Source organism: Shewanella sp. SR1, assembly GCF_020447145.1.
GTDB classification, from domain to species: Bacteria; Pseudomonadota; Gammaproteobacteria; order Enterobacterales; family Shewanellaceae; genus Shewanella; species Shewanella baltica.
In genome coordinates this window covers 230,686-312,686 of the sequence record NZ_JAJAEF010000003.1, presented here as the reverse complement: position 1 = coordinate 312,686, position 82,001 = coordinate 230,686, and the positions used below count along the sequence as shown (strand labels likewise).

64 protein-coding genes and 1 pseudogene are annotated in these 82,001 nt (G+C 45.4%); 45 read left to right on the top strand and 20 right to left on the bottom strand.

Annotated elements, in window-relative coordinates; all coding sequences use genetic code 11:
* The first annotated feature begins 342 nt into the window (after positions 1-342).
* The 4 genes from KV201_RS04755 to KV201_RS04740 all read left to right on the top strand — a co-directional run bounded on the left by KV201_RS04755 (position 343) and on the right by KV201_RS04740 (position 2,983).
* Entirely contained in the window at positions 343-1,023 is a 681-nt protein-coding gene (locus KV201_RS04755; protein ID WP_226058669.1) for a response regulator transcription factor, read from the top strand.
* Between the two features lie 224 nt (positions 1,024-1,247).
* Entirely contained in the window at positions 1,248-2,375 is a 1,128-nt protein-coding gene (locus tag KV201_RS04750; RefSeq protein ID WP_226058668.1) for a M14-type cytosolic carboxypeptidase, read from the top strand.
* Positions 2,376-2,387: 12 nt separating this feature from the next.
* Complete coding sequence (locus KV201_RS04745) at positions 2,388-2,705, top strand: hypothetical protein (RefSeq protein ID WP_011846761.1); 318 nt, start codon at positions 2,388-2,390, stop codon at positions 2,703-2,705.
* Positions 2,702-2,983: a YeaC family protein gene (locus KV201_RS04740; RefSeq protein WP_006081736.1), complete on the top strand. Its 282-nt coding sequence runs from the start codon at positions 2,702-2,704 to the stop codon at positions 2,981-2,983. Before KV201_RS04745 ends, KV201_RS04740 begins: the two co-directional genes overlap by 4 nt.
* Before the next feature lie 263 nt (positions 2,984-3,246).
* Here KV201_RS04740 and ansA read toward each other — a convergent pair whose 3' ends face one another.
* Together ansA and sppA are read right to left on the bottom strand one after the other, a co-directional pair.
* Positions 3,247-4,260, bottom strand: coding sequence for an asparaginase (gene ansA, locus KV201_RS04735; protein ID WP_006086774.1), 1,014 nt, complete (start codon positions 4,258-4,260; stop codon positions 3,247-3,249).
* A 137-nt stretch (positions 4,261-4,397) separates the two neighbouring features.
* A complete protein-coding gene (sppA, locus tag KV201_RS04730) occupies positions 4,398-6,245 on the bottom strand; it encodes a signal peptide peptidase SppA (protein ID WP_226058667.1) in 1,848 nt (615 codons plus the stop codon).
* 165 nt (positions 6,246-6,410) lie between these two features.
* Between sppA and KV201_RS04725 the strand changes: the two genes are divergently transcribed.
* A complete protein-coding gene (locus KV201_RS04725; RefSeq protein WP_226058666.1) occupies positions 6,411-8,429 on the top strand; it encodes an NADPH-dependent 2,4-dienoyl-CoA reductase in 2,019 nt (672 codons plus the stop codon).
* Positions 8,430-8,728: 299 nt separating this feature from the next.
* Here the strand turns inward: KV201_RS04725 and yfaE are convergent, their stop codons facing one another.
* The 5 genes from yfaE to ubiG form a co-directional block, all read right to left on the bottom strand.
* Complete coding sequence (gene yfaE, locus KV201_RS04720; RefSeq protein ID WP_014358007.1) at positions 8,729-9,151, bottom strand: class I ribonucleotide reductase maintenance protein YfaE; 423 nt, start codon at positions 9,149-9,151, stop codon at positions 8,729-8,731.
* 37 nt (positions 9,152-9,188) lie between these two features.
* Positions 9,189-10,319: a class Ia ribonucleoside-diphosphate reductase subunit beta gene (gene nrdB, locus KV201_RS04715; RefSeq protein ID WP_226058665.1), complete on the bottom strand. Its 1,131-nt coding sequence runs from the start codon at positions 10,317-10,319 to the stop codon at positions 9,189-9,191.
* Between the two features lie 83 nt (positions 10,320-10,402).
* Positions 10,403-12,691: a class 1a ribonucleoside-diphosphate reductase subunit alpha gene (gene nrdA, locus KV201_RS04710; protein WP_006086770.1), complete on the bottom strand. Its 2,289-nt coding sequence runs from the start codon at positions 12,689-12,691 to the stop codon at positions 10,403-10,405.
* 526 nt (positions 12,692-13,217) lie between these two features.
* Entirely contained in the window at positions 13,218-13,889 is a 672-nt protein-coding gene (locus KV201_RS04705) for an HAD family hydrolase (RefSeq protein ID WP_226058664.1), read from the bottom strand.
* A 1-nt stretch (position 13,890) separates the two neighbouring features.
* On the bottom strand, positions 13,891-14,601 hold the full coding sequence (gene ubiG / locus KV201_RS04700; RefSeq protein WP_006086768.1) for a bifunctional 2-polyprenyl-6-hydroxyphenol methylase/3-demethylubiquinol 3-O-methyltransferase UbiG: 711 nt from the start codon (positions 14,599-14,601) through the stop codon (positions 13,891-13,893).
* Positions 14,602-14,986: 385 nt separating this feature from the next.
* Between ubiG and gyrA the strand changes: the two genes are divergently transcribed.
* The 3 genes from gyrA (at position 14,987) to KV201_RS04685 (ending at position 20,316) form a co-directional block, all read left to right on the top strand.
* On the top strand, positions 14,987-17,737 hold the full coding sequence (gene gyrA, locus KV201_RS04695) for a DNA gyrase subunit A (RefSeq protein WP_012197215.1): 2,751 nt from the start codon (positions 14,987-14,989) through the stop codon (positions 17,735-17,737).
* A 135-nt stretch (positions 17,738-17,872) separates the two neighbouring features.
* Positions 17,873-18,964: a 3-phosphoserine/phosphohydroxythreonine transaminase gene (gene serC / locus KV201_RS04690; protein WP_011846769.1), complete on the top strand. Its 1,092-nt coding sequence runs from the start codon at positions 17,873-17,875 to the stop codon at positions 18,962-18,964.
* Between the two features lie 431 nt (positions 18,965-19,395).
* Complete coding sequence (locus KV201_RS04685; RefSeq protein WP_226058663.1) at positions 19,396-20,316, top strand: LysR family transcriptional regulator; 921 nt, start codon at positions 19,396-19,398, stop codon at positions 20,314-20,316.
* Here KV201_RS04685 and KV201_RS04680 read toward each other — a convergent pair.
* The 3 genes from KV201_RS04680 to KV201_RS04670 form a co-directional block, all read right to left on the bottom strand.
* On the bottom strand, positions 20,313-21,209 hold the full coding sequence (locus tag KV201_RS04680; RefSeq protein ID WP_226058662.1) for a YjjW family glycine radical enzyme activase: 897 nt from the start codon (positions 21,207-21,209) through the stop codon (positions 20,313-20,315). The two genes, KV201_RS04685 and KV201_RS04680, sit on opposite strands and share 4 nt — an antisense overlap.
* Positions 21,181-22,731, bottom strand: coding sequence for a YjjI family glycine radical enzyme (locus tag KV201_RS04675; RefSeq protein WP_226058661.1), 1,551 nt, complete (start codon positions 22,729-22,731; stop codon positions 21,181-21,183). Before KV201_RS04675 ends, KV201_RS04680 begins: the two co-directional genes overlap by 29 nt.
* Before the next feature lie 379 nt (positions 22,732-23,110).
* Positions 23,111-24,301: an amino acid aminotransferase gene (locus KV201_RS04670; RefSeq protein ID WP_226058660.1), complete on the bottom strand. Its 1,191-nt coding sequence runs from the start codon at positions 24,299-24,301 to the stop codon at positions 23,111-23,113.
* Positions 24,302-24,736: 435 nt separating this feature from the next.
* Between KV201_RS04670 and aroA the strand changes: the two genes are divergently transcribed.
* The 10 genes and pseudogenes from aroA (at position 24,737) to KV201_RS04620 (ending at position 34,915) form a co-directional block, all read left to right on the top strand.
* Entirely contained in the window at positions 24,737-26,017 is a 1,281-nt protein-coding gene (gene aroA, locus KV201_RS04665; protein ID WP_226058659.1) for a 3-phosphoshikimate 1-carboxyvinyltransferase, read from the top strand.
* Positions 26,018-26,203: 186 nt separating this feature from the next.
* Entirely contained in the window at positions 26,204-26,896 is a 693-nt protein-coding gene (cmk, locus tag KV201_RS04660; RefSeq protein ID WP_006081720.1) for a (d)CMP kinase, read from the top strand.
* A gap of 99 nt (positions 26,897-26,995) precedes the next feature.
* Positions 26,996-28,666: pseudogene (gene rpsA, locus KV201_RS04655) on the top strand (30S ribosomal protein S1); the annotation flags it as partial.
* A gap of 73 nt (positions 28,667-28,739) precedes the next feature.
* On the top strand, positions 28,740-29,027 hold the full coding sequence (ihfB, locus tag KV201_RS04650; RefSeq protein ID WP_006081718.1) for an integration host factor subunit beta: 288 nt from the start codon (positions 28,740-28,742) through the stop codon (positions 29,025-29,027).
* Between the two features lie 122 nt (positions 29,028-29,149).
* Positions 29,150-29,425, top strand: coding sequence for a LapA family protein (locus KV201_RS04645; RefSeq protein ID WP_006081717.1), 276 nt, complete (start codon positions 29,150-29,152; stop codon positions 29,423-29,425).
* Position 29,426: 1 nt separating this feature from the next.
* Entirely contained in the window at positions 29,427-30,587 is a 1,161-nt protein-coding gene (lapB, locus tag KV201_RS04640; RefSeq protein ID WP_006081716.1) for a lipopolysaccharide assembly protein LapB, read from the top strand.
* Between the two features lie 43 nt (positions 30,588-30,630).
* Entirely contained in the window at positions 30,631-31,326 is a 696-nt protein-coding gene (gene pyrF / locus KV201_RS04635; RefSeq protein WP_011846776.1) for an orotidine-5'-phosphate decarboxylase, read from the top strand.
* 175 nt (positions 31,327-31,501) lie between these two features.
* Complete coding sequence (locus KV201_RS04630) at positions 31,502-32,323, top strand: SDR family oxidoreductase (RefSeq protein ID WP_226058658.1); 822 nt, start codon at positions 31,502-31,504, stop codon at positions 32,321-32,323.
* Positions 32,324-32,393: 70 nt separating this feature from the next.
* Positions 32,394-32,936, top strand: a complete 543-nt coding sequence (locus KV201_RS04625; RefSeq protein ID WP_011846778.1) for a DUF2058 domain-containing protein — start codon at positions 32,394-32,396, stop codon at positions 32,934-32,936.
* Between the two features lie 221 nt (positions 32,937-33,157).
* Positions 33,158-34,915 (top strand): acyl-CoA dehydrogenase family protein, encoded by a 1,758-nt coding sequence (locus KV201_RS04620; protein ID WP_226058657.1) that lies wholly within the window; start codon positions 33,158-33,160, stop codon positions 34,913-34,915.
* A 107-nt stretch (positions 34,916-35,022) separates the two neighbouring features.
* Here the strand turns inward: KV201_RS04620 and dacB are convergent, their stop codons facing one another.
* The gene (dacB, locus tag KV201_RS04615) at positions 35,023-36,531 is read right to left on the bottom strand and encodes a D-alanyl-D-alanine carboxypeptidase/D-alanyl-D-alanine-endopeptidase (RefSeq protein ID WP_226058656.1); all 1,509 of its coding nucleotides are present in this window, start codon (positions 36,529-36,531) and stop codon (positions 35,023-35,025) included.
* A 67-nt stretch (positions 36,532-36,598) separates the two neighbouring features.
* Positions 36,599-36,775, bottom strand: a complete 177-nt coding sequence (locus KV201_RS04610) for a hypothetical protein (protein WP_006086754.1) — start codon at positions 36,773-36,775, stop codon at positions 36,599-36,601.
* Between the two features lie 475 nt (positions 36,776-37,250).
* Between KV201_RS04610 and KV201_RS04605 the strand changes: the two genes are divergently transcribed.
* Positions 37,251-37,583, top strand: coding sequence for a DUF1904 domain-containing protein (locus KV201_RS04605; protein ID WP_226058655.1), 333 nt, complete (start codon positions 37,251-37,253; stop codon positions 37,581-37,583).
* 11 nt (positions 37,584-37,594) lie between these two features.
* Positions 37,595-38,908 carry a CDP-diacylglycerol--serine O-phosphatidyltransferase gene (pssA, locus tag KV201_RS04600; protein WP_226058654.1) on the top strand — a complete coding sequence of 438 codons (1,314 nt, stop codon included), beginning with the start codon at positions 37,595-37,597 and terminating at the stop codon, positions 38,906-38,908.
* 114 nt (positions 38,909-39,022) lie between these two features.
* Here pssA and emrD read toward each other — a convergent pair whose 3' ends face one another.
* Both emrD and ampC read right to left on the bottom strand, forming a co-directional pair.
* Positions 39,023-40,255: a multidrug efflux MFS transporter EmrD gene (gene emrD, locus KV201_RS04595; RefSeq protein WP_226058653.1), complete on the bottom strand. Its 1,233-nt coding sequence runs from the start codon at positions 40,253-40,255 to the stop codon at positions 39,023-39,025.
* A gap of 408 nt (positions 40,256-40,663) precedes the next feature.
* Entirely contained in the window at positions 40,664-41,848 is a 1,185-nt protein-coding gene (gene ampC / locus KV201_RS04590) for a class C beta-lactamase (RefSeq protein ID WP_226058652.1), read from the bottom strand.
* Positions 41,849-42,246: 398 nt separating this feature from the next.
* Here ampC and KV201_RS04585 point away from each other — a divergent pair, with 398 nt between their 5' ends.
* Positions 42,247-43,011 (top strand): tRNA-uridine aminocarboxypropyltransferase, encoded by a 765-nt coding sequence (locus tag KV201_RS04585; protein ID WP_226058651.1) that lies wholly within the window; start codon positions 42,247-42,249, stop codon positions 43,009-43,011.
* Positions 43,012-43,174: 163 nt separating this feature from the next.
* Here KV201_RS04585 and KV201_RS04580 read toward each other — a convergent pair whose 3' ends face one another.
* The gene (locus KV201_RS04580) at positions 43,175-45,232 is read right to left on the bottom strand and encodes a PhoX family phosphatase (protein WP_226058650.1); all 2,058 of its coding nucleotides are present in this window, start codon (positions 45,230-45,232) and stop codon (positions 43,175-43,177) included.
* A 405-nt stretch (positions 45,233-45,637) separates the two neighbouring features.
* Positions 45,638-46,753: a tyrosine-type recombinase/integrase gene (locus tag KV201_RS04575; protein WP_226058649.1), complete on the bottom strand. Its 1,116-nt coding sequence runs from the start codon at positions 46,751-46,753 to the stop codon at positions 45,638-45,640.
* A gap of 589 nt (positions 46,754-47,342) precedes the next feature.
* On the opposite strand from KV201_RS04575, the gene KV201_RS04570 reads away from it, so the two are divergent.
* The 4 genes from KV201_RS04570 (at position 47,343) to KV201_RS04555 (ending at position 51,014) form a co-directional block, all read left to right on the top strand.
* Entirely contained in the window at positions 47,343-47,873 is a 531-nt protein-coding gene (locus tag KV201_RS04570; RefSeq protein ID WP_226058648.1) for a hypothetical protein, read from the top strand.
* A 209-nt stretch (positions 47,874-48,082) separates the two neighbouring features.
* Positions 48,083-48,421, top strand: coding sequence for a hypothetical protein (locus KV201_RS04565; protein WP_006081701.1), 339 nt, complete (start codon positions 48,083-48,085; stop codon positions 48,419-48,421).
* Between the two features lie 336 nt (positions 48,422-48,757).
* Entirely contained in the window at positions 48,758-50,746 is a 1,989-nt protein-coding gene (locus tag KV201_RS04560; RefSeq protein ID WP_226058647.1) for an ATP-dependent DNA helicase RecQ, read from the top strand.
* The gene (locus KV201_RS04555) at positions 50,739-51,014 is read left to right on the top strand and encodes a hypothetical protein (protein ID WP_006081699.1); all 276 of its coding nucleotides are present in this window, start codon (positions 50,739-50,741) and stop codon (positions 51,012-51,014) included. Before KV201_RS04560 ends, KV201_RS04555 begins: the two co-directional genes overlap by 8 nt.
* Before the next feature lie 87 nt (positions 51,015-51,101).
* On the opposite strand, the gene eco is transcribed toward KV201_RS04555, so the two are convergent.
* Positions 51,102-51,653: a serine protease inhibitor ecotin gene (eco, locus tag KV201_RS04550; RefSeq protein WP_107404558.1), complete on the bottom strand. Its 552-nt coding sequence runs from the start codon at positions 51,651-51,653 to the stop codon at positions 51,102-51,104.
* Positions 51,654-52,292: 639 nt separating this feature from the next.
* Between eco and KV201_RS04545 the strand changes: the two genes are divergently transcribed.
* The 5 genes from KV201_RS04545 to KV201_RS04525 all read left to right on the top strand — a co-directional run bounded on the left by KV201_RS04545 (position 52,293) and on the right by KV201_RS04525 (position 59,586).
* On the top strand, positions 52,293-53,582 hold the full coding sequence (locus KV201_RS04545; protein ID WP_226058646.1) for a cation diffusion facilitator family transporter: 1,290 nt from the start codon (positions 52,293-52,295) through the stop codon (positions 53,580-53,582).
* On the top strand, positions 53,582-54,088 hold the full coding sequence (locus tag KV201_RS04540; RefSeq protein WP_226058645.1) for a MarR family winged helix-turn-helix transcriptional regulator: 507 nt from the start codon (positions 53,582-53,584) through the stop codon (positions 54,086-54,088). Before KV201_RS04545 ends, KV201_RS04540 begins: the two co-directional genes overlap by 1 nt.
* Positions 54,089-54,299: 211 nt before the next feature.
* The gene (locus KV201_RS04535; protein ID WP_226058644.1) at positions 54,300-56,393 is read left to right on the top strand and encodes a prolyl oligopeptidase family protein; all 2,094 of its coding nucleotides are present in this window, start codon (positions 54,300-54,302) and stop codon (positions 56,391-56,393) included.
* A 267-nt stretch (positions 56,394-56,660) separates the two neighbouring features.
* Complete coding sequence (locus tag KV201_RS04530; protein ID WP_226058643.1) at positions 56,661-58,286, top strand: phosphoethanolamine transferase; 1,626 nt, start codon at positions 56,661-56,663, stop codon at positions 58,284-58,286.
* A 271-nt stretch (positions 58,287-58,557) separates the two neighbouring features.
* Positions 58,558-59,586, top strand: a complete 1,029-nt coding sequence (locus KV201_RS04525; protein WP_226058642.1) for a GGDEF domain-containing protein — start codon at positions 58,558-58,560, stop codon at positions 59,584-59,586.
* Positions 59,587-59,844: 258 nt separating this feature from the next.
* On the opposite strand, the gene KV201_RS04520 is transcribed toward KV201_RS04525, so the two are convergent.
* Complete coding sequence (locus tag KV201_RS04520) at positions 59,845-62,550, bottom strand: acetate--CoA ligase family protein (RefSeq protein WP_087486481.1); 2,706 nt, start codon at positions 62,548-62,550, stop codon at positions 59,845-59,847.
* Positions 62,551-62,826: 276 nt separating this feature from the next.
* On the opposite strand from KV201_RS04520, the gene KV201_RS04515 reads away from it, so the two are divergent.
* Genes KV201_RS04515 through KV201_RS04470 form a run of 10 tightly spaced genes read left to right on the top strand, consistent with a single transcriptional unit; the run spans position 62,827 to position 73,537 of the window.
* A complete protein-coding gene (locus KV201_RS04515; protein ID WP_226058641.1) occupies positions 62,827-63,969 on the top strand; it encodes a methyl-accepting chemotaxis protein in 1,143 nt (380 codons plus the stop codon).
* Positions 63,970-63,983: 14 nt separating this feature from the next.
* Positions 63,984-64,274 carry an STAS domain-containing protein gene (locus KV201_RS04510; protein WP_011846801.1) on the top strand — a complete coding sequence of 97 codons (291 nt, stop codon included), beginning with the start codon at positions 63,984-63,986 and terminating at the stop codon, positions 64,272-64,274.
* A 2-nt stretch (positions 64,275-64,276) separates the two neighbouring features.
* A complete protein-coding gene (locus KV201_RS04505; protein ID WP_226058640.1) occupies positions 64,277-65,983 on the top strand; it encodes a fused response regulator/phosphatase in 1,707 nt (568 codons plus the stop codon).
* 3 nt (positions 65,984-65,986) lie between these two features.
* A complete protein-coding gene (locus tag KV201_RS04500) occupies positions 65,987-66,352 on the top strand; it encodes a response regulator (RefSeq protein WP_226058639.1) in 366 nt (121 codons plus the stop codon).
* Positions 66,353-66,369: 17 nt separating this feature from the next.
* Complete coding sequence (locus KV201_RS04495; RefSeq protein ID WP_226058638.1) at positions 66,370-68,529, top strand: chemotaxis protein CheA; 2,160 nt, start codon at positions 66,370-66,372, stop codon at positions 68,527-68,529.
* A 10-nt stretch (positions 68,530-68,539) separates the two neighbouring features.
* Positions 68,540-69,055: a chemotaxis protein CheW gene (locus tag KV201_RS04490; protein WP_226058637.1), complete on the top strand. Its 516-nt coding sequence runs from the start codon at positions 68,540-68,542 to the stop codon at positions 69,053-69,055.
* Positions 69,056-69,057: 2 nt separating this feature from the next.
* Positions 69,058-71,031, top strand: coding sequence for a methyl-accepting chemotaxis protein (locus KV201_RS04485; RefSeq protein ID WP_226058636.1), 1,974 nt, complete (start codon positions 69,058-69,060; stop codon positions 71,029-71,031).
* Positions 71,032-71,877, top strand: a complete 846-nt coding sequence (locus KV201_RS04480; protein ID WP_226058635.1) for a CheR family methyltransferase — start codon at positions 71,032-71,034, stop codon at positions 71,875-71,877. It abuts the gene before it with no gap.
* Complete coding sequence (cheD, locus tag KV201_RS04475; protein ID WP_011846809.1) at positions 71,864-72,484, top strand: chemoreceptor glutamine deamidase CheD; 621 nt, start codon at positions 71,864-71,866, stop codon at positions 72,482-72,484. The genes KV201_RS04480 and cheD overlap by 14 nt, the downstream gene beginning before the upstream one ends.
* 3 nt (positions 72,485-72,487) lie before the next feature.
* Positions 72,488-73,537, top strand: a complete 1,050-nt coding sequence (locus KV201_RS04470) for a chemotaxis response regulator protein-glutamate methylesterase (protein ID WP_226058634.1) — start codon at positions 72,488-72,490, stop codon at positions 73,535-73,537.
* Positions 73,538-73,637: 100 nt separating this feature from the next.
* Here the strand turns inward: KV201_RS04470 and KV201_RS04465 are convergent, their stop codons facing one another.
* Positions 73,638-75,278, bottom strand: a complete 1,641-nt coding sequence (locus KV201_RS04465; RefSeq protein ID WP_226058633.1) for a diguanylate cyclase — start codon at positions 75,276-75,278, stop codon at positions 73,638-73,640.
* 382 nt (positions 75,279-75,660) lie between these two features.
* Between KV201_RS04465 and KV201_RS04460 the strand changes: the two genes are divergently transcribed.
* The 4 genes from KV201_RS04460 to KV201_RS04445 all read left to right on the top strand — a co-directional run bounded on the left by KV201_RS04460 (position 75,661) and on the right by KV201_RS04445 (position 78,356).
* Positions 75,661-76,083, top strand: a complete 423-nt coding sequence (locus KV201_RS04460) for a class I SAM-dependent methyltransferase (RefSeq protein WP_226058632.1) — start codon at positions 75,661-75,663, stop codon at positions 76,081-76,083.
* A gap of 21 nt (positions 76,084-76,104) precedes the next feature.
* The gene (locus tag KV201_RS04455) at positions 76,105-76,341 is read left to right on the top strand and encodes a hypothetical protein (RefSeq protein WP_226058631.1); all 237 of its coding nucleotides are present in this window, start codon (positions 76,105-76,107) and stop codon (positions 76,339-76,341) included.
* Positions 76,331-77,392 (top strand): HNH endonuclease, encoded by a 1,062-nt coding sequence (locus KV201_RS04450; protein WP_226058630.1) that lies wholly within the window; start codon positions 76,331-76,333, stop codon positions 77,390-77,392. The genes KV201_RS04455 and KV201_RS04450 overlap by 11 nt, the downstream gene beginning before the upstream one ends.
* A gap of 67 nt (positions 77,393-77,459) precedes the next feature.
* Positions 77,460-78,356 (top strand): nuclease-related domain-containing protein, encoded by an 897-nt coding sequence (locus KV201_RS04445; protein WP_226058629.1) that lies wholly within the window; start codon positions 77,460-77,462, stop codon positions 78,354-78,356.
* Positions 78,357-78,474: 118 nt separating this feature from the next.
* Here the strand turns inward: KV201_RS04445 and KV201_RS04440 are convergent, their stop codons facing one another.
* Positions 78,475-80,085 carry an ABC-F family ATPase gene (locus KV201_RS04440; RefSeq protein WP_006086724.1) on the bottom strand — a complete coding sequence of 537 codons (1,611 nt, stop codon included), beginning with the start codon at positions 80,083-80,085 and terminating at the stop codon, positions 78,475-78,477.
* An 839-nt stretch (positions 80,086-80,924) separates the two neighbouring features.
* Between KV201_RS04440 and KV201_RS04435 the strand changes: the two genes are divergently transcribed.
* A complete protein-coding gene (locus KV201_RS04435) occupies positions 80,925-81,518 on the top strand; it encodes a VF530 family DNA-binding protein (RefSeq protein ID WP_226058628.1) in 594 nt (197 codons plus the stop codon).
* The last annotated feature ends 483 nt before the right edge of the window (positions 81,519-82,001 follow it).

Here is an 82,001-nt window from a genome sequence, read left to right as displayed (position 1 = left end):
GCGAGCGAGTGCTTCTGAGAGTTGCATAAAAAAATCCGATGACATGAGGTCATCGGATTTTGATCTTTTCAGCGAGATCGTCAAGCGATCTGTCTTAACTGATCGGCATTACGCCTTAGGGCGCTTTTTTATTGTGAAATGGAATCTGATACAGATTTTTGAGTAGTTAAACGTCATTTAACTCATCACTTTTAAATAGCCAATTTTTGTTTAATTTTCCCTTCATCTCGTATTTTGTTCACAGTTTTCAACATCACACTTCTTAACGAATGTAATAGGTCTAGAGTCATCTCGATTCGCATGGTAATATAAATGATATAGATTCTCGTTTGGGTTTTAAGGATGAGTAAAATACTCTTAGTCGATGATGATCCCTTGTTTAGTGTGTGGTTGGCCGATGCCTTGGGCACACAAGGGCATGAAGTTGCATGTGCAGTAAATGGTGTTGATGGTTTGGCATACATTGAAAGTTTTGCTCCCGACATCATAGTGCTTGATTTAGTCATGCCACAAATGAATGGTTTTGAGCTGTTAAAAGCGCGGGAATGCTTAACGCCGGTATTGATGATTTCAGCACGGGATAATGAAGACGATCGCATCACAGGTTATGAATTGGGGGCCGATGATTTTTTGAGTAAACCATTTAGCATCAAAGAGCTATTTGTTCGCTTACGCGCTTTAGAAAGGCGTCTTTGTGTCAGTCAATCTCACTTGCCGCAAATTGCAACTGTAGCAGCGAAAGTGATTAACTTTGATGATATGAGTTATAGGATCACCATTGGTACACGGTATGTCGATTTGACTCAAACCGAGTTTAAATTATTTAAATATCTGTTTGAAAGGAAAGGTCAAGTCATCACGAAACAAGAGTTGCAACGCTCAGTATTACAAAAAGATCTGGGCCGATTTGACCGCAATCTTGATATGCACATTAGTAACACTCGCCGTAAATTAGCCAACATCAGCTTGCCGCGTAACTTAATCAATACAGTGCGCGGTCAAGGTTATAGTTTTATGGCTTAACACCATCGTTTACTACCTCGTTAACGGCTAAGTTTGACGGATGTTTGGTGTGAAACTTGGTCAATAAAAGGTCGACTGCAACTGCCTTGACTGAATTTACTGGCTTTCGTTTTCCCCTTGGGATGTTTTGGTTTATCCTATCGGCCATATAATAAAATGTGCCGCGTGCTATCAGTCGCGTGCCATTAATAGCCCTTAGCTTTAACAACCTATTAGGAATCATTATGCGGATCAGTGCCAACTTTGATGGCGGAAATATCCAAGTCGTCAATCTTGATAATAAAGACGATATTCAACTTGCTATCCGTCCCGATGCGGGGGGCGAGTTTTATCAATGGTTCAATTTTCGATTCGAAGGTGAGGTGGGTAACCATTACACCTTAAATATCATCAACGCGGGGACGGCTTCCTATACCAAGGGATGGGAAGACTATCGGGCAGTAGCCAGTTACGACCGTCAGCATTGGTTCCGTATTCCTACACAGTATAAAGACGGCAAACTGAGCATTAGCTTAGAGCTGGATTGCGATGCGATTCAAATCGCTTACTTTGCGCCATACAGCTATGAGCGTCACTTAGATTTACTCAGCAGCGCCCAGTTACACCCAGATGTCAATTTAGAGCATTTGGGCCTGACCTTAGATGGCCGCGATATTACCCTGATGAAAGTAGGGAATGGCGATCCTTCTAAACGCAATATTTGGATCACCGCCAGACAACATCCGGGCGAAACCATGGCTGAATGGTTAGTCGAAGGTCTAGTGAATCGTTTACTCGATAATGATTGTCCAACAGCGAAAGCGCTGCTCGATAAAGCCAATTTCTATATAGTGCCGAACATGAATCCCGATGGCAGTGTCAGAGGCCATCTGCGCACCAATGCGATTGGTATTAACCTTAACCGCGAGTGGCAAACGCCGAGTTTAGAAAAGAGTCCAGAGGTGTACCACGTTGTCAACAAGATGCAGCAAACCGGTGTCGACTTGTTTTATGATGTCCACGGCGATGAAGGTTTACCTTATGTGTTTCTAGCAGGTTGTGAGGGCGTGCCTGCCTACAATGATAAGCTGGCGCAGCTGCAAGCGGACTTCAGTCAAGCATTAACCTTAGCCAGTGCCGATTTCCAAACTCAGTTTGGCTATGACAAAGACGAGCCTGGTCAAGCGAATCTGACCGTAGCGTCTAATTGGGTCGCTCAGACCTTCGAGTGTTTATCCAATACCCTCGAAATGCCTTTCAAAGACAATAACAATCTGGCCGATCCTTTTGTGGGTTGGTCGCCAGAGCGCAGTATTTATTTAGGTGAAGCATCGCTTATCGCCATGCTCGCCGTTGTTGATAAATTACGTTAGGGCGAGGCTGATATGGCATTAATTGAATGTCCAGTGTGTCGCAAGCGGATGTCGAGTAAGGCGCCTGTATGTCCCCATTGCCAAGCGAGCACCAATGGTGACAATGAGTCCTTATCGCGCATTAGTCATATTCAAAAGTCCAGCAGCTTAATGAATCAGAGTTTTGTTGCTATGACCTTGTTTATTGCTGGTGTGGTGATTTGGTTTTGGGGTGGTGAACCTGCCGAAGGTATGCGGGCGAATATCGCTGGAATATGCTTTGTGTTTGGTTTTGTGGGTTATCTCATCACACGAGTCAGAATCGTGTTACATAAGCGGAAAAGTGTATGACAGATATTAATCAAGTGATCGATCAAATGCCCATTGAAGTCTATGAAAGGCTTCGTAGTGCAGCAGAGCTGGGTAAGTGGGAAGATGGCACTGTGTTAAGTGAAGCGCAGCGTGAATCGACCCTGCAGGTCGTGATGTTGTATCAAGCTCGCAAGCTCGAGCAAACTGAGCATTTCACTATTGCGCCTGACGGTAAAATCAATGAATTGTCTAAAGCCGAGCTGAAAAAGCAATTCCGCGGTGAGCCGATTGCTGAGTTTAAAGTGCAGGATTTATAAATTACTCACTGACTTCAAGGTGGTTTGAGTTTGCTAAGATGTTAGCCGTGGATCTAGGGCTAGCTGTTTATGTGACGTTAATATTGATTTGGTATCAAATAACTTCAATGCAAATAGCCTCTATAAATAGCTCTCTGTAAAAGCACCGAGACAAGCACTCATTTGACGTCGTTTAATCTGAGTTAACATAAAAAGGCCCATTAAATATGGGCTTTTTTATTGCTAGTGATTGAGAACTACAAACAGATTAAAAGACACTATCTTTAATCTATGCTCAATTCACCGACCAAGTTTTGTAACATGGCTGCTTTTATCTCAGCTGGCTGCAAATTTTTCGATAGTAAATAATGTAGTTTTGCCAAGGCCGCTTCTATGGTCATATCGGCGCCACTGATCACGCCCGCTTTAGCGAGTGCATTGCCCGTGGCGTAGCCGCCCATATTCACCTTACCTTGGAAACACTGGGTAAGATTCACCAGCACTATGCCACGTTCATCCGCTTGCCTTAAGGTTTTGAGTAAAGCGGCATCCTGCGGCGCGTTACCCACACCAAATGTTAGCAGTATGAGGGCTTTAACCGGCTGTTGCAGAATGTTCTCAAAAATCTGTGTCGAGATCCCTGGATACAAGGTCACCACACCTACAGGCTGCGGACTGATATGCGCCACTTCCAATGGGGTATCGTTGGCGACGGTGATCTTGCCTGCGCGCAGATTGATTTTGATCCCAGCTTCAAGCAGAAGCGGGAAGTTAGGCGAAGCAAAAGCATCGAAGCCGTCGGCGTGGGCCTTCGTCGATCGATTGCCCCGAAAGAGCTTGTTATTGAAGAATAAACACACTTCAGCGACCGGATAATTCGCCGCAATATAGAGTGAGTTTAATAAATTGGTTTGACCGTCTGAGCGCAGCTGGGCAAGGGGAATTTGCGAACCCGTCACTATCACAGGTTTTGACAAGCCTTGCAGCATAAACGACAGCGCCGAAGCCGTGTACGCCATGGTGTCAGTGCCATGGAGGATCACAAAGCCATCGTATTTATCGTAATTAGCTTGTATATCGTCGGCGATCATCTGCCAATCGGTCGGCGCCATATTGGAAGAGTCGATAAGCGGGCAATATTCGTGGATCACGAATGTCGGCATTTCTTCATGGTAAAACTCAGGCATAGATTGCACGCACTGAGTCAGGAATCCCGCCACAGGGACGAAGCCGTTATCGGTCTTTTGCATACCGATGGTGCCGCCTGTATAGGCAACATAAATGGAGCGTTTAGTCATTCTTGTCGTTTTCTTAGCTTCAAGTGGCCGAATTATACGATTTAACTGACATAAACCCAATAAAAAAGCCCGGAGATCCGGGCTTTGTCTTTATCATCATCTTGAAGTTGCGAGCAGCAACCTAGACGCTGGCAGATTTAGTTCATCATGTTGCAAGTATCGCAGTAGATGTAGACGTTATTTGGATCATCAAAAGAAGTTAACATTTTCAAGCTGCTGGTCCATTGCTGCAGCATTTGCTCTAACATCGATGACTGGCTCAGTGAGGCGGGCAGGTAGCTCGATACTGAGGCAAACATCTGTTGCATAAAGCGTTGCTCGGGTGTCAGTTCTTGTTCGATAACGCGGGTATCAAATAGCGTCATATCCGCGAGTTTAGCGGCTTTAGCTATCGCCTCATCTAAATCACCTAGTTCATCGACTAAGCCAAGCTCAAGGGCTTTTTTACCGCTCCAAACACGGCCTTGGGCAATCTTATCGACTTGTTCTATGGTCATTTTGCGTTCTTTAGCGACCAGCGAGATAAAGTCTAAATAGCCACGTTCAATATGACGTTGGATAATCGCTTCAACTTGCGGTGACAGCGTGCGCGTCACAGACAATCCCGCCCATTCCGACGTCGATACGCCATCGGTATGCACGCCTATACTGGCCAGAGAATCTTCGAAGGTGGTGATCATGCCGAAGATCCCAATTGAGCCCGTGAGCGTGGTTGGCGTTGCGAAGATGTAGTCGGCACTGGCCGAAATCCAATAACCACCCGATGCGGCTAAACTGCCCATACTGACGACAACAGGTTTGCCCGCTGCTTTAAGTGCCAGTAATTCTTGACGAATTTGCTCCGAGGCAAAGGCGCTACCGCCAGGGCTATCGACGCGCAGCACTAAGGCTTTAACGTGTTTATCGAAACGGGCCTTACGTAACAGCTCGGCAGTGCTTTCGCCGCCAATTTGGCCCGCAGGTTGAGTGCCGTTCAGAATCGTACCGCTTGCGACAATAATGCCGACACTGTCTTGCTCAACAAAGCTTGGCAATGGCGTCACTAAGGTTAAATAATCATAAAAACTCACCTGCTTGAAACTGTCACCGCTGCTGGCTTTGCCCACGGTTTCTAGCATGGTTTGACGAAAATCTTCCGTGGTAGCTAAGCTATCAACCCATTTCATGTTGATGGCCATTGCCGCAGAGTCACCATTGGCTTTATCGAGCTCGGCCAAATAAGTGGTTGCATCGGGCACTAGCGAGTTAGGCTCAATATTGCGATTGCCTGCGACAGTCTGGGTGTAGCTTTGCCATACATCGGCTAAAAGCGCGCTGCTGGCTTCGCGAGCGGCATCGGACATATTGTCACGCATGTAGGGTTCAACCGCAGATTTAAAAGTCCCTACGCGGAAAATATGCGCTTTAACTTTGAGTTTATCTAAGGCTGATTTGAAGTACTGGTTGTACATACTCAGGCCATCAAGCGACACGCCGCCTTGGGGATTGAGGTAAATGGTGTCGGCAAAACTGGCGAGGAAATATTGATTTTGTTCGTAGTAATTGCCGATGGCGACCACTTTTTTACCGCTTTCTTTAAAGCGGTTAAGTGCATCACCAATAGATTGCAGCTTGCTGATCCCGGCACGTTTCAAATCGGCTAGATCAAGTACTAGGGTACTAATCCTTTGATCTTGCGCGGCATTGTCAATCACATACAGCACATCGGCGAGCAGGATTTCCCCATCTGCGTTGGCATTTTGGCCTTGCTTGAATGCGGCTTCTAAGGGATCGACCTGTTGTTTCTGATCGACAATCGAGCCGGCCAGATTAAGCACCAGCGCAGAGTTGTCTTCTACTTGGATATCTTCGCTGCTGCCAATAGAAATAATGATGGCGGCTAAGATGCCAAAAAAGATCAGATTGAGGATCAGTTTACGCGTCCCGTTGAGGGTGTGCCAAATAAACAAACATATTCTCTTGAAAAACGATGGGTTAGCGGACATCTGTCACTCCTTTATAAGTCCAATCTGCCAATGCTAACTGAAAATGGCGCTACAGGCTAAACACAATTGTAAAGGATTTTGACTGATGGCCTCGATCCAACGGTTGAGCTTAGATTTGACTCAAGGTATGCTGATTTAAATCACTTGTTTTAAAAGGATGTTTGAATGTCGTTTCCCCATTTATTAGAACCCTTAGATCTGGGATTTACCCAGCTCAAAAACCGCGTGCTTATGGGCTCAATGCACACAGGTTTGGAAGAAGAAAAGGGCGGATTTGAGAAACTGGCAGCGTTCTACAAAGAACGCGCTCTGGGCGGTGTGGGTTTGATTGTGACGGGCGGTATTTCCCCTAATCTTCGCGGCCGCCTTACGCCCCACGCCTGTCAGCTGAGTTTTCCTTGGCAAGTCGGTAAGCATCGCGTGGTCACGCAGGCTGTGCATGAGGCTGGCGGTAAGATCTGTATGCAAATTTTGCATGCGGGCCGCTATGGTTATCATCCTTTTTCCCAAGCACCGAGCAAGATTAAATCACCCATTACACCTTTTACGCCGTCAGCTATGTCTAGTCGCCAAGTGCGCTCGACCATTAAGGATTACGCCAGCTCAGCCGCCCTTGCCAAGAAAGCCGGTTACGATGGCGTTGAGGTCATGGGATCTGAAGGCTATTTGATCAATCAGTTTGTCAGTGCGCGTACCAACACCCGCACCGATGAATGGGGTGGTGCGTTTGAAAAGCGGGCGCAATTCCCAATTGAGATTGTTAACGCGATACGGGCAAAGGTCGGAAAAGACTTCATCATTATCTTCCGTTTATCTATGCTCGATCTAGTGGATAACGGCTCGACTTGGGATGAAGTGGTGCAGCTCGCCCAGTGGTTAGAGCAAGCTGGCGTGTCTATTTTGAATACCGGCATTGGTTGGCATGAAGCGCGCGTACCGACCATTGCGACAAGTGTGCCCCGCGGCGCCTTTGCGTGGGTGACTGAAAAGCTCAAACAATCAGTTTCTGTGCCCTTAATTGCGACTAACCGCATTAACACCCCTGAGATTGGCGAGCAGATCATTGCCTCAGGTCAAGCTGACATGGTGTCGATGGCGCGGCCTTTCCTTGCTGATCCTGAGTTTGTCAATAAAGCCGCAGCGAACACGCCAGAGCTGATCAACACCTGCATTGGCTGTAACCAAGCGTGTCTTGATCATACTTTCTCCCTTAAGCGCGCTACCTGCTTAGTGAATCCTCGTGCCTGTTATGAGACTGAAATCAACTTCTTACCCACAGCAAATAAAAAGCGTATTGCGGTGATGGGCGCAGGTCCTGCGGGCATGGCGTTCTCTGTCTATGCCGCCATGCGTGGCCATCACGTTGTCTTGTTTGAAGCGAAATCCGAGGTAGGTGGTCAGTTTAATCTCGCCCGTAAAATCCCTGGGAAAGAAGAGTTTAACGAGACTATCCGTTATTTCATCAATCAAATTAAGTTGCATAAGGTGGAGCTGAGATTAAACACTCGCCTCGATGCCAGCGTGTTGGCAACCGAAAAGTTTGATGAAGTGGTGATAGCGTCAGGCGTTGTGCCGCGTGATTTAGTCTTACCCGGCTTTGACGACCCACGCGTGGTCGATTATCAAAAAGTGCTCTCGGGTGAAGTGACTGTCGGTAATACAGTCGCCTTGATTGGTGCTGGCGGCATAGGGTTCGATATGGCGCACTTTTTGTGTGAGCGCCAATCTAGCACGCTGAACGCCGATAAATGGCTACAACAGTGGGGCATAGATAAAACTTACCAACATGCGGGCGGCCTGACAGAACCTCAATCCGACAATACCGATCATCGTAAGGTGTTTTTACTGCAACGTAAAACGTCGAAGATGGGCAAAGGCTTAGGTAAAACCACTGGCTGGATCCACCGTCTTGTGCTTAAGCAACATGATGTGAAGATGAAAACAGGCGTGAGTTACGATAAGTTTGATGATGCGGGACTGCATATTCGCGTGGGCGAAACCGCTGAAGTGCTGGCCGTTGATAATGTTGTGCTTTGCGCTGAACAAGAATCGAATCGCACTTTAGTGGATGAGATGAAAGCGACGGGCTTGACTGTGCATCTGATTGGCGGCGTGGATGTCGCAGCAGAGCTTGATGCTAAGCGTGCAATTCGCCAAGGCGCTGAGCTGGCAATGCGTTTATAGAAACTCGATAAGTCTTCTGCGATAAGCTTTAGGCGTTAAGTTTTAGAGCCTGAAAGCCTGAACCTGTGTTCAGGCTTTTTTGTTTTGGTTTTCCGCGGGAATGCATTGAAAATAGTGAGAAGTGTGGGGTTTAATGCGTTTGGTCGCTAATTGGCGCGGATTGATTAAGGCAGTATTGAAAGGGACTTTGTGTTTAACAGGTAATGCTTGTTTTAACGCCGCTTACTGAAAAAGTGAAAGTTGTTTATTCAGAGTGGATCATTTAAAGCAGCTTATAGAGAAGTCTAATCTTGGCGCTGTTAGTCTTCAAACACTTCTTGTTTTAACGTGTGCGTGGTGCTTGCTTCATGCTGTGTTTGCTTTGACTTAGCCAAACTGACTTTGCTCTGACGAGGTTGACACGCATAGGTGACTACGGCCGCACCTTCAGGTGACAAGTCCAGCTCTAAATCTTCGGTAGGCACACAGCAGCAGGGTAAACATTCATCATGTTTAAGTTCGGCTAAGGGCTCGTTTAAGTAGCTGACTTTTCCGCTGATGACACGTGTTTTGCAGGCACCGCAGAATCCGTTGCGACATTCTGAGAAGATTTTAACTTTTTTTGCTTCGAGCGCTTGCAACAAGGTGCCTTGTTGCTCTGTAAAGAGCAACACAGGTTGACCTTGAAGGCGCACGATTGGCGCCTTCGCAAACAGGTTTTGTGGCCGTTTTTTCGATGTCACTGTTGTAATGCCATTTTTAACGTCACTTTTGAGCGTCTTAGAGATCGAAGTCGAGGAATTCATCGCCATCAACCGCTGAGTCGATTTGCCCGACAAGGTATGAAGACACTTCCACTTCCTGAGGCGCGACTTGCACTGCATCGCTTTCTAACCAGTTTTTCATCCAAGGTAATGGATTGGTTATTTCAGGATAAGGTTGCGGCAGATTTACCGACTTCATTCGTTGGTTAGTAATGAACTCAACGTATTGGCAGAGGATCTGTTCATTCAAACCTATCATAGAGCCGTCTTTGAACAGGTATTTGGCCCATTCTTTTTCTTGCTCTGCGGCCTTGAAGAATAAATCAAAGGCTTCCTGTTGGCATTCTGCAGCAATTTCACCCATTTCTGGATCGTCTTTACCGCCTTGCATGATGCTTAAAATATGCTGAGTGCTGTTTAAGTGCAGTGCTTCATCACGGGCAATCAGGCGAATGATTTTCGCGTTACCTTCCATTAGCTTACGTTCAGCAAAGGCAAATGAGCAGGCAAAGCTTACATAGAAACGAATCGCTTCTAGGGCATTGACTGACATCATGCACAGGTACAAGGCTTTTTTCAGGGTGCGAGTGTTGACTATGACTTCTTTGTCATCGATAACATGGGTGCCCGCGCCGAGTAAATGGAACACTTGAGTCAATTGGATCAAGTGATCGTAGTAAGCGGCGATATCGGTCGCACGGCTTAAGATTTCTTTGTTCACGACGATATCGTCGAAGATCACTGAAGGATCGTTAACGATATTGCGAATGATATGGGTGTATGAGCGCGAGTGAATCGTCTCAGAGAAAGACCAAGTCTCAATCCAAGTCTCTAGTTCAGGCAGCGACACCAGTGGTAAAAAGGCCACATTGGGTGAGCGACCTTGAATCGAGTCGAGTAAGGTTTGGTATTTCAGATTAGAAATAAAGATGTGTTTTTCATGATCGGGCAATGCACCGTAGTCAATCTTATCGCGACTGACGTCTACTTCTTCCGGGCGCCAAAAGAAAGATAACTGCTTTTCTATCAGTTTTTCGAACACTTCATATTTTTGTTGATCGTAACGAGCTACGTTGACCGATTGACCTAAAAACATAGGTTCACGGGTGGCATCGTTGGGTGTTTGACAGAAGGTAGAGTAGGCCATGGTGCTATTTTCCAATGGATAGGGATCCACTCAATCGGGATCCCTATACTTTTTATTTGTAAGAGCCGCGTTAACGTTAAAGACTAGATTTTACACGCGCCGCCGGCGCAACCATCGTCTTCTTTCTCTAAATTGGTGATGTCATCGTGTGAATCCGACGCACCATCGCGAGTGTTATGGTAGTAAAGCGTTTTCACACCTAACTTGTAAGCATTGAGCAAATCTTTCAGCAGGGTTTGCATCGGTACTTTACGGCCTTCAAAACGTGAAGGATCGTAGTTAGTGTTGGCCGAAATCGCTTGGTCAACGAACTTCTGCATGATACCCACTAGCTGTAAGTAACCGTCATTGCTTGGCATTTTCCATAGCAATTCATAGCTATCTTTCAGCGTATCGAAATCTGGTACAACTTGTTTTAGCTGTCCGTCTTTGCTCGATTTCACGCTGATAAGACCACGTGGTGGCTCGATACCATTGGTCGCATTGGAGATTTGCGACGAGGTTTCTGAAGGCATTAATGCCGACAGCGTCGAGTTACGCAGGCCATATTGCTTAATATCGCTACGCAGTGATTCCCAGTCTAAGTGCAATGGTTCTGCACAAATTTTATCTAGGTCACGTTTGTAGGTATCGATTGGCAAAATACCTTGAGAGTAAGTGGTCTCGTGGAATAACGGACACGCACCTTGCTCTTTGGCCAAGTTCATTGAGGCTTTCAGTAAATAGAACTGAATCGCTTCGAAGGTTCTGTGGGTAAGCTCGTTCGCGCTGCCATCGGAATACTTCATGCCATTTTTTGCTAAGTAGTTAGCAAAGTTAATCACGCCTATGCCTAAAGTACGGCGATTCATCGAGGCAATTTGCGCGGCCTTGATGGGGTAATCTTGATAATCCAACAGGTTATCCAGTGCACGTACGGCGAGATCGGCTAATGGCTCAATATCAGATAATTCTTTGATAGAACCTAAGTTAAGTGCTGACAGCGTACAAAGCGCGATTTCACCTTCTGGATCATCGATGTTGTTCAATGGTTTAGTCGGCAGGGCGATTTCAAGACACAGGTTAGACTGTCTGATCGGTGCGACTTTTGAATCGAACGGGCTGTGAGTGTTGCAGTGATCCACGTTTTGAATGTAGATACGGCCAGTTGAGGCGCGCTCTTGCATCATCAGTGAAAACAGCTCAACAGCCTTTATGGTTTTCTTACGAATGCTGCTGTCTTGCTCATATTGCACATATAAACGTTCGAATTCATTTTGATCTTCAAAGAAAGCATCGTACAAGCCAGGTACGTCAGATGGGCTAAACAGGCTGATGTTTTCGCCTTTGATCAGACGTTGATACATGACTTTGTTCAACTGCACACCGTAGTCTAAATGACGGATACGGTTGTCTTCTACGCCGCGGTTATTTTTCAATACCAGCAGAGATTCGACTTCTAAGTGCCAAATAGGGTAGAACAGGGTCGCAGCACCGCCACGCACGCCGCCTTGAGAACAAGATTTCACTGCGGTTTGGAAATACTTATAGAAAGGTAAACAACCTGTGTGGAAGGCTTCACCACCACGGATTGGGCTACCTAAGGCGCGAATACGACCGGCGTTAATACCGATACCCGCACGTTGGCTAACGTATTTCACGATAGACGAAGCTGTCGCGTTGATGGAATCTAAGCTGTCACCACATTCGATCAGTACGCAAGAGCTGAACTGACGCGTTGGCGTGCGCACACCGGCCATGATTGGCGTTGGTAGCGAAATCTTAAAGGTCGATACCGCGTCATAGAAATCTTTAACGTACTTCAGGCGCGTCTCTTTTGGATAACGGGCAAACAAACAGGCCGCGACCAAAATGTAGAGGAACTGGGCGCTCTCGTAGATTTCATGCGTCACACGGTTTTGAACTAAATATTTGCCTTCAAGCTGTTTTACCGCAGCGTAAGAGAAGTCCATATCGCGCCAATGGTCGATATAGGTATCCATCACGTCAAGTTCTTCGCGGCTGTAATCCTGCAGAATGTGCATATCATACTTGCCAAGCTCAACTAACTTAGTCACGTGGGTATACAGTGCTGGCGGCTCGAACTGACCGAAGGCCTTCTTACGCAAATGAAACACCGCTAAACGGGCGGCGAGGAACTGATAGTCCGGTGATTCTGGAGAAATTAAATCCGCCGCCGCTTTGATAATGGTTTCATGGATAGCTTCGGTTGGGATGCCATCGAAAAACTGTAGGTGCGAGCGCAGTTCAACTTCAGAAACAGAAACGTTTTTTAATCCCTTGGCTGCCCAAGTAATTACGCGGTGTATTTTTTCGAGATCGATATTTTCACGATCGCCACAGCGTTTTGTGACTGTCATAGTGCTATTCATTTGGAGATAGGCCTTGGTTCTTATATCTATTTAGGTGAGCAAGTTCACCGTACGTATCCTTGTAAAACAATCAATAACCGTCCCTTAAATACTGCTGACTGGTTGAAAACGAGTCAATTAAGCGGCGAGCTTCTAGTGTGTCTGATTGCTACCTATACACAAGATATGGTGTTTTAAATTATCTGGGATACAAGATAGTGAGGTTTGACCCTATTTGCAAGTCTGAATTCAGGGGACATCTTGTGGATAAGTTGAGGATAAGCTTTCGCGTTAGTAACGACTAACCTTGAAGCTCAATTTCAGGTTAGTGTGTCGCACTCATGGGGGATTTTTAGGCGATCTTTTCTTTAGATCGCGATCGCGCACAAGTGCCGATCTTTTATCCGCCGACCTTTCGCTGCCTGATTTTATTCTCAGGTAAAAATCAGGCAAACACACTTATGTGTGTCTGCATATTGGCTTTAGCAAAAGGTTTATCTTTGAGTGTCATGGTGACGTCTGTTCGCCGTTTTATTAGCGAGTTTTTCTAGGCCAATGCTTCGATTAATGCCTGATGTAACTCAGTTGGGCTGGCAAAGTGCGCGTGAGCTGGCCACTGCGATGGCTTGTCGTTGACACCCAGATAACCCCATAGGGCAACGCCGCCTAACATGCCCGCCGCCCTAGCTGCTAACAAATCCCGCTCGGCATCCCCAAGATACAAAATGTGCTCTGGAGCGCAGTTCAGTTGCTGAGCCCCTAACAGCATAGGTGCAGTGTGGGGTTTTGGGTGTTTGGTCGAATCGCCACTAATGATAACGGGCATACGTAAGTGTAAATTCAGTTTTCGCAATAAGGGACGGGTAAACCGCGCTGGCTTGTTGGTGATCACCCCAAACGGCAGCTGCGTTAACTCAAGCCAGTCGAGTAATGCTGCTATGCCCGTGAATAGCGCACAATGATCGCCATTAATGCGCTGATAGTGGGCGAGCAGCCCTTGTTGAACTTGAGTACGAAGATCATCCGCCGCATTGGGTATCGCCGCATCGACTAAGGCAAAACTGCCGTGGGATGCGGCGTAGCGCATGGCCGCTAACGGCTGCGCGGCGATGCCGACGTCCTGAAGACTTAAATTGAGGGCTTGCACCAGATCCGGCGCGGTATCGGCTAAGGTGCCGTCGAGATCGAACAGTACGCCTTGGATCTGTGCCAGACTCATATTAATCAACCTTACGCGTTGCGATCATGTAATTCACATCAACTTTAGGCGTGTATTTAAAAATGCCCGTCAGCGGGTTGTAGCTGATGCCTAATGCATCGGTACAGATCAGATCGGTATTGTCCACAAGCTCAATCAATTCCGAAGGCTTAATGAATTTTTTATGCTCATGGGTGCCAACTGGCAGCATCTTCAGCAAATATTCTGCGCCGAGAATCGTGTGAACGTAGGATTTAATGTTGCGGTTGATGGTGGAGAAAAACACAAAGCCACCGGGTTTGACCATGTCACAGCAAGCCTTGATCACAGATTGTGGATCAGGCACATGCTCCAGCATTTCCATACACGTCACCACATCGTAATAGGCTTGATGATCTTGGCTGTGGGTCTCGGCAGTATTTTTTACATAATTAATGCTTACGCCCGTTTCGAGGGCATGCAGGCGCGCGACTTCTAAGGGCTCATCACCCATGTCGAGACCATCAACCTCGGCGCCGATGCGGGCCATGCTCTCAGATAAAATCCCGCCGCCGCAACCAACGTCGAGCACTTTCTTACCGAAAATGCCGCCAGCAGTTTGATCGATATAATTTAAGCGCAGCGGGTTTAATAGATGCAGCGGCTTAAATTCACCGTTGAGATCCCACCAAGTTTCGGCCATACGTTCAAACTTTGCGATTTCCTGTGGGTCCACATTGGTATTCTGATGCATGCTATTACCTGAAGTAGCTGTATTGTGCGGCTATTATAACGACTATGTTTGATAAACAAAGTGTTCGACTGAGCTAAGCCCTTGTGGTTGAGTGAATTTTCAGCAGTTTTCTGCTTTTATGTTAATTGTTGTGCTCCGTATCGACCTTTTACTTCATCCCTTTGACGATTTTTTCTCATCCTAAGCCACGAATTTCAACGCTGGTTTATCGCTTAAACGACCAAATTGACAGTGTTTTCATCTATTAAGCCACCAGACTCTCAATTCGATAATGATAGGTCTGGCGACATTAAATAACTGTGTTAGAATGCCAAATCACGTTTTTGGGCTAGGCAATGATACGGATTATACGTTGTCGGCTATTTTTCAGGGGAACGAGCAGTTTATGACTGATCTGGCATCATCTATTTCGCCAATTAATATCGAAGACGAACTAAAGAATTCGTACCTTGATTACGCCATGAGCGTTATCGTGGGACGTGCATTACCAGACGTGCGCGACGGCTTAAAGCCGGTTCATCGCCGCGTTCTGTTTGCCATGAGTGAATTGAAGAACGATTGGAACAAGCCTTACAAAAAATCTGCCCGTGTGGTCGGTGACGTCATCGGTAAATATCACCCTCATGGTGACTCTGCTGTTTATGACACTATCGTCCGTATGGCCCAGCCATTCTCACTGCGTTACACCTTAGTAGATGGCCAAGGTAACTTCGGTTCGGTCGACGGTGACTCAGCGGCGGCAATGCGTTATACCGAAATCCGTATGGATAAGTTAGCGCATCAATTACTGGCCGATCTTGAAAAAGAGACAGTAGATTTCGTCCCTAACTACGACGGCACAGAACTCATTCCAGCTGTATTACCTACACGCGTACCTAACCTGTTAATTAACGGCTCATCGGGTATTGCGGTAGGTATGGCGACCAACATCCCACCACACAACCTAACGGAAGTCGTGAAAGGCTGTTTGGCACTGATTGAAGAACCCTCACTGTCTATTGAACAGCTGATGGAATACATTCCAGGTCCGGATTTCCCAACTGCGGCAATTATCAATGGCCGTAAAGGCATTATTGATGCCTATAAAACCGGCCGTGGCCGCGCGATCATGCGTGCACTGGCGGATGTGGAAACCGAAGATAATGGCCGTGAACGCATTATCGTGACTGAAATCCCGTATCAAGTGAACAAAGCCCGTTTAATCGAGAAGATTGCCGAGCTGGTTAAAGATAAAAAGCTTGAAGGGATCAGCGGTTTACGCGACGAGTCTGATAAAGACGGTATGCGTATCGTTATCGAAATTAAGCGCGGTGAAGTGGGCGAGGTGGTATTAAACAACCTGTATGCTCAAACGCAAATGCAGTGTTCTTTCGGGATTAACATGGTGGCCTTGACCAATGGTCAGCCTAAACTGTTTAATCTTAAAGAAATGCTCGAATGCTTTATTCTGCATCGCCGTGAAGTCGTGACGCGCCGTACCGTATTTGAACTGCGTAAAGCCCGTGAGCGCGCCCATATTCTGGAAGCGCTGGCGGTTGCACTGGCTAACATCGACCCGATTATTGCATTGATCAAAGCCTCGCCAACGCCTGCGGATGCTAAAGTTAAATTGGTTGAGCAAGGTTGGGAATTAGGCCACGTTCAAGGCATGCTGGAAAAAGCGGGCGATGACGCCGCGCGTCCTGAGTGGTTAGAGCCACAATACGGTATCCGCGACGGTCAATATTTCCTGACTGAGCAACAAGCTCAGGCGATTCTAGAACTGCGTTTACACCGTTTGACAGGTCTTGAACACGATAAGATCATTGCCGAATACGAAGAGCTGCTCGAATTTATTGCGGGTCTGCTGTTTATTCTGCGCAGTCCTGAGCGTTTGATGGAAGTCATCAAGGAAGAGTTAGTTCAAATCCTTGAAGAATACGGTGATGCTCGCCGTACCGTGATCAATGCCAACGAAGTCGATATGAGTCTTGAAGACTTGATCAACGAAGAAGACGTTGTGGTGACACTGTCGCACTTAGGTTATGCCAAGTATCAACCATTGACCGATTACCAAGCCCAGCGCCGTGGTGGTAAGGGTAAAGCGGCAACTAAAGTAAAAGACGAAGATTTCGTTGAAAAACTGTTAGTTGCCAATACCCATGACACTATTTTGTGCTTCTCTGACTTTGGTAAGATGTACTGGCTCAAAGTGTATCAATTACCATTAGCGAGCCGTACGGCCCGTGGTCGTCCAATTGTTAACTTGCTGCCGTTATCCGATGGCGAGCGCATTACTGCGATTCTACCAGTACGTGAATACGCGGCTGACAAGTACATCATCATGGCGACCTCACACGGTACTGTGAAGAAAACCGCACTAACAGCTTATAGCAACCCACGTGCAAATGGCATTATCGCCGTTAACCTCAAAGACGGTGACCAACTGATCGGTGTCGATATCACTAACGGTGATGACGAAATCATGTTGTTCTCGAACGAAGGTAAAGTGGTTCGCTTTGGTGAGAAAGTCCGTGATTCTGAAACTGGCGAAGTGAAAACCGATCCTGAAACCGGCGAAGAAGTCTTGTCCTTACGTCCTATGGGCCGTACTGCAACAGGCGTTCGTGGTATCCGTTTAGAAGAAGGTCAAAAAGTCGTGTCGCTTATCGTACCCAAAGGCGATGGCGCGATTCTGACTGTGACTGAAAACGGTTACGGTAAACGGACTCAACTGTCTGAATATCCAGCGAAGAGCCGTGCGACTAAAGGTGTGGTTTCTATCAAGGTGAGCGAACGTAACGGCGCAGTTGTTGGCGCAGTGCAAGTGGGTCTTAACGACGAACTTATGCTCATCAGTGATAAAGGCACCTTAGTGCGTACACCAGCGGGCGGCGTGTCTATCATTGGCCGTAACACGCAAGGTGTGACGATTATCCGCACTGCGGGCGACGAGAAAGTGGTTGGCCTGCAACGTATCGACGAAATCCAAAGTGATGAGGATGAAGTCGAGCTGGATGAAAACGGTTTACCGATTGTTCCTGTCATTATCGAAGGCGAATTAGCCGACGAGGCTCTTGATGAAGAGCTGGATGACGAAGAAGAGTTGGACGAAGATGAAGACGAGCTTGCTGATGATGAGCAAGACGAAGAGTAATTAAGTGTCATATTAACGAGCGTCCAATTGGACGCTCGTTTTTTTAATGGCATTGATTGTTGGTAGCATTGTTCGTTTTAGAATGGTTTCGTTTTATCAATACATACATCATGGTTGGGATTAAGGAGAGTGTCAGTGAGCGCGATTTATAATTTCTGTGCTGGACCTGCAATGTTACCCGCAGCGGTAATGAAAAAAGCACAACAGGAATTACTTGATTGGAATGGCCAAGGCGTTTCCGTGATGGAAATCAGCCACCGAAGTAAAGAGTTCATCGCGCTGACCGAGCAAGCCGAGTCCGATTTACGTGAACTGATGCAGATCCCTGCAAATTACCATGTGCTATTTATGCACGGCGGTGGTCGCGGCCAGTTCTCTGCTGTTGTGAATAATTTTCTCGGCGAACAGGGTAAAGCCCTGTATTTAGTCAGTGGCCAATGGTCATCAGCCGCGTTAGCAGAAGCGCAGAAACTGGCGGGTGAAGCACAAATTGATAGTCTGAATATTGTTGAAAAACACAACGGACTCAATGCCGTTGTCTTACCTGACTTACATAAAATCGATGCCGATTATCGCTATGTTCACTACTGTCCCAATGAGACAGTAGATGGTATCGAAATTTTTGACGAATTAGACTCACCTTGGCCAATTGTTGCCGATTTATCATCAACAATCATGTCCCGTGAAATCGATGTCAGCCGCTACGGCTTGATTTACGCCGGTGCGCAAAAGAACATAGGTCCATCGGGTCTGTCGATAGTGATAGTACGCGATGACATGTTAAAACTGCCGAGTTTACCGCAGTCGTCCATCATGGACTATCGTCTAGCCGTCGAGCATGATTCTATGTTCAACACGCCACCAACCTTTGCTTGGTACCTTGCCGCTGAAGTCTTTGCTTGGCTGAAATCGACTGGCGGTATTTCGAGTATTGCGAAAATTAATCAACAAAAAGCGCAGATGTTGTATCAATGCATTGATGGTAATGCTTTCTACCGTAATGGTGTTGTTGCAGCGAATCGCTCACAAATGAACGTGACTTTCCAATTAGTCAACGAAGCGCTCGATAGTGAGTTCCTAAAGCAAGCACAAATTGCCGGACTCGTTGCCCTCAAGGGTCATCGTATCGTGGGCGGCATGCGTGCTAGCCTTTACAATGCGATGCCACTCGATGGCATAGTTGCCTTGGTCAAGTTTATGAACGAGTTTGCGGCTAAACATAGCTAGGCTTAGCTATATAGTCACTCACTAGCTTGCGGCGCTTAGCGCCTAGGCTTTGCTGCCTGCAGATAAACGCTATGTTTATTGAACGTTTATCATCAGTTAGCCATTCCAAGTTAGCTATCCAAAGTTAGACATCCCAAAAGCGAATGCTCAAATGCATTCGCTTTTTTGTTGGCTTTAATTTATCGATTATTGGCGTTTGGCGTTTGGCGTTTGGCGTTAAGCAAGATGAACTTCGGAAGAACCTTATATTAAAGATAACTTGGATTAGAGATGGCTGGGATTAGAGAGGGCAGTGAGCAAGCCTGTGAGCTGACACGCATTACTGGGGAATATTCTCAGCAATGTGTTGGGTTGGTTGCATGCTATTGTTTATCATGCTTAAAAGTACGCGTTTTGGTGTGCATAGAGGATAAATCAATAGGATGTCACAGATGGATTTGGCCAAGCTTTCGCGCATTAGTATGAAGCACTTGATCACTTTGCATGTGATGCTCGATACCCTGAGCGTGACCGCCAGCGCAGAACGTTTATGCCTTAGCCCCTCATCTGTTAGTAAAACCTTAAGCCAGCTCAGGGACAGTTTGAACGATGAACTGTTCTACCGTAACGGCAACTCACTGGTTGCCACACCTTTGGCAAGACGATTAGGCCCAAGCGTGCAGCAAATGATCAATGATATGAATCAGATCATGAGTCAAGATGCGTTTAATCCAGTACATTTTGAGGGGCGTTTTTCGCTTGCGATGCGCGAAAGCACCTTTGAACTGCTGGCCGCCAAATTAAGTGCCCATATTCTGAGCTTGGCTCCTAATATCCATCTCGATATTTATAGCAAAGACAATATCGGTTTCGATGGTCTTATTAAAGGCTCGTTAGATTTTGTGCTGTTACCCCATGATCTGAGTCAACCTAATCCTCTTCAAGACGATCTGGTGTGGGAAACCTTGTTCAGCGATGAAATGGTCTGCCTGATGAATTCATCCCATCCCTTGGCTAAACAGTCGCAGATCAGCTTCGATGACTACCTAAGTTACCGCCATATTGGCATTACCGATACGGATCTGAGTACGCCATTTTTTGATATTTTGCTCGCCCAGCAATCTAAAAAACGTGCTGTACCCATTTCAGTCCCTGATTTTGGCAGCGCAGCGTTAATGTGTCACCACAGTGAACTGCTTTTCACCTGCTCGCGCCGCTGGGCATCCATAGCCAGCCAGGCTAAAGGATTAACCGTTAAATCCTTACCCATAGAATATGGCAAAGTGGCTTACAGTCTCGTTTGGCATCGACAAAGTATGAAGGATCCCGCGCTGCGCTGGCTGTACGAGCAAATTTTGCTTTGCAGTCGTTAAATATAGCAAGAGGGCAAGATTAGATTCATGACGCCTCGCTTTGCAAGCTTTGCGGCTAAGCGTTCAATATCGGTTTGTGTGCAGCTTGGCCAGGTTAACGCGTCGTCGACAACGCCATGGTGGTGAAAGGCGTTTAATTTAACCCGTGTATCCGCACCTAGCTGAAGCAAATAGGTCGCCAGCGCTTCTATTTCCTGTTCATAATCCGTGATGCTCGGAATGTGCAGCAATCTCACTTCATACAGTTTTTGCTGTTGAGCCAATAGCTGAATGGATTTGAACACGGCATGGTTGTCGCGACCAGTAATGTACCTATGGGTATCTTGCTGCCACGCTTTGAGATCCACCATAGCGCCATCCAAAAAGGGCTGCAGTTTATGCCAACCAGTTAGACTCAAACTGCCATTGGTGTCGAGCATGCACGTTAAGTGTGATAACGACTCTGTCGCCTTAATCCCTTTAAACAACGCAAGAATAAATGGCAGTTGCAGACTCGCTTCGCCGCCGCTCACCGTAATGCCATTAATAAAGTGACGCTGACTGTGCAGAATCCCTAGTATTTCTTCAACTGTGTAATGCGTGACCTTAGGGCTCGCTTGTTTCGGGCATACGGCAAGACAGGTATCGCATTGGCTACAACGCTCACTATCCCAGCGAATGCGAGGCTTATTATTGAGGTTTATCAATGTCAGCGCATTGTCTGGGCAGGTAGCGATACAATCGCCACAGGCATCGCACACCCCTATGGTATGTGGGTTATGACAGTTTTTGCATTGATAGTTGCAGCCCTGCAGGAATAACACGAGCCTGCTGCCAGGCCCGTCAACGCAGGAAAAGGGCAATAGCTGACTGACCATTACTTGCCTATTCATAGACACAAGGGGAGTGTTCATGGGCTATGACTCTTGCTTGGCGTTGTAATATTCCCGTATTAACCGCCGCTTCTGCGGCTAAGCCTGTGGTATTGAGGCGTGAGCCGCACTGCTTAAACGCTTCAATATCCGAGCGTTTTACCATATAGCCGGTCACGCGCATTAAATCATTAGAGGTAACATTGGCGGTAAATTCCCTAAAACCTAACTCAAGCGCGGCTTTACACAGTTGGAACATGGCTTGAGGATTGGATTTTACGGTTTCATCGATAGTCAAAATATCGCTAATCCCCGCCGTATAATACTGATGATGTTGGGCTAAGGCTTGAATGTGAGCGATGGGATTGGGCTCAGTGCCATAGGGAATGCGAACGCCTGGGGTTACGTCTTTGTCGATACTAATGCCGCCCTGTGAATGCAGCAGTGCTCGCCCATGGTAACCATGCGCGACGGGTGTAGATTTCACTATGGCATCGAGCGCAGCAGAAATACGATAGCCCAGCTGATTTGCATCCATTTCATGGCCATATCTAGCGTGTTTAGCTGGTTTAACTTCTCCACTGGCTGTTAATGATTGCAGAATATTCACCGCTTCCGCCATGCCGTAAATGCCAAACATGGGCGCAAAACGCGACTCATCAATCAATTGTTCTTTAACTAAGAAGCTGTCAAAGAAGTGTGACTCTTGATGCAAAAATGCCGAGCGCGCCTCGATAAGTTCGAAGGTGAGCGAGCTGTAATAGGGCAAGACAGTATCAAAAAAATCGTTTATAGAATTTGCCTTTAACGCAACTTCTTTAAGATTGAGCCGCACTAAGGTATTGGCGCCGCCCGCTAACGGCAAGGCATTGTAGCAACTGACAATCCCAAAACCGCGCTCATCAAACGCACTGGCGTGCAGTGGGTAATTGGCGATATGCGGCTTACTGCAGTGACAAATATTGGTGGTGGCGAGCAGCAACAAATCATCTGGCGTGATGATTGGGTCGTACATAAAGGTCAAATTGGGGGCAACTTGTTTTAACTCGGCATCAATGCGCAGTAGGGTGCGGCAAACAATGTTGTCTGTCGGGCCAATATTGACGTGCATAAAGGCGTCGGGCAGGGTTCTGTCGAGCATTATCCAGAACAGTTTAAGTTTACGATAAAGTACCTCTGCATCCATTCCTTCGGTGAAAGGCATTAATATTTCATCCAGCTGACCTAGATACACCGGAATGTTAGTCACCGATGGCACGTGGTGATAAAGAATGGTTAAAGCATTGAGGGCTTCATCTAAATCCTGCGCCGGTGAAAGCTCTAAATATTCTGAACCTTGCTTTAGATAGCGGCCATAATCTGGCAACACATAGCGCGGTTTAAAAGGCGCATGGCCTTCAAACATATCGCAAATAATACCGTCATTCATCGCGGCTTTTACCTCAGTCGATATCGGCATATAGGGCAAGCTCGCCTCTGCCTCCAACGCTAAATAGTTGGATTTTTGCTTAGGTGAAAGCTGCGGGTTGGTGACGATTTGCACTAATTTATCTTGTAATAGCATGGCGGAATATCCACAAGTTCTATAATGACAACTAATCTACTGGGCGGCTCTGGCTTTAAAAAGTGAAAATAGCCGCAGCCCTGATTGATGAAATGGAAATCCGCCGACCGAGATCACAACTTGCGATTTATTGCATTAAATCCGCGATGTTGAAAACGTTACAAAGTGGTTTTTTACCATTGAAAATAAAAGCTTGAACAGTGAGATTTGGCGTTGCTTGATAAGGTTTTGGGAATTTAGAACCGAAGGGAAGGTTTGTTAGCTCTGATGCAGTGGGATAATTGCAAAGCTTTAAGCTTGTAAGGGGGAAATAAACTCTGCTGCATCCTGAATCGAAGCAATGCAGCAGAGTGAGCTGTGCAGATAAACTCAGCTGTGCTTAGAGCACTTTAGCAATCGATTGGGCTAAGTAATCGACGTTATCTTCACTGATCCCAGCAATACTGATGCGGCTTGAACCGACCATATAAATGCTGAATTCTTTTTGTAGGCGCGCCACTTGCTCTGGATCTACCCCGAGGAAGGAGAACATGCCTTTTTGGCGGGCGATAAAGCTAAAGTCACGGTCTACGCCATTGGCTTTAAGTTTATCCACTAAAATGGCGCGGTTGCCGTTAATGCGATCGCGCATTACTTTCAGCTCATCTAGCCATTCTTGGGTTAATTCTGCCGATCCTAAAATCGTTTCAACAATCGCAGCGCCGTGGGCAGGCGGCATTGAATAGAGGCAGCGAACCACATAAAGCAGCACAGATTGCGCGACATTGGCGGTATGGGCATCTCTGGCAATCACAGAGCATGAACCGATACGCTCACGGTACAAACCGAAGTTTTTCGAGCATGAGCTGCAAAGGATCATATTATCGACCGCTGCCGCCATTTGACGCACGCCGTAGGCATCAATATCAACGCCATCACCAAAGCCTTGGTAGGCCATGTCAATCAGTGGGGTAAAGCCTTGCTCTTTTGTCAGGGCAACCACTTTATCCCATTGTTCTGTGGTTAAATCCATTCCGCTCGGGTTATGGCAACAGGCGTGGAATAACACTACATCATCAGGACTCACTTGCGATAGGGCAGCAAGCATCTCATCAAATTTCAATGATTTGCTATCGTAGTCATAATACGGGTAGGTTTTAACGGTAATGCCAGCCGCTTCGAACAAACCTATGTGGTTTGCCCAAGTTGGGTCGCTTACCCATAACACCGCATTCGGGTTGCAGCGTTTGATAAAATCTCCTGCCACGCGCAGTGCGCCAGTACCACCGGGCGTAGAAACGGTACGGATACGATTAGCGAGAATAGCACTGTGATTTGCACCAAAGGCTAATTCTGTCATTAAAGTGTTGAATTGTGGCGAGCCCGTTGGACCTATATACACTTTGGTGGTTTCGGTATCGAGACGGAATTTCTCGGCTTTTTTCACGCAGTTAAGGATCGGGGTCACGCCTGTAGGGTCTTTATAAACGCCTACACCTAAATCAACTTTTTGTGGGTGGGTGTCTTCGCGGTACTGAGTCAACAAGCCAAGGATGGGATCTGCTGGCATTGCGATGAGTGAGTTAAACATAGCTCCATCTACCTTTCTGGTTATAGTGCAAACGTGATTGTTTGTATCAGATATGCGTTATTTATCGTTTGGGGCTTAGAATAGCGCGGAAAGGTAAAGTATTTAAAGTGAAAACTGTGATTACACGCCAGTTATCTTGGCAAAAAAGCCTGCCAAAAATACGATTAAATCCTAAATTAACCGCTTAAATTTTGCGTTTTTGTTATTTTTACACTGAACTCAGTAAATAATCTGACCAAAATGCCATTTTTCTCGAAAAAACGGTTGAATCCTTAGCGACAATCGGTAATTTTATAACGACGAAGCACCAACAAGGCCCCAATCTCCTTTTATTTGTAATCTTAACTTGACGCTGTGTAGCGTGAAGTTGCCATTTTGCGTATTCAGTCCGCGTGATCGTGATGATGACGCCCTATAGAGAAAGAAGATTTATTCATGAAGCAATTACGTCTTGAACCTGTTGTGCAAGTCCGCGGTGAGATCAATATTCCGGGCTCAAAAAGTATTTCAAATCGTGCCTTATTGTTGGCGACCTTAGCTCAAGGCACGACCACGCTCACCAATCTGCTCGACTCAGATGATATTCGCCACATGCTGGCATCCCTCAAGCAGTTAGGGGTGAACTACCGTTTATCGCAAAACAATACTGTGTGTGAACTTGATGGCTTAGGCGGCGTGATTTCCTCTGATTCTGCGCAGGAATTATTTTTAGGTAATGCGGGCACGGCAATGCGCCCCTTGTGCGCCGCCTTAACCTTAGGCCAAGGCGAATTTACCCTCACGGGCGAACCGCGTATGGAAGAGCGCCCGATTGGCGACTTAGTCGATGCCTTAAGGCAACTCGGTGCCAATGTCGTTTATCTTAAAAATGACGGTTTCCCTCCGCTGACGATTAATGCGACGGGTCTTAATGGCGGCGATGTTGAGATTGCGGGCGATTTATCAAGCCAATTTTTAACCGCCCTATTGATGGTGGCGCCGCTTGCAAAGGGCAGTGTGAATATCCATGTCAAAGGCGAGTTAGTTTCTAAGCCGTATATTGATATTACACTGGCCCTGATGGCGCAATTTGGCGTAACTGTCATCAACCATGACTATGCCCGTTTTGAGATTGTTGCAGGCCAGCGTTATGTATCACCGGGTAAAGTGCTGGTCGAAGGTGATGCGTCATCGGCATCGTATTTCCTCGCCGCAGGGGCGATTAAGGGCGGTGAAGTCAAAGTCACCGGTGTGGGCCGTTTAAGTATTCAAGGCGATGTGAAATTTGCCGATGTGCTTGAAAAAATGGGCGCAGATATCGAGTGGGGTGATGACTATATTATTGCCCGTGGCTCTCAGTTAACGGCCGTTGATTTAGACATGAACCACATTCCCGATGCGGCCATGACCATTGCAACCGCAGCCTTATTTGCTAAAGGCACGACGGTTATTCGCAATATCTATAACTGGCGTATTAAAGAGACCGACCGCTTAGCGGCCATGGCGACGGAATTACGTAAAGTCGGCGCCGAGGTTGAAGAGGGCAACGATTACATTAAAATCACCCCGCCTGTGGTAATTAATACCGCAGAAATCGATACCTACAATGATCACCGTATGGCCATGTGTTTTTCTATGCTGGCATTTGCCGATTGCGGTATTACCATCAATGATCCTGATTGCACTTCTAAAACATTCCCAGACTACTTTGAGCAGTTTGCGAGTCTGCAAGGCTAAGCCAATCTGCTTCGTCATTGTTACAACTATCGATGTCAAGAATAGTCAGCCGTATTTGCGCGGCTGCTAATCTTCATAAAAAATCCACGGATTTTGTTTGTCTTTTGTTGTACAATGCTGCGCGCTCATTTTCGGGGGCTCACTTGATGAACTCACGGATGATGGTTATTTTTTGCGGAGGAATGTATGTCTGAACGGGCTCCTGTAGTCACAATCGACGGCCCAAGTGGTGCTGGCAAAGGTACAATTAGTCAATTATTGGCTCAGCATCTAGGTTGGCAACTACTTGATAGTGGTGCTATTTACCGAGTTCTTGCGCTCGCAGCAATTCATCATAACGTTGAACTGGAAAATGAAGAATCGATCACGCTGTTAGCGGCACATCTCGATGTGAAGTTTTTAACAGGCAATGATACCGATCCGGTTCAAGTGATACTGGAAGGTGAAGACGTCACCACCGACATTCGCACTCAAGAGTGCTCGAATGCAGCTTCAAAAGTCGCCGCGTTTCCACGGGTGAGAGAAGCCTTATTACGTCGTCAACGGGCCTTTAAAACGGCGCCAGGATTAATTGCCGATGGTCGCGACATGGGAACTGTGGTTTTCCCAAGTGCGCCGGCAAAATTATATTTAACCGCCTCAGCTGAAGAGCGTGCCCAAAGACGCTATAATCAGTTGCAGGACAAGGGCTTCGATGTTAATATCGAGCGCCTTTTAAGTGAAATTATCGAACGTGATGACCGCGATATGAATCGTCCGGTGGCTCCTTTAGTCCCCGCCGAGGACGCGCTCATTATCGATACAAGCGGAAAGGGTATTGATGAAGTGTTAGCGCTTGCGCTTAACTTTATCAACCAAAAATTATCCGACACTAACTAAGTTAGCCCACCGGATAGGTATTCGTATTAAGGATGATACGGATAATTTGACTGACTCCACGTCTAGGACGGACAGTGGTTTAATAAAGAAAGTAACCTAAACATGACTGAATCTTTTGCTGATCTATTTGAACAATCCCTTCAAACTCTGGAATTCCGTCCAGGTTCTATCGTTCGTGGTACTGTTGTATCAATCAAAAACGGTATGGTACTGGTTGACGCGGGTCTGAAGTCTGAAAGCCCAATCCCAGCTGAACAATTCAAAAACGCTCAAGGTGTTTTAGAAATCGCTGTTGGTGATGAAGTTGACGTAGCTCTTGACTCTGTTGAAGACGGCTTCGGTGAGACTCAACTGTCTCGCGAAAAAGCGAAACGTCATGAAGCTTGGATCGTTCTGGAAAAAGCTTATGAAGATGCTGAAACTGTAATCGGTATCATCAATGGTAAAGTTAAAGGCGGTTTCACTGTTGAATTAAACGGTATCCGTGCCTTCTTACCAGGTTCTCTAGTTGACGTGCGCCCAGTTCGCGACACCGCTCACTTAGAGTACAAAGAATTAGAATTCAAAGTTATCAAGCTAGACCAGAAGCGTAACAACGTTGTTGTTTCTCGTCGTGCAGTTATCGAATCAGAAAGCAGCGCTGAGCGTGATGCACTGTTAGAAAACCTGCAAGAAGGTCAAGCAGTTAAGGGTATCGTTAAGAACCTGACTGACTACGGTGCATTCGTAGATTTAGGTGGTGTTGACGGTCTGCTACATATCACAGATATGGCGTGGAAACGTGTTAAACATCCATCAGAAATCGTCAATGTTGGCGATGAAATCAACGTTAAAGTACTGAAGTACGATCGTGAGCGCACTCGTGTGTCTCTAGGTCTGAAACAACTTGGCGAAGATCCATGGTTAGAAATCAGCAAACGCTACCCAGAAAACACACGTTTAACTGGTCGCGTTACTAACCTAACTGACTACGGTTGCTTCGTAGAAATCGAAGAAGGCGTTGAAGGTCTGGTTCACGTTTCTGAAATGGATTGGACTAACAAGAACATTCACCCATCTAAAGTTGTTAACTTAGGTGATGAAGTTGAAGTTCTGGTTCTGGACATCGATGAAGAGCGTCGTCGTATTTCTCTTGGTCTGAAACAATGTAAGACCAACCCATGGGATGACTTCGCAACTCGTTACAACAAAGGCGACAAGGTTTCTGGTAAGATCAAGTCAATCACTGACTTCGGTATCTTTATCGGTCTTGACGGCGGTATCGATGGTCTAGTTCACCTGTCTGACATTTCTTGGAACGGTACTGGCGAAGACGCAGTTTCTGAATACAAGAAAGGCGATGAAATCCATGCAGTGGTTCTGTCTGTAGATCCTGAGCGTGAGCGCATCAGCTTAGGTGTTAAGCAAACTGAAGATGATCCATTCAACGCATACTTGGCTGACAAGAAGAAAGGTACTATCGTAAACGGTACTGTTTCTGCTGTTGATGCTAAAGGTGTGACTGTTGAACTGGCTGACACTGTTGAAGGTTACATCCGTGTAGCTGACATTTCACGTGAGCGTATCGAAGATGCATCTACTGTCTATAATGTAGGTGATGCAATCGAAGCTAAGTTCATGGGTGTTGACCGTAAGAACCGCTCTATCAGCCTGTCAATCAAAGCGAAAGACGAAGCTGAAGAGAAAGAAGTAATGGCGACTCTGAACAAACAAGATGACGCTGTTATTAGCAATGCAATGGCTGAAGCGTTTAAAGCAGCTCGTAAATAATCGCCTGTTGTTTGGGGAGACTTCTCTCCCCATTAGGCGACTGTGTTTGGCTTGATAATAGGGGATAGCTAGGATGACGAAATCTGAACTTATCGAAAAACTCGCCACCAGGCAGTCGCAGCTGTCGGCGAAAGAGGTTGAAGGCGCAATCAAAGAAATGTTGGAGCAAATGGCAACAACATTAGAAAGCGGTGATCGTATTGAGATCCGTGGCTTTGGTAGTTTCTCGCTTCACTATCGTGCACCGCGGACTGGCCGTAATCCAAAGACTGGTTCATCAGTCGATTTGGAAGGTAAATACGTCCCGCACTTTAAGCCAGGCAAAGAACTGCGCGAGCGTGTTGACGCCGTTAATGTGTGATTGACCGCATAGTAAAAAGCCTCCGTTAGGAGGCTTTTTTGTATCTATTGCAAGGCAATGCTGGTCAGCTCAGTGAATTTCTTGGATAATCATTAAATTGAAACGCGTTTAGGGAGTGCAGCGTGAAATCATTTGTAGCAACTGTGCTAGTGGCACTGTTATTTATTCTGGCGTTGATTTTTGGCGCGCGTAACGAACAAGTGGTGACCATCAGCTATTTTGTCGCACAGGGTGAATATCGTTTACCTGTTGTGCTAGCGATCGTCTTTTTTGCTGGTTTCATCTTGAGCTGGTTAGTTGCAAGCTATTATATCGTGCGCTTGAAATTGAGCTTAGCGACAACGAGAAAGAAACTAAACCAAGTGATGGCTAAAGCCCCTCAGGATGTAGACGCCTAATATGCTTGAGATACTCTTTCTGTTGCTTCCCATTGCTGCCGCCTACGGTTGGTATATGGGGCGACGGAGCATAAGGCAGAATCAAAGCAATCAACGTAAACAATTGAGCCGGGACTACTTTACTGGCCTCAATTTCTTACTGTCGAACGAATCGGATAAAGCCGTTGATTTGTTTATCAGTATGCTAGATGTTGACGATGAAACCATAGATACCCATCTGTCACTCGGTTCGCTGTTTCGTAAGCGAGGCGAGGTCGACCGCTCCATCCGTATCCATCAGAATTTAATTGCCCGTCCAAACCTAGCCAATGAGCAGCGCGACATCGCTATGATGGAGCTGGGTAAAGATTATCTGGCCGCGGGTTTTTACGACAGGGCCGAAGAAATCTTTATCAACTTGGTTAGCCAAGATGATCACAGCGAAGAATCTGAAACTCAGCTGATTGCTATCTATCAAGTGATTAAAGAGTGGCAAAAAGCCATTGATATCACTAAGCGTCTAAGTCGTAAACGTCAGCAAGTCTTAAAGCCGTTAACGGCGCATTTCTATTGCCAGTTAGCCGATGAAGCCAGCGACGATGCACAGAAGATTAAACTGCTGCAACAGGCGCTGAAGCAAGATCCCCAATGCGGCCGAGCGTTATTGACCTTAGCGAAAAAATTCCTCGATATTCAAGATTATGCTCAGTGCAAGCAAATGCTGCTGCAACTGAAAAAAGCCGATATCGAGCTTTTTGCCGATGCAATCCCCACGGCCAAACAAGTTTATCGCGACACACAAGACAAAGAAGGCTTCCAAGAGTTACTGGCGGGCGCCATGGCCGATGGCGCGGGTGCTTCTGTGGTTGTCGCCTTAGCGCAGCACATGATAAGTCTGGATGAGATTAAAGCGGCAGAGACCATGGTGCTCGATGCCCTATATCGCCATCCGACTATGAAAGGTTTTCAGCACTTGATGCAAATGCATTTGCGTCAAGCAGAGGAAGGGCAAGCCAAGCAAAGTTTAACTATGCTAGAGCAGCTCGTTGAGCAACAAATTAAATTCCGTCCAAGCTACCGTTGTAAAGAGTGTGGTTTCCCTTCCCATGCACTTTACTGGCATTGTCCTTCCTGTAAAAACTGGGGCAGTATCAAGCGGATCAGAGGCTTAGACGGCGAGTAAATAAGATAATATCTATAGTTAGTGTAACTCTGTTGGAGAGATGATGACGACTAAACCTATCCTCGTAGCGCTTGATTACGATAACAAAAACCACGCTTTACAACTGATAGAAAAACTCGATCCCAACATGTGCCGCCTTAAAGTCGGCAAAGAAATGTTTACCTTGTTTGGCCCGCAACTGGTGAAAGATATCCATGATCGTGGCTTTGATTTATTCCTCGATTTGAAATTTCACGATATTCCAAATACTGTCGCCAAAGCCGTGGCCGCTGCCGCAGAGTTGGGTGTATGGATGACGAACGTGCATGCCAGCGGTGGTTTAGCCATGATGGAAGCGGCTAAAAAGGCCTTGCTGCCATACGGCGACAAAGCGCCTATGTTGATCGCTGTGACGGTATTAACCTCCATGAGTGATGATGATCTTAAATTACTCGGCATCAATGTGCCTGCATTTGAACATGTTCAGCGTTTAGCTAAGCTGACCCAGCAAGCAGGACTCGACGGCGTGGTATGTTCAGCTCAAGAGGCGACAGCCTTGAAATCACTGTTAGGTCAGGATTTTAAACTCGTGACGCCGGGGATCCGCCCAGTAGGTAGCGATGCTGGCGATCAACACCGGGTGATGACGCCGCCTCAAGCGATTGCAGCGGGTTCAGATTACCTAGTGATTGGCCGTCCAATCACCAAAGCCGCCGATCCATTAGCGGCATTGCAAGCGATTCACCAATCATTGGCATAGACGTTTCAATAGCCGTCTCAATCGCGGTTTGACCGTCGTTTGAATAAAAAAGGCTTGAAATCGCTCGTTAGTAACCTTGATATGATGGATAAAAATTGAAATAGTATCTTGAATGACAACATAAAATAATTAATCACACCCTGAGTGCATATCTCACAGTTCACGGAGAACGCCCATGTTTAATGCTACGATGTTTAACTATCAAGGTAAGAATGTTGTCGTTGTTGGTGGTACCAGTGGGATAAATCTAGCCATTGCAGTGGCGTTCGCACAGGCTGGCGCCAATGTCGCAGTCGCGAGTCGAAGCCAAGATAAAGTTGATGCCGCGGTATTGCAGCTGCAACAGGCCAATCCTGACGGTATTCATTTAGGTGTGAGTTTTGATGTGCGCGATCTTAGCGCCCTTGAAGTCGGTTTTGATAAAATTGCTTCTGAGTTTGGTTTTATCGATGTGCTAGTTAGCGGCGCGGCGGGTAATTTCCCTGCCAGCGCCGCGAAGCTTTCGGCTAATGGTTTTAAGTCGGTGATGGACATTGATTTGCTCGGCAGTTTTCAAGTGCTAAAGCAGGCTTATCCTTTGCTACGTCGCCCCAGTGGCAATATTATCCAGATTTCGGCGCCGCAGGCTTCGATTGCTATGCCCATGCAAGTACATGTGTGTGCCGCTAAAGCGGGCGTGGATATGCTGACGCGAACCTTAGCCTTAGAGTGGGGCTGTGAGGGGCTGAGAATTAATTCGATTATGCCAGGCCCCATAGCTAACACTGAAGGCTTTAATCGCCTAGCACCCAGCGCCGCATTACAGCAGAAGGTTGCCCAATCCGTTCCGCTAAAACGTAATGGCGCAGGTCAGGATATTGCTAATGCTGCGTTATTCTTAGGCTCCGATTTGGCGTCCTATATTACGGGAGTTGTGCTGCCGGTTGATGGCGGTTGGTCACTTGGCGGCGCCAGTATTGCGATGACAGAGCTTGGCGAACTGGCCGCAAAAATGTAGTTTGGTTTTAGATGTTTGATATTCAAAATCGAGAACTTTGATTTTATATAGATTAAGTAGGTAATGATCCATGGCTAATGCATTACAAGAGCAGCTACTCAAAGCAGGGCTTGCCAGTAAACAAAAGGTTCGCGACGTTAAGACCCAAAAACGCCGTGATAAAAAATCACGAATAGATGATGGTTCCAGTGCTTTTAAGCAAGAAGTGGCCGAGCAAAAACGTCTGCAGGCGCTAAAAGATAAAGCGCTGAACGAGCAACGTTTTGCAGAGGCATCAGAGCGTGGACAAGTGCGCGGTTTAATCACTGAGTTCACTAAGTCTGCGATTAAGATCCCAACTTATGCTGAAGTGAAATTTAACTATACCCTTGATAATAAAATCTATTCTTTATACATAGATGAAAAACTGCAGGCAGAATTGCTCAAAGGGCAGTTAGGCATAGTGCGCTATGAAGATAAGAGTTACTTAGTACCACATAAGTTAGCCGAGCGAGTGAAACTGCTGGTGCCGCAGTGGTGTGGTTATCTGTGGCAACAGGATGAATCTAAAGCTGTGGTGGTTGAAGATGATCCCTATGCGGATTATGCGATCCCAGATGATTTAATGTGGTAATAAGCACAAGCTTGTGAGCTAACGCTGCGACAATCCTGTGGTAAAGCTTATAAAATAGAGACCCTTAAGTTCAAGCTTAAGGGTTTTTTTATGGGTTGAATTTATACTTTGCTCACGTACCTCCATATTATTCGCGGCTGTATTTGTAATGAGATTGTTTTCTACAGTGAACTGGTATAAATTAAAACAACTGTTTTAATCCTACGTTTAAGAGTCTACCAATGAACCCTTATCAAGCCCCGTTAACGGATATGCGTTTCCTACTGGAACAGGTATTTGATGCCCCAAACACTTGGGCACAATTGCCTGAGATTGCTGAAATGGTCGATATCGACACGGCCAATGCCATTCTTGAAGAAGCAGCCAAGATCAGCAGTGAGTTGATCCATCCGCTGAACCGGACGGGCGATGAGCAGGGCGTGTTACATCAAGATAATCAAGTGATTACCCCTGATGGCTACAAAGCCGTTTATGAACAGTATTCGCTGGGCGGTTGGATTGGCTTGTGTGGCGATCCTGAATTTGGTGGCATGGGCATGCCAAAGATGCTGGGGATCTTAGTCGACGAAATGGCTTACAGTGCCTGTAATGCGTTTACGCTTTATGGCTCGTTAACTGCGGGGGCGGCTTTATGTATCAATGCCCACGGCAGCGAAGCATTAAAACAAGCTTATTTGCCTAAGTTATATTCCGGCGAATGGGCGGGTGCTATGGATATGACAGAGCCACAAGCGGGTTCTGATCTGCGTAATATTCGCACTCGAGCTTTACCGCAGGATGATGGTAGTTATGCCATCACGGGCAGCAAGATTTTTATCACGGGTGGCGATCACGATTTAACTGAAAACGTCATTCACTTAGTGCTTGCCAAGCTACCGGATAGCAAAGGGATTTCACTGTTCCTTGTGCCTAAAATATCGGTAAATACCGATGGCAGCTTAGCGAATGCGAATGGTGTATCTGTGGGTTCTATCGAGCACAAGATGGGCCTTAAAGGTTCTGCAACGTGTGTGATGAACTTTGATAATGCTCAAGGTTTCTTGATTGGTGAAGCCAATCGCGGTCTCGTGTGCATGTTTACTATGATGAACTACGAGCGTTTAGCGATTGGTATTCAAGGTCTGGGCAGTGCTCAGGCGGCGTATCAGATGGCAGCCGATTATGCTAAAGAGCGTAATCAAGGCGTAGCCGCTGGCGGCTCGCCGACGGGCAGTGAATCAGATCCTATTATCGTCCACGGCGATGTGCGCCGTATGTTGTTGACCATTCGAGCGATGACAGAAGCGGGCCGTGCTTTGTCTGTGTTTACTGGGCAACAGCTAGATTTGGCCAAATATGCTCAAGATGAAGATAAAGCCAAAGCAGCGCGTTATGTGGGGTTATTAACGCCAGTCGCTAAAGCCTTTTTAACCGATCGCGGTCTTGATGCGACGATCATGGCGCAGCAAGTTTTTGGTGGACATGGTTATATTCGTGAAACGGGTATTGAGCAATTAGTTCGTGATACTCGTATCGCACAGATTTATGAAGGCACTAATGGCATTCAAGCCATCGATTTCCTTGGCCGTAAAGTCACGGGCGATAATCTTGCCGCATTAAACGAATTTGTCGCTGACTTGAAAGCACAAATGCGCGCATTTACTCACGTTGATGCGGTGAAGGTGGCCGCAGTATGCGCACGTTTAGATGCATTAGTCATAGTCGCTGAGTCGATTAATGAGCACAAAGTCGCTCAACCTGCGCTTATCAATGCTTGCGCGGTCGACTTCTTAGATGCCTTTGGTTACACCCTGTATGGTTTCTACTGGTTGGCTATGGTCGATAAAGTCGCTGATCATGAAGATAAAGCGTTCGCCGAGCAGAAAGCCTATTTAGCTAAGTTCTATTTTGATAAGTTACTGCCTAAAGCGGATTACCATATCGCTCAAGTCAGAGCCGGTGATGCGACCACGATGGCGATGCCTGCAGAGTTGTTTTAACAAGGCTTTGATAGATTTGTTTCAATAAAAACGAAATAAAAACGAGAAAAGCACTGATGACTCAGTGCTTTTTTGTTTTATATCATGCTATTTCTACTTGGCAGTATTTAATCTTGGACCGAGTGAGCTGCGGTACTAAGCGCTGCTGTGGTGGGGGATGGCACTTGCAGCACTGAAACCAATTGCTTGAGAAACTCGGCATTAAACGATGGTTTATGCTGATGTTTAAGCTCGGGACTCATGCCATTCTCAAGCACCACAAACAGGGTGTCACTGTGCTCAGGCAAACGGATAAACCCCGCTAAGTTAGACACGCCTTGCATCGAGCCTGTTTTAGCAAAAATTTGCTGTTTCAGCGGCGGCTTGTTGTAACCCATGCGATACCTTAAGGTGCCGCTTATTCCTGCTTGCGGCAGACTGGTCATTAACGAGCTAAAGCGACTGTCCTTATGGATGAGTGCCAACACCGCCGCTAACTGCTGGGCATTGAGCAAGTTATAGCGTGACAGCCCTGAACCATCGACAATGTTAGCGTTACTCAGATCGACGCCTAACGCCGTTAAAATCCGCAGCATGGCTGCCGCACCATTGGTAAAGCTACCTTGGGTGTTGAAATAACTTTTGCCAAGTTGTTTAAACAGGCTATCAGCAATCAAATTATCCGACTTGAGCAGCATAGTATCGAGCAATTCAGGCAGAGGCGCCGAGCTATGGCTGGCAATCAGTTTTGCCTTTTTGGGCAAGCTAGTGCCGAGCTTAACTTTACCCGCCAGTGACATCTCACCTTTGAGCAGCGAGGTGAGGTTATCTTGGGCAAATTTGAACGGATCGCTGACCGCAATCGCCAGCCCAATCGCTTCACCGCCCGGATAACAACCACGCAGATGATAGTTGTTTTGGCCTAGTCGCACCAAATCGAGCTGGCAAAATTCACGACTCGCCTTGGGATCAAATACCGCATCGCTGCTGACTTTTACCCCATAACTCCCCGTGCGCAGGCTCACCTGTGAAGGTTTGTTGGCCGTGCTGGGGTTGAACTGACCATAGACGCAGTTCTGATTGATAATGTAACTCGACACAGGCGCGGCAAAACAAATGCCTAAGTCATCCCAAACCCAACCAGGGGCTTGCATTTGCTCTTGTTTATCGCCGAGCAAATACAGATGTCCATCAATGCGATTAATGCCTTGTTTCACGAGACTGGCAAAAATGGCCTTGAGATCGGCTTGAGTGAACGTCGGATCGCCACTAAAACGCAGATAAGCGCTGCCGGCGATATGGCCCTTGCGTATTGGTGCGTCCGTCCATAATTCAGTGACATAACGAAAATCAGGCCCAAGCTGAGTCATGGCACTCACAGCGGTGAGTAATTTTTGCGTGCTGGCGGGAATAAACAGCGTCTCGGCCTGTTGGCTAAAGATCACTTGATTGTTAGACATGTCCATTGCCAGCAGTGCAATTTGCGAATGACGAGGGCTGATTTTGCCGACCGCTTGGCTAAGCGAAGTGGTTCGGGTCTCTATCGCTCCTGCGTCGATTTGATCAGCGCGGGCGATAGTGTGGCTCGCCGCTAAGAGTAGGCTGGCATACAGAGTGGTTTTCAGTAACGTTTCCATGTTAGCTATTGACCATTTTTATTAAGAACATCATGGGCCTGCAGGTTAAGTTCGATGCAATGTGGGGCTAATCCTCACTGCTGCCGTCATCCTTTTCCATCAAGCGATATAAACGTAGGGTAACAAACAATACCAGTCCGATAAACAGTGGCAGGATCAGTAATCCCAACTGAGCTTTAAAATGGAAAATACCCCAAGCAAACAGCAGTGTCAGCGCTAACGTCAGCAAAATTTTTTTGTTCATGGTCTTCGTCTTTTATCGTGTTGGTTTAATCGCAAATAGGCGTTTTAGTTTACGCTAAATCACTGGGTTCGGGGTAAACGAAATAGGTTTGAAGATTATTTTGTGATTTGGCCGACATTTTAGCTGATCTTCAGTAAAACCTGCGATGGTTTGTATGGGCTTGTCACGTTAAACATCACTTAATCCAGGGACTGTCCGATTAATATCGAACCGTTAATATTCACACTTTTACATTGCCCTTAACATGATATGTGTGCCGAAAAAACAGCCCTTAAATGTGGTTGTAATCCTAGCCTAAAAGATGTGATTTTTAGCTAAATAGTGGCGCTACGGTAGGATTACATCGAGTGAGGTCAAATTACCAGCAAAACCGCGAGGTTTCAGGAGGCTTTTGGGAGAAAAGTCTTGCCGAGACGAGGTGAAGTCGGTAATTTCTACCCCTTACGATTTTAGGTTCTTAGGTAACAACTAAACCATGCCACATATTAGTATGCGCGGCTTACCACAAGCGGTCGTTGCAGCGTTCAGCCAAACATTACTGCAGTCATTGGCGGATATATGTAAAGGTAATGCAGAGAGTTTCACGTTAGATTGGATCCCAAGCATCAGTTTTCGAAATGGAAAAATTGATCAACGCTTCGTCCAAGTTGAGTTACTCTGGTTCCCTAAGGACCCTGATATCCATCTTAAAGTAGAACAAACGATCAGGCAGGCAGTGACAGAGGCCTATCCAGAGTTAACACATATTGCTGTGATGTTTTTATCATTGAACCCCAGTGCTACCTATCGGGGTGGTCAGCATGATTAAAGGAGGATGCCTTGCTAGATAAGCTTGGTGGAATAGCCGTTCAACCCGAGGCTTTAACGTGGTTGCTCACGCCATGCCGTTTCAAGGCAGAATTACTCGCTCGTATCGCGAGCGCCAAGCACAGTATTTATATTGCGGCGCTGTATTTAGAAGATGACGAAGCTGGCCGTGAAGTATTACAAGCGTTGATGAATGCCAAAGCGGCAAATCCAGCGCTTGATGTCAAAGTATTAGTGGACTTTCACCGCGCAAGACGCGGCTTGATTGGCCATAAAGGCGATAGCGGTAACTATTTGATGTACCGCAGAGTGATGGCTGAAGCCGAACATCCCATCGATATCTTAGGTGTCCCCGTTAAGTCCCGTGAATTTATGGGCGTACTGCATCTTAAGGGCTTTATTATCGATGATGCGGTGATCTATAGCGGTGCCAGTCTCAATAATATCTATTTACAACAAAATGATAAGTATCGTTTCGACCGTTATCACTTGATTGAGTCGGCCGAATTAGCCCGCAGTATGCGTGCAATGATCCAGAAAAATATCATTGCTGATCCTGCAGTGTGTTCGTTAACCCAAGACGCTGAACAAGAAGTACTGCCGCCTAAGACGGACATGCGCAGCTTTAAGCTGAGATTGTCTGACGCTGAGTACCAGTTTAAGGAAACCCGTGATGGCAACCGCATCACGCCGTTACTTGGGCTAGGGCGCAAGAAAAACTTACTCAATAAAGTGGTTGTCGCCTTGGTGGAAGAGTCAAAGGACTCGCTGTTTATCTGCACGCCCTATTTTAATCCGCCGTATATTTTGGTGCGTGCTTTAGCTAAGCATTTACGCAATGGCAAACGCATCGACATCGTGGTGGGCGATAAGACGGCTAACGATTTTTATATTCCGCCTGAGCAGGATTTCTCCACCATTGGTGCTTTGCCCTATATGTATGAGCAATCATTGCGTAAGTTTGCTAAACGCCAACAGTGGGCGATTGATAATGGTCAGCTGAATATCCATCTGTGGAAACACGGCATCAACAGTTATCACCTTAAGGGCATCAGTGCTGACGGCAATAAGCATTTGATTACAGGTTCGAATTTGAATCCAAGAGCTTGGGCGCTGGATCTTGAGAATGGTTTGTTGATCCAAGATGAAATTGGTTGCTGGAAAGCTCAGTTTGAAGCCGAGCAGGCGCATATTCTTGAGCACACACAGCGGTTATATCACTATAGTCAAGTGGATACCTTGCAGAGTTATCCTGCGCCAGTGAAGAAGATCATGACCCGAATTCGTCGCCTTAAAGCCGATTTCTTACTGCGCCGTATTCTGTAACGCTGGTTTGTAACGCAACGAACTTGCCATTATTTCGATTTAAGTGCAGTTTGTTAGCAATTACAAAGCCCACCTAGTCGTGGGCTTTTTTCTAATTACGACAATAGCATTCGATCAAAGCTGTGGCATCAAATTGTGGTGAGTGTCATTTTGATCTCTGGCGTAATACAAAGACAGAATCACTAACACCACCATGACAGCGCTTAATAAACCTATGCTCAACTGGCCGCCCATAGGCACTAAAGACATAGTCAATGCGGCAAGTCCGGCACCAAAATTTTGTAATCCTCCCAGTAATGCCCCCGCAATTCCTGCTTGACGTGGAAATGGCTCTAAAGCCGCCGAGGTCAGGGTTGGGAACAGCATACCGGCGCCACTGAAGAATAAAATCGATCCAACCAGTAAACTCCAACCGACGACTAAATTGAAAAGCCCCGGGATCAACATGAATAAGGCGCCAGCGCCGAGCAGTGCAACACCTTGATAGATAACTCTTTGCGGCTTGTTTTGTCGACCTGCAATCAGCGCGCCCAATAAATAGCCTGGAATCGGCGCCACAAAATAACAACTGACCATGAAAGGCGTCAGTCCAAGATATTGGCCATAGAGTACGCCAGCAATGGCTTCAAACGCCGCAATACCCGCAAAGGTTGCGATCAATGAAAACAAGTAAGCTCGAAATGCTCTATGGCGCAGGACATGACGATAGGATGCGATAACGGCTTGATGTTCCCGCTGCGCCTTAGGTAATGACTCTTTAAAGGCGAATATCAATAACAGCCAGACCACGGCACCGAATCCTGCTAACACCCAGTACACGGCTTGCCAGCCGAAGTAGGCCGCACTGGCGCTACCGATAAATGGTGCCAGTAAAGGTAAAAACACTACGGCCATAGAAACATAACTATTAAATTTAACCAGTCGGTCGCCAAAGTAATGATCGCGGGGAATGCTCCGGCATAAAGCGCCCGCGCTGGCTGTGCCTAATCCTTGGATAAGGCTCGCCATAATCAGTTGGTTAAAGCTTGTGGCCTGAGCCGCAAACACTGCACCTATAATAAAAATTGCGATACCCACGACGAGTGGCATTTTGCGGCCAATGCGATCTGACACTGGGCCATATACAAATTGAAACATCCCATAGGAGAGTAAGTAACAGGCCATCACTGCTTGTAGCTGACTGGCGTCCACATGGAGCCCGAGTGCAATTTGCGGAAGGGCAGGCACAAAAATCGTTTGCGCCATTTGGCCACAGGCGACCATAAAGACAATCATTAACAGTAAACTAGACTGACTCGCCGCTGGAGCGACATCGTGATGAATAGGAGAGTGTGGCGTGCCTGACATGATATTTCCGAAAAAGGTCACTTAAGGTATTTGCGCGCATCTTACTCCCTAAAAGCGTAACTTCAAGTGTCAATCATATTGATTTGATGAAATATTTTTTAATGCGACGCATAAGTTTTTCTCTTCATTTTTAGCTGTAAAGCTAAACTTACGTAGGGTTATTTGTCTGTTAACTAGGTCGAATAATTGCAAATGGATTAATACTCAGATTAACCCTGCACTGCCTATTTTCTTACATGGGAGTTTGCTTAAAAATAGTGGCTATTAAGAGATTGGAGGTAAGCAAGTGGATAAGGTGCCTAATACAAGCCACCCTAAAAAAATCACGCTAAAAATATGCATAGGAACAAATAAGAAAGGAGATAGCAAATCTGCCTATCTCCCTTAATAGTCGCGACTAGCAAGATGCTATTTTTGTAGTTTTTCTATGCCCGTTAAAATCTGATACCCCACAGTCACCCTTGGCGGAACGGGATAATTTTTATTGCTTAACAATACTATGCCAAGCTTTTGCGCAGGAATAAATGCTGCATAAGCGGCAAAACCGCCGGTTGAGCCGGTTTTATTAATCCACACATTTTGCTGCGGCGCGAGGGGCGGCACTATAGGTTTAACTGGCGTACTGCCAAACACCACTTCCTGAGTATGACCCATAAGTATTTTATCAAGATCAATAGGATAGGAGTAATGTTCCCAAATCATATCTTGGGTCATCATGCCCACATCAAAGTATCCCGTGTGGGTCTCATCGAGTGCCGTTTGCAGTGGCTTAGCTAGCGGGTGCATTTGCATATTGGCCTCCACAAAATGCAGCAGATCTGTGGCTGTGGTTTTAACGCCATAGGCTTCATCGGCTAATACACCGGGATTGACCCGCACTGGCATGTCTTGCTTATTGTAGCCTTGGGCATAATCAGCCATTTTGCTGCTCGGAACCTGGATATAGCTGCTAGTCATACCCAATTGTGGAAATAGTGTTTGCTCAAGTGCTTGTTGAAACGTTTTATTTAAACTCTGTGCGGCAATCATGCCGAGCAGCCCAATGCTTGGATTGGCGTAATTCCTGTGCGTCCCTGGGGCAAATGACGGTTGCCAATGCTTAAGATAGTCCATTAATTCTGCGTTATTAGTTACCTTGTCGGGCACTTGCATCGGCAGATCTCCCGCAGTGTGAGTCGCTAGATTGATGAGACTAATCTTGTCAAAATGGCTGCCTTTTAATGCAGGAACATAATCACTGGTCATATCCGTGAGTGATAATTTGCCTTCGATTTGTGCATAGTTCGCCAGTGTCGCGGTAAAGGTTTTACTGATAGAGCCAATCTCGAACAGGGTATGTTCTGTCACACTTTGCCCTGTGGTTTTAGAACTGACCCCATATTGGTAAAAATACTGTTTACCATCAATGGTGATGCCAATCACCGCACCGGGAATGCCATACTCGGCCATCAGTGGTTTGACTGCAGAATCTACAAGTGACTGGATGTCTTTGGTATTAAGCGTTTTGGCCGTCGTGACATTAGAAAAAAACGTTGCAGTGAGCAGCACACCGCTTAATAACGGCATGGTAGCGAGCAGGGGATGTCGTTGCATAATTGACCTTTTATCGAAATTGCATTTATAGAGTAGAGATTGCACACGATATTACGGTAATTTCCCATTAAGTTAAGTTCTTACTGATATTTAGCGTCAATACCCCCTCTGCAAGTAACTGAAAGGTTAACCTCGCTAATCGAGTGTTAAATACTGCGTGATGACATGGACTTCAGCATTACAGTTGTTGCGCTATTCTAAGAGATTTCCTTAATCATAATGCAAAGGTGAGTCAGCAGCTTATACAATCAAACACCGACACTTATGCCTTTTATCGCGATAATGCATTGCACAGATTGCGCCATTTACGGCCAAGGGATAAACTGCGCCACCGCGAGAGGAAAGTGCTGAATAACTTAGTTGCAATCCCTAATAAGTTTGAAAGAGAATTGGTTTTTATGGCTTTAGCCCCACATGCAGTGCACCATTTATATCAGTACCGTAAGTCTATTTCGACTAAGCCCTTTGGTGCCCGTGGTAAAAAACTGATCCGCTGTCCATTATGCCTATTAGGTGAGCAGTTCTGTACCTGTGCGCTGCGCCGTCAGTTACAAACTCAAGCCAGTTTCCTGCTGATCATGTACAATGATGAAGTGCTAAAACCAACTAACAGCGGGCGCTTGATTGCGGATCTTATCCCAGATACGCACGCCTATATTTGGTCGCGCACAGAACCCGAAGCAGCATTACTTGCCTTGCTTGATTCGCCGCAATATCAACCTTATTTAGTGTTTCCAGCCCAATATGCGGAGCAAGGACAAACAATACTGAACCAAGTGCCTATGTCGACATTAGTCGAAGGTAAACGGCCGCTACTGATCATGCTCGATGGCAGTTGGCGTGAAGCGATTAAAATGTTCCGTAAGAGTCCTTACTTGCATTCCTTGCCACTGCTTTCCTTCGATCCCGACACGCTGGCAACCTATGCATTACGTAAAGGCAGCCATGACTTTCAACTTGGCACCGCCGAGGTGGCATCCTTAGCATTAGGGGCGATAGGCGAAGCGGCTAATGGCAAAGTCTTAAGTACGTGGTTTGATTTGTTTGTCGAATCATCATTACTGGGTCGTAATCGTCGTTGCCGTGAAGATCTTCTGCCAATCACAGATTTTACCGATGCCTTTGAACTTGCCTTCGAACAAGCCTATAGCGGCAAGCGTTAATTAATCTTCGAAATGAATGTGTAATATAAAAATTTAAGTTAGTGACTATCTTAAATAAAAACTCCCCTCACTTGAGGGGAGTTTTATATAGGCTAAAGTTTGCTCTGGCAAGAAAGCTTTATTTGCGCTTTAACCAAAGCAAATATATTCCTTAAATAACGTCTTAAACTGCAATTTCTTTACCATCTGATTTTCGAATAACCACAGTGGCGGCGCGAGGCCGTAATGTGATTCCGGCTGGTGTTTGTTCAGCGGCATTAGACGAATAAGGCCAGTTACCTGGGTGCTGAATGTTAGCAAATACCGAAGTGTAATCTGGGCTAATGGCAAAACCTGTCACTTCACAGTCGTTGGGACCGACGAAGAAACGCTTTAACTCCATTTGATTATCGGCCGTTACGCCTACTTGTTTCTCTTGGCCATCCACCAGTGTTGAAGGCACGATCGCGAGCATTTGATCGTTGGTTTCTTCGGCAACTTCCTTTGCGCCATTGTCGGTTTGAACCCACAAGATACCGCGTTTATCAAAGGCTAACCCATCAGGGCTGGCGAATTGATTGAGATCGGTTAAGCCTGACAAGTTGGTCTCAGCATTGCCATCGCTGGGTGATCCAAAAACAAAAATATCCCATGTAAATTCAGTCGCTTTGTCGCCTTCATCCCAACGAATAATATGGCCGAAGTAGTTTTTCAATCTTGGGTTGGCAGGATTCGCTTCGGTACGTTTCGAGTTGTTGGTCAGGGTCAAATAAGCAGAACCTGTGAATGGATCGACCGCGCACCATTCAGGTCGGTCCATAGGTGTCGCGCCGACTAGGTCCGCTGCGCCCGCTGTGTTTAAAATAATGTCGGCCAAAGTTGCGAAGCTATCGCTTAAGGTTTTGCCGTCTGTGGTTTGGCTATCTAACGTTAAAGGCAACCAAATACCGCCACCATTTTCATTGAATCTAGCCGCATATAAAGTGCCTTCATTCATGTACTTATCGCCTGTTTGCAGGCGGTTGCTGCTGTCAGCATCCTTTGCATCCCAGGCCGCAGCTGAGACAAATTTATAGAGGTATTCGAATTGAGAATCGTGGCCAGAATAGAACACCACGGGCTTGCCTTCGGTCAATTTACCAAAGGTACAACCTTCATGGCGGAAACGACCAAGTGCTGTACGTTTTACCGCGCGAGAGGTGGCGTTGTACGGGTCGATTTCCACAATATAACCGTGGCCGTTTGCTTCGTTACGGTAGTCATCCTGAGCACTTGCGCCCGATGGCGTGACATCGAAACGGGCAAATTCATCGAGACGTTCTTCATCATGACCCGCAAGATTGTCCCAGCCATAACGTGTGCTGGTTTTACTGATCCCGATGCGACTCTGATCGGCGGTTAAGCTGCCACGATTGGCAAAATAGCCTGGCCAATTTTCTTCACATGTCAGGTAAGTGCCCCAAGGCGTGTAGCCATTACCACAGTTATTTAAGGTGCCGCGTGCTTGGCTGCCATCGGGAGAATAGCGTGTTTCGAGTAGCGAAGAGTAGGCCAGAGGACCGCTGATATCCATCACAGTCGCGCCAGTAAATCGACGGTTATGACCATCATTACTGACGACTTCCCATTGATTATTCATCAGTTTTATACGTACAACCGACACACCATGGGCGTTAATTTCTTTGCGCACTTCATCAATCACAGTGCGAAGACCAGAAGTGGGGTCAAATGTCTGGCCCGTAGGATGCAAAGCATCTTCGTCAATGTATTCGTGGTTAATGCAGAGTAGACCGTCATCACCCGCATCATTTAATGGGAAGAAATGCATACCATCGTGGTGCATGCCCACTGAGTTGGCTTGGTCATCGGCCGTGTTACTACCATCGTTTTTCCATGGCGCCGCTTTTGCGTTTAATGGCGTGCCCCAAGGTGCTAACACCTGCGCTGTGTAACCTTCTGGCACGACAACCGCATCTAAGCGAGAACCCGCAACCGATGTAAAGTTAAGCTTGGCACTACTTTTAGTCGGTGGCACTGGTGTGACTGGATCGACAGGTTTAGGAACAGCTTCATTGTCTGAACCACAAGCGGTTAAGCCAACACTGGCAAAAGCTGTCATAGCGCTGAGGCCTAAGCCACTTGTTACGAAATTACGGCGAGATAAATGCTTATCCAACACTTGATTAAAGGGTTCATTATTACTTTTATTATAAAGTGTAGGATCAAAGGTGGCCTTACTCATATTTTACTCCGGCTAGTACGATGAATTAAATTTCGTGCCTAAGGCTAAAGTACCAATATGACAATAAAGCTGATTTTATATTACAGGAATAATTTACATACTAACCAAGCTTATATGTTTTAAGAATGTTAAATTGGATCTGATAAGTATTTTAGGTTGGAAAGATATCAATCTTAAAATAACATTAATTAGATTTATTGCTCTAATTTGATGTTTTTAATATAACTTAAATTGTTAATTTATATAATTATCTAATGTGTTTCCATTAATACTTATTAGTTCTGTACATTAATGTCCTTTGAATGAAATCCTTTTCCTTCTTAGAAGAATCAAGTGAAGTCTATTTCTCAGTTTAAAATTCAGGCTAAAACGAGAAGTTAATGCTTGACCTGTGATCGTTAAGTTTCAGTCTTTTGGTTTTAAATAGTGACGAAGTGAGCGCGGATCGGTATGTCCGGTTCTGGCCATGATGTACAAGTGATCTTTATTATTTTCATGCAGTTGTGTTACGCAGCCACTGCGCAAACTGTGGGCACCATAAAATTTGGCGGGCAGTCCTGCTTTAGTACAATATTTTTTAATGATGCGATAAATATCATCGCCGGTAAGGAAACCACTATTTTTATTCAGTAATGAACTAGATCCGCAATGTCGGTCTTTCATTTGATACGGACGTAAATTTTTTCCATCACGGGAAAGCGATCTAAATAAATGTCCGTCTTCAATATTGGCTAACGATAACCAATTTTTCACGGCGTCGAGTGCTGCAAAGGGTTCATGGTCTGGCAGGTCTTTCCATTCCCGTTGGCCTTGCTGATTACTCTTCGAATAGGGCAGGCGCACTTTTAATTTGTTACGCAGAAAACTGACATACTGAACTTTTATATCTGCCAGTTCAGAACGACGAAACCCACCTTGTAATCCTAATTGAATAATCGCTTTGTCCCGCGCTCGGGTTAATGGCTGCACTTGTTCATCGATAGCTTGGATCAACATTTCCACTTCATCATACATAATGGGTTGTTGATCATAGTCACTCACATGGCGAGATTGATTTCTGCTCAAACCGCGCATTACTCTGATCACCAGTGGATGTTCGGTGGGCGAATGAAATCCCGCTTGAATATGATGGTAGCGAATTGCTGCCAACCTTGTGGTTAATGTTTGCTTTGAAAGTTGAACGCCAGTGCTTTCTTGGATCAATTCTTTTTGATGACCAATAAATGAAATGACGCTTCGTGGATCTGCGGGCAGGGCCTGAAGTTGGTGCTCGGCACAATAACGGCTAAATACACTAAAGCTCGTATTATAAACACGGCGAGTGTTCACTGAAATTTCGTATTCAGTTTCTTCGGCGGCGCTTAAATAATCACTTCGAACAGATTGTGGTAGGAAAGACTCTTCAAAAAAACGTGGCTGTTCAGCACGGTTATTATGGTGATGATCTGAGCCAGTCGCTCTTTCATTCGATATATTGGCGTTATTTTGAGCATTACTATTTGTCCGGATCATTTTAGACATGCCGTTGAAGTCACCTGATATCGAATTAAGAAGGCGTAATTATACGCAAATCATAGCTATATCTACCAGTGATAATCGTCATTATCACTGGTAGAGTGCTTATTTTTTTAAATAATCCTCTTTTATTAGAGGAGGGTGCATGAAATAACATTTAGTTGGATTGTTTAGTTTAAAAAACAGACAAGATAAACCTATTCTGACAATGGTGATTAATCAAGCGGATGTAAAAATAAAGGCAATAATAGTATGAAATTCGTACTTTCTATATGCGATGGTTTCTAGCTTGGTTAGCCACAGATGCACAATTTTAAAGAATGGTTTAACCATTTTATTGGTTTACATGAATGGTATGCCCTAAACTAGAGTTGTGTGTTGGACGAAATTTAAGCTAATAACGACAACCGCTTATCAGGTTCTTAGCCTGTTATGAGTTGAGCTATTTCTGCCTAAGGCAAAATGAAGCATAAGGAATCGATTCACAACCAATAAAATGGTTGAACCATATATTAATACTTATCGATTTGTACTAGCATGAGGTCCCATTTATTTCATCCGCATTAAACGCGTGCTTAACTAAAGAAACGTATTTATGGAACCGCAAGCTTGGATATATCAACAAGACAAACCGACAGCAGGGAGAAAATTATTATTGCTTGAGGAAGCAGAATTAATTTTTGCCTTACCCTTAATTTATCGCCTTATCAATCCTGAAGCTGTGGCATCTAAGCCAGATTGGTTTTGTGACGCTGAGTCACAAACGGTTTCCTATACTGAGTTGGTGACACAATTAAATGAATTGGTCCGATTACGTAAAAAGACACAGCGACTCGACAACGAGCTTAAGAATGTAAACAAAATGCTCAATCAGTATTTTACTGATTTGGGTTGGCGCATGGTTCGTAAAGAGCTATCTCAAATAAAAAAGCGTCAGAAAAAATCTCATATAGAGGTAAGTAGGGATATTATTCAGAGATTAAAGCGTTATATGGAGACACAAAAGTTAGACAGTTTTGATCAGGCGATTGATAACTTATTGTCAGAGCATGATGCCGATAACTTACAAAACCATTTGCTGCATCCAGATGACAATATGAGTGTCGACGATATGCTTGATGAATGATCTCGAGCTTATCTAGTCCTGAAATAAAATGGGCAGAGTTAAGTTTTGTAGACCTTTATTTTGACGTCGCAATATCGCCTAAAATGGATTTGTTAATAATCGCTTAAATGAGCAAGTAAGCCGTGACTTATCTGTGCAGACACGTAAAATTGCTGTTAAGTTTAAAGGGATTTTTTAAGTTTAAGACTTGGTAACATGGGGCATCAGAAATGAGTGTAAGCATTGAAAATGATAGGAAAATTGCTGTCCTGTGCCGAATTGAGCCTGGCTGTCTCGGACCAGATGGTGTGGATCATATTGAGGCTTTTTGTGCTTTGGCCCAGAAAGCGATGCAACATTTCGACGTCGATGTTGGCACTTGGTTGCTGATCCCAAGATACGATAAAACCTTGGAAGAGATGCAATACAGTGTTGCCAATAAATTACTTTCCCGCGAACAAGCGACTAAATATCTTGTCTCTATCGGACGTGATATTGATAGTTTTGAAGAAAGATTTCAGGATAAACTCACCTCGCTAATTAATTTATACCTTGCGAGAAAACCTTAAACGGAATACTGCATGTTGCCGAGATTAACCTAAGCTCTAGCCTCGGCGCTTAAATTATCCATCGCTCATTTTTTAAAGCCGTTTTTATTTTCGCATTCAAGTTTTTATAAGAATAGCCAATTACTTCTTATAAAATCAATAGATTAACTGTCACACTTTATCTGCGGCATCATGGTTTTCAACCGATAAATTCAGCTCCGAAACTCAGTTGTCGGTAATTAACTCCGTAAAGTACCTCAAAATTTGCTAGACTAGTCGACTCACTTAATGCTGAATCTTTTTCTTGCGGTATACCCGAATTTTTTGGGTGGTAAGGATGAGTGTAAAGGACGGTTGATGTTCAATCCCATTCCAGAAACCAATCCATACATTAGTTTGTTGCAGCAGGATTTCGGGTTTTCTGAATTTCGGCCTGGCCAAGCGCAAACGATAACACAACTGTTGGCGGGGAAGTCGAGTTTAGCGATTTTTCCGACGGGTTCTGGTAAATCCCTTTGTTATCAATTTACAGCATTGCAGTTACCCCATTTGAGTTTAGTGATTTCGCCTTTACTCGCCTTGATGAAAGATCAGCTGGAATTTTTACAATCTAAGGGAATTCATGCGGCCAGCATAGATTCAACCTTAAGCGCCGAGCAGAGTCAGCAAGTGATGGCAGATGCGCGCTCTGGCAAGCTGAAAATCTTGATGGTGTCGGTGGAGCGTTTCAAAAATGAACGTTTTCGGCAATTTATTCAATCGGTTCCGCTGTCCATGCTGGTCGTCGATGAGGCGCATTGTATTTCAGAGTGGGGCCATAATTTTCGGCCCGATTATCTTAAATTGCCCGACTATCGGCGTGAGCTTGAGATTCCATTGGTACTGTTATTGACGGCCACAGCGACACGTAAAGTGAAACTGGATATGGCCAAGCGCTTTGATATTGCGCCTGAACACATAGTGCAAACGGGATTTTATCGACCCAATTTAGATTTGACTGTTCTGCCTGTATCAACGCAAGAGAAGAATGCCTTACTGGTACAGCAGATTGCATCTTTCTCAGGTGCCGGCATTGTGTATGTAACTTTGCAGCAAACCGCCGAAACGGTCGCACGACTCTTGATCCAACAAGGTATCGTCGCCAGTGCCTATCATGCTGGGTTTGAAGATGAAAAACGTCAACAAATTCAAAATGATTTTATGCAGGATAAGCTGCAAGTGGTGGTAGCAACCATCGCTTTTGGCATGGGAATCGATAAGAGCAATATTCGTTTTGTGATCCACTACGATTTGCCTAAATCTATTGAAAACTACAGCCAAGAAATCGGCAGAGCTGGACGTGATGGTGCGTTATCCCATTGTGTCACCTTGGCCAATCTTGACGGGCTCAATACCGTTGAGAATTTTGTGTATGGCGATACGCCAGAGCGAGAAGGTATAGCACAAGTCATTGAGGCTATTCGACTTGAACAAGATTCCGGTCAGTGGGAATGTCAGCTCAATGGCGTGTCGACGGCGAGTAATATTCGCCAGTTACCGTTAAAAACGTTACTTGTGCAGCTAGAAATTTTAGGTGTGGTTAAGCCGTTATTCGCTTACTACGCTGACGTTAATTACAAGTTTTTGGTCGACAAACACGCTATTCTGAGCCGATTTAATCCCGAGCGGCAGGCGTTTTTGACACAGATTTTTAATCATACGCAGATGAAGAAAATATGGGGCGCGTTAGATTTTGATGCCTTGTACAGTGCGACGGGTCATGAGCGCAGCCGCGTGTTAGCCGCGCTGGAATATTTAGCTGAACATCAGTTGATTGAATTAGAAACTAAACGAATTACTGATGTGTATCGGGTGGATGTTGCCGCATTAGCGCGTCCCGAACTCATCGATGAGCTATACCATTATTTTATCGATAAAGAGCAGAAAGAAATTGCGCGAATCGCGCAGTTAGTCCGCTTTTTTGAACTTGAGACGTGCTTAAGCCACAATTTATCCCGTTATTTTGATGATAATGAGACGCCAGCGGTCTGCGGTCATTGCAGTGTTTGCCGCGGCAATATTGCTAAGTTGCGCTATTCGACGGAACCAACTTGGCCGACAGATCAGCAGATATTGGCTGATTTGCGTGAGTTGAAACATCATTTAACGGCTAAAGGCATTGATGCTTTGTCACTCGATACCTATTGTCGTTGCCTTGCAGGCATGTCGGTGCCTTTGGTGAGTCGTTTTCAAGTGCGTAAGTTAAGTGGCTTCGGCCGCTGTGAAAAATTGAGATATGCTGAAATTAAACAGAAAGTTGAGTCACTGTTGTCGCAACTAGATGATAAAAGAGTTGAACATGAATAAGGCCGTAAAAAAGATGTTAGCCACCCATGAACATTTAGTTCACTCTGAAGGTGTGACTGTGGTTTCCCATATGCAAAGGGAAAAGGCAGAGTGGGTACAACATACTGTTATGATTGAAGATTGTGATGTACCGTTTAAATTTAGACGGGTGAAAAAATATCGTAATCTGCAAGGGCAAAAGATCAATGTCATCTATTACCCAGAGACAGAAACTGTGGCGGGTTTTGAGATAGAAATCATGCAGGTCGTTAGAATTAAACGATTCTAGTTAATGTTCTTCGAGTCTTTGCTTTTATCAATCAGCAAAGACTCGAAGCGCATTCGATTGATGACTCGAGCGTTAAAATCGTGCTACTTACTTGGAATATTGATAGGTTGAATCCACTTTCCACGTTCTGAAACGCAGTTCAGCGCCTTCTGGTAGATAAAAAACCTTAGGTAAGCGACTGTCGTAGCGCATTTTTAGTTCCCCCGGAATACGTACAAAAGCCTCTTTCTTCGCCAGTTCGAAACAGGCCATCATAGTGCTCGGCCCTTCAGCGATTTCATCCACTTGATAGTAGTTATAACCCCAACCTTGTACTGTCAGTTCCTTTAATTCCCCGTTTAATCCATGCTTATTGCAATCGACCATTTGAGTCTGGCCAATTTGGATTTCGATCATGTAATCATCTTCGTTTTCTAACTTAGGCAAACTCAAAATGTGCTGCACCATACCGGCCGCCGGAGCAGGGAACATCTTAGTCGCTTCCTGTGCGCTGTAATCTTTTGGGTCAAAACGTTGAATGCTGATCATAGGCGCATCTAATCCTGTTGGGTGTGGCGGGCTGACTGCCGCAGCATTGAATGACAATAATGCAAATGCAAGGGGAACAGCGCTAACGCTAAATAAGGTCTTCAATTTCATCTTGTTTCTCCTAATCGAACTGAATGGATGTCGACAAGTTTGTCGTTGTTCTGTCCCTATAAACGCGGCAGAGATAAAAAAGGGTTAAGTTATTCAATAAAAAATCGATGTTTACTCAAATAATTTTTATCCACCTGAATAATAAGGGTTAATTTTGCTTTTAAATGACTTATTTCGTTAAGTTCGCTACTATTTCAATTCTTTGCTGTGGCGATTTAATGACTCATAGCATGCGAAAAATATACGAAACAGCCTAGATAAAAACCTTAAAACTTGGATTTCAACTCGTTCTGAAAAACCGATTCTGAGTCTTTCTACAACTGCGTAAGGCTGCAATAAAGCCAATCTTACTCTGCTGAATCAGCTGTTTTCACACATAAATCAAACGCTAATCCATTAAACTTTGCCTGATATCCTTTGCCTAGTCTAGCTGCCTATCTTAATTCACATATCTGCGTCTCGACTGATGACAGTAATACATGTGAATTATGGGGATCCACATGCATGTTTAAAAGTTTGAAAACGGTATATCTTGATAAATAGTTAATTTGATCTTCATATATTTTGATTTTCAAACTATAATTCTGGCAACACGTTTTTTATCATTGATAGCGATGGACATGGAGTAGGAATTACACAATGAAATCAACAGCAGTCGAGCAAGCGACAGGGCATCAAGCTTCAGCCCACCGCCAAGGGCACTCACTCGCCCAATGGCAACACTCACATGAGTTTTCGAGTCAGAACCGCGATGGCGAAAAAAACACACGCTATGTACTGTATTTAACTGTGATCACTATGGTGGCAGAAATTGCTGCCGGAACCATTTACGGTTCTATGGCATTGCTCGCCGACGGTTGGCACATGGGCACCCATGCCGCGGCCTTTATGATCACACTGTTTGCCTATTCCTATGCCCGTAAACACGCTAACGATCCCGCCTTTGCCTTTGGCACAGGTAAGGTCAGTGTGCTTGGCGGTTACACCAGTGCAATAGCCTTAGGTTTAGTGGCATTGGTGATGTTGATTGAATCGGGAATGCGGCTGATTAGTCCTGAGCAAATTCATTTCAACGAAGCTATTTTTGTGGCCGTTATTGGTTTAAGCGTCAATATACTGAGTGTGTTTTTACTTAAAGATCATCATACCCACGACCATGGGCACGCTCATGGTCATAGTCACGGTCATGGACATGATCATAGTCACGACCATGAACATGATCATGAAGACGAACATGCTCACGCGCATGATAACAGCCAAGCACACACCCATGACGATCATGCCCATACAGCGCATTCACATGATGCGGATCCGTACCATGACTCACATGCACACGATGAAAGTCATCATGATCAAAGCCATTGCCAACATGAACAGGATCACCAACATGCTGCAGAGCATGAGCATGAGCATGAGCATGAGCATGAGCATGAGCATGAGCATGAGCATGAGCACAAGAGCCAGAAGGCCCACGGTAGCCATGATCACAACCTACGCGCGGCCTATTTTCACGTACTAGCCGATGCGTTAACGTCAGTGCTTGCCATCGCTGCCTTGTTGTTTGGTAAATACATGGGACTAACTTGGCTCGACCCGATTATGGGGATTGTCGGCGCTGTGATTATCAGCCGTTGGTCTTGGGGACTCATTCAGCAAACCAGTCCTATTTTGCTGGACGGCGGCGTTAAAGCATCATTACAACGTAAAGTCACACAAACCATTGAAGCTGTAACGGATCATCAAGTGGCCGATTTACATCTTTGGCGAGTGAGCGCCGATCACCATGCTATTATGGTGTCCATCGTGTCCCATTCACCAAAAGATGTCAGTTATTTTAATCAGTTACTGTCACAATTTCCTGAGTTGGCCCATATCACCATCGAACTCCATACTTGCCGTCAGCGCGAGTGTATGGCTAAGGAAGCCTAATGACTGTTGAACATCATCATTCATCAAACCTACATTCAAGTGAGCCACATTCGACTGCTCACTCAACAGCTGGATATTCAACGGCCGCACATTCAACAGATCATGCATTAAATCATGTGATTATTGAATTTTACGAAAAGCTGTCGTCTTGGGAGCACGCCATTGTACGTGACAAAGGTTTTAGTCTGTCGCAGGTGCACACGATTGAGTTACTTGGCGTGCACGGCGCTATGCGGATGAAGGAACTGGCGGACAAGATTGGTGTCACGACCGGCACATTAACGGTTCAAATCGATAAAATGGTAGAGGCACAGTGGGTCGTGCGACGCCCCCATGAAACCGATCGCCGTTCGATTCTGGTGGAGTTAACTGAGAAGGGCCAAGCCTTGTTCCTTGAACATGATGCTTTGCATCTACAACTCACCACAGATCTCACCGCAAAAATGAGCAGTGAGGAACGAATCGTGCTGCTTCATTTGCTGTCACGCATGAATAACGAGTTTTAATTTACCTTACGTCATCGACTAAAAAGCGTCCCTCGTGGACGCTTTTTTATAGCACGATATCTTTAAAAACGCGATTCATTCTAGATTAATCATCTGCTATTACAGTACCTTACCTTTTGTTACATTCTTGTTGGATTAATAGTTGAACTGGATATTAATTAAGGTAATGTAAGGGCAGAACTCAAGATGGACTTTGTATAAAAGGAATAGAATGAATAATAAATTACTGCCTTGGTGCATTGCAGGAGTGCTCGGAATGAGCGGTCAACTTCACGCAGAAGAAGATAAATATATTTGGTTGGAAGATGTTGAAGGCGCTAAGCCTATGGAATGGGTGAAAACCCAAAATGCCGCATCGGCCGCCGAAATTAAAGCCTTCAAAGGTTTTGATACCTTAGTGGCGAATAGCCTCGCCATCCTGAACGATAAAGAACGCATTCCCTACGCCACCCATATTGGCGACAAGTTATATAACTTTTGGAAGGATGACACCCATGTGCGCGGCATTTACCGTCGCACCACAATGGAAGAATATGCCAAGGCCGATCCTAAATGGGAAACCGTGCTCGATATCGATGCCTTAGGTAAAGCCGAAGCCGTTAATTGGGTATTTAAGGATATTAGCTGTCAATATCCCGAAAATGAGCGCTGTTTTGTCTCATTGTCTCGCGGCGGTGCCGATGCGGTGGAAGTGCGTGAATTTAATCTCAACACAAAATCCTTTGTTGCTGCCAAAGATAAGCCATTCTTTTTAAAAGAAGCCAAATCGAGCCTGAGCTGGATAGATAAAGATCACGCCTTTGTCGGTACTGATTTTGGTGATGGTCAAAGCATGACGGATTCGGGATATCCCCGGGGCGTTAAACTGTGGCAACGCGGCACGCCACTTGACCAAGCTAAGCCAGTTTTCACCGGCGACAAGGCTTCAGTTGCAGTCTCTGGCTGGGTGTTATTCGATGATAAAACTCCGCTGAGTTTAGTGACCGAGGCGCATACCTTCTATACCGCCAGCCAATATGTGTACCAAGACGGTAAACTCATTGGATTGCCTTTACCGCAAGATGCAGAGATTAAAGGTTATTTCAAAGGTAAGTTATTCATTGAGTTAAAGAGTGATTTAACCAATCAAGACGGTAACTTTAAGCAAGGCGCGGTCGTGTATGCCGATGTGGCGGATCTCATCGCCCAAAAAGCCAAGTTCAGTTTATTTGTGAGCCCGACTCAAACCGCATCGATTGCGCAGCTCAGTTTTAGCAAGAGTGCAATTTTCGTTAATTGGCTCGATAACGTGAAAAGCAAATTAGTGCGTTATGAGCAAGACGAAAAAGGCGCTTGGCAGAGCACTCACGTACCGTTTGAAGCGAATGGCGCCTTGACTGTAATGGACGTTGAGCAAGACAGTGATGATTTCTTCGTGAATTACACTAGTTTTCTTGAGCCTTCAAGTCTCTACACTGTGAATGCCAAAACCTTAAATCCAAAGAAAATTAAAGGTATGCCGCAACAGTTTGCTGCGGACAAGTTTAAAACTGAGCAATATTTTGCGACGTCTAAAGATGGCACTAAAGTACCGTACTTTGTGGTGATGGCTAAGGATCTTAAGTTAGATGGCACTCATCCCACGCTACTTTACGGTTACGGCGGGTTTGAAGTGTCGCTGCGTCCTTCTTATTCGGCCACCATTGGTAAGAACTGGTTGGAGCAGGGCGGCGTCTATGTGTTATCCAACATTCGTGGCGGTGGCGAATACGGCCCTGCTTGGCATCAAGCGGCATTAAAGCAGAATCGACATAAAGCCTATGAAGATTTCGAGGCTATTGCTGAAGATTTAATTGCCCGTAAAATCACCTCAAGCAAACATTTAGGCATCCAAGGCGGCAGCAACGGCGGCCTGTTAATGGGCGCGGCATTTACCCGCAGACCAGATCTTTATAATGCTGTCGTGTGTCAAGTGCCTCTGCTTGATATGTTTAGATTCAATAAGTTGCTAGCGGGTGCTAGCTGGATGGGCGAATACGGTAACCCTGATATTCCAGAAGAATGGGCGTACATTAAAACCTACTCGCCTTATCATAACCTGCATAAAGACGTGCATTATCCAAAGGTCTTTTTCACCACTTCTACCCGTGACGACAGGGTTCACCCAGGTCACGCCCGTAAGATGGTCGCTAAGATGAAAGACATGGGGATTGATGTGTTGTACTACGAAAATATTGAAGGTGGCCACGCCGGCGCTGCAGATAATAATCAAGCTGCGGAACTTAATTCAATGGCGTTTGCCTACTTATTACAGCAGTTACGATAATCACCGCAGGGTTAACATGAATGTTAATTCGTTGGTGATAAAACCGAGCAAGGCCCTAATAGGTTGGGGAGCAAAAAACGGTCGAACTCATTGAGGTTCGGCCGTTTTTTTAAGTTTGTTTTTAAAATGTGAGCATTAACCACAGATAATTTGAGCCATTACCAAGAGCTTGCTACTATGGCAAAAAATTTGACTGTTACAGCCTAAGATTACCTTAAGAATATTAAGTTAGTCTCGACAAACAACTAATTTGAGTGAGAGCTATCAGTGCTAGCAAGATTTAAGACTCTATCGGTGAATCGATTCACTTTTATCACAGCGTTATTTTACGTTTGTATCTTCAATATCCCACTATTCGGCATCATTAAAAAAGGCATCGAAAAACAACCGGATGTCGATCCTATCTTCATCGCCACTATGCCGTTGTTTTTAGCCTTTGCCCTCAGCTTTGTGTTTTCCTTATTTACGGTGAAGTACCTCGTTAAGCCGTTTTTCATCATACTCACCTTGTTGTCATCGAGTGTGTTCTTCGCCGCCTATCAATACAATGTCGTGTTTGATTACGGCATGATAGAAAACACCTTTCAAACCAATCATGCTGAAGCGCTGATGTATGTGAATTTCGCTTCGATAATGAATATGTTACTGACAGGGATTTTACCTGCGTGCCTTATCTATAAGGCCGATATTCAGTACCAGCCTTTTTTCAAAGAGTTACTACATAAAGTGCTGTTTATGCTGGCGATGTTGGCGGGACTCGGCATTATTGCTTTCTTTTATTTCCAAGATTACGCCGCCTTTGGCCGCAACAACGACGAGCTAAAACGTTATATCGTGCCGACGTATTTTATTGGCGCTGTGTCTAAGTACATTAATGTGCACTACTTACAAACGCCGATTGAATATCAGCCACTGGGTCTCGATGCTAAAAATGTCAGTGCCAACCCTAATGGTAAACCTAACTTATTAGTGCTTGTGGTCGGTGAAACTGCGCGTTCGATGAGTTATCAGTATTATGGTTATGACAAGCCAACCAACGCCCATACCCAAGATCAAGGCTTGATTGTCTTTAAAGATACCAGTTCATGTGGCACGGCAACGGCTGTTTCTCTTCCTTGCATGTTCTCGCGCATGGGACGGGAAGATTACGATTCACGCCGGGCCTATGCTCAAGATACTGCGGTAGATGTGTTGAATCATGGCGGGATTAAAGTGCAATGGTTTGATAACGACTCTGGCTGTAAAGGCGTGTGCGATCAAGTTGAAAACATTACAATTGATTTGAACAGCGATCCTGAGTTGTGTACTGGCCAATATTGTTTCGACCAAGTGTTACTCAACAAATTAGATGAAACCTTGGCCACTGCAGAACGCAAAGATACTGTGATTGTCCTGCATGTGATTGGTAGCCATGGACCGACGTATTTCTTACGTTATCCACCGGAGCACCGTAAGTTCACACCGGATTGTCAGCGCAGCGATATCCAAAACTGTAGCCCAGATGAGCTGATGAACACCTACGACAACACCATTTTGTATACTGACTACATCATCAGCGAAGTGGTGAAAAAGTTACAAGATCAGCAAGATAAATTTGATCCAGCCATGTTGTATCTCAGCGACCACGGCGAGTCTTTAGGTGAGAAGGGCATGTATTTACATGGCGCACCTTACAGCATTGCGCCAATCGAACAGACGAGTATTCCTATGCTTGCTTGGGTATCTGAGGATTTCAGTAAAGATAACCACTTAGACATGGCTTGTTTAGCTGAGCACGCGGCGAAGGGCGGTTTCTCCCATGACAATTTATTCGACAGTCTTTTAGGCCTAATGAATGTCAAGACCGAGGTATATCAGCCTAAGTTAGATATCTTTGCCAGTTGCCGAGGTTAATCAACCCATTAACTCGTCAATATTGAGTCGCTAACATTATCGTGCGACTCAATGTTATCTTGTGACTAAGTATGATCTACTGACCACAAGTTATTGAGTGATACCTCGTTAGTTTGTCTTAGTCGATCCAAGTTCGAACTTCAAAGAGGATGGCAACATCCTCTTTTCTTTTGCTCCCTATCATAATAATTGATTTCTCCCATATCCAAATCGAAGTACTTGAGTTAACTTAATGCATACAAAAACATAACAAGTCTATGGTTCGCGATTTATGCCTTCTACTGCAGAAAATAAAGAGCTTGATTCTGCCGCGCAAATTTTGCGTTTGGCCGTACCGCAAATGTCTGCCCTCGATATCCCCGTTACACCTGAAAACTACACTGTTTGGTATGAATATTTTGCAGGGACAAATCTCGATTTAAACCGTGCGATTGATGGCTTTCTGGCAAATTCGGTCTCTTTTACCAAGGAGGTCAACACCAGCCTGTATAAGAACTTTATTCAAGAAAAGTCACCCGAAGTGATTGAAAATGTGCAGATTGAAACGCAAATCCTGATCAATAGTTTGTTAAGTAAAATCAGCCAGTTGAGTCAAGGCACCGCGGCGTTTTCAGGTTCATTAGCTGAGTTCGGTTTACGCCTACAGACAAATCCCGACATTAATACCTTAAAAGAGCTGGTTGATGGTGTAGTCGATGAAATGCAGATGCTACTCATCAACAACCGTGAGATGGAGCAAAGCCTGTGCACCATGGGCCAAGAAGTGCAAAATCTTAAATCGGAAATGGAAAACCTGAGCCTAGCAGCGATGACAGACCAATTAACCTCGCTGCACAATCGCCGTGCCTACGAACTGAGCATTCAAGATCAAATCTACCTCTCCCAAGATCACCAAACCCGTTGCAGCCTTTTGCTAATCGATATCGATAATTTTAAAGCTTTTAATGATACCTATGGCCATTTAACCGGCGATAAAGTGTTGGCCTATGTCGCATTAGCCTTAAAACAATGTGTGCGAGGGGATGACTTTGTGGCGCGCTATGGCGGCGAAGAATTCGTGGTGGTGTTACCGAATACCCATTTTCACGATGCATTACAAGTGGCTGAGAATTTGCGGGAACGTATTTCTGAGCGCCGCTTAACCATAGGAAAAGACAAAAAACTTTCTCTTGGCGCGATTACTGTTTCTATTGGTCTGGCTTCATTACAGCAAGGCGACGATGCAGAAACTCTATTCAGTCGCGCCGACAAAGCGCTGTATCAAGCGAAGGCCGAAGGCCGTAACTGCGTGAGAGGATAAATAGATAGGGGATTTGCGGCTGAGTTTTGCTGGTTCAGTTACCATAAACAGGTTAATTTTGCTGCGTTTATTCAGCCAATGGTGCACGGCCTAGGCTCATTACCCATACTCTTCTCAAGCATCCTGACATTTTAAGTGATTAATCGATAAGACTAAGTTACATAAAAATTGAACTATGTAGTTGTACTATGGATTTCAGCAGATGTGATAAAAAAACGCCGCAAATCATTGCGGCATTTTTGTCAGTTTGGATAGCCGCTATTTATCACTGGGCGGTTTTAAATCCATATGCATTTTGATCAAATGCTCCTCCATGTCGAAGCTCACTTTAAAACCGAGACTCTTGGCAAGGCTGGCCATATTGCGATTCTCGAACATGGTAAAGCCGGTGAGCACAGGCGTGTCGTTAGCTTGGTAATACTTAATCAGTTTTTCGAGCAACAACTTACCTAAACCTATACCTTGATGATCGCCGCGCACTGCCATGGCAAACTCGGCCTCGGTATTGTCGGGGTCGATGGAAGCCCGTACTGCACCTAAGGTGATGTCATCCCCATCGGGGCCTTTGGCGGTGGCGATAAAGGCCATCTCACGGGCGTAATCGATTTGGGTTAATACTGCCATTTCCTCATGGGTCATTTTCGAGCGCACCCCAAAATAGCGTTTGTATCTGTCTTCATCGGATAACGAATTATCAAAGGCCAAATGCTTGGGTTCATCTTCGGGCAGAATCGGCCTTAGCATCACCTTAAGACCGTTTTTAAGCTCGGCAACTTCTTCTAATTCTTTCGGATACGGCATGATGGCCATGCGCGATGAACTGTCGGCATTGGCATCGTGCAAACGGATATTCACATCGAGCAGCGTGATGTTTTCACCCGCGGCTAATACTGGGTTTAAATCCAACGAAGCGATTTCGGGACAATCGATGATGATGTGGGATATTTGCGTTAGCATCACACACAGGGCATTCATGTCTAAACCGAGCGGTAAATGCCTGTCCTTCAACTTATGGGTCTTTAACGCTTGGATCACCATGTAACGCGCCAGTGCCATATTCAGTGGCGGCAGGGCAACGGCGGCGTCATTGGTAGGGTCCCATTCAGAACCGCCTTCACCCAAACAAATTGCCGGACCAAAGACAGGATCGCTTATCACGGCAACACGGATTTCCTGTGCGCCAGCGGTCAACGCCATCTTTTGCACTATCATGCCTTCGATAATGGCTTCGGGATTGGCTTGATGCACCCTTTGGGTAATCGCACTCGCGGCGTGGCGGATATCTTCGGCCGAGGTTAAATTGAGCATCACCCCGTGCACATCGGACTTATGCAAGATGTTCGGAGACTGCACTTTTAACGCTAAGGGATAGCCCGCTTCATTAGCGATGGCGACGGCTTCATCGGCATCTTTCACAAACCAAGTATCTATAGTGTTCAGCCCATAGGCGCGCAAAATAGGGCTGGCCTCATGGGTTTCGAGTACCGATTTACCTTTCGCTTGAGCCGCTTGCAGTAATGTGCGCGCCGTGTGGCTATCGGTAGGAATATTGTCGGGGATCGATTGCGGTACTTCTTGCAGCAGTTTTTGGTTACGGCGGTATTCAACCATATGCATAAAAGCACCCACGGCGCCTTCGGGCGTACGATAGGTGGATATGCCGCCCTTAGTGAAGCGTTTTCGCGCCTGATAGGCTGAGTCTTCGCCGCTCCAGTTGGTCAAAATATTAAGGCGGTTCTTTTTCGGATGCGCGTGGATCACGCTAATCAAGGCATCGGCGATTTCAACGCTTTCACCGAGCGCCGAAGGTGAGTGTAATACCAAAATGGCATCCAGCTCATTGGAATCCATCAAGATAGTCAAGGCTTTAGCATATCGTGACGCGTTCGCATCACCAATAATATCGATGGGATTTTGCCTTGACCAAGTATTAGGTAACACCGCCTCTAATTTGGCTATGGTGTCATCTGACAATTCTGCCAGTTTACCGCCGCGCATAATAAGTTCATCCACCGCTAACACCGCGGGGCCGCCACCATTACTGATAATCCCTAAGCGTTCACCTTGCAGCGGATTGGAATGCGCAAGGCTTTCAACCGCGGCAAACAGTTCAATTAAGTCGTTAACCCGCAGCATACCCGCACGGCGAAATGCCGCTTCATACACGGCATCGTTACCGCCAACGCCGCCCGTATGTAATTTTGCGGCGCGGGCCCCTTCGGCGCTGCGGCCAGATTTAATCACCAAAATCGGTTTATTGCGTGAGGCGGCTCGGGCAGCGGAGAGAAAATGGCGTTTCTCATTCACAGAATCGATATAAAGCATGATGGCACTGGTGCGACTGTCGCGACCAAGGTAATCGAGCAATTCGTCAAAGTTAATGTCGGTGGCATCGCCCAGAGAGATAAAGGACGAAAAGCCAATACCTTTGTTATTAGCCCAATCGAGTACTGTTGTACAAATGGCGGCCGATTGAGACACGAAGGCAATTTTACCCGGTAGGGCACTGGCATGGGCCAAACTGGCGTTTAATCCCAATGGCGGCAGCAACATACCTAAGCTATTTGGCCCCAGAATACGCATCCCGTAACGCTTGGCATTTTGCATGGTTAGGTCGAGCAGACTCACGCCATCTTCGTTAAATTCCTGCGCCATGCCCGACGCCATAATTATCGCCACTTTACAGCCAAATTGCGCCAGGGTTTCAACGATGGCGGGCACACGGCAAGCGCGGGTACAGATAACGGCTAAATCGGGTTTGATGGGTAACGCTTCAATATTGGGATAGGCGAGCACCCCCATCACAGCCCGATATTTAGGGGTGACTGGCATGATAGGACCCGAAAAACCACTGGAGAGCAGGTTTTTCATCAGCACATTACCCGCGCGTTTCTCGGTATTCGAAGCGCCGATAATGGCAACGGAAGTCGGTTTAAATAAGGAGTGTAATGTACGTTGACTCATAAGCGATTCCATCCCAATCAATGACGCTTCCAGTGTAACCTAGGGTATGAGTACTGCACAGTTAAGTTTCGGGTTCTATAAAGGCAAGTTTATTAGCAAATCATGAATTTACAGCAATTTATTGAAGATTTGCGTCCAATACTGAGGATTTCTAACGGGATAACTGCATTTTCCGCATTGCGACACGTAACAATGTGAAAAATTTCACTTTCATGTTTGAAAATTGCTCAGTACCAAGCTACTTTTTAATCACTGTACAATTATTGTGAAATACATATGACATACAAGGATGGGGTCGTTGCAGTGAGTGCGGCAGGCATTGGATATCTGCTTAGCTTAATGACATTCTGGGCTATGGGGCCGATTATTTCCGTGTTGATTATGTTGCTGTGGCAATCTTTTCAGCACAAGCAAATACAATCAGTTCAACAGCATGATGATAAGTCCTCAAACACCCATCTTGCCGCCGATTGGCAAGCCCACGTCAATCTGTATCAAGAAACGATCACCACACTCAACAGTTGTGAATCTAACATTGATAGCGTGCTGACAGTGCAGGGCGATGCGGTCAATTTGCTAAGCGAATCGTTCGATGGCTTAGGGCGGTTGATGACAGAGCAAACTGGGTTTATTTCAGATCTCGTAAAAAGTGCCGACGATGATGAGTTATTCCATTCAGATCAAATGAAGCAATTTGCCAATAATACCTCGATGACGTTAGAGCGCTTTATTCAAACCACAGTAGATATGTCAGCATCGACCATGGAGTTGTTGGAAAAAGTGAATCTCATCTACGAGGCCATGCCCCAAGCAATGAAAGCCTTACAGGATATAGACCAAATCTCTTCCCAGACCAATTTACTCGCCTTAAATGCGGCAATTGAAGCGGCGAGAGCGGGCGATGCGGGCAGAGGATTTGCGGTTGTGGCCGATGAGGTACGTGCTTTATCTACTCGAAGCTCAGGCTTTAGTGAAGGTATACAAAAACAGCTTAGATCGATTCAAACTCAGATTGAACAATTAACCGTACACGTGAGTAAAGTTGCCGCTCAAGATATGACTTATATCATAGATGCAAAGAAGGATATTGATACTGCACTTAAACATATTATTGTCAAAGCAGAGAAGGATTCTCATGTTATCGCACGCATAGATTCATCGGCACATGACCTCGAACAAGCCATCTCAGATACGATTCGAGGCTTGCAGTTCAGTGATATCACTTCCCAAAGTCTGATTTACACCAACCAATCCTTAAGTCATTTAAAAGAGTCCCTCAATCGTGTCGCCACTATGTCGCAACAGGAGTTTGGCATTCAAGGTGATGACATTTCGACACAAATGAGTCGCCGGCGTCAGGAGACACACAATCCCGTATCAAGGGATCAAATTACCTGTGGTGAAATTGAACTCTTTTAAATAGGGATATCACAATGTCAAATATTCAAACGATTCCATTGCCAGAACGATTTGATTTCTATTATCACAAAACATTTACGTACAGCTATCAAAGCATCATTAAACTGGAAGGGATTAATCATATTATTCTCGATTTTAGCCGAGTGCTTTATTTGGACAGTTCCGCTTTAGGTATGATGGTACTACTACATCGTAAGGCACAGGAGCTACATATTTCGACCTCTATTAAAGGTGCACATGGTCAAGCCGAGGAAATACTCAACATTGCTAACATGCAGAAACTCTACATTATAGAGAATTGCTAGTCATGAAATCATTAATAGCAAAGAAGAACTATATATTAGTCATCGATGACGATGTCATGATGAGCCAGACAATTAGTGACTTTATTCATGAGAAAGGTTACCACGTCATTGTCTGTAATAATATTGAGGAAGCTTTATCAGAATTATCACAATATAAGATTGACCTTATGCTGATTAATTTTTGGCAGCCAGATGGTACAGCTCTAATTTTACTTGAACATTTAAATGAAGAAAAAATAACTACTCCAGTCATAGTGATCAGCAATACTAAGGAACATCAGTCCGTATTAGAATGTTTTCGAATGGGCGTATTAGATTTTGTTGTTAAGCCAATTAACCTTGAGATATTTTGGTATAAAGTCGAGTGCTTATTAACTCGGGTTAAGTTACAGCATGAAGTTAAGCTACAAAGAGTTGAACTTGAAAAAATGCTGTATGAGAAAGCCAGAGAAGAAAAAATGGCTAGGAACTTATTCGAGCACTTAGTCAATATTGATAATACCCAATTCGAGTTTGTTCGTACTTTCTGCCAAGCAAGTGCCAATTTTAGTGGTGACATAATCCTTAAAGGGTTAGCTCCTAATGGCAATTTTTTCCTTATGCTTGCAGATTCAACGGGCCACGGATTAAGTGCAGCAATGCCAATTATGCGTGTTGCAAGTACATTTAGAGCCATGGTTTCAAAGGGGTTTTCTTTAGCAACGCTAATATATGAACTGAACTCAAAAGTACATAGAGAAAATCCTGATGATCGCTTTGTTGCTTGTATTGTTTTAGAAGTCGATTTTTATCGGAAAAAAATACATATTTGGAACGGCGGCATGCCACCCGTATATATCAAAAACCATCTTGAAACTGAAACAGCCTCAGACCATTATCCTGTAAAAAATATCATAAAATTCAAATCAACAAACATGGCTCTTGGCATTTTGCCTCCCCAAACCTTCGTGGCGGATATTGCTACGGTTGATTTACCCGTTGTCGGTCATGCCTGTTTATTTAGTGATGGATTAATTGAACAATACACTAATGAAAACAAACCATTCGGCATTGAAACTTTAAACTCATTATTTATTCAACACGCGAGTGAGCTTATCCCATACTTAACAGAAAACTTTAAAAACGTTTTCGATGGTAAGCCTATAACGGATGATATTACAGTATGCACATTAGACTTTGAACGATTGAGTGAGTGGCATCAACAGTATGATATCTGCCTTGTTCGGTCAAATATGGATGGCGAATTTGATTGGGAGGTCAAACTCGCTGGGCCTATGTTGTTAAGTGCTGAATATTTGAATTCTTTGAATCAATTCTTAGGTATGTTTGGATTTGCGACAAGTTTTTGCCAAAGGGTTTTTACAGTGGTTGCCGAACTATTTAGTAATGCTATAGACCATGGTGTACTAAAATTAGATTCTCGGCTAAAAAGTGATCCGGATGGTTTCGAACTGTACCATAGTATTAGAGACAGTTCTTCAGCACGACTCACAATGAATGATTGGGTAAAAGTGAGTTTAGTTTGGTGTTCCATAACGAATGAGTTGCACATATGTGTGGCAGATAGTGGTCAAGGATTTAAGGGGTATAAAAATAAAGTTGTAGATATCCCTCAGCTTTCTGGACGAGGACTCTCACTGGTGAAAACATTATCTAAGACCTACGAATTAGTATCACCAGGAAATATAACGAAAGTCATAATGGAATAGCGCATGAGTAAAAAAATATTAGTGGTTGATGATTCCGCTGCGATTCGACAAATGGTCGAAGCGACCCTTAAATCGGCTAACTACCAAGTGGTACTGGCCAAAGATGGCCGTGAAGCCCTTGATCTTTGTAATGGGCAAAAATTTGATTTTATCCTGACGGATCAAAATATGCCGCGAATGGATGGACTGACCTTAATTAAATCCTTACGTGCTATGTCGGCATTTATGCGCACTCCGATCATTATGCTCACGACGGAAGCGGGCGATGACATGAAGGCGCAAGGAAAAGCGGCAGGTGCGACGGGATGGATGGTAAAACCCTTTGATCCTCAAAAGCTGTTAGCGATTACGGCTAAAGTGCTGGGTTAACTGCAACGGGGTGCGCTATGTCCATCAATATGGCCGAGTTCCATCAGGTCTTTTTTGAAGAAAGTCATGAACATCTTGAAAATATGGAACAATTGCTATTGGCATTGGACCTTGCTTCTCCCGATCCTGAAGAACTGAACACGATTTTCCGTGCTGCCCACTCGATTAAAGGTGGCAGTGGTATTTTTGGTTTTACCGCACTGACCAGTGTCACCCATGTGATGGAAAACCTGCTGGACATGACCCGCAAGGGCAACTTCCAACTCACCTCATCGATTATCGATTTACTGCTGAGTACCGTTGATACGCTATCCCATATATTGAGCCTGTACCGCGAAGAAGAACAAATTGATTGGCAGGAGGTGGAGTACAGTAAAAGTCAGCTGGTCGCAGCGTTAAATGGCGAGTCTTTTAGCTCATCGGTTGCAGTACGCAATGGCACTGATATCGCTAACACTCCTGTGACTCCAACTCTCAATGCAGAGCCTTCTGCACTAGTGGAAACCGAGGATGAGCTGGGTTTTGGATTTTTCGAAGATGAAATGGAGCGCGATATTGTTATCGAAGGTGAAGACTTTGGATTTTTTGAAGAGGCTTATCAAGCTGAGGATATTAGCGTTGAGAGTTTAACATCTGAGGTTAGTGTCAGTGTTAATAGTACCGCAGAGCAGTTAGTTACTGCCTCTGATGATGAATTGGGTTTTGGCTTTTTTGAGGCATTAACCCCTGAATCCTTCGCCAATGAAATCGAGTTACTGAGCTCAAAGCCAGTGGAACCTGCGGCAGCTAAACCTGCCACAAATCGAGCGAATCAAGTTAAGGTGACCGCTAATACTCAAGCAAAACGTAGCATATTTAAAGAGAAGGAAACAGATCCCAAAGCACCGCCAGCTACCAGCGTGTCTGCAAGTACAACAGTAGCACCAAGCTCAACCGCAGCACTCAATCCAGCCATTACGCCAAAAAATACTCAAGTTGAGGTGAAAGCAGCGACTAAAAAAACCGCCGCGTCAGCTCCGGATGCCACCTTAAGGGTCGAAACCTCCAAAATCGATACTCTTGTCAATCTGGCAGGCGAATTGGTCATAACTCAGTCTATGTTGACTCTGATTGGGAATGAGTTGACTGGCGAGATAGGCGAGCGGCTTAAGACTGCACTCAATGAATTGGAACGTAATACTCGCGAAATGCAAGAGGCAGTGATGTCGGTGCGTATGCTGCCGGTATCTTTTGTGTTTAACCGTTTCAATCGATTGGTGAGGGATCTTTCTGAGCAACTGGGTAAAAACGTCAATCTCGTGATTGAAGGCGGTAACACAGAAATTGATAAGGGCATGATAGAAAAGCTTGTCGATCCGCTGACCCACTTAGTGCGCAATAGCTTAGATCATGGCATCGAAAAACCCGACATTCGTTTGGCAGCAGGTAAAGCAGAAATTGGGCAACTTTTTCTCAAAGCGAGTCAACGTGGCGGCAGCATAGTCATTGCTGTGTACGATGATGGCGCAGGTTTAAGTCGTGAGCGTATTATCCAAAAGGCGAAAGAGAATGGTATTGCTATCGCAGAGAATGCAAGCGACAAGCAAGTCTGGCAATTGATTTTTGCAGCAGGGTTTTCAACCGCGCAGGAAGTGACTGACGTGTCTGGTCGAGGTGTCGGTATGGACGTGGTGCGCCGAAATATTGAAGCCCTAGGAGGGAGAATCGATATCGACTCTGTGCAGGGTAAAGGCGCGACCTTTGAGATCCAATTGCCGCTCACCCTTGCGATTGTCGATGGTATGAGTGTGTCTGTTGGCAATCAGATCTACATTTTGCCCTTAGTACACATTATAGAATCCATTCAGCCGCAAACCGAACAACTCAAATTTCTAGCCAAAGAAAGACTCTTAAAAGTGCGTGAAGAGTACTTACCTCTACTTAATCTTCATCAACTGATGGAGATTGAGCCAAAGGCCAGCACGCCAGAAGAGGGCATAGTGGTATTGCTCGAAAGCAACCACAAGCGCTTTGGCCTGTGCGTTGATGCCTTAGTTGGCCAGCAGCAAGTCGTGATCAAGAGTCTTGAAAAACATTACCGCAGGATCCCCGGAGTTTCCGGCGCCACCATCATGGGTGATGGTAGCGTTGCTTTGATCCTCGATGTCGAATCGCTTGCATTGCACATCAAAAATTAAGGAACAGCAAATGGAGAGTCGATCAACCATGGCCGCCAAAGTGGAATACAGTTCCCAAGATGAGGTGGAGTTTTTGAGCTTTGTATTGGGTGATGAGCACTATGCCCTCGATATTATGTCCGTGAAAGAAATTCGCGGTTATGAGCCAGTCACTAAAATCGCCAACGCCCCTAACTTTATTAAAGGAGTGTTAAATCTGCGCGGTGACATAGTACCCATAGTCGATTTACGGATGAAGTTTGCTGTTGGAGCAGCCACTTATAACGAGTTCACTATCGTTATTATGCTCAACGTGTTCGAGCGCATTGTTGGCATAGTGGTCGATGCCGTATCCGATGTGATTAAGTTGTCGACGGAGGAAATCTTACCCGCACCAGAATTTGGGGTGGCATTCGATAGTCGCTACCTCAAAGGCTTAGCCACGGTTGAAGATAAGATGGTAATTCTGGTAAATATTCAGGCTCTGATCAGCAGTGATGAGCTGGGTCTAATTGATGCAAATAGTCTGACTGATCAGGAGCAATGATAATGGGTATCTTTAATATATTTGGAAATGCTGAAGCAAGCCTAGAAAAGGATGAAGAACGTCAGCGCTATTTTCAGTTGCTAGATAACAGTGGCAACAGTTTCATGATTGCTGACAGTCAGCGCAATATCATCTATGCGAATAAAGCCGTCGTCCGTTTGCTGCAAGAGGCCGAGGACGATATTCGTAAAGAATTACCTCAATTCTCGGTTGCCAAACTGATCGGCAGTAATATCGATATTTTCCATAAAAATCCAGCGCATCAACGCAATCTGTTAGAGCGTTTGACTCAGTCCCATACTGCACAAATCACCATTGGCAAACGTACCTTTAGGTTGATTTTGACGCCGATTATCACGGCTGAAAATAAACATTTAGGCACAGGTGTCGAGTGGATAGATCGCACCGAAAGTATTGAAGCCGAGCGAGCAACTCAGCGCATTATGGAAGCGCTCAATAATACCAGTACCAACGTCATGATCGCCGATGCTAACCGTACCATCATTTATATGAATCGCTCGGTCGAAGCCATGTTACGCCAGTCGGAGCACGAAATTAGGCAGGCTTTACCGCATTTTTCCGTGGATAAAATCCTCGGCAGCTCGATGGATATCTTCCATCGCAATCCAGCCCACCAAGCGAGTTTACTCGATAAATTAGACCGTAAATATGAATCGCTGATTAAGGTGGCCAGTTGCCATTTCCGTTTAACCGCCAGTCCAATAGTGTCAAAAGAAGGCGAGCGCTTAGGGACAGTGGTTGAATGGCTCGATCGCACCATTGAAGTGCAAACCGAGCAAGAGATTTCCCGCATTGTGACCGCAGCAGCTGCGGGTGATTTCTCCCAAAGGGCGGACACCGAAGGCAAGCAAGGTTTCTTCCTGATGCTGGCGAACAACTTAAATTCGTTAATTGAAACCTCGGACCGTGGACTGCAAGATGTGGCGCGCGTACTGATGGCGCTGGCGGATGGCGATCTGACTACCCGCATTTATAACGATTATGAAGGCACGTTTAATGATTTGAAAAATTACTCAAATCAAACCGCTGAAAAGCTATCTTTTATGATCCAAGATATTCAGCGAGCGGCGGATACCATTAATACCGCCTCAGCAGAAATTGCCCAAGGCAACGCAGATTTATCCAGCCGCACCGAAGAGCAAGCTTCGAGCCTAGAAGAAACCTCCGCCAGCATGGAGGAACTCACAGGTACAGTGAAACTCAATGCGGATAACGCCAGCCAAGCCAATGCCTTAGCATCTAAAGCCGCTGAAGTGGCGGTGGACGGTGGTGAGCTTATCCAGCAAGTCGTACAGACCATGGCATCGATTAATGAATCGGCGCGTAAGATTGCCGACATCATTGGTGTTATTGATGGTATTGCATTCCAAACCAACATCTTAGCGCTTAATGCCGCCGTTGAAGCCGCGCGGGCGGGTGAGCAAGGACGCGGCTTTGCAGTAGTCGCATCAGAAGTACGCAGCTTAGCCCAACGCTCGGCCAATGCCGCTAAAGATATCAAGGCATTGATCTCGGATTCTGTCACTAAGATCGAAAGCGGCAACAGCCTTGTCGGTAAGTCGGGCGATACCATGAAAGAAATCGTCATCGCCATTAAACGGGTGAACGACATCATGGCGGAGATTGCCTCAGCGTCCAATGAACAAGCACTTGGCATTGATGAGATCAGCAAAGCTGTGGTGCAAATGGATGAAATGACCCAGCAAAATGCTGCCTTGGTTGAAGAAGCGGCCGCTGCAGCTGAAAGCATGCAATCTCAAGCGCAACAATTATCAGACAGTGTTGCCAGCTTCCGCGTAGATGACGATGAACAGCCGCATGTTGTTCAGCCAACAAAGAAGAAAAAGCTTACGGTAAACACCACCTCGCTGACGGTTGCTCGTATGCCCGTTAAAGCAAAAATGCCCATGTCAAAATTGAAAAAAGTGGATCAAGATGAATGGGAAGAATTTTAATTGAGCGAGCTTAAATCGTTGGAGCGGGAGTTTGCCTATACCACGGCGCACTTTAATACCGCGCGGACGACGCTGTATCGGTTTTCAGGTATTAAACTTGCCGATAGCAAGGATGCTATGGTGTACAGCCGTTTAGTGCGGCGGATCCGGACACTGAAATTGTCCGGTTTTTCAGCGTACTTTGACTATCTGCTCGCACAGGAAAGTGAACACCAAGAATTTATTAACGCATTAACCACCAATCAGACGGCATTTTTTAGGGAGCCACATCATTTCGAGATACTCAGGAATTACTTATTGGAACATCCTGATACGAAAAGAATTTGGTGCGCTGCCAGTAGTACGGGTGAAGAGCCTTATTCGATAGCTATGGTAGTGGCAGAACACTTTGGCAACTTTAATACCCCCATTGAGATCATTGCCTCCGATATCGATAGTGGCGTACTGCATAAAGCCGAACAAGGTATTTATCCCCTAGAAAGAATTGAAGCGATCAGTGAGATACGTAAAAAACGATTCTTCCATCGAGGAAAAGGAGCTCAGTTTGGTAATGCCAGAGTTGTGCCAGAGCTAAGGCAGATGATCCAGTTCACCCGCATCAATTTACTCGATTCATTTTGGCCGTTAAAAACGCCAATCGATGTGATTTTTTGCCGTAATGTGATGATTTATTTTGATAAAGAAACTCAGGAAGTCATTTTAAAGCACATGATGAACTCCCTGAGTGAGGATGGACTTTATATTGCGGGACATTCGGAAAATTTTAATATGTTTCCGCAGATTATAACGGCGGTTGGACAGACCACTTATCGAGCAGCGAAAGGGAGTTCGAGTGCTAAAACCTAATATCGAATATGCCGTTACAGAGCCGAATCGCTACCATGATAGTCATTTTGGTTGCGATGCGGTGAAGATCTTACCCGGCGAATATTTTGCCACCCGTGAAAATACCATGATAGTGACTGTGCTTGGCTCCTGCGTGTCAGTGTGCTTGTATGATCCTAAGCTCAAAATCGGCGGGATGAATCACTTTCTATTACCAAGCGATAACAGTAATAGCACTGGGGTGCTCGCCGACTCTGCCCGCTACGGTGTGTATGCAATGGAACTGTTATTAAATGACTTACTAAAACTCGGTGCACGTCGAAGCGCAATTGAGGCAAAGGTATTTGGTGGCGGCAACATGTTGCAAGGTTTTACACTTCATAACATTGGTGAGCGTAATGCTGAGTTTGTAATTGAATATCTTAATACGGAAAATATCCCGATTATTGCCGCCGATTTACTCGATGTGTATCCGCGCAAAGTGTATTTTTTCCCCCATACGGGCAAAGTGAAAGTTCGCAAAATTAAAAGTTTGCACAACAGCACGATCCTTGACCGAGAAAGCGAGTATCGCTTACGGGTTCGTAATCTCCCCACGGGCGGCGACGTTGAACTATTTGGTGATTAAGTTATGACGATCAAAGTGCTAGTTGTTGACGATTCCGCGCTGATGCGCAGCTTGCTCGGTAAAATGATTGAGGCTGACCCTGAACTGTCTCTGGTTGGGCAAGCTGCCGATGCCTTTGAGGCCAAGGATCTAGTGAATCAATTTCACCCCGATGTGATCACCTTAGACATCGAAATGCCTAAAGTGGATGGCTTAACCTTTCTGGACCGCTTGATGAAAGCCAGACCCACAGCGGTAGTGATGATTTCTTCGTTAACCGAGCAGGGCGCAGATGCGACCTTTAACGCCTTAGCCTTAGGCGCGGTAGATTTTATCCCGAAACCGAAATTAGACTCGCCCCAAGGTATCCATGATTATCAGGATTTGATTTTAGATAAGATCAAATCCGCCGCGAAAGCCAAAATCATCAAACCGCAAAAATTTGTTGAGCCAACACGCCCAGTGTCGAGTAAGCGGCCGGTATTGGCCAATACAACCCTAACCCAGCATCTAGTTGCGATAGGCGCCTCTACAGGCGGCACCGAAGCCATTTTGTATGTGTTACAGCATTTACCTGCGGCTATGCCACCGATAGTGATCACCCAACATATGCCAGCGGGGTTTACCCGCACTTTTGCCGAACGCTTAAATCGACTGTCGCGGATAACTGTTAAAGAAGCGGAGCACGGTGAGCGACTCTTACCCAGTTATGCCTATGTTGCCCCTGGCGATCATCACCTTGAGATCATCAAAGTGGGTGGCAGTTATAAAGTGAAATTAACCCAAGATGAAAAGGTCAGCGGCCACAGGCCATCGGTCGATGTGATGTTTAATGCCTTGGCCAAATGTGCCGCGCCCAATATCAGCGCGATGATATTAACCGGCATGGGCAAAGATGGCGCCGAAGGCATGGTGGCGCTGCATCAAAAAGGTGTCACCACCTTTGCCCAAGATGAACAAAGTTGTGTGGTATTTGGTATGCCACGAGAGGCGATAAAATGCCGTGCGGTAGATTATGTGGTGGAGTTATCGCAGATGCCGAGCAAACTTATCAACCACTTAAGCTCACTGTGATGGCGACATTGAATGGTCTTCAACATTAACCATCAATCTGGCGGTGAGCCAGATAATAAGACATGACTACTTGACTGATACTGTGGCTGGGTTAATTGAGTCAATCCTGCTCACTTGGTGAAACCACTAACTGATTTCGGCCTAAACGTTTCGCTTCGTAAAGGTTTTTATCTGCCAGTAATAGACAATCTTGAAACTCCTCACATTCGTCCGAGAACACTAAACCGCCGCTGAGCGTCACCTTAAACTCGACGCCATCTTCGACAAAGACAATATGGCTAAAGCTCTCGCGGATCGCATTTAACTTAGCAATCGCCAGTGGTTTTTGCATATCTGGCAGCACTAACATAAATTCCTCGCCGCCATAGCGACCGGTAAAGTCAGTTTGCCGTAAGGATTGTTGTAGAAGATGGGCAAAGGCCAGCAACACCTTGTCACCACCGGCATGGCCATAGGTGTCGTTCACTTTTTTGAAGTGATCTAAATCGAACATGGCGATACAAACCTGAGAGTTAATTCGTTTAGCCACGTTATAGCAGCGCCTCGCGGCAACCAGAATCTGGGTATGGTTTAACAATCCCGTTAAGCTGTCGCGGCTTGCCGAACTGCGAATATCATGGCCACGTTGAGCGCGGGATATCACCTGCGCGACAAATAAGCTCGGCGCGGTTTGCTTCGAAATTAGGTCATCCGATCCTGCTTGTATGATGCTGACTTTATTCTGCATGGTATCGTCAGAGCTCAACACGAGAATTGGGCTAGACGTGTATTTATCCAGTTGGCGTATCATCTTTGCCAGTTCAAGCCCGTTCACTTCAGGCATGTATAAATCGAAGATGAACAGATCGGGTTCAAACTGCTCAAGGGCAGGCAAGACTTGCTCGGCGCTCGATAACCCTTTCACCATCAAACCGTGACTGCGTAACAGGCTTGAAAAATAATCCACCATAGATTGCTGATCATCCACCAGTAACACCTTCAAGGGCTGCTTCTCTGACATCTTGAGAGATTGATGGATTTTGCGCACCAATAAAGTGGTTTCCGCAGGTTTGACAAAATATTCGCTAACGTTGGCACGAATGGCCAGCAACCGCATGTCAAAATCCCCGCGCGAGGATAAAACAAACACTCGGGTATTGTTCTTTTCAAACTCAGTGGCGGCTTCGAACAAGGCCTCTTCAGTCCAATCGGGCAGAATTAAATCCAATAGAATAAGATCGAAGGGCGTTTCATTTTGCACCACCAGAAAGCTCGTGAAATTCAAAAAATGCTGCACACTAAAACCGAACTCTCGCAGTTGCTTTGTGATCATTGCGCCGACATTACCATCGTCTTCTATGATGGCAATATGGTGATCATGCCGCGCCTTAGCCGGTTTATAGGGACTTTGCTGCATTTGCGCCTCTACCACAGGCGGCGACGGTTGACCGCGCATATTGTTTTGCAACAACTGGTGGAAGAGGGTATCTAAGCCTTTGATAGTAGGAAGTTCGGGAGCTGGCGCATTGAGCAACCCTTTAAGCTGCAGCTCAAGTTTATCGACTATGTGTTTGGTCTCCGACAATCCAAAGGTCTCGCTCGACCCTTTTAAGTTATGCACCTCGCGATACACAGCAGACAGCATGTGTGCATTCCAATTCTTACGCAATGAAATCCACAAGGTAATGATTTGTTTCTTTTTATCCGGCAGTGCATGTAAAAACTGTCGTTTAAGTTGCTCTAACGAATCTTCAAAACTCATAGGCAATAGATATCCTAAATGATTGAGCCCTAGGTTTCTCCGTGTGGTCGCTACCTCGGGACGATAAAACCCGTTTATACTGAAATTGACACTGTTTTCAACAGAAGGATGTAACAGATTCAACCAATTGCACGTATTTTCACACAGACTAATAGAGTGTAAACCACTGCGAAAAAAACGACGGGGAAATGCACAGATGCTACCTGCCTAAATAGACTTCCTTTTTCAATCGCCAATACTCGGGTTGTGATATAAAACAGCAAAACGCAAAATTTTTTCTGCAAAACAGCAGGATAATGATGATGTGTATTTTGTATCAAAAGTGATTGTGATAAGTTAGCGTCATTAAAAACAATCACTTGTTGCAAAAGGATTTTTGTCAGTGAGCATAGCGTTTTATAATGGCCATGCCGTAACACTCTCGGCGCAGTATTTGTCTAAAACCTTTGAAGAAGTGCATTCAAGTTGGTTACATCATCTTTTGCCGATCCTCGCGAGAGACAAACTATCGATACTGGATGTGGGAGCAGGCTCAGGGCGGGATGTGCATTATTTAGCCAAAAAGGCACAGGACAAAGAGACGCAAATTTTTGCAATCGAACCTGCTATTGCTTTAGCGAAAATGGGGCAGATGTTAACGCGGGATCTACCCGTTCGTTGGATTGAGGATGGTTTACCTCAGCTACAAAAAGTGGTTGACCTAGCGCAACAGTTCGATCTGATTTTACTTAGCGCTGTGTGGATGCATTTATCTCCCTCTGAGCGCCCACTAGCACTAGCAACACTCTCACGTTTACTCAATTGAACGGGACTTTTAGTCATCAGTTTGCGCCATGGTCCAATCCCCGATGCCCGCGTTATGCACCCTGTCAGTGCAGATGAATTGCTCGCACTGGCTGCAGATTGCCAGCTAGCACTCAAAGATTCGAGCCAAGATGAGACTGACAAACTCGGTCGCACACAAGTGCATTGGCAGACGCTAGTTTTTACATCCAAACTGATGCCAAACGTAAATGCACCTGAAGCAAGCGTTATTATTCAGGGTCGTCATCATGCCGATTGATGCGAGAAAACAAGTTGAATTTATTAGCTATGTACAACGTCTGTTGGTTGAAGGGGATTTCGTTGCAACATATAAATTTGCCTTACTGCATGCGATCGCCGATATCTGCATCGAACGGCCATTAATACTCAATGCCGATCCTGAACAGAAAACCGCGATCAGTATTGATGAACTGGTTGAAAAGTTTGTTGAACTCTATTGGCAACACTCTTTACCTTTTGGTGCTGTTAATGCGCATTTTGTTCTACTCCAAAATAATGGAAAGCAATCAGCCTTAATCAACAGTTTGATTGAGCTACGTAATCAAGGCGTTAACAGTTTATCCCAGTTAAAAGCGCATCTTAGTTATCCTGCTCTATTGAGTAAAACGCGCGGCACCGTTAAAGAGGGCCCGTTATGGCGCTTACAAATTTTGTCTCGAAACGCAGATTGTTTTCTTTATCCCCATGATAAAAATAAAAATTACATCGAGTTGAATCCGGGCATCGCATTCTGCTTCAGGCGATTTCATGATTTAGTGGTGTCATTAGCTCGCACACAATGGGTGCAGAAAGTCGCAGAGTTTCCCGCAAATCAGGTCGTTATTGGCAATAAAGGCAATTTAAGCGAGTTTCTATTTGGCAGTGACCGACAGACGATCACTCACGCTAGACCTGTGCTGCTTGATATCCAAAAGGGCCAATGCTTCTATTGCCATAAGTCATTAAAAGAAATTGGCGAAGTGGATCACTTTATTCCTTGGGCACGATATCCTAATGATTTAGGGCATAATTTTGTCCTCGCTCATAGCAGTTGCAATAACAATAAACGCGATCATCTTGCCGCACAGCGTCACAAAGATAACTGGTATGAGCAAAACATTATCCAGCATGGCCAAGCGTTACATTCTGAACTCAGCCGATATTTCGTCTGTGAAAGTGATCGCTCCGAAGCCATCACCACTTGGGCCTATCAGCTTGCAGGGCAAAATCGCTCACCACTCTGGCTCGATAAAAAAACCTTAGTGCCTTTTAACGCGATAGATAATGACTTATCGAGCACAGCAATTTAGAAACAAAGAAGTAAGTAGCGTTTATTCAGTCTCAGAATCTTAATTATCTAATTTTTAAAGGAAAGGTATGACAGAGTTACTAAAAGGGATTTTTTCAGTTTCACTTATTTTGTTGGGTATGGGAGCGATTTTAGTCCCTATGTTTTTTGTTATACGGCATAGAGACAGAACGGTAAAGCTGCCTATTGATAGGGAAAAGTTGAACAGATTGCCTGGTTTTGGCATTCAAAAACAGCTCCAAGAGCTGCAATTTGATATTTTGAGCGCAATGCTCATGTCGGTCATCGTTGTCACCATTCCGTTTGCATTTGAAGGATTAAGGGGATACCTCGACAAAGGAACATTTCCTTTGGCATTTATTGGATTCATTGTACTCGGCCCAATTTATTTTGTGGCCAAAACCTATCGTAGTATGACTCGATTGACTAAGTTACGTTTGGGGCATACGGCCGAATTAGCGACCGCAGCCGAACTAATGCGTTTGCAGGGATTGGGTTATCAAGTTTTCCATGATATTCAAGCCGATGGTTTTAACATTGATCACTTAGTCGTGGGGATTAATGGTGTGTTTGCCATTGAAACTAAGGGGCGGCATAAGTGGTACAGTGATAAGAAGAATGAGTCAAATGGAGGGCAACATAAGGCACATGAGTTGTTTTACCGTGATGGGAAATTGGTGTTTCCGTCTTGGACTGAAACGGCACCGATTGAACAAGCTCAACGTCAAGCTAAGTGGGTGAGTGAATGGCTCACAAAGGCTGTAGGCCAATCTATTCCGGTAATGCCTGTACTCGTATTTCCCGGGTGGATGGTGAAGTCACAAACTAAACCACCGTTTCCTATCATTAATCATAAGCAAGTCGCTATTACACTTCCTAAGATGAATGCCGCTATATTCACTCAAGAGCAAGTGAATGCGATTGCTTATCAAATTATGCAACGTTGTTTGCAGGGCAAGCCATAACTCTCTTCAGATTTTTAAATCATTATTTAGCCCAATAAAAAAGTCGTCACTGGATAACCAATGACGACTTTTTAATGCGATAACGCTGGGTTAATCGGCGTAAGTTAGCCGAATAATACTATGCGCTTTTTCTCGCTTCCATTTCAGCTTGGCTTGAAAGGTACTCATCGAAGGTACCTTGAAAGTTAATTATTTTTTTATCTTTAATATCAATGATACGTGTAGCGAGTGACGATACAAACTCACGGTCATGGCTGACAAATATCAAAGTGCCTTCAAAATCTTTCAACGCATTATTTAATGCTTCGATGGCTTCCATATCCATGTGGTTGGTTGGTTCATCCATGATCAGCACGTTGATGTCTTGCATCATTAACTTGCCGAATAACAAGCGGTTTTTCTCTCCGCCTGAACAGTTACGGGCTTTCTTGTTGGCATCGTCTTCGGTGAACAGCAGACGGCCTAACATGGCGCGTACCATTAGATCGTTATGCTTGGGTTGGCGCCACTGTGACATCCAATCCATTAGCGTGTAGTCATTATCAAATTCGTCACTGCTGTCTTGCGGGCAGTAGCCGATTGATGCGTTTTCTGACCACTTGATCACGCCTTTATTGTGTTCTAAATCATTGACTAAGCAGCGTAGGAAGGTAGTTTTACCCACGCCGTTCTCGCCGATAATCGCTAATTTTGCGCCGGCTTCTAGGATCAAGTCGCCGCCTTGGAATAACTGTTCGCCATCAAAACCGTGGGCGAGATCTTCGAGGATCAGCGCTTGGCGATGCATTTTTTTGCCGGCATCGAAACGAATAGAAGGGTGGATACGGCTAGATGATTTCACATCATCGAGTTTAATCTTGTCCATCTTCTTAGCACGCGAGCTAGCTTGCTTCGCTTTAGAAGCGTTGGCACCAAAGCGGTTGACGAAGTCTTGCAGTTCTTCGATTTCAGCACTTTTCTTGGCGTTGCCCGACAATAATTGCTCGCGGATCAAAGAGGATTGGGCGAGGAAGTATTCGTAGTTACCTGGGTAAACGCGCAGTTCGCCGTAATCGATATCGGCCATGTGGGTACAGACGGCATTCAAGAAATGCCTATCATGGGAAATAATGATCATGGTGCATTTACGTTTGTTCAACTCGGCTTCTAACCAGCTAATGGTATGGATGTCCAAGTTGTTGGTCGGTTCGTCGAGCAGCAGAATATCTGGGTTGGCAAATAGCGCTTGAGCCAACAGGACTCGCAGTTTCCAGCCCGGTGCCACTTGTTGCATTAAGCCGTAATGGAAAGATTCTTCAATACCCGCTTCGAGTAGGATTTCACCGGCGCGGCTTTCGGCGCTGTAGCCATCCATTTCGGCAAATTCACTTTCAAGATCGCCAACACGCATGCCATCTTCTTCAGTCATATTCGGATTGGCGTAAATGGCATCACGTTCCTGTTTGACTTTCCACAGGGCAACATCCCCCATGATCACCGCATCGATCACACTGTATTGTTCAAACGCGAACTGATCTTGGCTTAGGGTACCGACTTTTAAGCCGGGCGTGATGGACACATTGCCAGAGGTTGGCGCTAAAGCTCCGCTGAGGATCTTCATAAAGGTCGATTTGCCACAGCCATTCGCGCCGATCAAACCATAGCGGTGACCATTGCCAAATTTCGCTGAAATGTTTTCAAACAATGGCTCAGGGCCAAACTGCATCGTGATGTTCGCGGTAGAGATCAAAGGAGCTTTCCTAGGTATTTGCTAACGGGGATTGTGACAAACAAGCCTCAAAATGAAACATGCGCTTCACCCACTCTAAGCCAAAACATTAAAGTTGGGATAATAAGGTCGCGGAGTATACAGACTAAGGGCTAAAGATGCGAGCAAGTATGTGATGCGCAGCTATAAATCGAGCCGTTTCAGTTGCGTTTATTTTGAGGATGAGCGAAGGCGTAAGCGGTTTATCGGCAAAATATTGGGACAGGTTTGAGCTTGCTACTGAGTGAAGGTCTGTTAAGTGACCCTCTATCTAAGCGTTCATCTATTAAGTAAGTGCCATATATTAAATGCCTTATATGATAGTGATATCTATTAAGTGTGTAGTGCTCTCTATTAATGATAGGCGCCGATGGTAGATTCAAGCCCTCATGGCGACTTGAGTTGCGGCGTATTCCCCTCACTAAAGCCGATGCCAAACCCTAACAGATCAAATAAAAGGAGGCGTTTAGCTTATTTACCGTTATTATTCCCGCAGTTTTGCTGAGAAAGCAGATTTTGCGGCTAATTCTGCGGCTACATAGTTAACTGCTCTATATGCAAGTTTTGGGTCTATAAGATTAACGATTCAAGCATATAACGCTGCATGCTAGTGCCGTCACTTAGCAAATAGCTTAGCGAGTATCATCATTCGCCTAGATGGCTTAAATGACTTAAATGACTTAAGTGATTTTAATGGCTTAATTGACTAATGTTATAGCTGTCATAGCCCGTTTAGTCGCGAATTCAGTAACTAATTTGATAACTCAATACCGTAAACTAATACAGTAAAATCAGCCAATTGGGCTGAATTTGGAATTCCCATGATACAAGAGCAACAAAACAACCCATTACACGGCCTCAAACTCGAGACAATGATCACTGAGTTAGTCGATTTTTACGGTTGGAAAATTTTATTCGCGGCATTAAAGCTAGGCTGCTTTAACACCAACCCGACCATTGAGGCCAGTGTCATTTTCCTAAAAAAAACCGAATGGGCGCGGGAGAAAGTGGAAAACTTCTACCTGTACCGATTTAAGCGTATGCCTAAAGCCGTCGGTGAGCAGTTTGATCTCAAGCCACGTGAACGAGGTTTTGCCTCAGGTATCGCGCCGCGTAAACCGATGGAACTGACATTAGCCTCTATCGCTGAAATGCAGGCCAAAGCCAGCGCCGAGTACGAAGCGGGTAACCGCCGTCCAAACTCTGGATATGGCTCAGGTAACTCAGGTAAAAGCGCAGGCAAAAAACCTGCGGGTGGACGCGGAACAAGTTCTGGCTATGGTTCATCGAATAGCAGTTCCCAGCGCCGAAGCGAACCCAGAAACGATTCAAGAAATGATTCAAAAATGACAGAGCGTTCAGGACCTGGCCCATCGACGGATGATAACGATCCGTGGGGCACTAAGCGCAGCTAATCCTAATCCGATGTCTGCTAAATTTAGCGGGCATGGTTTTTCACTGGCGTTAGTTTTGCACTCGTTATTTTCACGCATGCGATTTGCCGTTGTTTCTACGGTTTGCTGTTTCATGCTAGTAAGGAATGAGTGTTGTATTAAGGTCGCTCTGGTATGAGTTCGCTTTTACATGAGTAGACGTTAGTCGCTAAGTTGATTTTTGTATGGTGTGGCTTTTGTAAACGTCTGTTTTAAGTTATGGCTCTGACTATTTGATAAAACATCTGATATATCGCCTGATTAAATGAAAAAGAGGTTAACCGTAGAACACGGTTAACCTCTTTTTTATGATTAACTATTCACTTTATTGCATGAGGTTTAGAAAATTCTCGGGGGTTATAGTTTTAGATTTGCATATCGAGCGCATAATGAGTGAATTTCTCAATTTACAGCCAGATAGCGCTGGTCGCTCACTATTACGCCAAGTTCAAATAACTCACTTAC

Bases quoted from the DNA above. Each gene is read 5' to 3' on its own strand.
- KV201_RS04605 (WP_226058655.1), top strand. From the start codon at position 37,251: ATGCCACATATTAGTATGCGCGGCTTACCACAAGCGGTCGTTGCAGCG.
- KV201_RS04450 (WP_226058630.1), top strand. From the start codon at position 76,331: ATGCCGATTGATGCGAGAAAACAAGTTGAATTTATTAGCTATGTACAA.
- eco (WP_107404558.1), bottom strand. From the start codon at position 51,653: ATGAAATTGAAGACCTTATTTAGCGTTAGCGCTGTTCCCCTTGCATTT.
- KV201_RS04520 (WP_087486481.1), bottom strand. From the start codon at position 62,550: ATGAGTCAACGTACATTACACTCCTTATTTAAACCGACTTCCGTTGCC.
- pyrF (WP_011846776.1), top strand. From the start codon at position 30,631: ATGACGACTAAACCTATCCTCGTAGCGCTTGATTACGATAACAAAAAC.
- KV201_RS04485 (WP_226058636.1), top strand. From the start codon at position 69,058: ATGGGTATCTTTAATATATTTGGAAATGCTGAAGCAAGCCTAGAAAAG.
- gyrA (WP_012197215.1), top strand. From the start codon at position 14,987: ATGACTGATCTGGCATCATCTATTTCGCCAATTAATATCGAAGACGAA.
- ansA (WP_006086774.1), bottom strand. From the start codon at position 4,260: ATGACTAAACGCTCCATTTATGTTGCCTATACAGGCGGCACCATCGGT.
- nrdA (WP_006086770.1), bottom strand. From the start codon at position 12,691: ATGAATAGCACTATGACAGTCACAAAACGCTGTGGCGATCGTGAAAAT.
- KV201_RS04490 (WP_226058637.1), top strand. From the start codon at position 68,540: ATGGAGAGTCGATCAACCATGGCCGCCAAAGTGGAATACAGTTCCCAA.
- KV201_RS04575 (WP_226058649.1), bottom strand. From the start codon at position 46,753: ATGTCTAAAATGATCCGGACAAATAGTAATGCTCAAAATAACGCCAAT.
- KV201_RS04740 (WP_006081736.1), top strand. From the start codon at position 2,702: ATGACAGATATTAATCAAGTGATCGATCAAATGCCCATTGAAGTCTAT.
- KV201_RS04535 (WP_226058644.1), top strand. From the start codon at position 54,300: ATGAATAATAAATTACTGCCTTGGTGCATTGCAGGAGTGCTCGGAATG.
- KV201_RS04610 (WP_006086754.1), bottom strand. From the start codon at position 36,775: ATGAACAAAAAAATTTTGCTGACGTTAGCGCTGACACTGCTGTTTGCT.
- KV201_RS04560 (WP_226058647.1), top strand. From the start codon at position 48,758: ATGTTCAATCCCATTCCAGAAACCAATCCATACATTAGTTTGTTGCAG.
- KV201_RS04745 (WP_011846761.1), top strand. From the start codon at position 2,388: ATGGCATTAATTGAATGTCCAGTGTGTCGCAAGCGGATGTCGAGTAAG.
- KV201_RS04445 (WP_226058629.1), top strand. From the start codon at position 77,460: ATGACAGAGTTACTAAAAGGGATTTTTTCAGTTTCACTTATTTTGTTG.
- ubiG (WP_006086768.1), bottom strand. From the start codon at position 14,601: ATGCATCAGAATACCAATGTGGACCCACAGGAAATCGCAAAGTTTGAA.
- sppA (WP_226058667.1), bottom strand. From the start codon at position 6,245: ATGTCCGCTAACCCATCGTTTTTCAAGAGAATATGTTTGTTTATTTGG.
- aroA (WP_226058659.1), top strand. From the start codon at position 24,737: ATGAAGCAATTACGTCTTGAACCTGTTGTGCAAGTCCGCGGTGAGATC.
- KV201_RS04750 (WP_226058668.1), top strand. From the start codon at position 1,248: ATGCGGATCAGTGCCAACTTTGATGGCGGAAATATCCAAGTCGTCAAT.
- KV201_RS04675 (WP_226058661.1), bottom strand. From the start codon at position 22,731: ATGCTATTACAAGATAAATTAGTGCAAATCGTCACCAACCCGCAGCTT.
- KV201_RS04625 (WP_011846778.1), top strand. From the start codon at position 32,394: ATGGCTAATGCATTACAAGAGCAGCTACTCAAAGCAGGGCTTGCCAGT.
- KV201_RS04670 (WP_226058660.1), bottom strand. From the start codon at position 24,301: ATGTTTAACTCACTCATCGCAATGCCAGCAGATCCCATCCTTGGCTTG.
- emrD (WP_226058653.1), bottom strand. From the start codon at position 40,255: ATGTCAGGCACGCCACACTCTCCTATTCATCACGATGTCGCTCCAGCG.
- KV201_RS04570 (WP_226058648.1), top strand. From the start codon at position 47,343: ATGGAACCGCAAGCTTGGATATATCAACAAGACAAACCGACAGCAGGG.
- KV201_RS04565 (WP_006081701.1), top strand. From the start codon at position 48,083: ATGAGTGTAAGCATTGAAAATGATAGGAAAATTGCTGTCCTGTGCCGA.
- KV201_RS04435 (WP_226058628.1), top strand. From the start codon at position 80,925: ATGATACAAGAGCAACAAAACAACCCATTACACGGCCTCAAACTCGAG.
- KV201_RS04725 (WP_226058666.1), top strand. From the start codon at position 6,411: ATGTCGTTTCCCCATTTATTAGAACCCTTAGATCTGGGATTTACCCAG.
- KV201_RS04680 (WP_226058662.1), bottom strand. From the start codon at position 21,209: ATGAACACTCCCCTTGTGTCTATGAATAGGCAAGTAATGGTCAGTCAG.
- KV201_RS04545 (WP_226058646.1), top strand. From the start codon at position 52,293: ATGAAATCAACAGCAGTCGAGCAAGCGACAGGGCATCAAGCTTCAGCC.
- KV201_RS04705 (WP_226058664.1), bottom strand. From the start codon at position 13,889: ATGAGTCTGGCACAGATCCAAGGCGTACTGTTCGATCTCGACGGCACC.
- ihfB (WP_006081718.1), top strand. From the start codon at position 28,740: ATGACGAAATCTGAACTTATCGAAAAACTCGCCACCAGGCAGTCGCAG.
- nrdB (WP_226058665.1), bottom strand. From the start codon at position 10,319: ATGGCCTACTCTACCTTCTGTCAAACACCCAACGATGCCACCCGTGAA.
- KV201_RS04510 (WP_011846801.1), top strand. From the start codon at position 63,984: ATGTCAAATATTCAAACGATTCCATTGCCAGAACGATTTGATTTCTAT.
- KV201_RS04540 (WP_226058645.1), top strand. From the start codon at position 53,582: ATGACTGTTGAACATCATCATTCATCAAACCTACATTCAAGTGAGCCA.
- KV201_RS04500 (WP_226058639.1), top strand. From the start codon at position 65,987: ATGAGTAAAAAAATATTAGTGGTTGATGATTCCGCTGCGATTCGACAA.
- KV201_RS04685 (WP_226058663.1), top strand. From the start codon at position 19,396: ATGGATTTGGCCAAGCTTTCGCGCATTAGTATGAAGCACTTGATCACT.
- KV201_RS04505 (WP_226058640.1), top strand. From the start codon at position 64,277: ATGAAATCATTAATAGCAAAGAAGAACTATATATTAGTCATCGATGAC.
- KV201_RS04470 (WP_226058634.1), top strand. From the start codon at position 72,488: ATGACGATCAAAGTGCTAGTTGTTGACGATTCCGCGCTGATGCGCAGC.
- KV201_RS04630 (WP_226058658.1), top strand. From the start codon at position 31,502: ATGTTTAATGCTACGATGTTTAACTATCAAGGTAAGAATGTTGTCGTT.
- KV201_RS04755 (WP_226058669.1), top strand. From the start codon at position 343: ATGAGTAAAATACTCTTAGTCGATGATGATCCCTTGTTTAGTGTGTGG.
- KV201_RS04580 (WP_226058650.1), bottom strand. From the start codon at position 45,232: ATGAGTAAGGCCACCTTTGATCCTACACTTTATAATAAAAGTAATAAT.
- KV201_RS04495 (WP_226058638.1), top strand. From the start codon at position 66,370: ATGTCCATCAATATGGCCGAGTTCCATCAGGTCTTTTTTGAAGAAAGT.
- ampC (WP_226058652.1), bottom strand. From the start codon at position 41,848: ATGCAACGACATCCCCTGCTCGCTACCATGCCGTTATTAAGCGGTGTG.
- KV201_RS04465 (WP_226058633.1), bottom strand. From the start codon at position 75,278: ATGAGTTTTGAAGATTCGTTAGAGCAACTTAAACGACAGTTTTTACAT.
- cmk (WP_006081720.1), top strand. From the start codon at position 26,204: ATGTCTGAACGGGCTCCTGTAGTCACAATCGACGGCCCAAGTGGTGCT.
- KV201_RS04515 (WP_226058641.1), top strand. From the start codon at position 62,827: ATGACATACAAGGATGGGGTCGTTGCAGTGAGTGCGGCAGGCATTGGA.
- dacB (WP_226058656.1), bottom strand. From the start codon at position 36,531: ATGGAAACGTTACTGAAAACCACTCTGTATGCCAGCCTACTCTTAGCG.
- KV201_RS04620 (WP_226058657.1), top strand. From the start codon at position 33,158: ATGAACCCTTATCAAGCCCCGTTAACGGATATGCGTTTCCTACTGGAA.
- KV201_RS04555 (WP_006081699.1), top strand. From the start codon at position 50,739: ATGAATAAGGCCGTAAAAAAGATGTTAGCCACCCATGAACATTTAGTT.
- KV201_RS04585 (WP_226058651.1), top strand. From the start codon at position 42,247: ATGGCTTTAGCCCCACATGCAGTGCACCATTTATATCAGTACCGTAAG.
- KV201_RS04525 (WP_226058642.1), top strand. From the start codon at position 58,558: ATGCCTTCTACTGCAGAAAATAAAGAGCTTGATTCTGCCGCGCAAATT.
- lapB (WP_006081716.1), top strand. From the start codon at position 29,427: ATGCTTGAGATACTCTTTCTGTTGCTTCCCATTGCTGCCGCCTACGGT.